Source organism: Sphingobacterium detergens (assembly GCF_003610355.1).
GTDB lineage: Bacteria > Bacteroidota > Bacteroidia > Sphingobacteriales > Sphingobacteriaceae > Sphingobacterium > Sphingobacterium detergens.
The window spans coordinates 230,687-346,029 of the sequence record NZ_RAPY01000001.1 but is presented as its reverse complement, the minus strand read 5'-3'; the positions used below and the strand labels follow the sequence as shown (position 1 = coordinate 346,029).

Below are 115,343 nucleotides of genomic sequence, written 5' to 3'. Positions count from 1 at the left end.
TTTTCAATCGCTGATTTCAACGTTTTATTTGACTTCAGCTGTTTGATTACACTCGCAGAAAGATCTTTCTGTACACTAATGTTAGATAAAAAATCGCTTTGTTGCGTTAGATTCTTGGCCGAAAAATCGCCAAGATTTTGAAACTTCAAATTCTCGTTTACTGCCGCTCCATCTTCGTCCTCAAACGATACATCCACATTAGGTTTAAAATGGGCAAAGACATCATCTACTTTCTTTAGTCCTTCAACTTTTTCAGGGCGTAAAGGCTCATTGTCAGTCAGCTTCTGAATAAACATCGTTTTATTGAACGAGATGTCCACAATGGACTCCGAAGTCTCTACTTTTCTTTCGTTTCCACCAATTTCGTACTCAAACATATTTCAAAAAATTAAGTTTATACTTATTTAAATTTTTCCTATTTTATATACAATATAACAAAATATTGGTAAATATTCATTATTTACGCCCGCTATTCCGCTGTCCTAAAACGACATACAGGTTATTTCTGTTTTATATCCCAGATCAATCTTTCTTCCTTTTCATCCCAGTCCACTGTCAACAGATCGCCCCGGTTCAGTTCTCCCGCGATCAGCATTTTGGAAATGGGTCTTCGCAGTTCATTTCTGATTCCTGCAGCAAGTTGTCGTGCACCATATTTAGGTGTAAATCCTTTCAGCGCAATTGCCTTTTTCGCCTCTTCTGTCAATTGCAGTGCTACAGCCTGCTTATCCAATAGTTGGATAAGCTGTCGCAATTGTATATCAAATATCTTCACAACATTACCTTCAGATATCGGTGCAAAAGGCACAATTTCAGATATTCTCGCCAAAAACTCAGGTCTAAAATGAGCGGTCATAATATCCATGAGCTGATTATGTTTTGGAAAGCCCTGCCCTGATTCAATTTGCCCTGCAATCCATTCACTACCGATATTGGAGGTAAACAAGATCAGCGCATTGCTAAAATCACCTTCTTTACCCAAACGATCATGCATAAGCCCCTCATCCAATATTTGAAGAAAAGTATCAAATACCGACGGATGCGCTTTCTCAATTTCATCGAACAATAATACAGAATAGGGCTGCTGTCTAATTTTGTTGACCAATAGTCCACCCTCCTCATAGCCCACATATCCCGGAGGAGCACCATACAGCAATGCGGCACTATGCTCTTCCTTAAATTCGGACATATCAAAACGAATCATTGCTTTTTCATCATTAAATAAAAATTCAGCAATTGATTTAGCGAGCTCCGTTTTTCCCGTTCCAGTCGGTCCCAATAAGAAAAAGGAACCTATCGGCTGACCTTTTTTATTCAGCCCACTTCTTGATTCCAATATCGCTTCGGACACTGCTTTCACAGCCTGATCTTGTCCCACAACACGTTTTTGGAGGTAACTTTCGATCTGTAGCAGCTTTTCCTTTTCTCCAGCCTGCAGTTTACCCATCGGGATCCCTGTTTTATAGGCCATCACCGCCACAATATCCTGTTTAGTCACTGTGTCTGCTAGTTGCTGCGCCTGCTCCTTTAACAAGGGGACAATCCGCGTCAGATATTCATTGTATTGTGCTACGGAGTCAAAATCTTCAAAACTTGTTTCCTCGGTCAGCAAGCCCAACAGAATCGGACTTAACTTATTAAAAAGTACCTCCGTCAGCCATTTGTAATCATTCAAGAGCTGAATCTCATTTTTATGCTGCTGACCCGATTTCAACACTTCAAATTCGTTATCGGCATTTTCAAGAATTTCCAATGAACCACTTTGTGCCAACTTTAAAGCCGCCATACTACGGTCCATGAGGTCAAATGCAGAATCTGGCAGATGCCGATCCTTCATGTAGCGCTTTGCCAGCGTCACGACGACAGGAAGTGCATCCAGCTCGACTTTTAAGCCATGGTGCTGTTCGTATTTATCCAGCACTTTCTCGAGCATCTTGATGGTTTTTTCCTCCGAGGGCTCCGCTACCTGGAGCAGCTCAAAGCGTCGGTTAAATGCCTGTTCAGGTTCGATGATCTTTCGGTATTCATCCAAGGTTGTTGCTCCTATTACCGTGATTTCACCCCTTGCCAATTCGGGCTTCAGCAGATTTCCGGCACCAGAGCCTATCGGTCCTTTATTGTCTAACAACGTATGAATTTCGTCGATAAACAAAATCGCCTTATCAAAACCTTTTATTTCCGTGATAATCTTTTTTAAGCGATCTTCGATTTCCCCCTTGTAACTTGCCCCTGCGATCAAAGCCCCCAGATCCAGTTCGAATAGTTGAGCATCTTTCAACTGTGCCGGCACATTTCCATTCACAATATCAATCGCAAAACCATCTACTAGCGCAGTTTTACCCACCCCAGCTTCACCAGCAATAATAACATTGGGTTTGTTGCGCCGACAGAGGATCTCCATCATCATCCGGATCTCCTTATCCCGCCCCACAATCGGGTCAGATTTACCTTCACGCACCAATTGCAGACGATCTACACAATACTGATGTAATGCTCCCTTTACCGCAGCGCTACTCGTTGTATCGCTGTTTTCATTTCCACCTTTCGAAACAGCCTGACCGATTTGATTCTGATCTACGTAGAGATCATATATTTCTTTCTCCTTGATCGGAAAGGATTTTAATTGATTGACATCAAAAGCAATTCCTGCCTTTGAGATGGCCGTGAGCAAACAGATGGGTGTGATTAAATCAAGCCCGAGTTTGATCCTGACGAGATCAGCCTCATCCAGCAAACGAATGACACCTTCATTTCCTTTTATTTCTTCGGCTGGAACCGCAATATTCGATCGTTCCAACTCGTCCATACGAATTTCGGCCCACTCAGCAATATATTGATCATCTTTATGAATAGACTGAACAAATTGTCGCAAGCCAACATCCTTATGCATCAACGCTTTCAGCAAATGAGCTGGACCAAATTGGTTCTGATGATATTCCTCTGCTAAAGCTTGAGCAATATGAATGGCTAATTTAACGGATTCACTAAAGTTGCTGATCGTCATTTGCTGGTTGTTTGAGGTGCATTGATATTAAAGAAACTACCACGGACACGGTAATATTGCTCCCCATTGGAGAAAAATTTACCTTGATTTTGAGCATACGATCTAGTCATTGCCATCACCTGCTGCAGATAAACAATATAAGCTTCAAAAGTTTCCAGTGTCATTTCCTTCTTATTTTTTAATGCTTCCACTTTCATATCTGTAAATGTATTGTGGATAATAGGAAGCCCTAACATAACTGAAAAATACTTTCCAATGGTCCATTTGTCGACAGCTCCAGCACTATACATTGGCCATTTCTTCTTATAGGCCTCAATGTAATTCTGATACAGTTTCTTTCTGAATGAATTATCATCTTTGACCAAATTATCTCCGGTCATGACAGACAAGGTGCTGTTGAATTCGTTGAACTCCCCCGTATTCAAAACAAGATCAAAATCCAAACCCTTTGTTAATTGGTACTGCAAGTCAGGGCTAAATTTCAGCATAGAAGCAAACTTAAAGGCATTATGTGGCATTGATTCACCGACATCCTGGTTAAACTTGCCGCCTAATGATTTGGCAACACTTGGATTGATGTTGGCATTTTCTATTCCCGTTAGGCGGAAGGCACTATCCAAGCTGTGTATATGTGAGCGTATATCCTCGCGAGTTTCATCCATGAAACGATAAAATGCGACATTGAAACTCTTGTTGTTGAGCGATGAACCGCGGGTTGGAAACACCACTCCCCCCTGGATAAGGCTATTTTTCGGAAAATCCAAGTAATACGATATTGAATCCGTCAGATTAAAATCGTAGGATTGATTTCCGAAAGCCTCTCCTTTAACCAATTGAAATTTACGTCGTTCAGCAGCATAATAAGCTTCGCTAGACACCAATTTTCTCGATTGTACGATGAAATCATTGAATGTCGTCTGCGTGCTATTGTACGCTTGTAACATAACCATCCGACCTTCTACATCCGCAACCCTTCGGGCAATAGACGAGATCTGACTGGGATTGGCACCGCCCAAATTGCCTGTAGATCCTACAATCACAAATAGATTTGTTTGCTTTGCCACATCTTTAACCAAGTTGGTTGCTTCGCCTATGCCTTCAAAAAGAGGTTGTTCAGAATTACCACGATCGCAGTTGCTTGTGATCTTGGATTGCTCCCGTAAGAAGCCCGTCAACTTGCGGAAGTCTTCGGTAAGTTCCATTTTTGCAGTTCGTCCACCACAAGAAGAAGGGTTTCGGAAGACCACACTACCATACTTTATGTTCTGCTTGTTAAAAATCGTTTCAACACTATTTTCAAATCCTTGAATAGTATTCGTCAAGCTCGCAAAGTGGTTGCGCATGGCATTTCCACCATCGATAACAAAAATAATATTGATTTTCGATCTATTTTTAATGAGGTTAATTAACCCAGGGTAAGTCAATTCGGCACCGTTGATCGTCAATAGTTTATTATTAGTCTTATTGAATACGTCAATGGCATAGTTTGTCACGATTCCCGATTCATCTACCGTTTGCACAGGTACGCCCAATAAAGTAATGTTTGCCGTATCGATCAGTGGGTCTATTTTGTAAGGCTCAAGCCCATCGATACGATCTTTATTGATCTTCTCCATAACAACATCAGCTTCTGGAGACTGAAAAGTATAGGGCGCAAAATACAAACGGTGGCCCCAGTTCTGAACAACAGACGAGGATACCCATCCTTTCACATATTTGCCGGCCTCTCTGGGGACAAACTGATCGGCCGAACCGATAAGCAGCTGCTTGCCATCATCCGATTTTTTAAAGACATATACATAATTATGAAGTGCAACTTTCGCTTTTCCATTTTTCAGATCTGGACCATCAAAAACATAAATCGAATCTTTTTTGTCAAAATAATATTGTCCGGCGACCAAAGGTTCAACATCATTAATAATCGTCAATGCCTTATTTGGAAAACGGGTCGCGACATCAACAAAAGAGCGTTGCCATAACAATAATTTATCTTTAGCAATCCATCCCACACTTTCTGCATGTTTTTTGTCTTTCAATTTAAGCCCACGCACCATATTCTCGCTGAAGCGTAACAGCTTTAGATAACCATCTTTTTCTTCCGAAACATAGAATGGCTGCATAAAGGTTAACTTCTCCATCATCAGTGTTCCTCCTGGCGAGGTCGTGGTGTAATTATCATTACGATCAGAAAACACAATCCAAGGAAGATTAGATTTGCCCAGAGATAATTTGGTCGAGGTCGCAGGATTGGGTTCAAGATAAGGCACGGGTAGACCGACAACACTTCCACCAAAGGATGTTGCAGATTGTGCTTTGACAGCATCTGTACCTAGCGCTCCCCATAACAAGCCAAGGCATAAGGTATAAGGCAGGAAATATTTAGCTATACTCATAGTAAGACTTTGCTATTATTTTGATTGTTTAACTTTGATTAATGTAGGACATTCTTTTGTTGCATTTGGTGTCGAAGCACTTTCTACAGTTACCTCATTGATCGTGACACCTTTGGAAAAAGTAAGTCCCATCAGATAGGTGTAGATATCCATTTGCTTCTTTTTCCCGTCCATCTCTACATTTACCTTGACCTTTTCATCTCCACACAGATATTTTGAAAGGATATAATTATACTTTGCATTAAAATCTGCGCCATTTGCAATAGCCTGTATTTTTTCTTTCAGATCATTGAGTGCATCCTGAGCTCCTTTTCCTGGAGTGACAAGCTGGTTGATATCAGCTGTTGGATCGACGATACGTATCGTGTGAAAAACAAATTTTGGGCTCTTATCCGAACGGAGCTGCACCTTATAGATACCAGGTTTTGTATAGGTATAGAGCGCAGATTTACCTATTGCATCCACTTTTCCTGTCTCTCCAAACCACCATTCAAACACTTCGCCAGGACCATTTGCTTCCAGTCGTATCTCCTCCAGTACAATGCCATTGGTCGAACCACTGATAAATAAGGTTGTATCCTGTGCCAAAGAATGAACGACACTGTCTTTCACCGACACAAAAAACTGTTCACGGAGTTTATCGTTTACCGTGAGCCTTAAGACATAGGAGCCTACAGCCGGAAAGCGATAAGTCCCCTGTTGTTTTGTCGATTTATCTCCATTTCCAAACTCCCAAACCCATTTCTTTGCACCATTGGTATTATCTGCATAGATCAGATCCTCATTCAAATAAATTTCAGTCTTGTTTATCTTGGCGCTGATCTTCTCTTCTGCTTTGGTATAGATTTTAAAGAAATATAGCAATCCCGCTAAAATCGCAATGACTAAAAAGATGATGATAAACAAATAGATACGAGGGTTACTCTTGGAAACCTTCTGTACTGACTCTTCTTCAATAAAATTATTATCCATTTAGCTATAATTGATTATTTATATGTATTAACGCGCATTCATCATATTGATGGTCTGCTGCAATTGTTTCCTGTTTACGATGCAATCATCCAGATTTTTAGATATACGGTCTATATCATTTATATTGCCTTTAAGCTCCCGACGGTCAACATAGTAATTCTCATAGAGGACTGCTGCCTGTGCAAATATGCCATATCTGTTGTCGAAACTATTCTGCGCATAAATGGCATTGACATCATTAAATGTTTTTTTAATATCATTTTCAATGAATACAGCCTGCACTGATGGATCAAATCGCTTGATCTGCAAGGAGGCGCTATCCACATAGCGTAAGGCCATTTTTGCGGACTCTTCAAATTTCTGATCATCCTGGATACGCAATGCAAGGTCTTCTTTTGATATTGCAAACCGAGGACCGTCACTATAGAAAAGAACAAAGCCCAATATTGTCATTGCCAGTACAAAAGCTCCCAGCAATAAAAGAAAATGTTCACGTCTTTCAGCTAAACTAAGTTTTATCATATTTTACCTCCCTACAATCGAGCCTTGGTTTACAACTTTGTTAATTTGGTTATTCATTAGGATACAACTTTCGAGCTGCATACGTTTACTTTCAATCAGATTTTTGGTAGAAAATAATGAATCTTGTAAGCGGGAAACTAAAATCACATCTCTATTTAACTGTCGATAAAATTTCAGGCTAGCTCGGCTACTATCTGCCTTTAAACCATCAATTACTCGACTGATATGGCCCGAACTTTTGGCAATTTCATTCTGAAGCACCCGTTTTCTGGCGATAGCTGACATATCCGCATTCCCCTGACCAATATCTCTGAAATATTGATTGATCTGTGCAAATTGTCTATTGATATCCGCCCTCGAATTCATCAGATTTTCGACCTCTTCATACTGCTCTTTCAAGACCACATACTCTTTCTCAGCAGCTTTCAAGTAGAGAAAAAAACTCGATAGTGATACCAGTAAAAGCATCGTAAACAAAATAATAAACTTGCGATAAGCCGCACTTATTTCCTTTTGGTTTATTGGTTTCATAATTTCAATACTCCTTTTTCTAAAACTATCGCAATCATATATTCCAGCATTTGGATAATTAAAACAGATCAAAATAAACCTAGTGGCACAAGCATTAATCTATTCAATATATGAACTAACGTTAGTATGATACTTCAAAATACTTCGTTGAACGTAAAAGCAAAAAACAGGCCACAAATAGGTAATTATTTATACTAGACACCTGATTTAGCATATTGTAATACTGCAACGGAGAACTACAATACCTGCTTTTCCTTTTGATCACTCAAGCTAAAATGCTCAAAAAGCATAGCGATAAAACATTAATAATCAAAATCATATTCCTCAAAAAACATTCCTGCGGCACTTTGCGTATAATATCTTAAAACAGGTAAAAAAAGACAAGTTTCAATCCTTGTGTTAATTTATTATTATTATTTAAGCGGTGATTTTTTCTCATCATCTTCTTGCTTCTTCATATATCACCGCTGCCTTTTTTCTCCTAACGTTGAGAAACACCTCGCTGCTGCAACAAAATCAATGTAATATTAAGATATTGGCTGCTAGGAACAAACAACGGTTTAAAATCCGTCACATATCATCTTAAATCCGTTGGATATTTCCTTAAATTCGTATCAGCCCCCAACATCGGATGAAGATTGCTATAAAAAAGCCCAACAAATATGCAGGGCTCCCTTAAAACAGTAATTTCATCTATACTATCCTTGTAAGATATTTTTAATAGATCAGCTAAAAAAAATTGAGTTCACTACCAAATCTCAAATGTATCTTTTCCTTTGGGGATATAAAGCAATATCCGCAGAAAGCGCACGCGAACGCCACCCTCCTCGGCGTTATATTTTCCCCAGATGGAAGACCGCCCCCGTAGTCTTGTATCGGTCGAACGATGTTCCAAACAAACCAGTTTACCATCGCCATAGATTTTCATCGCATAATTTTCCAATGGCTCGAGCTTAAAAGATGGGGTATCAAAATAGAATAAATCGTCCTTACCATTTTCTTTTAAATGTTCAGGCGTATAGTATTCTGACTGTAGTTGTCTCATATCACTATTGAACACCAATGAAAAATACTGATCCTTATTTTTCTCGCCTACTAACTTTCCAAAATATTTGTAGGCTTCCACCGCTTTCTCTTCCAATACCTCTTTGTCCATGGTCCTCAAATCTACGGCTGCATCGAGTGAAGGAGATTGTTCGTAGGGCACGTTGGCATTGAACTCGACAGTATATTCATAGTAGGGTAAGCCAGCTCCAATAAATGTTTTGCCGTCCTCCTTCTTTGGATTTACATGTTCAAGCACCTTGACCTGTTTATCAAAACTCGTCAGCGTGTCTGCATTATCCCTCGAATAAAGTGTTAAATTAAATCGAGTATATGGCGTCAATTCTTTAAATCCTTCACCTTGTTCACGCTCGTTATGTGGATAAAGCCGGTATGTAAGTTTCTGTTTACCTGATTTCGCAATAAAATTGTTTAATAACACAGGCGACATTATCCCCCCATCCTGAAAATAGCGAAATGCTGGAATATCATTTACCAATATCTCAAAAAAACACTGCTCATGATCCATATAAACATAGTATAAAGGTTCTTTTGGAAAATGTTTGATCATCTTTTCTTTTATAGACAGGGCATTCCCCGCTGTGATTGCTGTTGGATTTGATTCGGTTATGGGTGCTTTTATCATTTTATTAGTTGTAGTTTGGCATGACATCGTCACAAAGAAAAATAATATCAATAGGTTCTTCATTTTATAAAAATTGGATTTTTGGCATTTTAAACGTGTGCTCACCAAAAAGATTAAACTCTGTATTAACGAGATTGGCTTTTTTGTTGGCGGCATCCCAAGAGTCATCAGATCCGCGATTAGAATCTACTCCCAATTGTACACTTCCTTTGATACCTGAAAAATAGATCGTGTCCTGATAATAGAGACCTTCACGGTCGCCAGCGCTCCAGGTGCGCGTGTGGTTAAAATGGGATTCCATACTTGCGGCCAGGTAAGCATCTATACGAGTGGCAAAATTACCGAAGTACCGTTGTGCAGAAAATGGATCAATAGGCACACAACCGACCAAATATACACGGCCCTTAGCTTCCAATTGGCCTTTCATCTTAATCGAAGATTCGCCGATAGATTTACCGGCACTGTTATTAAAACCAGATACGAGCTGATTTTTCACCTCCACCTTACCGTCATATTGCTCATAGCTAGCCGGCGCCGAAACTTTCAGCTGATATTCCTGCTTAATTTCTCCTGAAAAGAATATACTGATTTTAGCGTCTATGCCAGCCTTATCCAATAAGGTTTGAAATCCTTCACCTATTCCATCTTTTAGCTTACCTCCGAGTTTGTTACGACCAGCTTTTTCCAGATTGTCTTTTAATAGATCATCCTTATTGATTTTTTCTTTCTTCAAAGATTCTGCTAGATCCTTATCATTCTGGATAAAGGAATTAGTCAGCAGATCTTTCAATCCCAGTTTTTTATCAAATTTGATCCCAATAACCGGATCAGCTTTAATATTAAATTGCGTTACAAAATGGACGATCTTATTGACCTTTTCGAGGTATGAGCCGTAGGTAAAAGCAACCTTGGGGAATATAAAGTCAAAACCAAGATCAGTGACCTGTTTACTGGCATCTTGAACTTTTTTTAGCCCTTTCGCTAACTTCTTAAGCTTTGGAAGCTTAGTAGCTGCCGATTCTCCCATTGTTAGCACAGCAATAATGATTTCAACGATCATTACCAAAATGGTCAGTGTCAATATTCCCTTTTCAACTAGATCCTGGTTGCCCTGTGCGTAACTCTCGTCTTTATTAAATTTACCGCCACTGAAATTCCATTTTTTCCCGTAACCCAGCCCGTACATTTCCGCCTCAGATTTAAAATATTCGAGAATAAGCTTCAATAACTCGCCCTGCAGCGGCCCCATCATTGGAAAGTAATTCAGTACCTTTAGGTACATATCAATATAGGGCTGTGCTTTTTCCATCAGTCCGGCAATGCCCCTAACAATAGGTGTATCAACCGAAACACCGCGACAGACTAATGGATATTTTCCAGTATAATCATAAACGGCATGTATAATCCAGACCGCATCGGTGAAGGCATTTACTACGATGGTTGTCTGTGTTTTATCGGGAAAATAAGCACAGGAATTGATGCGCAGTTCGTACCGATTTGGCGTTAATGCCACCTGCGTCGGAAACATGCCGGCCTCAAACGAAAATACTTTGATATTCATTTTTTCTCCAGCAATATCTATGTTCTTCACAGCTTCCCTGTTTTGATTTATATTCACGAGCTCCAGGTACTTGGCTTTTGATTTGTCGTGTTTCTTGTCCCCCTTAAATAAGCAGCCTGCAGTATCAAAACCTTTGACATAAATCGCAAGATCGGTCTGGTCCTCCATATTCGGGAGAATGGTATTGTAAAAAATACGCTTCAGATTTTTTAAGTCAAACGAGATAGCTGTTTTCCTGTTGATTTTGTGAATAGGCCGGTCTTCATTGGTAAGATATTCAAACTTTTTCGCTCTGGACTCACCGTACGAACCTACCGTTAATTTATTAACAACACCATTTGTATACAGGTAGCTCAGAATATGATTAGCCCTTTTATCTGTTAACTTGAAATTATAATCTTCTGTATTTCGGATATCAGCATAAGACTCGACCTTTGCGGCAATCTGAGGATTATTTTTCAGGAATTTAACAATATTATTTAATACAGGCTTTGAATTATCAGGCACCTCAAATTGGTCCGTTCCATAGAAGACATCAAATGAAAAACGATAGGTTTTTTCGGATACAGCAAATGTCTTGGGATCTTTTTCATTAAACAATATGGCAACTTTATCCCGATCGTGAACACTGATTGTTTGGAATTTACAGTGATCATTTTTTTGGGGTTTAGCCTCTTGCTCATTGACAGTAACTACCTTATTACTAGCGGGCATAATGGGTTGTAACCAAACCCCCACCTGATTTAGTATATAGAGGTGGATTGCATGTCTCTGGTCCCCTTTTTTTGTCGTATCTTTGATATACCCTGTCTGCCCTTTTACACGAATCATAATATAGAAACGCTCTTTGGGCTTTTTAAAACCCATTTTTGTTTTCCATTGCAGGGTCTCAGCCGCCGAAATTTCAAGATTCAGCTCACCGTCTTTCACTACCTGGGTATAACTACCGACAAGCTGATCGTCTGTCGCCGAAAATACATTCGCTTCACAATTATAAATCTCAACAATACATTCATAACCATTAACCCCTTCCAAAACAAGATTGAGTAATAAAGGTCGATTAAACTTAGTTGGATTTCCATTATGAATTTGAAGATTATTATTTGGCGTATTCTCCTTCCAAGAGGACTTGACCAATCTGTAAGGCGCATAAGCTCTGACAAATACCCCAGTTGTCTCTCTATCCTTAAATCCGGTTAGACTTGCTTCCAAATAGAACCTGGTACCTCCTGCTAGACTTTTTGGAATATACAGACTGTAATCATTATATTTTTTCTTCTCCTTAAAATAATCTACACCCCTATCTTCGGACTGTCGGATCCAGAAAACGTCCCCTTTTTTTTGCGCCTCAGAAGTATCTGGAAACCAATCAACCACCTGAAATTTCACGGCTTTATCAGCAGGAATCACAATTGTGGTGGCGCTTCTATTTATGAGCGCAGTGCCGGGAGCCACATCAATTTTTTTTACACCTTTCTTTGCCATAATTATTATTAACTGTCAATAACCTGCTCCTGGCTTGTCTGAGAGAGTTCCTCAGGTACATCCATTGGATTTAACTGACTCTGTACATTCTCATTTGCATTATTTTTATTTTCAGTAGAAGGTTCGGCTTTCTGCCCATGTTGCACGATTGAAATGCAATCCTTGCCACCGATTGGACAGGTAGCCTTCGAATCCTCCAACAGGATTTTACCTCCATTTTTTAACGTAATGTCTTCATAAAAATCCGACCATGCAGAAACCACCGCATTGCAGGGTTTATTGTTAAGCTTCGAGCAAGATCCAAACATATTTTTTTCAAATGTTGCACCAATATCGACTGTGCTTGCAATACTTTTTTTTGAAGCGTCTTTATCGTTTACAAATTCATCCGTATTAGTTAATACCTTAAGCTTGTCCGGGCTGGTACCAAATTTGCACATACACTGGGCACCTTGCACGACCACATGTTTTTCAGCCATAGTTATTTAAATAATTTATTAAAAAAACTCCCTTGCTTGCCTTTTTCTTCCAATACGATTGACGTATTACTATCCTTTATCCAATTATTTCTTGCAAAAAGCTCCGAATTATCCAATTCAAAATATTTAACCATCACCGTACTATTTTTTTCATATTCCCTGATCTGCCATTCACCTTTATAGGCGACGATATGATTATGAAAAGGGTGCAATCTGATTATTCCGTCATACACTCCTGTATATTTTTGCATTGTCAGGCCCTCATCGTTCTGCAATTCACCACGATGAACAAGTTCTACTGCACCCTGGTCTGTTGTATATTCGCCAATTGTTTGTTGGCAAAGAAATCCGGGGTTCGCAAAACTCAGCGGTAAAGGAAATTTTAACCAGTCTGTCAACTGTTTCTCCTGTCCATAGTCTTTGAAGATGGGCTGAAAATATGATTGCAAAAACCAGTCGCGGTAGAGAATGGCAAACATAAAACGATCATGATCTACTAAAACGGCTTCGGTCTTTGCGAGATATTTTTCAAAAAAATCCCCTTCAAAGTAGTTCTTCAAATCAGCTTTACCAGCTGGCCAGCGTTTGACGATCTCTTCATAATTCGCTATACCATATGCTGAGCCCGTAGCATCTATACGAAGTTGAAGCGGGTAAATAATCTTTCCTGTTTCATGTGCTAGTTTATCCATTACGAGATCAGGTTCTTTCTCATTGATCCAGACTTCTTCAGAACGATAGACTTCAAATAGCATATCTCCTAATACATTATCTTCTAGTCGTTTGATCGTTGTATCATACTTGATCTCATTTTGTATACCTTCCTCCGAAAATTCGATCTGCACGCCATATTTTCGAGCAGCTCCGATCGGCCACTGCAATCTCAATTGCTGAAACTTAACCGGTTTGGAACGTGGTATATCGCTATCTGCTGTGCTTTGTACCGCAACAGTCGCCGCCTGCGGCTGAACCTCTGGGCTTGCTGCATCGTCAAACAATAGGCTAAACTTCTTTTCCATATTTACCCCTCCTTATTTCCCCTTCCGTGTACCTTTTTATTACTCGCCAATATCAGATTACCCTCCCTAGCTTCAAAATTAAGCTGGTCGGCAAGCTTCTGCACCTTACCGGCAACCTGTAAATTATAACCGGACTGAATACGTATTTTAATATTTGTTGCTTGTTTTGAAATTGCCATAGTATATTCTATTTTAAATCGCTCCAACCTGCCCCGTAAGACAAGTATATTCCAACTATGCTTGTTCGCTTTACCATAAAGGAAAATATTATTCCTTCAGTTCAACTCTCTTCCAGTCGTTGTTTGGATCCATTCCAACACCTTCCCTTCGTGCCGAACGATGGAAATAACTGTAACGCAGTGTTTTTAACTCATTTAAATTCGCTGCATTCAATTCCCTGCCAGCATAGGGATAAGGAGCACCATCAAAAACATAGGCTTTCAGCTTTGCTTCCACACTGACCAAGGTAGGATGCCCTTGTATGCTATACTTGCCTTTCATTTTTTCTTGGTCTATTTGCGCATTATGATCTTTACTAAAATATCCCATAAAATGCAATGGAATAAAGCTATACTCCTTGTATACCAACTGTTTCTCTCCACGCAACGCCCAATACCAGCCACCAGTGATTGTCAACTCCCCAGGCTTGTACCATCCATCTGCAATCAAACGGTCCCGAAGAGTTTCTAACTTTCCATAAGAGAGTTTCGCCGTTTCGATTTCTTCCTTCACCTCGCGACCGGTCAGGTAGCTCCCCCCGATATCGGAGTGCACCCCTGGCAAATCTCTTTCGAGCCCCTTTGGCGATCGGGTCAGTGAAAAATTCTCCCGCATCTCGTCCCTAGCGGTAAAATGGACTACTTGCTGTGCTTTGCCCAGCGTATTGAGGTTCAATTCGCCGATATCGTTTGAAAACCGGGGGACAGGAGTCGGTGAATAAGAAGCTACAGTATCAAAAATGCCTAGAAAATTCACTTTCACAAAAGCCGGATTTAAGGTTACCCCTTTGACTTTGAGCGCGTAACCTAAGTGTCCACCTGCGGGCATTTCTTCCCGTCCGGGCATATTGTCGCTATCGGAATAGGTTGTCACCTCTTCGGTTTCGGTTTTTCGCCCTTTATAAGCAGCCTTCCCAATTTCATAGACAAAATTCCGCGCAGCAGCGGCACCGCGACTGAAGCCATATACATTAAATATAATCTCCCGCAGCACTTTCCCTTGATTGGCATCCATTTCTTTTTTGATAATAGCGGCCGCTTGTTCACAACCCTTACGCACTTTAAACCGAATACCTGTCCAGCCCGACCCAAAAGCGTAGCCCATTGTCGAGTCACCCTTAAGGTCTGTGGTACCTATCCCCTCAATATACAATAGATTCGGATTGGTACAGTTCTCCCATAATCTGGCAACATTGGACCAGTCATTCTGGTAACTGGACTCATCGTCCGATTTACCGTATTTCTCAAATGACCTGTGATTGTTCACTCGGGCATCCGAATTACTCTTATTGTTTTTGGTGCCATCAAAAAATATATTTATCGTTACTGAATACGTTTTTTGCGTATTCCGAGGCGATGGATTATAGTCTTTAAATACAACATTTGCCATAAATTCATTAATTATCTACCGGTACCAAGGCCAGATCATATCCAACAATTTTAACCTGCTTTGAGGATGACTTCAGATAAGTATTCAATACATTTGAAGCAATATCCACCTGAATCAGAAGATCTATTTTTTCTGCAGGATCAAATTGTTCAAAAGCTTTTTTTATCACATCATATTTAAATCTTGTATCTGCAACCCAATGCTGCTGTTTGCTGTCCTGCCATTTGACAGATATATGTTCAGGGATCGCTTTCGGCAGATCCGTATTGCCATCACTTGTATTGAGCAACTGATCTCTTTCTCCATTAAAGCATTCGTAATAGAAATAATCTTTGGGACCTATGCCAATACCTTCCACTGCAAATTTCCACGCATACTTTTTGTTATAATCGAGGTATAGCTTAGGATCTGGCCACCCTTTGCCCTGCAATTGCGCGTAAAGCTCAGTGCCGTATAATTTTTCCGGTGTATACGCAGCATCCCTATATTCTTGACGAAAGAAATGCTCAAAATCCGGATTTGCAGTCTCTTTATTGATTGTAGTATCATGTGCCTGAAAAGTAGCCAATAGCACTTGCCGTGCCCCTTCGGCCCACAATGCGACATTCCCTCCGGGCGCTAAACCAACAATTAGTGTTTCAAACTCTTCTTTAGTCCCTGTTTTTACATTTAGGCTTCCCTCCTGCCAGACCTTGGAAATTTGCTCTTTATCCAATTTCCAATTTCCCGTATAGAATTTTTGTTCTTGAATAGCGTACCAAGTCATCTTTAGTTCATCCGGAAATTCAATGGGCGTATCCGGTCTACCCATACTTTTACCTGACGAACTCCAGCCCTGTTTAAGTATCCCGTAGATCGGGCCAAAGTTATAAGCGTACTCATTACTGCTCAATGCACCATTATAAATCTCTACTGGATATTCCTTGGGCGCAACAACAGCACCAGCCCACACTTGTTTTTTTTCGTTCATCTTTGATTCTTGACAACTGGAAACCACACTCAGTAACATGAATAACAACACGAATATCTTATCTGCACAGATCGATTTCTTGCCAGACCGTTGCTGTCTAGGCGAAGGATTTATTTCAATATTCCATGTTCCTTTAATTTCCCGCATTCATTAAAAGAGTTTAGATTTCTCGACACTATTTATTTCTATGGTTTTTCCACTCTGCAGCGTCATATTCTCTTTGTTGCTGAACATGGTCATTTCAGAAGCGAGTTCATTCGATGTTTCAGATTGTCGGCTAAAATCCTTGCTGGCAATCTCGGTCCGATTGTCTGAGTCTTCAGAGATATCTCCTGTCGCCGAAAGTGAATAGTTATTTCCGGCTGTCGTAGCGATATCTTTAGTGACTGATACAGTTTGATTGTTGCCCACGGAGGTACTCTGATCTTTTCCGATCTGTACATCCATATTTTCAGTCACATTGATCTGCATATTCTTACAATTCAAGGTCATATTTTCGAGTGCAGTAATGGTTACATTGCTACCCTGGCTGTCTATATGGACAATATTCCCTTTGATATCTGTGATTTTGATCCCTTGACTGGACTGGCTGTCATCAAATTCGATTAAATGTCCTGTGCGTGTCGTGATGCTTTTTAGATGATTTTGAATCTGCGGCGTGCTATCTGCTGTACTTTGGTTATATAAGCTCCCCAGTACAACAGGGCGGGCTACACTTCCTTCTTCGAAGGCTACAATAACATGGTCGCCGATCTCAGGTATGGACATAAAACCACGGTTCATGCCACGGTCTCCGGTGCCTGCATTTGGCGTGATCACGCGTAACCATTCGGTTTCATCGTTATTTGCACATTGCCATTTGAAGCGCACACGAATTCTTCCCTGTCCACTGGGATCGTTATTATCGATTACGTCAGCCATCTGCATATCCGCTTGCGGGCGCTGGTAGTCACGTACAGGAATGCGTTCTGTAGTCGCCAGGATGCCATCAAAGCGGTTGGTATATCGACCAACATCATCAAAGTGATGCTCGACATTTGTGATCAAAAACTTACCTAAAGTATCCGTTACGAAGTTGAGATCCTGGCGTAAGCTGGTTTCGATTTCCACTTGTGCACCGAGTCTAATCTGTGGCGAGTCGCTATCGCATGATACCTGCAGCAACTGACCAACATTCGCTTCTTCTTGCTGTTGTACAACACGTTGCAGCTCACCTTGGCTATCCACCCGGATATCCAGTGGCTGGCTAAATACTTTACTAAAGGTTTCCGAAGCCCGTTTCATCGCAAAAACCTGATCCGGATGGCCTTCAGCTTTGATGTTACTTGTGCTTTCAAGCAGTTGATCATGTAGCGGTATATAGCTAAAACGGCAGTGATTGACAGGACGGATCTGGATTCCATAATCCAGTCGGCTCACTTCGCGGCCATAGGTCACTTTTCCAGCAGGCAATTCTGCCGGCTTCCCAAAGTGTAAACGTTCACCATCATAGAAAAACCATTCCAGATATTCTGCGGAAAGTCTATTCAGAAACTCAAAGTCGCTTTCGCGGTATTGGATCAAGTAGTCTATAGGTTCAGAACGCGTTGGATTTACATTCATATGCAGGTCGTTCTGTACGATATCTTTGGTTGCAAGCTTTACAATATCGTTCAGGGTCTTACCATAGTAGGATCCCAGATCCTTACCACGGTCGATCAAGATGGTAGGGCTATATCCTTTGATCAGCAATATCCCCTGGTAGCCATGGCTCTGCGTCAGGGACACATCTGTGATGATACCCGAAAAATTCTGCATGCTGGATTGCGCATATCCAAAGGAAATGGCCAAGGTGCGGCCCACATATGATCGGCTATCCTGCAGATTGATCAATCCCGGAATCCCCAATTTGCCATGTTCGATACGAAGTTCAAATTCGTGGTGGGCATTGAATCGCTGACGGATATTAAAAGAAAGAAAATGCGTTACCTCCTTCCCCTCAATATGCATCTCAATTATTAATTTTGGTTTATCAAAATACATAACATTACCTTTTAAAGGAGTTTATAAAAAAGACGGTCTTCAACTTGATAGACCGTCTTTCCAAATTTCATGGTCTAATCTTTAAGACTAAGCTTTAGGCCAATCGTTTTCTAATGTTGCATTTTGCATTTCCAATACTCGGGACGACAGCACCAGTGTCAATGTCATTGGTCGATCGTTTGTGATAGAGATACCCTCGTTGTACTGGATAATATAAGCGTCTTGAAATTTCAGCTCTTTCATGGTCGCATCTTCTTCGCTCTTTTTGAAAGTGATTTTACCATTGACAGTTTTGTACTGGTTGTTCACCATAGCTTCAATGACCGAAGTATCTTCTGTAGACTCAACCTCTACATTGATTGTTCCACCATATACTGAAGATGAAGGACGTCCTTTGGAGTCCACATCACGATGCAATGAAAATTTACATTGGATAACATCGTATTCTTTCCCGCCTAGGGATAATCTTGTTTTAAATGACATAATCGTAATTTTTAATGGTTACAAATCTTTGTTAAATCTCCTGGTGCAAAACCTCCTGTGGTTAAGCTTTAGGCCAATCTTGTTCGCTAGTTGCCTCGCCGATACTGATCGAGCGCGCAGAGATCACAAACTTGTAGGTCATTGCATGCGATCCTACGATATTGATTCCCTCTTCGTAGCGGATAATGTAACCATCTTCAAATCTGATTTCTTTCATTTTGGCATCTTCGTCCGGCTTTTTGATCAATAGTGTACCAGCGATCGGCTTGTATTGGTTGTTCACCATAGCCTCGATCACCGAAGTATCTTCTGTAGATTCTACCTCTACATTGATCGTTCCACCATAAACTGAAGATGAAGGACGTCCTTTTGAATCGACGTCACGTGTGAAGGAATAGTCAGCATTCAGTACGTCATACTCGTTACCTGAAAACTGGAGTCTTGCTTTGAAAGCCATAACTTGTGTTTTTAAGTTTAAAAAAAATTAGTGAAATCTTTCCATGATTCCTGTTGTTCTAAGTTACATCAAACTGCATTCCAAAGAACAAACTTATCGTTAAAAAAAATGTTAAATCCTACCAAGCCTTGCAAAAAACCGCGCTTACGCTGCAAAAAAAAGCATTCATACGTCAATTATTTTTTGTGCAGAATAAATAGATATGTAACAAAATACATACATTTTTCTATCCGGCCATATATTTATTATTGTTGCACAGGAACATTTTGGGTTCCCGCTTTATCGGTATACAAGATGTACCTGACCTCTCCTGAAGTTAGATCTTTCAGCAGGATCTCATTTTCCCTTCTGTCCATTTTATATGTTTTTTCGCCCCCCTGATGGTCACTTATCCCTACGTAATAGACTGGTTTAGATACTCCTGAAGTTGTTTGTACGGGATAGTCATAACCTACTTTGTATTTAAAGAGTCTGCTATCGCACATGCAATATGCGGCATCCGACCAGCTTCTTTCGGCACATATTATCCCATTCTCCACCTTGTGGCTCCCTTTGCTCATACGCTGAAGCCTCTTTGTCGGCAACAAAGTCTGCAATAAAGATTTACTGATATCTGGCATTCCATTCTCGTTGGCCCGCCGTAGGACAAAGGTAAAATCATCCCCATTTTTCATCTTGAGGTCAATGACCGAGTCTGTCACCGTGGTCAAGGTCATATCTTGATAGTTAAAATCCTTCATTCCCAATTTAAACGGAAAATAAGATCGTGTACCCTCGTAGCGATAACTCAGAAAAGCTCCTTTTTCGTCTATTGTCAGCGCCATAGGCGAACGATCCGGCAATACCGAATCCTTGCCCAATAGGTAGTCCTCTAGACGCCTGTTTATCCATATTTGTTTGTCTTTGCGCTCTTTGTGCGAAAGCAAATCCATGGAATCTTTTGCTATAAAAGCATTCAATGCTGCCAGCGAATCAGTTCCACCAATTTTATCCTTGTTGCCTTTTGTATTACAGGCCAAACAAAAAAGTAATATGCCGCCAAAAAAAGTAAATCTTATCATCCGTTCTAGTCTTATTCTATTTCAAAAAAAACAATGGTCGTTGCGTCAAACATCTGTATATCGAATCCACTGACCAATGCAGATCCATTCCAAACTTCGATGTGCGCATATGAATGGCTACGTCGTGGTCGTTCATTTTCAATTTCGATGAAATTCTCAAAATAGAGTATGCCCGTTTTATCCCGTACAATATCATAAACACGCTGCTTTGTTCCATCATACGTTGTTCGTCTTTTCCAAAAGTGTAAGGTGCCGATATGTTTCATTAAGTTGAATGCACCAAGCACATGCTTGTGCCCGCAATAGGTCTGACCACCAGGATTGGAAAGATTCTTTACGTTATCGAGTGCGATTCCAGATTTCATTAAGGCTATACTCATCCGGATAGCACATTGATTAAAATGACCTTCGTTACAAGGCTTGGATGTATATGGCTTTGGATAATTCGCATAAATTTTTGGAAACAAAGGTTCATAATACGTCAAACTGACGCGACCACAGAAAACATTGCTCACATTATAAAAATAGAAATCATCATCATCGGCATAAAAATCAATAAACGATTCAGTCTTATCCTTGATATTATTGGCGACAATAGACAAACTGAAGCTCGAACCATAGGTTTGCTTTAGCTTGATCGAAGACTGCGCATCGCTAGGTTTTTTGCCTGGCGGAACAAATTTCAGTTTGTCCGATTTCACGGTAATATTACCCCGGTTATCGTTCGCGCCCTTATTGCCCTTATCAACTTTAAAATTTAGAATCATATAATTTTCCCTGTAATACAATTGCTCCAAATTTTGCTTCACTTTATCCGAATCCAGATAGGAAGATAGCGTTGTGATCCTCTTTTGTGGATTTTCCACATAGAAGCAATTAATTGGATCACCCCAGTTTCTATTGTGCGACACAATCGGAATAAAGTCATTTTCTACTTTCTCCACCTTTTGTGGGGAATAGCTACCAAATTTTACATTCGCCATAATTACCAAAAACCTATCTTTTACAAGGTGCCGCTCACATTTGGTTCACATAATTTCTATCAAACTACATTCCAAAGTGTAAACGTATGTATTAAAATCAATGTAATATTAAGTCATTGATCATTAGGAACAAACTAGCGTTTTAAATCCGCCGGACGTCAACTTAAATCCGTTGGATATCAACCTAAATTCGTCCAGCCCCCGCTGATGGGATTGAGGTGCTTATAAAAAAAGCCCAACAAATATGCTGGGCTCACTGTATACCTTGAGAATTAGTTTTACCTCATTCTTTGCTGCTTTTCAATGAAGTCAAGCAGATCATTTTTATTACCCAGGAAAGTAAAGTTTCCTGTCAATGTGGAATAATTTCTTTTGTCCGAACAATTTCCGTAGGCGGCCTTGGCGACTTTCAGTTTTCCATCATCCCATTGAAAACGTTTCATGATTTCACTAATCTGTTCAACGCGAAGTGTTGTCTCAGAAAAGATCGGGTTAATTATTTTGAATTTCGCATCGTCAAAGGGTTCCCTGTTCATGAGACTGAATAAACGATCCAATTCTGTCCTGGTGATCGGTGTAATGGAATTTATCGGTGGGATCCCCATATCCGGATTATCGCCCAGATGAATAGGTCTGCCCGGTGCACCGTAAGCATAAGCCACACCATTACCGTTGTCTACCAACGACATGTCTATAGGAATTTGAGCAAATAGATTAATAAGCTGGCTACGGCTCCGTGTATTGCGCTGGCTTCCGACTTTAAAAATCATCTCCACAAAATCACCGTTTTCATTGCGTACTGTAATCTGTCTCCGTTCCATTTCCCGCTGTCCTCTTCCACTTATCAGGGTGCTAATCGCATACAATTGATCCGAAAGTCCATCAATGGTCACTTGCAATTCCGGCCGATCATTATAGGTTACCCCATTCAAAGAAAGGATAAAGGGCTGACTGTCGGAGACAACTGTAATTCTTCCCATATTGGAAGGACGATATTGGGCTTGTAAATTAATTCCGATCAACTGAACCAGAAAAAAAACGAGGGTATATTTCAACATAAAATACAGATTATTTAAGACTATGACTCTTTCGTTCGTGCAAAGATTAATTCACCCCACAATTTTTTAATAAATTTATTTAATCAATCATACCGCTGTATCGTGTAGCCCACTAGCAGCACTATTTAAAGCTGTTATTCTTACTTTTTACTATATTTTTTTATAACGTTAGTGAGTACGGTTTCTGTCAGTTCGTGGTCTTCCAAGGTAGGAAATCCTTCCCAACGGACAATACCATCAGGATCTAGTAAAATGCAATGTGGTATCCCCTGTACTTCAAGTTCCTTTTTCAGCTTGCCTTTAGTATCTACAGCACTGTAATAGTCAATTTTAATTTCCTTGGCATTTTGAACTACAGAAGCCGCTTCGTCTGAAACACCAATTATCGCGAGCTTGTCCCCATACTTTTTATGCCACTCATTCAATTCCGGAATGACCCTGCGGCAAGGTCCGCACCATGTCGCCCAGAAATCAATGAGCACAAATTTACCCTCTGTGTCTGGCGCATCAGACAGCCACTGCTCTACCTCCAGCTTTGGTGCCTTCTTATTCAAAATTGATTTTGCCCATAATTTTTTATTATTGTTGCTCTCCTGTGCATGACCAATGGTACATAACAGACAAAGGGACATCAGCGCAATAGCTTTTATTTGTGTTTTTACATTCATAAAATTGATCATATATTTTCTACGCTAAATATAGGATTAATATCTCCTATTATTAAACCAAAAAAGTACTTAACGACACCTGTGTTGAACCCTCTACGTCGATATCGTTAAGTACTGATGTCAGTGCCTTTTGTAATAAATAAGTGCTTTTTACTTTTTCAACAGGCGAAATCCAGCGACGGTAAAAGTATCACCATCGTTTCAACTCATTTTCTTGTTTGCATTACTGCTGATAAACATTTCATTTTTCTCCTCTGAAATAATTTCCAAAAAGCGTTCATAATGTTTGAGTACATCGCTGATCAACTCGTTTTTAGTAAAGTATTGTACATCATACCCCTCACGCGCATCGCCAAAATAAGATTTCGGAAAATAGGTCTTCTTATCTGGAAGATCCGGAAGGTTTTCCTCCTCCATCACATAGTCAGAAACCACTTTAACTTGGTTTTTGACACCATATATAAAGTTATTGACCAGATCGTAGCGGATTTCAATTTCCATTCTCTTGGGATTATCCAATAGTTTTATCTTGGCTTCAATATCGTTCTGTTTAAATTCTGCCTGCAACTCTTCGAAGGCGATTCCTACCGTAGTTTCGATAAATTGATCGACAGATTCGCGGCTTTTGAACGAAACAATTTGTTTTAGTCGATCCTTCCAAAACTCTCCAGACCAAGGCACTGTGCTTACCGAAAAATCCCGTTCATAATAGCTACTGTCGATCATCAAGGCTTTCACCAAGCTGACACAGAAAAGCAGCATAATAATGGAGAATGGCAAAGCCGTAATTAGTGTCATGGTCTGCAAGGCCTGCAATCCGCCGGTATTCAACAACATCAACGCTAGGATGGCCAACAAGGCTCCCCAAAAGACCATCTGCCATTTTGGTGACTTAATAGCATTCTTGGTGGCGATACTATTCATCACAAATATTCCAGAATCTGCTGATGTCACAAAAAATATGATAATGATCAGGATGACCAAGTAGTTGACCAAGCCTGATAAGGGCATATAATCCAAAAATTTAAACATCAGCGCATCCGGATTATCCGCTAAAGCACTCAGTGCTCCTTTAGCGATATTGATGTCAAACCAGATGGCGCTATTACCAAAAACAGACATCCATATAAAGTTGAACAATGTTGGAATAATCAGCACAGCGGCAATAAATTCACGTATCGTCCGTCCTTTTGAAATTTTTGCAATAAATAATCCCACATAGGGAGACCAGGAGATCCACCAGGCCCAGTACAAAATTGTCCAGCTGTAGAACCAAGGTAAAGTAGCTTCATCATAGACGTGAGTATCAAATGTCAGACTAAAAAAATTATTGATATAGTTGCCGATTCCCTCCGTAAAACTACCGATCAGATAAACCGTTGGGCCAAGCAGGAGGACAAACAATAACAGCACGACCACCGTAATGATATTGATCTTACTCAATATCTTCACGCCCTTATCCACCCCCGAGGTTGCCGATATAATGGAAAGCAAGGTCAAAACGCCGACAATAATGATCTGATAAGTAAAACTACTTTCAGGGACAACACCCAGTGTCTGAAGACCTGCATTTACCTGAACCACACCAAAGCCCAAGGTTGTCGTAATACCAAAGAATGTACTACACAGTGCAAATACATCAATGGCATTCCCCCATTTTCCATTGATTCTGTTTTTCAATAGCGGATAAAAACAACTGCGCAAGGAAAGCGGGAGCCTGTAGCGGTAGGCAAAATAAGATAGCGCCAATCCCACTACCCCGTAGATAGCCCAAGCATGGATACCCCAGTGGAAGAAAGTATAGAGCTGCGCATTCTTTGCGCGGTTGATATAATGATTTGTAGCAAATACTTCAGTCGAATAATGTTGCATGGGCTCAGCCACACTAAAATACATCAGTCCAATCCCCATCCCGGCGGCAAACAACATGGAGATCCAGGAAAAGAAAGAATATTCAGGTTTACTATCATTGCTACCCAGTTTGATATTTCCAAACTTGCTGAACATCAGGTAGACCAGAAAGATCACAAACAAGGTCACCCCCCATACGTAGACCCAGTTGAGGTTAATAAAGATAAATTCCTTGACTGTATCTAAGATATGTACTGTCAATGTTGGGAGAAATACCGATAACAGGCAGATCCCGATAATAAAGATCAGACTGGGGATAACAATTCCTTTTTTAAAAGTCGATTTGGATAAGAACACTAAATTTTATTTATATAATAGAAATAAACGGAGATTAAATCATAATCTCCGTTTGTGATTTTTAACGATTATGCGTTGCTTCTGATGTGAATGTCGCGTTGAGGAAAAGGGATTTCAATTCCGGCCTTATCCAAGGCCTCCTTACTATCGATAATCAGTTGTTCCTGCATGGTCCAAAAGTTTGCGTTTGAGGTGGAGACCCTCACGGAGAGATTGATCGCGCTGTCACCAAGCTCAGTCACCACCACCTGTGGAGCGGGCTCCTTAAAAGCGAATTCATTTTTCTGGGCAACATCAAGTAAAATTTCCTTAGCTTGTTTTAGGTCGGAATTATAGGCAACGCCGATATCAAACCAAGTACGTCTCGTACCGAGCTGGGTAAAATTGGTAATGCTACTGTTTGATAAAACTCCATTTGGAACAACCACTTGTTGATTTTGTGGCGTGGTCAATTTGGTATTGAAAATATCTATTTCATTAACGGTTCCAGATACATTCGCACTCGATGAAATATAATCACCTACACGAAAAGGCTTTAGCAACAAAATAAGAATCCCACCAGCAAAATTGGACAATGATCCCTGTAGCGCCAGACCGATGGCCAATCCGGCAGCACCGATAATCGCGACAAAAGCTGAAGTTTGTACCCCTAACTGGGTGACTACAACGATAAATAATAATATATTTAAGATCCAACTGATCAGATTGCTTAAAAATCGTCGCAGAGAAATATCCATCTGGCGCTTTTCAAAGCCTTTATCAATCATTCGCTTGATCAAACGGATGATCCACGAACCTATCAAATAAATGAGTAAAGCGGAAATTACGGCAGTAATAACACGAGGAGCCCAAGCAATCGCTGAGGAAATAAAGTTATCCCAATGTTGCTGGACATCGTTCAATTCTAAATTGTTCATAGCACTAATATTTATTAAAAATGTAAAGTAAGGGGCTCAATATAATCAAAGATTAATTATTCTTCAAACAACAGCCATTTTATTTACATTTTCAACAATCAAAGCGCATAATTGTTCACAACAATTATGAAATTAATAAGACTCCATTACCGTTAAACCAAGAGTATAGAGACAATAGATACATAAAAACGATCTTATCAATATAATCTATGTATTATTTAGAAAGCGACAGAAACCCACGATAGATCCGTTATTTGACAACAGCAAATTTAAGTTTCCGAATACGGAGCTCTGGTCTAAAAAAACAAGATTGAAGCATATGCGTTAATGGCAACCTCCAGGCTTTTACCCTTAAATAAAATCATAAACACCATTCTTCCAGCCCAATATTTTGGAAGAATCTGCGCCTAACCAGTTTTTCAATAGCGTGGCATACACTTTTCTGAAATCCTCCGAATATACCAGATCTCCTGCATTAAGATGCTCTAGATCAGGCAGTGCATTACGCAGCCCCTTTTCCTTTAAACCACCTGAGATAAAAAAAAGTTGATTTGCTGTACCATGATCCGTACCATTACTCGCATTTTGTGCCACCCTACGACCAAACTCTGAAAAGGTCATCAGCATCACCTGCTGAAAAAGACCATTTTTCTTGAGATCATCTACAAAGGCTTGTACCGCATCATTGATGGTCCGAAATAAGCCCTCCTGCCGCTGCCGCTGATTGATATGTGTATCAAAACTACCGATCTGAAGATAGTAGACCTGTGTATTAATATCCGATTTGATCAGGGAGGCGATTGTTCTGAAATCCTTTCCCAGTGCCGAATCAGGATATGGTGCCGTCGTAGACTTTACTTTGCTCTTTTCAAAGATATAGTCCGCATTGTTGATGGTTTCCCCCAATGTTTGATAGAGATAACCTACGGTTTCGTCTTCATGCTGATGATCTTCATAAAGCGACTTAAAGTATTCTTCCCGACTGGTCTGATAGAGCTTTTTAGGATCTTTAAAGGCAAAAGCCTTTTTGTGTTTTCCTTTGAGGGCGAGGCTTAGCATATCATTGACCTCCAGTGCCTGTGTGGGGTGTGTGCAGTCGTAGCAAGCCTCATCCAGGTACCTCCCTAGCCATCCACTCTCCAGATATTCGTCGCTGCGGCTTGCACTATGCCAGATATCCATGCTCCGGAAATGCGACTTGTCAGGATTGGGATAACCGACATTATTGAGCACCGCCAATTCACCATTATCGAATAGTTCTTTGAAAAAGCCCAAAGCAGGGTTAATACCAGCTTCATCCGTGAGTGGAAGCGCATTCTCCACGGCAATAGTCTGCCGTTCACGAAAATAGATATCGTTACGCCGGGGGATGATCGTATTCAGTCCATCATTTCCACCGCTCAACTGTAAAATAACCAAGACTTTCTGCTCTCTTTCCAAGGCATTGGGCAAAGCCATTGCCTTTAAGAAATTGGGCAGTAACAGAGATGCTGTTGCCAGGGAGCCTACTTTAAGAAATTCACGTCTTTTGATGATCATGGTCGTATTTTTTAGGTTAACAGAGCTGATATTCGGGCATACTCATTGTTTCAATAATTGACATTCTGCTATTTCCGGCAGCGTATTTTTTGAGTATAGGCTGTTTGAATGAAGGTTCATGCTGTAATAATAGTCCTGTGGGCTCCTTGCCCGCAAATGCAGCTTCAACCGCTGTCCAGGCGATCGTCATATTCGGATTTTTGAATCCTTTGCTGAGCTTTCGGTTTTGTTTTAAGCCCATATCCAGGTCGTCATCCTGCTGTGGGCTGAGCTCAAGCGGACGCAAGCCGCTCCATATCTGCGGTATTTGCATCCGCAGCAAGAGCGTTGAACTATCGATCCAGGCCTTTCCTGAAGGCCATCCGGCTACGTTCGGTGGGTATAACAAGAGCTGTCCCAATAATTTTTGATAAACAATCAGGTTTTCGGGATTCTCTATTTTCATCGGCAACATACGCATAATACCAGCCATCAGTTCTATTGGCGATTTTATTTTGCTACCAATATTTTTTGGTTCGTAAAACCAAGATGAGGTAAATATGTGATCTAGCAGCTGCTTGATATCGTAGCCCGAATCATAGAATTGTTTGCTTAGCATATCGACCAATTCATTATCTACCTGTTCATTGACCAGAAAACGATACAACTTCGCTGTAATAAATCTTGCCGTTGCCGGTTGCTCCAGGATGATATCCAGCACCTCATTTCCGTCAAAATTTCCGGTTTTCCCTAAAAATATTTTTGTCCCGGGGTCATGAAACTTCTTTCTTTCCATAAATCTGGCCTCCTTATCATAGGACCAACCTGTAAATGCACGTGCAGCTTCCCGCACATCCACTTCGGTATAATGACCACGCCCCATCGTGAAGAGTTCCATGACCTCCCTTGCAAAATTTTCATTCGGATGCCCTTTTTTATTCTGCTGATTGTTGAGAAAGTTAAGCATAGCCGGGGCTTTGGAAACGGCAAACAGCAGATCCCTAAAATTTCCCAGCGCATTTTTTCTGATCTCATTGAGAATATGTGCGCTGAAAGTTGAGTTGACCACGCGGCTGGCAAAATGCCCGTGCCAGAAAAAAGCCATCTTCTCACGCAGCTGATCCTCCGAATGAACCATGGCTGTCAGAAAATTAAGGTTGATCTCAATATTCCGTTGTCGGTTTCGCTGCTGTATTTGTTTTTTCGCTACAGCATCCAATGTTGAAAGTGCGGCATAATCAGCGTCCGTGTCCGTACTCTTGAAACTTATTGGTTCGAAGTCGCGCGCCCTCGCATAGCTTTGCCAAACTTCGGCGGTCGACTGCCGTTCAAAAGTGGCGATCTGTTCAAGGCTAATTCCAAATCCAGCACGATTCGCCAAATGTTTATTTTTGATAAATTCAGAAACCATGTTATTCCCGTTTATTGCTAATTAACAACTTAAATTACAAATGTTTTTGAGGCGAGGCAGACATTTAACAAACCTTAAGGTAAATTAACAATACCCACCAGTTTGTGCTAGATTTCGACATTCTGGATCAGCTACAAGTTAGGACACCTAACTAAGTTTGTATTGACAATAAGGTCATCACTTAATGATTCAATTATCATGAAAAAATCAATTTTTTATCACGCCGGCTGTCCGGTTTGTGTCAGCGCAGAACAAGACATTATTGGCCTTATCGGCGAAGCGAATGTAGAGGTTGTCAATATTGGCGAAGACCGGGCACGTATCGGCGAAGCGGAAACAGCAGGGATCCAGTCAGTACCGGCGCTTGTCACACCCAATGGAAATGTTTTACATATCAACTTCGGTGCCTCCCTGGCAGATGTAAAGGGCTAGTTCCAAAGGCTGCAAGAGCACCACTACCTTGCAGCCTTTTTTCTTGTTTTCAATCTTAAAAAATTAAAAAAATGAAAGTAACAGTTTGGGATACCTATGTAAAAAAACAAAATGGCGAAACAATGCATTTTGATATTATTGCGCCAGAGTACATCCGTGAGGAGGCCATTATCCATCAAATGGGAAAAGAATACCTGGCCACAAAACAACATGCAGATTTGCAGTTAACAGCAAAGGAATGCCGCTTATGCCATCAGGAAATCGCCAGTGCGGAGATGCTGGAGAGCCTGCATACAAAAGGTTATTTTATTATCGAAATGGAAGGTTGTGATTAGCTCCTCCAAAACAGCAGTCAGCACTCCGACAACGATCGACCGTAAGATCGCATCTGCCCTAGAGAAAGTATCGCAGGTGATACGCACGCTTGCCTGGAAGAAGGCGACCGAACAGTCCATCAATCCGATACAGCTACAGATCCTTATTTTCCTGCTCCAGCATCCGGAGCAGCAGGTTAGCGTAAGTCTACTTTCCGGCACGTTTAATATCTCCAAAGCCAGCATCAGCGACACCATTAAACTACTGGAACGTAAAATGCTGATTGAAAAAGTATACGACCCTTCGGACTCCAGAAAGTTTACGATCCAGCTACTTGCGAAAGGCCGAACAAGCGCATTGGAGGCCGCTCTTTTTGACAGGGCGCTGCTGTCGGGCATCGGAGAAATGGCTGCTATAGATAAAGAAAACCTTTTTTCCGCCCTTTCGCAGCTCCTACACAAGCTATACTGTGTCAATGTCATCAGTCATCAGCGGATGTGCCAGACCTGCCAGCATTACCGAAAGAAAGAAAACCTTCACTACTGTAACCTGCTGCAGCAGTATATGGCTGTTGCAGCATTACAGATTGATTGTCCCGAACATCTGGCCCTAAATAGTAGACAAAAGGCTTGAAACATAAAAAGCCCCTCCAAAAATAGAGGGGCCATGCAGCCTGTTAAAAGCACACCCTACTGTAAAAGATACCACGCCTATTCTTTTGCTGGAATCTTCACCCCCAGCTTCAGGATATAATCTCTATTCTAAGCAATCACCATAGTCGTTCATACCCCTCTGCTCAAGCGATACCGCATCCAGGGGATTTACTCCACCGTAAACCAACGGTAGCTCTCAGCCGGTATGGTGATAGTCATTGTTGTTTTAGCCAGATGATCTAAAGAGGCTGTTTTTACCGTCCTGTCATCAAAAGTTATTTTCGCAGCTCCCTTTAATCCCGTGTAGTAAAGAGGGATCTCAATGGTCCTTGTGATGGCAGTTTTCAACGGATTAAACAGCATCCCCAATCCCTTGCTCCCTTTCTCAGCTGCATTCACATGCAAAAAGCCATCCCAATCGCGGCCATCTGCACGGCGCAAGTGGATCAGGTCGGCATTGAGGATCGTACGGTATTTTTTATACCATTGGATCACATCAATCACTGTCTGCTTGGTCTGCTCCGTATCATAGAGACGGGGACCGCGGTAGCAGGCCTGCACCCCAGCACCATAGTATTGCATCATCAGTTGTTTATAATCCTCCTGATGCTCATGCAGTGGTTCCAATACCGCCTCTTTTCCCCCACCCTGATAAGCAGTTAAGGGTACAAATCCCCAGCCCATGGACGGGTTCTGTTCCCAAAGTGCATCAAAGATATTCTGCCTGTTGAGGATACGCTGATTTTCGCGAGGGAGTGAAAAGTTCACTTCCCGATACCCTATTCCCGTCTTGTTGGAACCGTCCAAAAAGTACCAGTCCGGAGAATTGATATATACGCCACGGGCATTCAGCCAATGATAGAGCTGCTTTTGCATATTAAATTGCACCCATTGGCTATCTTCGAGTCCATGATGACCAGGGTGACTTGTTGAAGCACACTGATCACCCGGAAAAGGGCCATCATTTTCCCAGATATCAAATCCTGTTTTCTCAAAAAATGTCTTGATCCGTTGGGCATAACCTATCCCCCAGTTTGAGCCAAAACAAGGCGCATTCCCGAAAAACGTTCCCCCTGTCTTTCCCGTCTTCGGATTGATAATATCATCCGCTTCACTGATCTTGCGCGAACTAAATAAAGAGTAGGCTCCAATTTTTATGTTTTTGCTATGCGCATAATCTGCCAGCTTTTTCAAGGCCGCAAGATTTCCGGCTGTTGTATCCTCCATATTTACATGGCTGCCAAAGCTAAGGATGAGTGCTTCGTACCCTGTAGCGGCGCACTGGTCAATGGCGGTATAAACCTGCTCATCTTTTTTGCTCACCAGGTGCATAAAGATCGGATTAGCAGTAGTCCATGGCGCGATGGTCCGATACATCTTTCGGATGGCCAGTCCACGACGCTCCCGATCATAACTATCCATCAGCAGCTCCCAGGAGCGGATCGAGCTGAAGTTGTCCTTTGCAGCAAGTTTAATACCTACACCCACCGTCGGGTACACCTCCATGATCGCCGGCGTTTTTAAATCGTAGTTCACCTGTGAGGTATAAGTAGAATCCGCTTTCCAATGTAAAGACTGATCGCTCAAATGATACCGCATGGCATTATTGAACGCAAAATTACTTTCGACGTAAAGGCCATGTTGTTTTTTCATGTCCTCCACCGAACCTACCACCGCACTTTCTTCTTCAACAAGCGCCAGCTTCTCGTTGATCACCTGATTGATCTGCACGGTCTGGTCGCCGCTGTTCTGAATAGTTACCCATTTACTGATCAATGGGATCCCATCGTAGATGGCATAATGTACTTTCACTTCAATTCCGGATAATGCGGCGGCAGCCGGAGCAGCATAGGTAAAAGTCAGGACCTTCCCTTTTCCGGCAGCCTTATGTGTAGACCACCACTTGTCCCCCTTCCAGGGCAACAGTGGATCCAGTTCACCGATCTCATGTTTGACATAACTAAAATCTTCAGGTTTTGCCGTAAATGTAGGCATCCATTCCGGTCGCAGGTAAGCGCGTTCCTTCTGCCCATCCACCCCACCGACATTATACCACTTGCCGTTGAGCTGCAGCTGAGCTTCAGGCTGTACGGCACGAATCAGCTGTTGTCCTGTAGTTAAGTTGGTAAAATCATAGCAGAAAGCATTCGGCTTGATCCAAAAAGAACGGCGCACGAGCCCGTTGTCCAAGACGATATTCTGGCCATCTACCGCAATGCGGGATTGGTAAGGTGCAGCACCACTGATCAGCCAGTCCTGCGGCTTATTCTCCTTTTTCTGTGCGAATCCATTTTCCGCGGCTATTAACGCTAATGCAACTAAAAGTAACTTCAATCTCATGTTCTGTATAAATTAGGAAAGTAATCGTCGTTTCAGTATTGCCCTGCTGGTATTGGAGCAGGGCACTCGTATTTTATTGGGTTTATAATCCTGCCAATGGATCAAATATACCATTTCCCCAGCCCTTTGTCTGCTGCAATTTTGCATTGCCCTGCATGGTCGCTATAGATAAGGGTAGAAAATACATATTCTGGTTATAGATCATCGGTGAAAAATCACGTTCGGTCAGGGTATACGTATACCCTCCCGACGCTCCTGCCTGCTGATGCAATACCAAAGCGAAACGTTTCTGTTGGCCTACCATGATCTGATCCATGGCTTTCCATCTACGGAGATCCCAGAGGCGCTTCTGTTCAAAGGCAAATTCAATATAACGCTCATCCCGTACTGCCTGCCGCATTTCTGTCTGTCCCATGGCGGGGTTCAGTCCATAAAGCTTACCCGCCAGTTCGGGATCCCCGGCCGTCGTTTCGGTGATGCCCGCCCGTTTGCGAATGGTTTTCAGCACATCAAAAGCTTCAGCCAGACGGCCTGTCTCCAGGGCCGCTTCAGCCATATTCATCAGCACTTCGGCATAGCGCATTTCGATAAAATCCGTTCCCGAGATCTGGGAATTGGTGATATCCAAAGATTCATCGATCGCCTTACGCGAATAATAACCTGTCAGTGAACCATTTTGCTTACCATAAGCGTAGCCATTTTGTGCATTATCATAGAGCGCCATGGTCGTCCCCAGGTAACTGGCACCATTGTACACAATGGTCGTATAAAAGCGGTCATCTCGATTTTGCCAGCTCAGGGATGCATTACCGTTAAATTGTGGGCTATTCCACTGTACTTTCTTGCCGTTTTTGAGCGGAAAGGCATCCACGAGTTTCTGTATTGGATGGCAGCCGCCCGTTGCATTGGCCGTAAAATCAATGGGGCGAACCGCAGCATCCCGGTTTTGGCTGCGTCCGGGTTGTAGGTAGCGGATGGCAAAGACCACCTCTTTGTTCATCTCGGCCAGGAATAAACTTGTGTTGTCATATTTATCTACCAAGCCATAGCCATTGGCATTTAAAAACGTTAGTGCCTCCTGATTGGCCTTGTAAGCTGTCTCCCAGTTAGATGCTGTGTTATTGGGGTTAAACTGTGGGCTTGCGCGAAACAGCAGCACACGACCTTTCATCGCCAATGCCGCAGCCTTGGTAACCCGTCCCAGATCATCTGCGGAAGTATATTTTGCAGGAAGCTCATCAGCCGCCTGGTTCAGTTCATTGACGATAAAATCAAAACATTCCTTTGTGCTGTTGCGCTCCACGAGCAGATCCTCGGTACGCTCCTGCGGTGTTAAGATCAACGGTACACCACCATAACGTTTCACCATCTCAAAATAAGTGTAAGCCCGGATATAGCGTACCTGCCCTTTCAGCACCTTGCGTGTCTCCGGCGCAATGGTACTCTGAGGCCCATCGATTTCCTTCAGGAAAATATTCATTTTCCGGATATCGCCATAAGGCCAATATCCAGGTCCACCATTATCAATAGTCGTTGTTCCGTCGATCCAGCTTGTTTTTCTCGACGCTTCATCCGTAGCGTCTGCAAGACCAACATCCCAACCCGGCAGTGTCATGTATATATTGTTGACAAAGGCAGTCGCCAATTTGGGATCCGACCAGACCACAGGTTCACTGATCGCCGATAAATCGTTCTTGTCCAATACCTTGCTGCACGAACTCATCACGAGTACCCCAGCGGTTAATAAGCTATATAATGTGTTAAAATTTTTCATTGCTCAAAAAAGATTAATTGATCATTGGGGTTAAAATTTGAAGGATAAACCAGCCGTAACACTCTTCATAATCGGATACTGGTATACGCCATAGTCACCCGCTATTGCCTCCGGATCGGCCACCTTGATGCTGTCAAATGTCAGCAGATTGGTTCCCGACACATACACCCGCAATCCGCCAATTCCCAGGCGTTTGATCAATGATTCACTGAGCGTATAGCCAATCTCCAGATTTTTCAAACGCATGTAGTTGCCGTTCATCAACCAGAATGACGAAGCGTCCCTGCTGGCGCCAAGGCTACTGGCACCGATTCCACCTACCCGAGGATATTTCCCATTCGGCGTCTCCGGCGACCAGCTATCCGTGAAAATACGGAGTACAGCCTGTTCGTCCCATAGGTCCGCTCGATTGGGAAACATAATTTCGCGGTTGGCCACGCCTTGGAAAAATGCATTTAAATCAAGCCCTTTCCATTTTCCACCCAAGGTAAATCCGTAGATGATTTCCGGATTGATGCTTTTTCTACTTAAGACCACATTATCCGCACCAGTAATATTACCGTCACCATTTTGATCCTTGAGCCTTACATCGCCGAGGCTATAGGCAAATCCATTATAGGTAGGTAGCCCTGCAAGGTCAGCCGCTGTACGAGCGATCCCTTCCGATTGGTAGCCCGTAATGAAATCGATCGGTCTTCCCACACGCTGTTGATAGTCAAATGCTCCGGCCAGGACATCCCATTTTTCCACTTTATTACGTGCAAAACTGAAGTTTCCACCCACAAAATAACTCAGGTCTTTATTGATCTGCCGATCGTGGCGCAGCGAAAGCTCAATACCGTAGTTGTTCACAATACCATAGTTTTCACTTGGCAAAAGCGCACCAAAGGTATTTGGTGTTGACGCTAGCCGCCGGCCTAGGATATCATAGGTGTGTTTTTGAAAATATTCCAGGGAGCCACTAAGTCCGCCTTTCAAAAAACTAAAGTCAACTCCGGCATTGGTAATACGCGTCTTCTCCCAGGTAATATCATAATTCGGTAAGGCCCCAGGCATAATTCCCGCTGTGGCACCGCCAAATATAGCACCCGGTGTGATCGAATAACGATTGATATAACCATATTCGGCCACATTGTCGCCACCATCATTCCCCAGAAGTCCATGGGAAATACGGAGTTTGAGGTTGTCCACAAAACTCCATCTATCTTTAACAAAAGATTCCTCTGACAACACCCAACCTACTGCAACAGAAGGGAAAAAACCCCAGCGTCCTTCGGGTGCAAATTTTAATGAAGCATCGTACCTGAAATTGGCTTCCAGGAGATAGCGATTGTCATAGCCGTACGTAAAACGGCCTACGTAGCCCAGCCGACCAGTTTCGGTTTCGCTACCCGTCGCATCTTTATTTTCTGCGGCGGCATCACCAATAAAGAGCTGTTCGATCGAGGTCGACAGCATTTTATTGCGGAATCCGTAGAGATAAGCGGTATTGCCCTCGCTCTGTTCATACAGGAAAAGTCCGGTCACCGCGTGCTTGCCAAATACGCGGTTATAATCCAAGGAGAGATTCAGGGTATAGGAATTATTCTGATTAAAGGATGCATAGGCACTGTTTTCCCAGTCCCCCAGCTGCAAAGTCCGGATTACCTTATCCGTTGTGATATGGTTGTGTCCACCTGTTGTTTCAAACTCAGCCACATTATATTTCTTCCGGACGGTCTTATTATAATCATAGTATTTCCGGTAGTTCATCGTCGCATTGGCTTTCAGTCCTTCAATACCCGGTATTTTATAATCCAGACGCAAAAGCCCATTGAAGGTATTACGGTTCCATTTGCTAAAACCTGCATTATCAATCAATGCAATGGGATTCCATTGCTGGTAGGCCCGCACATAGTTATCCCCGATTTTCCAGGGCATCATCGGCGGTTTGTTGAGCAGGCCACGATAGAGGTCAAACATTCGGTCATCATCACCACCATCGTAAGGCCAATAAGGTCTTGAGCGCCCTTGCAGGGAGGCATCCAGATTGAGCGACACACTCAGCCTCTCGGAAATCTTTGCATCGACATTCGACCGCAAGTTATAGCGGTTATAGTCCAGGTTATTGAACGCCCCGTCCTGATAATAATAACCAATGGAAGAGAAATAACGGATATTTTCGCTCCCGCCATTCACTGTCAGGTCATGCTTGGTATAAACGGGATCATGCCAGGCACCTTTAAACCAGTCGTAATTGGTCTGATTGTCTTTAAAATATTGGACTTCATCATCCGTATAATAACTTGGATCCGTCAGTGGGAGATTATTGAATTTGGCTACCCTATTTCTATAGATTGAATGTTCATAGGCGTTCATTCTTTCGGGCACGCGTGTATAGGTATCTTTTCCCACAAAAGAGGAATAGGTGATGACGGGGGCCTGCGTACTGCCGCGTTTGGTGGTGACCAAGACGACACCATTTGCCGCCCGGGCCCCATATACGGCTGCCGATGTGGCGTCCTTCAGAATGGAAATCGTTTCGATCTCTTCCGTGCTCAGCGCCTGAAAATCATTGAGCGTACGCGGGATACCGTCGATGACATACAGCGGAGCGGTACCATTGGTCGTGCTTTTACCGCGGATGACAATGTCCGAACCCGAACCGGGGCCGCCACTGCGCTGGCTGGCAAATACCCCATTCACACGCCCAGCAAGGGCATTGGTGATATTGGATGTTGGGAAGGTATTCAGATCCTTGCCCGACACGCTGGAAATGGAGCCTGTGATATTTCGCTTCTTTTGATTACCATAACCGACAACAACCACCTCATCCAGACCGACATTGGAAGATGATAATACGATTTTTAGTTCACCTAGATTTTCCAGAATAAGTTCCTGCCGGTCGTAGCCCACCGAGCTAAAGACCAAGCGGTCACCGACAGCGGCTTTTTCTAATGTGAAACTACCATCTTCGGCGGTCTTGGTGCTAGTTGCCTTGCCCAATACGGCGACACTGACACCGCTGATCGCTTCCCCTTTGTCGTTTCTGACGATCCCCTTAATCCCCTGCTGTTGTGCAGTGATATTATTTGTGGCAGATTCCATCGCATTTAAGTTTGTCGTACGACGTTCACGAGGCGCAATGGAGTACAGCTCATTATTGAGTTTGGTGACTGTGGCATCAGGCATCAGTTCTTGCAAAAATTGGATCAGCTCCCCTTTTGACTTTGGCGTTTCAGATCCATTGGCCGAAATCTCTTTAAGCAAATCCGGGCTGTAGCTAAATTTTACGTTGAATTTTCGCTCAATTTTGTTCAGCAACTGGATGATAGATTTTGACGTTTCCACACGTTGCATAGCGACTCCCTCACGCCAGGTGCTCCCCCAGGCCAGGGCAGCAGGAGACATTGCCAGTGCCGTAAGGACAAATGTCGGCCCAGCAATTCCTTTCAGAATTTTACTCATAATAATTAGTTTAATTGGTTGGGTTCAATAATATACTTGCCGTCGATGAGCTCCACGGTACAGTTCAATGATTTACTTAAAGTATTCAACGCCAGATTCAGGTCATTCCGCGGTATATAGCCTGTAAATGTCATCCGCGATAAATTGGTATCTGCGATTTCAATGGAGCAGGAATATTGACGTCCTATTTTCCCCACCACGTCTTTCAGCAGATCATTATCAAAGGCCAACAAGTTATTTTTCCAGGCATTATAGAAGACCGTATCGACCGATTTTTTTTCCATGCGCTGCTCCAAAGAGCTGAAAAGAGCCCTCTCCCCTGGTTGCAGTCGCAGCTGCTGATCCGCAGCATTCACTTCAACACTACCTTTATTGAGCACCACATACGCTTTATCTTTCCAGGCGCTCACATTAAATTCGGTACCCAATACCTTGACATTCATGCCAGCAAGGGTATGCACGATAAACGGTTTTTTCTTGTTATGAGCGACATTGAAGTAGCCATCCCCTTTGATCCAGACCTCCCGGATGGAATCTATGCCGAAATGGTTGGATACCTCGAGCTCGGAACCCTTGTCTAGCGTAACCGCTGTCCCATCCGGAAGCTGATAGATTTTCTTTTCGTCTGCTGCACGATAGACCGTTTTAATACTTTTGGGGATCTGCTGTATCGTAAAGAGATAATATATTCCTGAAAGCATCAGCAATGAGGCAGCCACCGCCCACCACCTTCCGGGCCTGAAACGTGAATCTGCAACTGGCTGAGCCGGAATTTCCGTCTCGACAATAGCTGCAAAAATACGGTCCGAAGCATCCGCTGTCAGTACATCTTTTTTGGAAATAAATGGGGCAATCTGGTCATATTCAGGAAAGGCATCCCTATACTGTTCCTCTTTAAGGACCGATAGCAATATATCTATTTCAGCCTGGGTACACTGCCCATGGATAAATTTGATATAAAGCGCGGTTACTTCTTGGTTGGTCATCATATTTACTCGGTTATATAGAGCTAATACAACCAAGTCACTTCGAGGGACGATCCCCTTTTTTTATTTTTTTTGAATATAATGATAAAAGACTAACAGTAAGCTTGTTAAATTTGCATTTACCTCCAGGTAATGACGAATAAACTTAAGTGATTTCACCATTTGGTCCTTGACGGTATTTTTGGAGATATGCAGTTGTTCGGCAATTTCCTCATGGCTCAAATTCTCTTCGCGGCTCAGTCTAAAGATGCGCTGCCGCTGGCTAGGCAGCTTCTCTACCGCCTGATCGTAGATCCCTTTCAGTTCTTTATAATGGACGAGTTCTTCGACCGCATTGCTTTCGATGGAATAGTTATAGAAAACATCGTTCAAATAAGTCTGCTGAACCACAAAAGACTTCAATTTGTTGTAAATGGTATGTTTGGCAATGGTGAAGATATAAGACTTGATATTTTTATCGCTATCGATTGACTCCCAATTGAGCCAAAGTTTCATAAAAACATCCTGCACCAATTCTTCGGATAGTTCCCGCGACCTAAAAAAACGTAAGGCATAACCAAACACATCATCTTTGTATTGGTCAAAAAGAGCCTTAAAAGCATGTTCTTTACTTAGGAGATTGGTACTACCCATTGTTTATAAAACAGTTCTGTCGGCGAAATATAGGAGATTTAATCAAATTGCAAAAAATTAAAAGCCATGCAATCGATTGTTTAAAATTTTATCAGATATGAGGTATACAGCTACATAACGCCCCAAATAAGTTGATTTGGCTGTGAAATCATCCATTTCTTAATTTTTTGCGCATGAGTGGAGGGGAAACGATTAAAGCGCACCGGGTCCGTATGCTTTAATCGTTTGTGCAAAAAAACTATTTAAAAATCCCAGCCTTCAGCTCCGATCCCATCGTTCCGTTAGACAGATGCAGATAGTTTGTGATCAGGCCTTTTTGTCCAACTGTAATCAGTTCAACTTTTTTAGTATTCTTCTGCACATTTTTCTCTATATGTTCGTTTCGCCCAGCCGGTTTTAAACCACTTTTCGTATAGTGTCCCATAAAGCTTTGGTTGCCTGCAAACAGGGAATTTTGAAATTCATATTTGGGGTAGGTTCCTTCTGCCCGGAGCCAAAAGAAATTACAGTTGGAAATCACATTGTTGCTAAATCGCACTGGTGTATGATAGGCACCAAACCAGACCGCAGCCTCGTAGGCACCATAGACGATCGAATTGGTCATCGAAAAATCGCGGATATTTTCGATCAATACCAGGGCATTTTTGCATTCAAAAAACACACAGTGGTCAACCATTAGTTTACTCCCATGAACCCATACGGCAGCTTGTATCGGTGCAGCGTTGCGTTCCCCAATAAAGTAGCATTGACTAATCTCCAATCCTGTTGCCAAGGTATCCTTTCTAGAAATAGGATAATAATACCGGGTGACTGGATTGGCATTACCGATAAATTTTAATCCACTGATCTTCACGTTATTCATTGCAACTAAAATCCCGGCTGCATGTGGAAACTGAACGGTAGAATTGTTTGCCGAAACTGAGCTGATGACCGGCATTTTATAAGGATTCCAATCCTTCGAATCGGGTAAGTCAGATGCCTCTATCACAAGCCCAGCTGTTTTTCTTTCAAGCTGTACTTTGTCCTCCAATACATAGAGGCCCGGCAACAATTTAATTGTAAAAGTTCCCGCAATATCGTTGCCATTTGCTAGCGAAACTGCGTGTTTAAGACTTTTTAAAGGGGCAATTGATGTACCAGAATTTGTATCGCTTCCGCTTACGGGATCAACAAAAATCGTTTGAGCCTGTTGCTGCGCATATACTATGGTGCTCATGGATATTTTCGCCAGGAAAATAAAAACTAGTAAAAAATAATTTTTCATCTTATCGTGATATATAGTAAATTTAATCTATCAGTCAACAGCTTTAAACATCCTGAATCTAAGTCAAATAAGCTCGGGGTAATTTTAAAGCATGATGTACGAAGACGAAAGTAGATGTTACATCCAACACTTCCATGTCAAACTGTTTTCAATTTTTACCAACATATATCACACTGACTTTTAATGGGTTATAACGAAGACAAAATTCAGGAATGTAAAGCATGTATTGAAAAATACCTAAACTGGGGCGACAGCACTTTATGGAGTACGCGGGATTTCGAGTCCCTCTCCAACCAGATATTTGAGAAAACAAAGGTCTCCCTCAGCGTCAGCACCCTCAGGCGGGTGTGGGGTCATTCCCTGTATGACAATAAACCTTCGATCACAACATTGGATGCCTTAGCTTCCTTTGCAGGCTATGACAACTGGCGGTCATTTCAGCAAAGCAGTAGTCCAGAAGTGTCAGAACAGGAACCGGTATTACCCAACAATAAAAAGTTCAAAAAACAATACCTGATCACCATAATAGCTTGCATACTTCTGGGCACCATTTGCTTTTTTAGCTGGAACTATTATTCAACGAATAAAAAAGCATCGATCCATTATACCTTGGATGTTGTTCGTACATCAAACAATATTCCAAGTACAGTCATTTTCAAATACGGTCAGGATGAACAGTCAGATGACGTACTGTACATTCAGAAAAATTGGGACTCCACCAAAACAGAAAAAGTCAATCCACATACCAGAACACATACGGCAACCTACTATGAGCCGGGGGTGCATATCGCAAAGCTGATTACCGGCGGACGGGTTGTCAAGGAAAAAGCAGTATTAATCCCCACCAAAGGATGGGTGGGTCTGATTGCAAACGACCCCGTACCCATTTATTTAAAACAGGAAGATTTTTACAGGGACAGCTTATTGACTGTTTCTGAACCACAACTGCGTACCTTCGGGATCAATACGAGTGCTCAACCGCGGTTTACACAATTTTATAATGTCGGGAATTTTGCTCCTATCCCATTGAAAGAGCTCAATTTTTCCTCTATGATCAAACATGGTTATCCTAATGGCGCTTCCTCCTGTCAATTTACCTATGTTATGCTCTATACAGACCAAGGGATTATTACAGTTCCTTTCTCGCAAAAAGGATGTGTCGGAAAACTTAGTCTCGTTAATCATCAACAACTGTTCAGGGGTAGGGATACAGACCTTTCAGGCTTTGGCACAGACCTTTCGCATTGGACAAAAATTTCTGTTTCCGCCAACGCTGACAAACTTATTTTCCGGATCAATGAGAAAGAAATATTTTCCTTCCCATTAACTAAACAACCTATTCACATTGTAGGCGTCGGCTACTTTTTCTTAGGAACCGGATCAGTAAAAGATGTGCAGTTTTCTGTCGGCGCCAAAAATGTATTTAGTGATTTCCTTGTAAATTCCACCCCCCTATCCATCCCAAAGAAGGGTCAGCAAAGCGAATAATAGCACCTAGCACTTAATATTTTCGGAACGCGAAATTTTTATTAAATTTAGGCTAATATTAACTATTTTAATGATTAGAGGTTCCCTAGATTTTTACACCCACTTTTTTTGGAAATTAAAATGAAGAAAATAATGAAAGTTTTAATAATGGTCGTAATTGCTTTTGTTTTTATACAATGCACAAGCAGACAAAATGAAAAATCGGAAAATTTTGATTGGCTATTGGGAAAATGGCAACGTACCAATGAAGCGGCCGGTAAAAGAACGTTTGAGAATTGGTCAAAAATCAACGATTCAACTTACACTGGTTTTGCCTTTACACTACAAAAAGACGACACCATCAATCAAGAAAAAATGAATATCATAAAGACCGATGATAACTGGAAATTACGTGTAAAAACACCAGATGAAAAAGATTTTATTTCATTTGAAATGAGTACTATAAACGTTGGTCAATTTGAATGCAAAAATGACTCTCTACCATTTCCGAACAGGATAAAATATTGGCGAGATAGCGAGCAATTAAAAGCAACGGTATCAGGAGATAGCCTGCAAATTCCATTCGAATTTAAGAAGCTTTAAACAATTTCGATGAAAAATATATTCCTGATCATTACCTTACTGTTCATCAACGTTCAGCTCAAAGCACAATCGACGCTGCAACTAAAAAAACAATTACAAGAAATTATAGCCCAGAAAAATGCGACAGTCGGAATTTCAATAAAAGGCATAGCTGCTAAAGATACCTTAAGCATCAACGGAAATTTGAAAATGCCGATGATGAGTGTCTTCAAATTTCATATAGCACTTGCTGCACTTCATCAAGTGGACAAGGGGAAATTAAGGCTCGACCAAAAATTTTTTATCAAAAAAGATGAACTGCTTGAAGATACATGGAGCCCTATGCGGGATGATTATCCCAATGGGAATATTTACCTAACCCTGGATCAACTCTTACGGTATACTGTATCCCACAGTGATAATAACGGCTGCGACATCTTATTAAAACTGCTTGGCGGTCCAGAAAAAGTGCAGGATTTTATTAGCCAACAGGGCATTAAAGATATCACCATCAAGGTCAATGAACAGCAAATGAGAACCTGGGATAATCTGTACCTCAATACCACCACACCAATAGCTACCACACTGCTTCTGGAAAAATTCTATCAAGGTAAAATACTAAAAAAAGAAACCAGCAGCTATCTCTATCAGATCATGGTCGAAACATCCAGAGGAACTACCTGGATGAAGGCCGGCCTTCCGCAAGGAACAGAACTCGCACACAGAACTGGAATATCGAATACAAACGAGCAAAATCTCAGAGCTGCCATGAATGATATCGGTATTGTGAAATTGCCCAATGGTCATCATTTTACGCTCTCGATATACCTAATGAATATTACGGAAAAGAGAGAAGACAGTGAAAAATTAATTGCTGATATCACTGGAGCGACTTGGAAATACTTTACCAGCAAAAAATAACGCTGGTAAAGTATTTTCTTCAGTCTGGACATCTTTTAGATACTGCTGCCGTCTGTGTTTTTTTCAGAGGCTCTCGGCCTCTTTGAGCAGGTTTTCGATTTTCCGAAACTGGCCTTCGTTCTTGCATACCGACCGAATCTCTTCGATCAGATCCAGGCTCGTAGGCTTTTTAGGATACTTGTTCGCGATCAGGAACGCCTTTAATGCCCTATTGAGTTCTACTTCGCCCAGCAAGTCTGCTATCTTCACAAATACAAGAGCACCTTTAGAATAAGCGGTATGCGTATTTCCGGCACTGACCATGTACAGCGGCTCGGGCACCTGCAGCCCCTTTGCACTGGCGTAGATCTGCGCGTGCAGCTCCAGCTGCCGCTGCAGCCCCGATTGACCATACATCTTTTTGTACAACATCATCTCGGTGTACATGGCCAAAGACTCCGTCAGCATCAGCTTCCCTTGCCGGTCATCCGGATCGATCTGGCTGTTTCCCCACCAGAGATGGGAGACTTCATGACCAGCGATTTCGTTGATCACATCCTGATGTTTATCCGCATGCAGGTTTGCATGAAAGACCATATTTTCAGGCATAAATACCGCAGCAGGATAAGCAGTTCCGGCAAATCCTTTGGTGTACCCTGCGATCTCTGCCAGCACCAATGATCGAAACGGATAGGGCCCAAATTGATCGATGCAATAATCCAAACTTAACTTGGCGTTTTTGAGCAGATGCTCCACATTCTCGCTGTGTTTTGGGTGGTAATACACCGAAATCGCAATACCCCGGTGATAGCAGGTTTTAATCTGATAGGAAGCACTTGATAGTGCAAACCGAAAAGGTATCTGCTGTGCGCTAAACTGGTAGAAATGTCGTCCCTTTTCCCGCCAGTCTTTGACCAGGTCAGCCGAGGCAACGACGGCTTGATCAGCTTGGGTAGATACCTTCATCTCCAAATCGATAAAATCATTTTTTTGAACCTCCGGTCCAACCAGTGGATTTTCTTTTCGCCCCACCCCTAGACCATATTCCTTTCGTAGGTTAGGATCTGTCAGCTCAGCATCCTGCTGATAGCCCAATTGCGGATAATATCGGCTGATCCGCATAAATGAACCACCATTCATGATCACGTTAAAAGGATCATGTGCATTCACCCCATACCAATTGTAGGAAAGGTCAAAGTTAAACAACATGGTGTCCCCTGGCGACAAGGACTTTGGCAACAGAACCAGTGGGTTGGCTGTGTTGACCTGAATGGTATCACCACCCATGATCAATGCCGATTGCAGCAGTTTTAATGTTGGATGAAAATTGATCAACACAGTGTCCATAGGCCCCTGTCCTTCATTTTTCAGCAGGTAGCTCCCCTGGATCCGATAATGCTGCTGGGAAGGATAAAGGGAAACCTCGGTCGTCAGCCTGACAATTTTGGGTAGCACCATCTGATCGTATGATCGATATAACTTTTCATATGTTGCAGCCGCCAGATACCCCGCTTTTTTGCTTTGAAAATGCTGTTCTTTGGAATACATCCAGGCCAGCAAAACGGATGCTAGCAGGCAAGCAGAAGCTGCCGAAATCTTGATCAAGCGTCTATTTCTGAACCCCAGGCTCGCCAGGGCATAACACAATCCAATCAGACTCAGCCCAAATACCGTCCTAAGCAAGTAAGCCGTCAAGTAAGCACTATAACCACTGAAATCAGAATAGCCCTCTTCGTAGGGCAAGAAAAAGTGAAACAGCGGATTTGGCAAGATTTTTTTGACAAAAAAGGTTCCTAAAAAGAGAAAGACGAGCAGGCTGATACCCAAAGCTGTAAACCGATTGGCGGTAGTTGAATTGATAAAAAGAATTATCAGGGCGAATAAGATCAAAGAGAGGCTTGTAAAGCTGAGCACTCCAGCGTATGCTGCCCAGTCAAATTGTAGGTATCCATAGGCAAACTGAAAGACGATTGCTTCCAGCACAAGCAGCACTGTAAAAAATAGAATCACCACGATCAGGGACAGTCCATGACCGAGGGATTTGTTCCTGTTATAATATGTTGTCATTTCCAGCCGGGAAAATCCCGAAACCCAGGACCGCCAATACAGATCGTTGGTTAAGTACAGGATAATCAACATCCCCAGGAGCTGAAAATTTTCGATAATCGCAGCGGACAAGAGCCCTGAGGAGGCGTATTTTTGCGGTATCCGAATACCTTTTTCAATTTCCGCATACATTTCCATTCCTATGGCAAAAAGCAGGCACATGCTGATCCCGTAGCAGGCTATCCCCCTCGAGAGATAGGATAAATCTATTTTGACAAAGGAAAGCGTTGCCTGGACCCTTGCCTCCCAATGGAAAACAGCCGCTATTTTTTTATAGGGCATCGATTGGCGCTCCGGGGCTGCCTGTGTCAGCGGCTGTTTTACCTTTCGCCTGATGCTGGCGGAAGCAAAGGAAAATCGGTCATAACCGATTAGACAACAGCCTACTGCAAGCCCAAGGTAGAGAAGCCTATTGATCAGCAAAAAGCCCGAGAAAGGCTGCAAAGCTAGGTTCTTGGCATCTACAGACCTTGCTTGCGCTTCATAAAAATAAGCTGAAATCCCAAAGGGATCCAGCAAGCTGGAAATCTTCTGCATGCCAATCGATTGCGGCATACTGCCGCTCATAAAAGGCGAGCTGGAAAATAAGAGCAGCAACATATAGGCGATATACAGTGCTATCGCTCCGAGCAGTACCGTGAGCTTGCTTTTGGACAGATAAGATAAGGTAAAAAGCAGGCTACAGACAAACAAGCTATTGAAAACGCCGAATACAAACAACGGATAGAGGTAATATCCCCAGGAAAAAACGGGCTGCATGTCCACCCCTGTCCGCAGATTCAGGCCGATACCAAAGCCTAGACAGACAAGGACAAAACACATCAAACTCAGCAGAAAATGGGCAGTGAAATTTCCCGCTAGGTACGCTTTCTTGTGGATCGGCGTTGCAAACACAATTTGACCAAAGCCAGATTCAGCATCGCTGAAAAGAATCTTTTGTGCAAAATAACAGGCAAAGAAAATAATTGATAAGCTAAAAAATCCAAGCACAAAGCCAATTGTATAAGCCGCATTGGTGTAAATATCCTGGCTTATGGACATATTAAACTGGTTGCCACAGAAGGCGGCTATAAGCACAATGAGTGCCAGAAACAGGTAGGTTGGCCAGCCCTTCAATCCGCGCAAGAGGCTGAACCTTAAAATACTTTTCATCGTTTTGCTTCCTCATCCAGGGCCTTAAAATAAACATGATCCAGCGTAGGTTTTTGAACAGTAAAACCAGGGACCGGTGATTCCGCATAGATGGTGATCTGCAATTTCCCTTCCCGGAGATCTTTGCTGATCAGCTGATATTGATCCTCATAGTGCTGCAGATCCGATGATGGAATAAAAGCTGACCATAATTTTCCATCGAGCTGGTGGATCAGGTCTGCCGGCCTTCCCTGTTTGATGATCCTTCCGGCGGCCAGGATCGCCATTGCGGGACAAAGGTTGCGTACATCTTCCACCAGGTGGGTAGAAAGCAGCACGATCACATCCTTGCTGATCTCGTTGAGCAGAAAGTTAAAGCGGCTTCTCTCCGCCGGATCCAGGCCTGCAGTAGGTTCGTCAACAATAATGATCTTGGGACTTCCCAACAGCGCCTGGGCAACCCCAAAACGCTGCTTCATCCCCCCTGAAAAGGTCAATACCTCCTGGTTTCGCGCTTCGTAGAGGTTGACTTTATGAAGCAGGACATCGATCTGCTCAGACCTAGACCTGGTATCAGATAATCCTTTGAGGCGAGCGATGTGATTCAACAACTGATAAGCCGTCACCTTGGGATAAACCGAGAAATCCTGTGGAAGATAGCCCAGGTATTTTCGGATAGCATCCGGATCCTGTTTTACGGAACTGCCATTGAAAGAGATGCTTCCCTGACTAGGCTGCATTAGGCCGACAATGCATTTCATAAGCGATGATTTGCCCGCTCCATTTGGTCCCAATAGGCCAAACATGCCATTGGAAATCTTTAGGTCAATGTTGGTGAGCGCTTGTACTCCATTCCGGTAAGTCAGGCTCAATTGTTCGATACTTAAACTATTCATCGGAAAATAAGGTCAATAAGGTGGCTAGCCACAGAAACTGCAGCCAAAAAAAATGATATTTATATTCGTTAATCTTCTCGGTATTCCAAGATATCACCGGGCTGGCAGTCCAGCTCCCTGCAGATTGACTCCAAGGTATCAAAACGCACCCCCTTGGCCTTACCGGTCTTGAGGATAGAGAGGTTTACAGTTGTAATCCCCAAGCGTTCCGCTAATTCCTTGCTCTGCATTTTGCGCTTGGCAAGCATGACATCTAAATTGACTACGATAGGCATATTATATGATAAGATCTTGATCGTTCTGCAAATTTACCCCTTGTCTGAATATATTGGCAAGGAATAGGCTAAATATTCCTAAGATAAAATGTATGCCGATCAATATCCAGATCATGCCCTCTACTTCGACAAAGTAGCTGGCGATTAAAACGCTGGGCAGGGGCACAAAAATATTAAACAGGTAAAAATACTGCATCGTCTTTATGCTGGCTGGCGTAAACACCCGCGATTGCATAAAGACCTTGAACACCCTGGCCGCAAGAAAAAAGAAGGCACCATAACCCAGCAAGATCAGCAAAAAAGAAAAAATAAGGTAAGCCAAATTGTTGTCCACATTTAAAAAGGCGGTCGCTGTAAAGGGATAGTTGATGTGCAGGAATCTGCCCTCCCCATAAGGCCTGATCCACATCCCTGTCACAAGACAGAAAAGCGAATACACAAAAGTCGAAAAATAGATCAAGGATAATGCCCTGCATATAAATTGCAAAATCCGAGCGATCAACTTAGTCTGTTCCATATTTAGATCTGATTAATTATTCAAATATATGAACTAATTAAAATAAAACAATAATTATTTAAAATAATTAGATACTACCAGAATAACAATCCGACCGTCCGATCCATACTTTTATTCCAATAAATTGAACAGAAATATAAAAGAGAAGTTTTTATGTTTACTCGCGTTTCCCCGTAATATAGGCATACATCGCAGTGGCATGTCCATGACCTAATTCGAAATCCTCTTTTAGCCAATTAACGATTTGGGTTGCTTTGATTCCTTTTTTTATTTTTCCCTCCTCAGTAAACCCTTTTTCAATAGCTAACTTTTCAAAATCAGCGCGGGACTTTCCCGTCTTTTCTTCAATGTTTTTAATATAGGTTTGAAATGACATAAGATTTTATTTTTTGTTAATTTATATTTTAAAGTCCATATTTTTCGAAATTTCCTCCGACTAATTCATGAATTCGTTCAATCTGTTTATGATCATATCCCAATCATTATCATTAAGTTCATGTCCCGTACCGTTTAATTTCAAAAGTTCTGAATTTTTAATCTCCGATAATAGTTTGTCTGTATGGCCAAAATGCCATATTTTATCTTCAGAACCATGGATTATCAATGTTGGTGATTTGATCTCATTTAACCGATCATAATAGGCCTCCCCTCCTTGTAGTAAGGCATGGTTAAACATACTGCGGTAATTTATGGATCGATGAAAATCTGCCCGAACTCTTTCTTCTTCTTTCGCATAGTTTACTGCTTTTTGGCCAGCCATCAGATGCGCACTTTCTAGCATATACTTTACTGTAGCATTTTCATCGTCCCAATTTACATGCATTGCTTTGGCCTGAAAGTCAATAATCTGCTTATCCATTTCAGGAACTTTGGGATCAGGTGTACCCCATGGTCCAGTAGACATTAAAACGAGTGAACCAACCCTTTCAGGATACTTGATCGCAACAATTTGGCCGATCAAACCACCTAAAGAAATTCCCATAATATTTGCTTGTCTAATATGATATCCATCCAAAATATGAATGGCATCATCAGCAAGATCTTCCATACTGTAGGAGATGGAACCAGGCTTTCCTGTCGTCGATTTTCCGATGTCTCTGTTGTCGTATCGAATGACAAAAAAACCTTGTTGGGATAATTTTTTACAAAACTCCTTGTCCCAATATAATAGCGAAACAGTGGCTCCGGCTATTAATAAAATCGCTGGATTTCCCGGTTTTCCAAAATGTTCTGTGTAAATGGAAATTCCATTCTTGACAATTATTTTTTCAGCATGTGATTTCATACAACTATTTATTAAAATGAAAATGAGTAAAAATTCCGATTCTTTTCATTCCCAAAAGTACCATCAGTCTAAAAACTAAAATTGTATAAATTCGACATTTATTCTTTTACGAATAATGACAGGTCCTCAGAAAAATAGGCTACTGGATTTTTACCGGTAAAAGCTCTAAATTCTCTAATCATATGTGATTGGTCGAAATAACCTGTCTGCAATGCCACTTCGGTCAATGATAAATCCTGATTAATGGCATTCTCAATACTTTTTTCAAAACGGACAATTCTTGAGAAATTTTTAGGAGAAAAGCCTGTCAATAACTTAAAGTTACGTTCAAACTGCCGCTGAGATAGAAATTGTCGTCCGAGAACTTCTATCATTTTCGTACTCCCCTTATGAAAAACAATATGCTGTATTGCAGCAATGGTATCCTCTAGCCTAGTTGAAAATTTATTTATCCTTTGTTCTAGATATTCCGTCATCACAGCAACTCTTTCTTGTGTATTTACACAGTTCAAAACCTTTTCCTCTAAAAAAACACCCTCTTCCCCCAATAATTCAGCTATTTCAATATTTTGATTCGTAATTTCAGATGTAGGAAGACCAAAGAGAAATGGTATAGCATAAGGTTGAAAATAGATTCCGAAAACACCTACTTTTTGTTCGGCGGAAAGTTGGCAAAAGGTATCTGTTTGCGACTGAAAACCACTATTGAACAAATTGATTACTTCATGATTTTTGGAAATTTTCATTCCGGGAATATATTGAAAGGCCAATTTCGGATATATCGACGCTACAGATGAATGCTGGTACGAAGATGTTGCTTCAAAATCGGCTTCAAAGTTCCAGAAAAAACAAACAAGGTGCTTGATACTTTCCTTGGGATATACTTTTTCGTAGTTCATCTTATCGTATTTAGAATTGAGAATTTACAAAAATTAATCACTAGAAACAAAAGGAATAGCGCAAAAGGTAACTTTCTCTTCAACATGTGAGACAGCTCATGAATAAATCTATACAAACCCTAAAACTGCTGTGTACAACATCAAATTCAGTAATTCATTAAGGGTTTGATACGCGCAAAAAATGTGATATGAGTTACCAAATGCCCGCAAACGAACATTCCGCGTTCAATAGCGAACAGATAAAATGCAAAACAAGCAATACAAATAACTATATATCAAAACTTTATATTTCAGGCATCTCATTTGTTCCAGTAAAATTTTACCAGCAAAACTGTCTAAATTTAGCACTAGCATAGGCTCAGGTTTGCTCAAGAAAATACACTAGATAACAACACTTTTCTGATGAAAAAGAATTTAAAGCAAATACGGAACGAGAAAATATTATCTCAACAGGAACTGGCGAATCTGTCGGGGATCTCACTTCGGACCATACAACGGATAGAGAAAAATGAATCTAAGGGAAGTCCGTACATTATAAAATCGCTCTGCAAGGCCCTCGATATAGACCCACAGACCATTTACTTTGAATCGGATGATTTGGACGAAAACACCCCCGAGCAGCCCCAAGGAACAACCGCACTAGAACCAATCAATAAGATGAAGCGGAATGACTGCCAAAAAGAAATTAAATACATCAATTTCAGCGCGCTGATTGTATTGCTTGTCCCTTTTGCCAACCTGATATCCGTACCTGTTTTTTATTTTCTGTTCAAAAAGAAACTAGATACCAACGCTAGCACCAGAACAGCTTTAAAAATATTGAGTTTCCAAATCATATGGTCAATAGCAACAATGCTATTTATGATATCGACACCGCTCGTTATCCTGTGGTTTTCATCGATTCCTGCCATAATGCTCGATATCCCCATGTTTGTGTGGGTCTATTGGTTTATGCTTTTTATTCATTTGATAACCACCTTTTTTATCTCGTTCCAGCTCAATAAAAAGGATCATCCTGTGCAATTTATACCCAATTTACTCTGATACAGATATTGGCATAAATATGGCGTAAGAATGGCACCGCGATTGACGCAAAATCAGGGACTGGAACACCCTATATTTGTTAAAAATGTAGCCATGAAAACATTACTTTTTAATATCGTTCTCCTGATTATTGTCGCCGTCCAACCGACCTTTGGCCAACAGCACATAACCGATTCCATCCGCAAACAATTGGAGATCGGCATCAGCGGATTTAAAGAACGCTACCACGCTCCTAGCGTCGTCCTAGCCATCGTACATCACGACTCCATTATTTTTTCGGGTGCAGACGGTTTCACAGATTTGGATCAGAAAATCCCTGCAACGATTGATTCAAAATATCAGATTCAGTCTATCAGCAAGATGTTTACAGCCACTATGCTGATGCAGCTATGGGAAAAAGGAATCATCACACTGGATGAAGATGTCAGGAAATATGTCCCGGAGTTTACTGGATTAAACCGTGAAGGCAATCCCGAAACAACCTCCCTGTTGGAATTAGCTACCCATACCTCGGGCCTACCCCGCAATTCCCCATCAGAATTTGAGCTATTCAGTAATGCCGAGAAGCTTCTGCTTGCAAAACAGAATGTAAAATCGTTAAATTCGTCTTCTAAAACCTCTTTTCTGAATGCTCTCGGGACGATAACAAAGGAATATCCGGCTTTTGAATATCTGCCTAGTGATCAGCGTCATTATTCTAATCTTGGCTATAGCTTATTAGGACTAGCACTGGAAAGGGCGGTGAAAATAAACTACGACAGCTACATAAAATCAGCGATATGCGATCCTTTGGCCCTTAACCATACCGGGGTCGGAACCATAAGCAGTCCGGAGAATACGATTGCTAAGGGCTATCGGTTTCTGAATGATCAAAACCTCTTTGTCCAAACACCAGATTATTATGCCAATGCGATGGCACCGGCATCTGGACTGTATTCGACCACCAGAGACCTTGCAAAATTTATCAGTGCACAGTTCAATACTAAAAACTCTTTGCTTTCTGAAAAGTCCATTCGCATGATGCAATCCCTTGGGATTGGCTGGCAGCGAAATTACCCCTATCTGAGGCATGAGGGATCAATGCTGGGCTTTCGATGTGAGATCGTCATTCACCCCAGGCTTGAAGTTGGATGGGTGATCTTGACCAACACGAGCGATTTTGAATTCAACAGATTTGATGAATATATTTCCAGTTTGGTATTGCCCGCATTTGTAGAAAGCCCAATAATCAATCCGGAACAATATGCCGGAACCTATTCACTGGTAGGTGGCAAAGCATCATTCCGAATATACCAAAAGGAGGGCAAATTATATACAACTTATCTAACAGACATCTTTGCGGATACCGCCTTAAAGTTTTCAGGAAATACCGCTATGATCCTGGAAGATCAGACCGGTAAATCCGTCCGCTTCGAATTTATGCTCGATAGGAAAAGAAAAGTTTCCCTGTTAAATTTAAATCAATTGATGTGGAAAAAAGATTGAATTGCCGATACCCTTAACCAATAGGCTCGGCATGCACCCAATAATGAAAAATATCACTCTCTTCACGCTTCCGGTACAACAAGGCAATATTGGATTTCTTTGTTTTCCAGATTTTCAGCACTTTATCTTTCGGTATCGATGATTTAAAAAGTTGCTTAAACTGTTGGTTTAAAACCGCTTCGTCACCTTCAAAAGCTGCTTTGCCATACAACTGCGTGATATAGGCTGAAAGCGCCGCCTGTTCTTTATCAGCTAAGTCAGGATTGGGTTTCCTAAAATCTGTGGAATCAAATGTGATCGTGAGTGTGGAAGATAATACATGATCGTTATTTCTATTCAGAATCTGAAATTCATAGCCCAAGGTGCCATTGCTTGTGTAGCCAGTATTTTGACCTAAATTTTTAACCTGATCCCAACTGACATTCAAAAAATCAGCTGAGGCCGAAATATTGACATTCATCGAATCCCTGACCAGCCTATTATTGTCCTTATAACCCGATAAAAAGATTTTATAGGTACCCGGAAGGTAGAAATTGTGCCCCCATTCCGTTGTAAAAGAATAACCACCTCCATGTTGACGCAAAAGATTAAACTTTTGGGAGCTCCCCCCCACTTCCCAAATAAGCGAATCCAAGTCGCTATACATCAGGGAAACCGCAATCGATTCATTGGGGCCTTTATACGTGCTGTCCTTTAAGGTGAAGAGCACCATATCATAAATGCCAGCCTTTCTATTATCAGCAATAAGATGCAATGGCAGCGGTTTTACAGCCTCTTCTTTGGGTTCTTTATCCTTATCATCTTGATCCAATTGTTCGTATTTATCTGAACAACTAAAGACAAGTAAAGTCGAAAAAGCAAAAACACTTAAATATTTTAACATAGAAATATAAATTATACAGCAATTAACTGGACCATAAGATCAGCAAACCTACAAAATATTTCATTAATTAAATAATAAAAAAACATTAATTAAACAACAAAACAGCGAGTTCAACGGGAGACCTTGAATACAGCGAATACCAGCAGGAAAAGATCAGACAGCTAGCAGAGCTTATAGTCGCTTACGCGCTCTCTGTCGCCGATAAAAACGCTGCGTTAAATCCCCTGATCGCAATAAGGTTAAGAATAGCAGCCTCATCACGTTTTAAGGTGCGCACCGTAATTGTACATAGTTTATCCTGTAAGTCTGCCGAAATATATTTTAGATCAGCAATATGCCGACTGAGATAGGTGATTAGATCTGCACGTTTGGCCAATACCTGGGCCGAAACAGCAAAGGTTAGTAAGTAATATTTCATTTTTCCCTGTATTTTTTGTCCATAACGAAATCCATAGCGACAAACCGATTGTCCCGATCAGCTTAGGCTATATCCCGTTATTTAGCGTAACAAATATAAAAACTTTTGACCATTAAACAACAATAGTCAAAAGTAAAGAATAAAAAAAAATTAGAGCCCTACAGTGCTACAACAGACCAAATGAATATTAATAATTTATTAATATTCGTAAAACGCAGAGGTATAATTGCCTATCTATATTTGGTCTTTGCTTAATTATCATGGCTAATTATGAATTTACAGCGCTTACAGATCAGGAACTGCTCGATTTGGTCCAATCGCAAGACAATAAAGCTGCTTTTTCTGAACTCTATAACCGCTATTGGGAACCCTTGATCAATCTCGCCGGGAAAAGGACGCTCTCCCTTGCTATGGCAGAGGAAATCGTTCAGGATGTTTTCGTCAATTTTTATTTACGGCGGAAGGAAATTCAAGTCAGCCATTCCCTTTCGGCTTACCTAAAAACAGCGATTAAATTTCAGGTCTTTAAAACCTATCGGGCACAAAAGATCCAGGATAAATATATCGAAACAGTAGCTTACAGCGGCTATACCGCTCCTATTCAGCCCGACAATATCCTGGAGGCGAAACAAATCCATGCCGAGATTTTTCAGATCACCGAAAAAATGCCAGCCACCTGCAAAGAGGTTTTTCTATTGAGTCGTTTCGAAAAACGTTCTAATCAGGATATTGCCGACCAATTGAATATTTCCGTGGCCATGGTCCGTAAGCACATCACCAAATCCATGAATATTATGCGCAGCGAAATCAAAGAACATCAAATGGATATTTTCTATCTGGTACTGCTACTGTACACGCATAAAAATTAAGTAAAATCATTTTTTTTGAAATTCCTGTTCCCGCTTTTAAATACTTAGGGTACTAGTTAGTATAAAGCAAAGGAAATGGACGATCAAAATCAACAGATACTCGATATACTCGCTAAATACGAAGCAGGAACCATCACCGAAGATGAGCTACAGCAGCTTGAAGATTGGTATGCTTCCTTTGAAGCCAATCCAGATCTCATCGATAGTTTAAGCGCCGAAGAACGTGCGGTCAGAAAAAAGCAACTGCAGCAAAAGATCTTCGATCAGATCGGTCCTGAGACATTCTCAGCAGCAATGCCCAAAAAGCGATTTTCCCTAAATCCGGGCAATAGGCTATGGCAAGCCGCCGCATCCTTAATTCTCATCTGTGCAGTCTCATTTTATATCTTCCAGAAGCAGGCTGACAAGCTACCCAGCAGCGCAGAAGAACTAAGCAGCAACATCAATCCCGCGACGGATCAAGCCACCTTAACACTCGGTAATGGTGAAAAGATCCTATTGGATAACTCCAAAAACGGAGAGCTCAGCGCCGAAGGCAACATTCATATCAACAAACTGAAACCCGGCAATCTGGTTTACACAGCCAGCAAAAAAGTCAGCAAGGTGCATACCAATACACTCTCGACCCCACGGGGTGGCAGATACCAGTTGACCTTAGCCGATGGCACCCAAGTCTGGTTGAATGCACAATCCTCGATCACTTACCCTTCCGCCTTCCAGGGGACTTCGCGGGAAGTGACGATCACAGGCGAAGTGTACTTTGAGGTGGCGCACAACGCTGCCATGCCTTTCCGCGTGAAGTCTGAAAATCAACTGATCGAAGTGCTAGGCACACACTTTAACGTCAATACTTACAACGCCAAATCTAGTGCTAAAACAACCCTCTTAAGCGGCTCTATCGCCTTGACCAATAGCCATCAGCGCATTATCCTCAAGCCTGGTGAACAGGGCATTGTAGCCGCACATGCGATGTCCGTAAAAAATGTGGACCCGGCAGAAGTAATCGCCTGGAAAGAGGGCTATTTTGATTTTACAGATGCCGATATCGGCAGCGTTATCGACGAACTGGGCCGTTGGTATAATGTGGACATCCACTATAATGGTACCGCAACAAAGGAAACCTTTACGGGAAGAATACCGCGGTCCTGGCCTTTTGAAAAAGTATTAAATCTATTAAAAACGTTTAAAAGCATTCAGGTAGAGATGCAAGGAAGGAGGCTTATTGTAGAAAAAAAATAACACACAACCTGATGCCTAATTCCAAAAAAAGCCAATAGTGGTCCTAACACTACTGGCCTATAGCCGGAATAGGCAAATGAATTTCTCGATCCGATTTAACACATATTTCAGCTTAACAAATGTATAAAAAAAATACAAAAATACGATTGAAAATGAAGCTAACCACCTTCATGACACTTTTTGGCATGCTACAGATCAGCTTTGGGGCGATAGGACAAAACATCAGTCTCTCCGAGAAGAACAGCTCCCTGGCCAAGGTATTCAAAAAAATAAGTACGCAGACAGGTTATGGTTTTTTAGTCGAAGGCAGCCTTCTTAAAATGTCCAGACCGGTCACCATAGAAACCCGCAACACCGATATAAATCGTGTACTGACAGAAATTTTCAAAAACCAACCGCTGACCTTTGTGCTGAAGGATCAATCCGTGATCGTTTCGGCAAAAAAAACAGCAGTTATCCCCCTTTCACTATCCCACAACGCAGAAAAAATCGGGACCCAACAAAAGGGAAATATCAGCGGAAGGATTACAAACGAAAATGGTGAAGCACTCGCAGATGCGAGTATCACTGTGCTCCAAACCAGCCAGTCTCTAAAAAGTAAAGCCGATGGAAGCTATACGTTGAATATCCCTGCCGGAACCTATACCATTGAAGTCCGTTACATTTCCCATCAGACAAAAAGGATCACCGACATCGTTGTCCATGCCGGGAAGCAGACCAACCTAAGCATCGTTTTAAAAGATGTGATCAAAAGCTTAGAGCAGGTCGTTGTCACGGGAAGTTATAAACAGGAAAGTATTGCTTCTCTATATACCAAGCAAAAAAATGCAGCGACGATCTCCAACGGTATCAGTCGCGAGCAGATAGCCGTTTTACCGGACAAAAACGTTGGTGAAACCTTAAAACGCATCGCTGGTGTCAGTACCAATGACAACCGCCGTGTTGTGATCCGGGGTATTGCCGAACGGTATAACCTGGCCATGATGGATGGCGCCACCCTCCCGAGTACCGACGTACAGGTACGGGACTTCGAGTTTGATATTGTACCGAGCAACCTGATCGACAATGTCGTTATCCACAAGACTTCATCGCCAGATCTGAGCTTTGGTTTTGGTGGTGGACTGGTCCAGATCAATACCCTGGCTATTCCAGTCAAAAACTTCACCTCCTTTTCGCTAGGAACTAAGTATATCAATGGATCAACGGGCAAGGACTTCCTGGGCTACGGTCGTGGCGGCTGGGACTACCTGGCATTTGACGACGGCACGCGGGGCAATTTCCCAAGGGATTTAACCGTGTTCAACGGTATCAATTATGATCCTGCCAACCCCTATAAACCCGTACCTGAAGGCGTGACACCTTTTACACCGGAAATGATCGCTGCACAGAACAAACGCATCGGCGGATTAGAACGTTTGGGTACACGAAAATATACGGCGCTACCCGGGCAAAACTATCAGTTCAGCCTGGGACGGAGTTACAATACGATGAAGGGCATCTTTGGATTTGTAGGTTCGATCAGCTATCGAAATGAACAGTCTATTGATAATATCTCCAATTTTGAACGCGGCAATTGGCAGAAAGTCGAGGGGACAACCTACGATATCAGCACTGGAAAAGAAATCCATCCGACGACCTCCATGCAGTACAACTTTAATTCGAGCTTAAGCGGATTGATCAACCTGGGCTGGAACAGCAAAAATCACAAAATAACCTCCCGCAACTTTTATTCCCGCATGTTCAACAATCAGTTTTCCGTGATCCAGGGCTGGGGAAATGATATTGGCTACGATTCGAGACCTGCCATTCGAGAATATGACCGCCCCAAATTTATCAATATGCTCCAGAATAGGCTGGACGGGGAGCATCGCTTTGGCAATTTTAAGCTGGAATGGAATGTAGCCCGCAATCGCCTAAACAACCTCGAGAAAGATGCCACCGAAGCCTGGCTCGCTCCGATCGGCCTCTTAAATGATACCATTTACAATGTTACCCCTTCGCACTATGCCAATGCCGGGGACGGGACATTTACACGCTCCGAATACCATTATACGGAGACCAATAAAATTGCTGAGGGTGCCTTGAGCTACCAGACGAATTGGTTTGGGCAAAAGCAGATCCTGAAAGCCGGCTATCAGTTTATGGATCGGCATGGACTTTTTGAATGGGTCTCGCTGCCGATCGTTTCGGTCGATGCCAACACCCTCTCCCCCGTAAATACCTGGTCGAAATACCTGGAGCTTAAAGATCCTTTGCATGGGATGTTCTATTATCCTGCCGCCTTCTCTATCAGTGCCTATGAGGGGAAAAACGTCAACCAGGCGGTCTATGGCATGCTAGACAACCGGTTCAATTCCTGGATTCGACTGACATGGGGATTACGTGCCGAATACTTCAAATATAAAAGTTTGCAAAACGGCGATAATGACCTGCAAATGGATGCACGCACCATTGCCATGCAGAAACAACGCTTTGTCGATCCAGCGACCGGAAAATTGGTGGGCATGACGGCAGATCCCGAAACAGAAGAGAAAACCTGGCGCTACCTGCCATCGGCGAGCCTGACATTGACGCCATTACAGGATTTCAATATCCGGATGGCCTATTCGCAATCGGTGGTCCGTCCCGCATTGATTGAAAACTCCAGAATGGTGCGTCAGGATCCGGCACTGGGCGGCGCTTACCGTCGGAATGAAGGCGTCCTATCCACTGTAATTAACCACTATGATATGCGTTTGGAATGGTATCCTTCCATTGCGGAAGTCATTTCAATTGGATTTTTCTATAAATATTTTCAAAACCCGATCGAGTTGTACCAGCAGATGATGGATTCCTCACACCGCATCTATGTAACGACCAATAACTCGGAATGGGCCAAAATAAAGGGACTGGAATTTGATATCCGCAAAAACTTAGGATTTATGCTTCCGGGCTCCCTACTGGAGAATTTTAATTTCAGCGGAAACGTCACACTTCAACGCTCAGAAGTACAATCGGCCGAATTCAGGGCCAAGGGCATCGGCACCGACAAATATGGAAATACCTTTGAATACCGCGAAAAACAATTCCTGAAAAGTAAACGTCCCCTCTATGGACAGATACCCGTCGTCTATAATGCAGCATTACAATATGCCGGAGACCGCTTAGGTGCCAACGTGGCTTTCAACCATATGGGGTATAAAACCTTTATGACCGCCATGAGCCAAGAGCTGATCGAATACGAACGCCCCCGCAATCAGCTCGATGCACAACTGAGCTACAAATTACTGAAAAACAAGAATCTGGACCTTAAACTCAACCTGAGCAATCTGCTGAACAGTCCATTCCGTTTTTATGTAAACAGAACCGAAACGTTCAAAGTGCAAGATCGATGGAAAGGCTTATCAAACTCCGAGTGGCCGACACAAGAGTGGGATGAGATCTACGAATGGAAGTTTGGCTTTTCTCAAAAATATGAGGAAGGCTACTACGAGACCTCTGCGGATGGAACCAAAAAGACACGTGTAGGCGACAAAGAAACCTTCAACCGGAAAGTGGGCAGTTCCTTTAGCCTATCCATTGGATATACATTTTAAATCACTATTATGACACCAAAAATAATCTTAACAGCCACGGCGATCTCCTTTTTTCTGCTCTTCAGCCTATTGTCATGCAATAAAGGCGGAGACGACCTATTGTATCATTCCAATATACACCTGATCAATTTAAGTGGTTATAATAACAGCAATGAGGAACTTATTCTTCAGTTGGATACCTTTCCCTCTACAGTGACGCCAGCGTTTAGCAAAATCGCTTTTGGAGCCAAGTATAATTTCAATGATCCAAACAAACAGCACTTAAAATTTATCATGAAATCCAAAGTGACCGATAAAATTCTGCTGGAAAGGGAAATCAAAGCTACCGATACCGCAGCTGAGACAAACCTCAATCTGATCTACATGAACGGAAAAGTAGGCGATTTTCCGGTGATTCCGGCGCCGGTAGAGGGCAAGGTTCAATTAATCTATATGTTCCAGTCCAATATGTTAAATTACCGCGAACCGGTAGATATCGTATTTAAGAAATACTATTTTATCCCCAAAGTGTTTGAAGAGGTCATCCGGATCAAAAATTTAAAACCCAATGAGTTCTCACAGCCCATTTCTTTTGCCCCCTTTCCCTTAGGCGTACAGGAATATAATGGGCAGAAAACGCCCGTATTGTTTCGGGCCCATATTTATAAAGCCGGGACAGACATACCGTATACAGCGGGGACCTCCTTTCAATTCGACCCGCTTATCTCGGTTGCGCCGACACCCTCGCCCACAAAGGCCGCTTCCAAGTTATTCATCATCAACGAAGCTCCGGTTAATAATATGATACAGTTTAATAAGGTTTTAGAATTATAATTTATACAGATGAAAAATTTGTTGACAAAGACATTTTTCCCATGCATTGCGCTGCTGCTGATCGGCATTCCGTTTTTCTTCAGCGCCTGCAACAAGGATACTCCTGAGGTCGAACGCGCGATGCATATTCTGATCAATGGCTATCATGGCGGCGAGCATCCTTTGGTCGTAGCGATTGATACCACCGTATTTGATCATAAAGATGGTAAATTTATCATCCAGCCCCAGAGCAATATTCATTTTACAACTGCTTATAGCTACAAAACAGCAAAGAAAAGACTGGTGACGTTAACTGACACCGTGACAAAGAAAGTGGTCTACAGTGCCGAATTGCCTGAAAACACCATCAGAGTAAATTTCAACTACCTCTATTTTGATGGAAAGGTACAGGCGGTGGTTCCACCCGCTGCTGACCCCAATGTCAATAAATTGGGCTTTTACATTTATGATAAAAGCGTTGACTTCCCGATTGATATTTCCTTACAGAAGATCAATGCAACTTCGGGCGATGTCCGTAAGGAGTACATTGCAAAAAATGTGCTTCCCGGAACATGGGTCTATGTCGATTATCTGCCACTCAAGGATTTTGACAAAACCGCCGATCTGCGGAGTGCTACGGTTCATTTCACAAAGGCCAATACAGAGGAATGGGCTTTTGAAGGTGATGAAACAAAAAGTAAGCTCGGTGCTGAGGGATTCTTTTTCCCAAAATTGAACGATAAGGGAAAAGTTCAGCCCTATTTTATTGCACCCAAGGTGCCTAATCAAATATTCAGCCGGCTTTTCTTCTATTTGGATTAACCGGATCCAGAGCTAATCATTGGCGATCAGATAAACCTCCAGATTTATCTGATCGCCATTGTTAGCAGTAAGCGTCAAGCGCGACTTTCTCGCCACTCCTTTTCCAGCAATGGCTCGGTACCGTCATCGCCCTTTGCACCACAACCAAACTACTATTATATACTACCTTTTAAAAATGGTATACGCCAGGCTGCAATTCAAAGACCAAGTAATTCTCCTCTGTCGCTAACCGACGGATCCTTTTTTCATCCGGCAGCAGCTGTATAAGATCTTCCTTTGGAACCTTTAGGGTGGCTACCGTATTGGGCGGCACCACCGTCTCCAGCTGCAGCCTGCCAGCCTCCCTTTGCCAGTGGATCTTAATCAAACCATTCGGCGCCCTAAAGGCTGTCTTTACCCAGCTGATAGGCACATCCTGACTTCTCGGCACCTGTATGACAAAGGAGCGGTACCCGGGGCGCAAGGGTTTTATCCCCGCAAGCCCATCGATATACCATGCCCCAGGATATAAAAATGAACTATGGAGGAGCGAATGTCCCGGAAGGTCTTTTTCCCACATCTCCCAAATCGTTGTGGCTCCGTTGGCCTTCATATATCCCCAGCTGGGGTAAGTTTCCTGCTTCAGCATGCTATACAGCAGATCATGACGACCGACAGACCGCAAGTACTTGAACAATAATGCTCCGCCAGTGATCCCCGCGTGGATATGCCCTTGATGTTTGACCAAGATATTCTGTGTCAACTGTTCAAGAATTTTCCCCCTATCATCCGCTTTGGCAACGTCCGACAACAGGGCCAGCGCCTGATTGGCCATGGAGCCGTCAGCATACAGCTGCGTTTTCGAATTGTAAAATAAGCGGTTAATGGCATCCGTTGCGAGATCCGCCTGTTTTCTCCATTCCTGTGCCTGCTCCTTTTCGCCGATCGCCAAAGCAATCCGGACAGCTGTCCGCAGGTTGTATACCCTGTACAGATTATTGAAACAAATGTTTTCGGCTTTGTTGTTATTCATCCCCTCTGCAGTCGCATTCGGCCACAGCCAATCTCCCAAAAAGTCCCAGGTACCACCATAGGGTTGAAGGATATGATCATGGACATGGGTATTGATGTACGCGATCCAGGTCTTGATCAGATTGAAATTATCTTTTAATATGTGCAAGTCACCATAGTGCTGATAATGGCTCCAAGGGAGCATAACGACAATTCCGCCCCAGGCCGGACCACCGCCACCCCAATACGTCGGGGCAGTATGTGGCAGTATACCATTATTGAATATACGGCCACTCGTTTCATTCTTTCGGGCCCAGGATGGATCGTTCATATCGCCCACCATAGACTCTGTGCCCTGTACATCGCGCCAGTCCTGCATCCATTTTTCATAAAATGCCGCCATATTGAAGTTGGCCATCCCTGTTTCTGAGGTGGCATGCGCATCGCCACCATAACCCATACGCTCCCGCTGTGGACAATCGACGATCATTCCCCCCAGGGAAAGATTGCTGTAAGTCCATAAGATACGGTCGTAGATCCAATTCTGTAAACTATCTGAACAGCTAAATTCCGTCACCGGCGCAAATCCGGTGCGCATGGCCCAGCCTTTTATCGCGCTCAGTTCCGGCTTTTCCTTTGCCCCCCGGATTGTAATCCATCGGCCAGAACTGTAGTTGAATCTGTTTCTGAATGTACCCTGCCCCGTCGGTCCGATGATATAGGCACTTCGATTTTTAAAGGTCATCTCCTCCTGTGCCCGTTCGGAATAGTGGAAATCAATCCGCTTACCTGGACTGCCTTTTACTTCAATCTCGGTCCAGCCCGCAAAATTGACGCCCATATCAACCCGATAATCACCATTGGGCAGGGATGCTATACCTACTGGACGGATTTCTTGAAAGAGGACATTGTCTTCGACAGCCTGAGCGGATAACGCAAGCTTAGGCTGAAATTCTTTTGCATGCTGCCACGATTTATCCGAAAAATCCGTCAAATTCCAATGGGGAATATCTTTATTCGCGTCGAACAATTCACCACCAAAATTATTCGGCGACCAATTGCCCAGGAGCTTATTGGGGCTGGGATGCGTTTTCCAGCTTTTATCCGTTGTGATCAGGGCGAGCTGTTTTCCACGGGTATCGTACAGTGCGGCCTGTGCGCGAAGCAGCGGGCTTCGGGGTTTGTCCGCTGTTGCATAAGGCGCATAGATGGACCAACCGGTACCAAGCCAAAATGCGATTGTATTCTGCCCCCGGTGCAGATAAGCAGCGATGTCATAGCTGACATAACGAGCCCGCTTGCTATGATCGGTCACTGCGGGCGTTAAAATCGGGTTTCCGATTTTTTTCCCATTGACATAGAGTTCGTGAAATCCGATCGAGGCAACGTAGATACGAGCATCCGCAACAGTCTCCTTCAAAGTGATCGTTTTCCTGAACCAGGGATCATCCAGATTACAGTCTTTCATCTTCGGATCATAGGTATCCCCTGTTCCTATCCAGCTGGATGTCCAGTCCTTTTCGTCAAATAGCGCGCTGGTCCATTTTGCAATCGGACTATACGCTGATATTTTCCCCTGTTCATCCTGAACAGCGACACACCAAAAATAGACCCGGTCCGAAGTCAGTGGCTTACCTTGATACAGGATATGTTGCGTATCGGATGATTGAATCCAACCGGAATCCCAGCATTCTCCTTTTTTGCGAACTAATGCAGCAGAATCTGTAGCGACGAGAATTCGGTAAGCGCGCTGTCTTTGGCCATAAGCATTGCCATTGGTCGCCTGCGGCAGCCAACCTAGCCGAGGTTGCCTTTGATCTATTCCCAACGGGTTTGTCCGGTATTCGCAGGTCAGCTGAGCGGGAACAATGGATGCGCCGGATTTTTCAGCAGCCTGCATTACCTGACCATAGAAAAAACATAAAAAAATGCTATAAAATACTTTTTGTATGTGCATGTTCATTCTCTTCTTTTTTTCAATGACTGATTTAACTGATTACTAAGCCAATGATCCCTTCATGACTACAGGATCCCCTGGAGATACAATTTTCCCGAAATTTTTCTTACAGCACTGATTGGACTTTGTTAAATTTACGCAACTAATTGATTTAAAAAAAAATCCGATGATCCTAAAAGTCTATCAGCCTGAGAGTCCAGTATTGAAGCGCTACATCGAATGCTTCTACATCCTGGAGAAGACCGCAGCCGAGAAGCCCATTACCTATTTTACCTTTCCCAGTATCTACAGCATCGTCACCATCAGCGCAGAGACCAGCACCTTCGTCAGCCCCGACAAAATCATCACAACATATTGTCCCACTTCCCCCATAGAGACCAACCTTGTCTGCGACTTTAATCAACCCGTCCTGATCAGCTACGACGGCAAAATAAATGAAATCACCACCTACTTCAAACCGCTGGGGCTAAGTGCTTTTATCGTGCATGACCTGCAGCATTACAACAGTGGAACATTTCCCGATTTTAATCCCCACGCCGATTATAAAGAGGCCATGACTGCCATTCTCGCTATTGCAGATCATCAGGAGCGAATCAGGGCACTGGAAGCCTATTGGATCTCAAAACTCCGCCCTTTTGAAGATCCGCTGCTGGAAAACGTGCTCCGCGAAATGCTCGATACCAACAACCTCAATCAGTCCATGACGACATTGTCGCGTAAAATCGGGCGATCACGGACAACGATCAATAAGCATTTTGATCAGCATATCTGTAAAAGTCCATCGCAATTCAAAAAGATAGTCCGGTTCCGGGCAGCCATTCAAAGCCAGCTAGACGATAAAAACAACATAAGCCGATCCTATCATGTCGATTATTTTGATCAGTCGCATATGATCCGGGATTTTAAAAAATTAACAGGCTTTACACCCAAAGTGTTCTTTTCCAAAATAGCAGCCCTGGAGCGGGATGAGATCAAGTGGATTTTTATTTAAGAGGTTTACAAAAATACAATGACCGCGTTTTTTTTTATGGTAACATTGCTGCATCATTAATCGATGCAACAGTCCATGAAGTTTATTCTATTCATTATCCTCTGTCCGATGCTGGTTTTTGGACAGCAGAGCACATCGGCAAAACTCGCCCGTTATATGCAGGCACAGGTTGCTATTCATCATTTTAGCGGGACCGTCCTTGTGCAAAAAAAAGGCGCTGTTTTACTCAAGAAGGCCTATGGTCAGGCCGATTATGAGTGGCATATTCCCAATACGGTAGACACTAAATTTCAGCTGGCATCGGTCACGAAACAATTTACCGCCACTGCGATCCTGCAATTGGTCGATCGCGGCCAATTATCCCTTGATGATAAACTCAGCCGGTTTTTTCCAGATTATCCAAAGGCCGACAGTGTCAGCATCCATCAGCTACTGTCCCATTCCTCCGGGCTGGCCATGGGTTTCAAAGAAATCGCGCTATCCAGCATCAGCAACGATTCAGCTTATGCAGCCATCAAAAAGATTCCTTATGAATTTTCACCCGGCAGCCAAAGTGCATACAGCAACATCGGTTATTACCTGTTGGCAAAGATCATTGAAAAAGTTTCAGGTGAACCTTATGCTGTTTTTTTAAAGAAAAATATATTTGAAAAAGCAGGCATGAACAATACAGGTGTCAGCAATAATGATTCGATTGTGTCCAAAAAGGCCAAGGTCTATTACCGCGGTGCGCAAGGCTTTATTCATAATCCTTATATCAACTGGCAGATCAATGTGGGCCATGACGGTGTTTACTCGACCGTCGAAGATTTAGCGCGATGGGACAGCCTGCTTTACGGAACCACTATTTTATCGGCCGAGATGAAGACAAAAATGTTCACGCCCCATAACGCTGAAAACTGGGGCTATGGCTTTATCATCAACCCCTTTTATAACCATGGGCATCAACTGATTGCGCACGACGGTGGTTTTTTCGGCACCATGAGTTCTTTTAACCGCTTTACGGATGACAAGCTTTTTGTCACAGTCCTTTCCAACAATGAATCACTCGCCCATATGATCGCTTATGGACTTTCGGCTATTGTATTTGGAAAAGAAGTCGAACTCCCATACCGGCATCATCGTGCTGTGATAGACTCCACTTTGTATAAGCACTATGTGGGCCAGTATGGTCAAATTCAGATCCTCCATAGGGATGGCAAACTTTATTACAATAATACCGAAACAGAACTTATCCCCGAGTCTGACACAAAATTTTTCAGATCCGAAGATAACGACAGGACCATTGAATTTGTAAAAGACAAAATGGGAACTTACAATTCGCTTATTTTAACAAAAGCCGGTGTGAAGGAAATTCTGAGAAAATAATCTGTTCTGTACAAGATACCCAGGCCCATTTTTCAGCACAGCTAATTTCCCGATTTCCGTAGTTTACCCTATTGTATCGGACGCAACAGTGCGGAGACAGCCCTATCTACTCCTTTCCTTCCAGCAGCGCATTGACGCACCACATATAGGCCGCCTGACCGTGGTAATCGCCGCTGTGGCGGGGACGATCATAATAATACTGTTTATCATTCTTTTTATTGGTGCCCACGCAGATCTCCGAAACCGCACCTTGATCGTCCACATAGTTGGCCAGCGCCAGCCAGGCACGACGGGCCACAGGACCATACTGTTTTGCACCGAGCCAACCCTGTTTTACACCCGAAATGATTGCATAGGCAAACATAGCCGACCCGGATGTTTCGGCCCAGCAGTCGGCCTCATCGATCAGCTGATTCCACATCCCACTTTTGCGCTGCTGTTGTTTCAGACTCTTCATCATTTTACGGTAGCCCTTCAATATACGGGGCCGGTCCGCATGATCCTCTGGGAGCATATGCAGCAACTCGGTCATGCCAGCTGCCATCCATCCGTTACCACGGCCCCAGTAATAAGGCACATCTGGCGCATGATAAAACAACCCGTTGGGGCGCTGTAATTTATCCAGATAAAGCACCATTTCTTTGGCTGCGCGATCGAGATATTTCGATTCACCGGTCGCTTTAAACGCGGCAGTTTGTACGATTGTAATCATATACATGTCGTCAATCCAGAGTCGGGTCTGCCAGGAGTATCCTTTTTGCGCCCAGTCCTTCTCGGCCTGATTGGCATTGTCCGGCAATTCCCATTGCGTATCAGCATAGGGCAAGCCAAGGTCCAGGTAGCTTTTATCTTTGGTCAGCTGATAAAGCCGCAACGGAAGACTCCCAAACATATTTAAGTCGACGTGATTTTTAATGGGCAGCAACTGCGGCTCGCTTGCCGTTAATTTGGAGAAGCGGCCTTTCATGGCCTGCATCAACTCCCCATCACCGGTTAAGTGTGCATAGTTAATGGCACCCGTCCAATAAAACGTCTCCGGATAACTGATCCATTTCCCCGCATGCAGCATATGCTTGCCTGCAATGAAACGATGTGCAATGCGGTATCCCACTTCCTTGGGGTCCGCAGCAGCCGGAAAATTTGCCAGATCGGCCTGTGCCATTAGATAGTGAACAGGTAGCACCCATAAAAACAAAAGGATTTTCTTTATCATACCAAATCATTTTATGTTTTAAATTACTGTGTTTAAAAAAATCCTGAACCGATCCGCTCTCTTGAAGATCGGTTCAGGAGCATCGACAGGTCTAGTCTGCTGTTGCTTCATCCGCAACGGCATCCTCCCATTTATCCCATACCGGAGTAGCGGGATTATAACCGTCGTAGCCATAATTTTGCTTTAACTGGCCTTTAATGTTGGAGGTAATCGCCACATTTGGAATCGGCCAGTACATATTCTTTTTGTCCATGGTATACTTGATATCACTTAGACCAGTTGCATTGACATGAATGATGCCTTTGTTATATAAGCTATAATGCACGATACGCTGGTACCAGTAGCTTCCACCGATCGCATCGGTACCACTCTGTTTGTCAAAATTGTCCAGATTGTATACATTTCCCCATTCATCAGGTTTACCACTGCGTGCCAGGCAGAGCGATACCCTTTTGAGCTCCACATTGCGCCATTCCTCCCAGTAGAGTTCGCGGGCCCTTTCGTTCATAATATCCCCTATGCTCACGGTTCCCTGATACAGTTCGGTACATTTTGCGCGCTGACGCACGGCGTTTAGGTCGTCTTTGATCGTTCCATCGGTCGGGTTGATATAATATTTAGCTTCGGCGCGCAAAAGGTAAGCCTCGGCCAGGCGATACAGGTACCAGTCGGCAACACTGCCATTGGTGGCCCCGCGTGAACCGTCCGAACCACTGATATTGGCCTCACTAACGGGATCATCCAGGAAAAATTTATAGTGTGGCACATCATACCAGCGGCGGATAGAGTCGCTACAAAGGAGCTTACCCGTTTCGGGATCTTTCAGCGTGACAGGTTTTCCAAAATCCTTTGAAGCCTTATTGTTTACCTTGTAATCTTCCATGCGCACCCAGTTTCCCACTTTGGCGCTATGGCGCAGATCGCCTTCATCTTGCTTACCGTTTACAGCCCATACCCCCTTCGATTGGAAAGATGTTGGCCGGAAAGTCGCGATACCGCGACCAAAAGCGCGCATATAGTCATATTTTGCATTATAATCCCCACTGTTGCGTTTGATGTTCAACAAGGCCTGTTTACCATCCGTTGTCTGTATACGGGTGTCAAACACAAAGGGATATAAGATCCGCATGGTCAGCATTTTCACAAAAGACTCCGCATCGGCACCCCGGTTGGGCATCCCCATGATCACCTCGCGGTTGGCCGGAATCAATTTGTTTTCAGGACGGTGCATATCCCAGATAACGTTACGCGTGATGGGCCAGGTCTGCGCCTCGCCCCCATCATTGAACGTTCCGAAGCTTTCGGTCATCAGCGCATAACCCGATTGATCAATCAGAATATCCGTCTGTTCCTTTGCTTTCTGATACGCTCCAAGGGCCAGGTAACATTTGGCCAGCAACATCCGGCAGGCACCTTTGTTGATCATGCCGATCAGGCTCATATTTTTCTGGTCGGGCACCCATTGTACGGCAAATTCTAGGTCTTTGGTAATCATCTGCAGAATGGCGTCACGTTTGGTGCTCCGGTAATTTTGTTTGGGCACATCGATAATGGTCGTGACCAAAGGGACATCGCCGTATTCAAAGACCAATGCCATATACCGGAATGCACGGTGAAAATATGCCCGCCCTTTGTAGGCATTTTTATCCTGTTCGCTCAAGGTCTGCACCTGATCCACATATTTGATAATGGTATTGGCATAACTGATGCCTTTATAAGTTTCCTCCCACAGGTACCACATACTATTGGAGCGGTCGAGGTTCTGTAGACTGGAGTTGTCGCTTGTCGGGGTGAGCATATTGGCCACATCCGCCATCATGCTGCGTTTGTCTGTATTGCTGGCCACCATCAGTTCGGAGAAGATGTACTCTGTACCGAGGGTCAGCATCTCATTATGATCTGTGGCCCAATACCCCTTGAGGTGGCGGTCACAGATAGCCATGGCCGACAGCAGGCCAGACTCGGTATTAAAGGTTTCATTGGGCAAATAGATAGACAGCGGATCAGGCTGTAGAAATTCTTTCGAACAGCTACTTATGGTCAGTGCAGCAGCAAGTAGGATGACGATCCCCCTGTTACGGGATCTGGATTTATGTATTGTCAAGTTCATAGCGATCAAATTAATCAGGTTATAAAGATAAATTCACACCGAAGGTAAAGACCCGCGAAGCCCAGGAACCCGTCTCCGGATCACCATACTCCCATTCTTTGGTCCAGGTGGCCACATTGCGCAGGGTGCCATACAGTTTCACCCGGTTCAAGTGGTATTTGGATGTAAATGCCGTTGGCAGCGTATAGCCCACAGAAATATTGTCGAGGCGGATGAAAGAACGGTCGTAAAGCCGCTGGGCCCCTTCGGCCCCGATGGGTCCTTTGGCCTCAATACGGCCATAGCGATCTGTGGGGTTATCTGGCGTCCAGTATTCTTTCGCTGGCAGGTTGGCCAGCCCATAAGCCATCCGTCCGCCATCATCGTCGTTGTTCAGGTAATTGCCCGACAGACTTTTGTGGCCCATATACGAATAGATATTAAACGAAAAGCTAAGGTCTTTCCATAAAGTCAGCTCATTACGCATCGACCAGCGGAAACGCGGATCGGTCTGTCCCAAAAAGACCTTGTCGTTATTGTTGTACACCGGTTTTGTACCGTTGGCATTGACCACATCATCTGCCGTATACACATTGGCGACTTTGGGATCCCCGGGTGCCTGCCCATATTTGGCCGCGTTGGCAGCTTCATTGGCCTGCCATATGCCCGTCACACGGTAGTCCCATATCGTGCCGATGGGTTGACCGATAAACCAGCCATTCGAAATCTCGTCCATTTCCTTGCTGCCCACCACGTTTCCATTGGCATCCAGCACGTCTTCGTAGTTCTTATACAGATGCACAATCTGGTTCTTATTGTACGAGAAACTGAAGGTGCTGGACCATTGCAGCTTCTCCTTTTGGAGGTTGACCGTATTTAAGGTCAGTTCAATTCCTTTGTTGTCCACTTGCCCCAAGTTGGTGGTGATGCGGCTAAATCCTGTAAAATTGGGCAGCTTCTGCTCCATGATCATATCGTGGGTCTGCATCAGGTAGTACTCCAGCGTACCCGAAATCCGGTTCTTCAAGAAGCCGAAGTCGAGGCCAAAATTCCATGCGGTGGTCTTTTCCCATTGCAGATTGGGATTGGCCAGGCGGTCTACCATCAGGTACCGATACTGGAGGAGTTCGCCGGCCGAATTGAGGTAGCCATGCATTTTGCCGCTGCCTGAATACAGGTTGGCAAGTGCCAGGTTGGGATCAGCAAGCTGTCGATTACCATTTTTACCGTAGGAAACACGCAATTTTCCATAATCCATCACATTGGTCCATTGGAAGAATTTCTCTTTGGTAAAGTTCCAGGCCAGGGCCAAGGAAGGAAAGGTCGCATACGGATTGGAGGTCCCAAAGGCCGAGTAGCCATCCCGCCGGATAGAAGCCGTAAGCATATAGCGGTCGTCGTAAGAATAGAATAAACGGGCCAATAAGGCATCTGCTGTCTGGTGCGTGTCGTAGCTATTGAAGCTGCTGTTTTCCTTCGAGCCATTTTCGGTATTGTGAAAGCCCAGCGCATCCGAAGGTAAGATATTACGCGCTTCAATGCGGTCTTTCCAGGATTGCTGCTCCTCCGCTTCCTGCACCAAAGTCAGCATCAGGCGATGCTTGTCCGCAAAGGTCTGCTCCCAGCTGATGGTATTGTTGAGCGACCAGTCGAAGCGTTTGGTCTGCTCGCGGTTCGCCCCACGATCGGCGGGGTTAGATCCGGGAAGCTCGGCCGACATAAAATAGCGGTCGTGGAAATACTGCAGGCGCGGCGACGCGTTGAAGGAATAGGTTATGTTAAAAGGCAGTTTAATTTTTGCATTGAAAATGGAATTCAATACCGTATATCCTTTGTCCAGCTCGAGATATTTCTTCTGAAAATCATAGTTATAACCGCGCTGGCTGAACTGCTCGCTGAGTGGATATTGCAGGGGATTGCCGTTGGCATCGGCGTAATCGGCGTAAGGGCTGTTGCGCAGTGTCTGATCCATATCGATATCGATGTTACCGTCGGAGCGATCCTGAAAATTCACATTGGCACCCAATTCCAGCCAGTTGGTTACATGCGCATTGATTTTCATGTTGGCGCGGATAGCCTTGTATGTATCACTGACGACCGTACCCTCATTTTTGAGGTACCCCATGGATAGGTAATAGTTGACTCTATCGCTGGCACCACTGACGCTGGCATTATAATCCTGGTTGAACCCCGTACGGAAAGTATGGTCGGCCCAATCTACCGTTTTTCCGTCCAGAAAGTTCTGCAGTGCATTTCCCTGCAGGCCCAATCGGCGGCCCCAGATACTCTGGTCAGATTCACCATTCTGATTGGTCGACTGCGCGCGCCAGGCATCGAGCGTTAAAGATGAAGGCAATTGGCCGGGATTAAGGTAAAAGCCATAGGGCACGGTGAGGTTTCCGTTGTCGTCACGCGTTTGATAGGCCCCATAGATCCCCGTCGTCGGATCGATGCCGTAGGTATTCTTGGTATACCAGTCTTCCCGATGCTGCATATAAGCTTCCGGACTGAATCTTTTGCGGTATTCACTCAGTTGGGTAGCACCCGCATTCATGGTCATATTAATGGTCGGCTTCCCCTGCTTGCCCTTTTTGGTACTGATGATAATGACACCACTAGCAGCCTTGGACCCGTAGATGGCCGCCGCAGAGGCATCTTTTAAGATGTCGATCTGCTCGATATCATCCGGGTTGATTTCAGAAAGCTCACCATAGAAAATCATGCCGTCAAGTACCAGCAGCGGATTATTGTGCCCGCTGTTGCTATCGTAAACCGAACGCTTACCACGCACCTCAATGGAGCCACCGCCTTTTGCGGAGGCATCATAACCGATATTCATCCCCGCCGAACCACGGAGGATATCCTGTACGGTTTTGGGGTTTTCATTGGCAATGCGGTCGGGATGGATCTGCAATACCGAGCCCGTCAGGTCCTTTTTGCGCATGGTACCATAGCCCACTACGACCACTTCGTCCAGCTCACCGGTGGCGGAAGTCAACTGCACATTGTAGACTTTGGCCGGCGTCAGGTCAATTTCCTGGCTCTTGTAGCCCAGCAGCTTGAATACCAGCTTTTTTGCATCCAGGGGTACCGCAATGGCATAGGTACCATCAGCTTTTGACGCGGCACTAATGTTGCTGCCGGGTACATTGACCGTCACTCCGGCCAGCGGCTGGCCATTGCTATCCGATATCTTACCCGTAATTTCGCGGTTTTGTACCTCGATGCTGACCATTGAATCCGAGGGCACATTGGCTTTTAACGCCATTGCAGGAGCAGCCAGTGAGACTAGACAGAGCAAGCAGGAACAGGGCATCCATTTGCCAATTCCAAAGCGATAAAAGCGATTTTGTTTTAGCTTACAATTGTTTCTCATAAAGAAATATTCACTTTAAGTGATTTAGAAATTTTATAATTGGTTCCCTCGTATGAAGGGATTTTAACTGTAAAAGTGAAGATTAGCCCTCAGAAAAATAGGACGCAATCGTATCAAAAAAATGCTATTTTGTCTCAATAACACGATTTTCAATATAAAAAATCAATGTGAGTAGGTAGTGGGGTACGGAATTGTACCAGAGGCTTCCAAAAATCAGCGCAAATAAAATTTAACTACAACGTTTTCGTAATTTAACTATAACGTTTTCGTATTTTTTATATTACAAAGTATATGTAGTTCATACGGTATTCAAGGTAAATTCCAGGCCTTTATTTGAAGTCGTCCCAATATTTTGGAATTGTGTTGTGTAGCCTAAGCTTACTGTTATACGTGTATTGAACAATAGATCCTTAGAACGGTTGTAGTACCATTTGGTCGTTAAGGTCAGCCTTTGACTGAACAAACCTAAATCCAACCCGATATTTGTTGCCTGATTAGCTTCTCATTTAAGCTGTGGGTTGGGCAAATTGCTTTGATGCGCTGTCGGGTTCATCTGAGGGTCTAATGGATAGAAACCCGTATTAAAAATCCCTAAGAAGGCTCAATTATTGTGATGATAAGCCACTTATAAAATGGATAAGAATTAGAACTGGCTAAAAATAGTAATTCATACGATTATACTTTAGAAATCTACCTTCATTGAATTCGGAACAAGTTTTTCACCTTAATCAACGAAGGTAAATTTCCATATAAAGTATCAAAAAATGCTATTTTATCGAATAAAAGCCTCTGAAACAGCTTTCCCCCGCCATGCCTGTGGTTGCTCAAGCCTTAGGATAGCGGCTAATGTAGCAGCAGTATCATAGGTGATTATTGTATTTTTTAGTTGGACATTCTTTTTTATACCTGGCCCACTTATTATCCAGGGAATCTGTACCTCATCAAGCGATTTCCCGCCATGTCCTTTGTCTTTTCCGCCATGGTCAGCTGTCACTAAAATAATCGTCTCGTCGGCAATCCCTGCCTGTTTAATAGCCTCAATAATTTTGCCTATACGTGCATCCACATTTTTGAGCATGGCATAATAGGCTGGCGTCCTATGTCCTTTGCCGTGTCCTGTATAATCCGGCTCACTGAAATGTACAAATGTGAATAAGGGTTTATCCTTAATTATCGTATTTACCGCCTGCTCCGCGCATAGATTTTCATCGTCATTTGCAGGAAGTACGTGGGTGATAGCCTCTTTTTCTATCAGATAGCCTATACCAGGCCAGCTAAAGGATACAGAAGTTACCGCTTGCGGTCGCTGATCGCGGATAACGCTGAATATACTAGGAAATTTTTTGTATTTCGTCTCTGCAATGGAAGGGATCTCGGGTTCCTGGCTCCCCCATTCGGTATAGCCATGCATCGTTGGCGAGCTTCCCATAAGCATCGAAGCCCAGTTTACGGCACTGGATGACGGCAGGACGGATCTCGCTTTCAAACTCCAAGATCCTTCGGTCATAAGCCGCTTTAAATTTGGCATCTCGGCATCCGGAATGGCGTACGCCCCAAGACCATCACAACCGATCATAACGATATGTTTGACCTTTTTAAACTGTGCACTTGCATAAAAATTGCAAAACAAAACTAATATTATTGGTATTACTATTTTTTTCATAATTATTTCCCTATTAAACTATTTAATTAACCACATCATTCCATTTTGCGTATCTCCGCCTCCAAATTGCTTAGCAATAGCCGCTTTTATATTTCCTTCATTAACGGTATACTCCGAAGTAGGATATGCCCAGCGAACCGGAATCGCATTGTTATTGGCATTAGAAGGTCCAATATCAAACTGTGGTATTCCAGTTCTCCTGAACTGATAATATGCCTGTAAACCTGAATTCTGGAAAAATGCAATATACTTTTGATTTAATATTTGTTTTAATCCATTGCTGTTATTTCCCTGGTAAACATTATTGAGCATAAAGCTGTTAATAGCATCACTTTTCACCCCATAGAACTCCATGGAGCTTTTGATACCACGACGGTAATGATCCGCCGCGTCCCCTTGTAGCCAGCCTCTATTGATCGCTTCTGCGATGTTTAAATGTGTTTCATAAGCACCCAATTGTACACAGGGGATCCCAGATGGTGATGCCATCCAATAATCGAAATTGATCATGGAAAGCTTCCCGTCAATTGTCTGTTTTTGAAGTGTAGACTGTAAGTCTCCGGTCAATCCACCACGATAAGACGTAAACTTTTCCGCATAATCCAGATCCCCGCTTTTTCGGGCTGAATCAGTAGGCCATGCCACCACCATTAGCCTTGGATCTTTTGTTTGCTTAGCGATATTAACGTAGGTAGCAGCCAGTGTATTTCTGTTATCGTATTTGACCACAACTCCGTCTGCAGGCCATAATGGATAGTTATTTGTACGGTTATTTCCATTATATACCAATTGAAAATTATCCGAGTTATCCAAAATTAATGGATATTTAGTCGTGTTATTCACAATTTCGGAAAACTGTTTTTTGATATCCAGATCAGTTTCATTAGCCCTTTTGCTTAATGATGTTAATACTCTTAATTTAAATGAGTTGACCAACTTTTGCCATTTTGCAAGATTACCGCCATAATAGAAGTCGCCATCTATCTTCACTCCTTCCGAAACCAGTGGACTAAGCATATTATTTGACTCTTCCAATAAATTTAGAATTTGTTGATAAACCAGTTTTTGATCGTCGTATTTCGGATTAAAATTGCCGTTACTGGTACCTTTTAAAGCTTCACTCATCGGAATATCACCAAATCTTTCGGTCATTCTTGTAAAAAAATAAGCCTTGAAAAATTTTGCCAGAGCAGCATAGGGAGCACCAGTGGCTCCAGCTTTTTCAGACTCAACCTCCATTCTCACAACATTCCGGAGCTGATCAAACTCGCCAAATGATCCAGTCGTCCAATTGTAGGATTGGCCACCGTAGTATTCGAAATTGAGCACCATATATTGATTGTGACGCTGGTCTGTAGACCAAGGTGAATCCGAACAGTTTAACAGCAATCCCGTCAATATCAACTGGGGTTTGGCATTATATATTGCTGCTGAATCCTGTTGGAGCGTATCTATCTTTTTACAGGATATAACACTGACCATAAGCACTAGTGCTAGTTTTATCGTTATATTTTTCATCATCTGTACTAAAAGGTTGCATTAATATTTAAACCAAAGCTTTTCACGGAAGGCGTCTGAAAACTAGCCGCGCCGATAAATTGGTCCAGATCCATATTCTTGGTTCCTTTGCCGGTAAAGTAAAGGAGGTTGCGGCCTACTAGCGAAACACTTGCCGATTTGAACAGCTTTGATCCGCTCAATATATTCGTTGGAACTTGATAACTTAGGATAAACTCTCTTAACTTCACAAAGGTCCTGCTGCGAGCCAGCATATCACCTGATCTATAATAATTACGTGCCCAGGTCTGCCATAATACCGGAACATCGTTTGGTGCAAATTTGCGTGTATCCGAGGTTACATTGCCATCTTGATCTGTATTTAACTGACCACTCACAACTTTTAAGCCGTCACTCATAACCGAACCGCGCCAGTCGCTGTTGTCCCTATTTTTCCAATCCAGATCTCTGTACTCATTTGCCGATTCCGGGGCAGTTCCCGAACTCCATTGATAACTGTCTACATAATTACTTATAAGGCCGCCAAATCTCCCGTCAAACTGAAAACTAAGGCCAAAATCTTTGTATTTAAAACTGTTATTTAAGCTCAGTACAAAATTGTTGTCATTGAAGCCTATTTTTGACGTATAGGGATTATAAGCAGGTAAACCATTCGTGCCGACGATCATCTTACCTTGTTCGTCCCGTTGAAAATCTGTGATGAAATATCCATCGACCCGGTCTCCAACTTTAATCATCCCATCGCGTTGAAGAATACCGTCGATTTCCTTTAACCAGCGATGATTGGTAGACCAGTTTGCCGTTACATTCCAGACAAAATCGCTGCTGCGTACTGGTGTTCCTTCTACCGTCAGCTCAAAACCTTTACGAATGTAGGTGTAGGCATTTTTTTGGATTCCTGTAACACCGGAACTGGATGAAACAGAAACATCCACAATTCCGGGCCCCTCGACATTCCTAAAATAGGCAAAATCGAATCCGATACGTCCGTTTAGTAATTTGGTTTCCATTCCGAGCTCATAGGTTTTCACACGAGATGGAAGAATTTGGTTGTTGTACAACACACCGCTGTAGTCCACGCCAACCATATTATCCCATCGTGTATCATAGGCACTATACTCTGGAAATAGCTTATAAATATTATAGGGATCACTCTCCGATACCAAATCACTTGCTACATTGGCATAGGAACCCCGAAGCTTCAATAAAGAGACAGCTTTAGGCATTTGGATCATTTCAGACAATACGGCACTAAGGGAAGCGGAGGGATAGAAATAGGTGTTTTTTGCCTTAGGCATGGTGGAAGATCGATCAAAACGCCCTGTTAGATTTAAAAATAGAAAATTTTTATAATCTAGATCCGTAAAGCCGTAAACACTCGCAACCTGACGCATCGCTTTGTCATTTTGAGGCTGATACTGCTCAACTGAATTGGATAGATCATAAACGCCAGGAACGATCAGCCCTCCTTTTGTAGAACCATAGAGGCTATTGACACTAACTGTTCTCAGGTTTCCAAAAGCGGATCCCTTAAAACCGATATCCCCAAATTTTTTCTGATAGCTAAGGGAGGCCTCGGTATTATTTTCCCAGAAGTTATCCATCGTTTCTTCGTATCCTCCTACCCGCCTAGGTTCGTAAAAATCTGCCGAAAGAGGATACTTTGTGGTGCGCTTACGATTCCAGCTGCTTACGTTGGTGCGCACGTTAAATGTAAATGCATCATTTATTTTGTAATTCATCAACACATGTCCGTATACATCTTCCTTATGATAGCTGCGGAGATTTTCATAGGCAACGAGCCAAGGATTATTATAAATCGTATATTCCCGATTATATTGTTGGATCCCCTCTTTGCCCGGTTGCCAATAATTACGTAGGTCATTCACATCATAATCTGCCCCACCCCATACCTGCATAAGGTAAATATAATTCATAGGACCATATCCCATATTGGGATAGTTGGGGGTGTATTGTCTGTTGTAATTGATATTGGCTTCGAATCGCATTTTTTTACCAGCATTAAGCCCCCCTGAGATATTAAAGTTAGTACTACCCAGCTTGGTATTTGGAACCTGTCCGCGCTGGTAATTTTGTGACAATGACATTCTGATCTCGCCTACCTCACTACTCGTCGATATGGCAAGGTTATTGGTCGTTAGAAAACCATTTCTCAAAAAATTTGTCAAGTTATCTTTACCTCTTGCCAGCCAAGGTATGGGAATGAGTTCGCCTGTTTTCTCATCTATTGGGCTATTGTATTGTGGGATCAGTTGCCCTTCAAATTTAGGCCCCCAAATATTGTAATCGTTATCGTTGATTCCGGCACCCCGACCATCTTTAAAAGCATATTTGAAATTATCCCCTGGCCCATATTCAGTCTGTGCTTTTGGGATAGCATTGAAACCTGTTTGTAATTGGTTACTTGAATTAAATTCAACCAGAAACCCTTTTCCGGCAGTACCTCCTTTTTTTGTCGTAATAACCAAGGCACCATTTATACCGCGCTGACCATACAAAGCGGCAGCATTGGCTCCCTTCAACACCGAATAGGAAGCAATATCATCGGGACTTAAATTCCATGAATCTGAACTTATTGGCACTCCATCGATGACAATCAATACTCCACTGCGTCCGCGAAGATAAATTCCCGGATCTCCAAAAAGATTGCTCGATGGTGTTATCGTTAGTCCTGACACCTTGCCTGTCAATGCCGAAATGCCATTGGGTTCACGCGCTTTGACCAAAGCCTCCCCTTTTACCTCCTGAACAGCATAACCTAATGCCTTTTTCTCCTTTTTGATACCCAATGCAGTCACTACGATTTCATCCAACTTACTGACTTGAGGAGACAGCTGCACGTTGAGTACATTGCTTTCAGTAACTGAAACTTCCTTCGTCTCATACCCCAAAAATGAGAATACCAACATGGCATTTGATGAAACTTCCATTTTAAAACCACCATTTGCATCTGTTACCCCTCCAGATTGCTGTCCTTTCACCGTTACCGACACCCCCGCGACAGGCTCACCTTTTTCATTTCTGACCGTACCGGTGACCTCTCTTTTTTGCACAGCAATAGGACGAGCCGTGATTTCGTTTTTCGCTAACTTTTCAACAATAATTCGGTTGCCCCTGATGAGGTACGAAAGGGATCTATCGGTCAAAATTTTGTCTAATAGCACTTCGATTGGCACGTTGTGCAACTCCACCGAAACTGGGGTAGTATGACGGATATCTTCTGCCAAACACAGAAAATAAAACCCCGAGGTCTTACTTATTTGATTGAAGACTTCCTTTAGGGATTTGTTCTTCACTTTTATCGATACATTTTGAGCCTTTACATTGGCAAAAGCCTGTGTCATTGATAAAATAGAAGTTAATACGATCAACTTTAACATAAACAGGAACTTAAATAGTCCATGAACATACCACGAAGGATATGCACGATTATTTTTATACATTTGTATAGGTTTAATAATTTAAGATTTAGAGACTTAAAAAAATTACGCCGATGCACATCAAGTGCTTAATTGAACCGGAGATGTTGGTCGCATCTCTGGTTTACTTTTGGCGCCTTAATCTGCTATTAATAGATCACCTGCACCTCCTTTCCTTTTCTGATAAATTTCACTCCGCTCAATCGTTCAAGATCTCGAAGTAAGTCGTCTAAAGAGCCCGTAATTGGGAAAGTCCCTTGTATGCGCTTAATAGATTTTCGATTCGGAGCTGTTACGGAAATATTATACCACTTTGCAACGTGTTGCATGACGGATACTAGGTCCAAATCATTAAAGACAAAATAGCCATTCTTCCAAGCCAATACTTGATCACGTTCGACAGTGCCGGTCTGTATCGTATTATTTCTTTTATCAGAAATAAGTTGATGGCCCGGAGTAAGTGGATAGAGCTCTTTCCCATTCTTGAAAGCTACATGGCCTTCAAATAAGGAAGTCGTTATATGAGGTTCGGAAGCGTATGCTTTCAGGTTAAACTTGGTACCAGTTACGATGATCTGGCTGTTTCGGGCATTAACCAAAAAAGGCTTAACAGGGTTTGAAACAACTTCAAAATATGCTTCGCCGTCAAGGATAACGTTGCGATCAGTAGCTTCAAATCGTGTTGGGTAGCTTAAACTACTTCCTGCATTTAACCATACTTTAGTGCCGTCCATAAGGACAACATTAAACTGATGCTGGCTTGGGACATGTATTGTATTGACTGTGTTAGGTCCAATTGTATGCTGTTTATTAAAATTGGTCTGTCTAAGATCCAATTCTTTGATCCCACCCAACACTTCTATATCGCCAGTACTAGACTTAATCGTGACATCCTGATAGGATTCATTAACTGATTTTGCAATAATTTGTTTATCCTGACTAAACTCATTTTTTTTATTAAAATAGAAGGCTCCCAACCCAATTAAAAAGATCAAAGAAGCCGCGATGGATAGCGTTTGAATGAGTTTAATTTTTTTTCTAGATGCCTTAATCGCTATCTGATCAAAAATATAACTGCGCATCCGATCCTTGGTGCCTTCCTTATGCAGCTCTGATTCCCATTGCAGTTTATTCTCAAATCCTCTTTTGAGAATAAACCGTTCAATTTTTCTATTCTCCTCCGTTGTGGTTTTTTCAGCGACATAACGTTGCAACAAATCTTTAAAGATTTTGGAATTCATTTATCACAAATTATAGTTGGTTTATATAGGTATGAGGTATTTTGGGCAACAGAGTAGTACGCTACATAAGTAAAAAAAATCAAATCACTGATAATCAACAAGAAAAATTAATTACAACAGTCAAAAATTAAAAATAGGATGAGGTAAGGGATATATTCTTCATCTACTTTTAACCTCAAATGCTTTAAAGCTTTATATATTTGTTTTTTTACAGTCTTGTCGGAGATATTCAGCTTTTCAGCAATCTGCTGATAGGTCAAATGTTGTTTTCTGCTCAATAGAAATACTTCCCGCATTTTTTCGGGTAGTCTCGATATTTCCGCTTCCAACAAGCTATTTAATTCTTTACTTTCCAACACTTTATCTATAGAATGAAATTTTTCGGTATAACGATCGACATAAGAATTTATAGCTTCTTGATTATCTAATCGGAGTCGAAGATGTTTAAAGGCTAAGTTGCGGGAAATAATATATAGATAGGCTTTTATGGATCTTAACTTTGGTATATCTTTCCGGACTTCCCACAATGCCAAGAAACTTTCTTGTACAATATCACAAGCCTCACTCTCGTCCGGAATTATTCGCATGACATAGCGCAAGATATCTTCCCAGTATTGTTCATAAACATCTGAAAAACCTTCCCGCTCATCCACAGACATCTTTGATATCAATTCCGAATTGCTTGCCAACATCATAGAAAACTGTTGATTATTTTAGTATATATATACAATATTACAAAATATCCATTATTTTTCATTTTTTTTTACCCGTTGAATCTTCAATACTATACTGTCGAAAAATAGCTATGATAACAATAAAATGTTTGGTTCACATTTAAAGCTGATAGCCAGCGATCTAAAATCATAAAAAAGGTCGGAGCAGCAATTGATCCACCTTAAAAAACTTTCCTTTAATTACCCCACGTATACCTATCTCCTGTATACCTATCCAACCTACGAACAAGACAGACAGCTGTGCTTCTTTGACTATACCCGATCGACCTTACTGTTTCGTACCTATACCTACACAATAAACTTTCTGATGCTCATCATATAACCTAGATGCAGTCCTTCATGAAAATTATTCCATTCGAATGCATCGTATATTGAAGTGAGATGAAAGCCCGTCCCCGTAGTACGTTCACGGTAGGTCACAAACTTTTTGTTGTTAAAATCACTGATTGTCGGTTCTATCTGTTCAAGGAGCAATCTTTTCAGCAAGTCGGCTTCCTGTTGCGCTACAGGTGCAGTAGGCTTTGTTCCGGACTGGTAGTTCAAAAAGACTTCCTCGGGAATATGTCCTTCTACCTCAGATCCGATATAAATTAATTTATGTTGTGTGGCAATGATGTGCCCGATATTCCAGATCAGGTTGTTGCTGAAGCCATCAGGAATGCGATTGAGCTGTTCCAATGAATAGTTTTCAAAGAATTTGAGGTAAGCCATTCGGCTCGTTTTCCATGCGCGAAAGAGTGATTCCATGTCTTGTTAACTGTCCGTGTTTTGTGAACAAAAATAAGCTGAATCTTTAAAACTTTCAAAGTCTATTTACGGCAATCGGATGCTATACCCAAATTTCTTGCGAGGGGGACCCGAAGATACTGATTCGTTTTTTATTGAACTTTTTGATAAGAGTATTGTTCATTTTAAAAGGAATATGGTTCAATTTTTAAAGAAGAACGTATGAAAGCACAAATCGGACTGATTATCACGGCAATTGCTGGAGCAGCATTGCTTGTATACAGAAGCTGGAAACAAGGTTCTGTACAAGAATCAACAGAAAAAATAGATCGCAAAGAGACGGGCAATTTAGCGACCCCACCCTCTTGGTACCGCCCGCTTAAAATGCCCGATATCGACAGCATCGATATTGTGTCATTGCAATATGCACCCGTCATGGTATCGCCCGACAGAAATGATGCGGCGCAAGGGATCAACAAAAACATTTCGTATTACCATAAAGGTAATAGACATCAATAAGGTAGTCGTGTTACTACCTTATTGCTATCTATAGATTCTGAATAACTAACAGAACAATAGCTCATTGCGCTAATTATTCATTCCTTTTCTTGAGCTGGCCTCAGGCAAGCGGAGCTCTGTCAAAACAACAGCTTATCGCTCCAGTTCTTTCAGGTATTCGATCATGGCATCGAGGCTTTGTAAGAGCTTTTCACCTTCAAACCCCACCTTTCGAAAACGAATGTTTCCTTTTTTGTCCAGGATTAACGTTGTCGGAATTGACGTTATTTCCAGCTTGCTACTGAGCTTTTTATCTTGGTTGTAATAAAATGGAAAGTCAAATTGGGGATTGCCCTGTGCCCATTTGTAGGCGTCGTCCCAGCTATTTCCACTGCCCGAATTGAGTACAACAAATTTCACTTGCGGATCGTCCGCATATTTTTTGTACACCTGATGTAAATAGGGAAAAGAGGCAATGCAGGGCTTGCACCAGGTGGCCCAAAAATCAATGATCACAATCTTGTCCATGAGTTCCGCCTTAAGCAATGGTTTCTTGTCCATATCAACTAGGCTGATGTCTTCTGGAAATGGCGTATTGCCGATGATTTTCTGAAACTCATCATAATACCCCTGTTTCCATTGCTTGTCAAGTTTGCTAAAATAAGCTTGCCGTTCGGCAGCATTGCCCATCCCTGTTTTAACGAGCGCGCCGTCGAGAAGCTGCCGGATCTGTGGGTCAAAAGGAGCATGCCGATAGGCTGCCCCCAACAGGGGAATAGCACTGTCTGGATCATTCCACTGCTGATACTGCAGGGCAACGGCCCGCAGCAGTGTTGCGGATTGAAGTGTAGGGATGCTTTTGGTAAACCATTCTCGGGCTACTTCGGGCTGATTTAACTGCGCGGTGATCAGTCCCTGATTAGCCATAATTTCAGCTTTTATCGCCCTGAGCTTATCGGCCTTGGCCGGATCATGGGCCACCAGATAACCCGTTTCCGGGAAATAGCGTATTAGACTCACGGGATAGGCCGCAACACTATCAAGAAGATATAAATTGAGTTTGGACGCCTCCTGCAGCATCAGCTTATGATCCAATAGCAGCTGCACATATTCATTATAAGTGCGCCATTTATAGGGATCTTGTTCCCAACGGGTAATCAGGGGCAGATATTTCCGGGCCTGTACGCTGTCGCCATGCCGCACATAGTAGGTAAAAAGATATTCGTAAGCGCTGCCATAGGCCGCCTCATTATCGGCCGTTTTGAGCGAAAGAAGCTCCCCTATCTTTGCGACCACGGTGCTGGAATCCTGCTCGCGGAACAACTTATTGAGCCGATAAGACAGCCCGATCTTCTTGTTGGGAAACTCGTTGATCACAACCTGACGGATCGAATCCACTTTTTGGTTTTGGCCCAGTATCAGATAGCCCATGGTCACCTTGTTGAGGTTACCTTCAAAGAGTGGATTGCTTCTGAATTTCTGTTCCACCACAGCCAAACCCTTATTCAACAGCCGCGCCTGCTGGGCCGGACTACCGGTTTTCATCTGTAGCGCAATTAGACGGAGCTGGGCCTCATAGTTGTCGGGATATAGACTCAACTCTTTTTTGAGGTAATATTCCTGTGTAGCAACGATCCGATCCGAGGTTTTATCCTGCACCGGTACGCTGTAGGATTTTCCCAGGTAATTACCAGCGATCAGTTTCCCCTGCTTATAGACGTAGATCTCATATTGACTGCTATCGCTTGCCTGCTGTACAAATTTCTTGTCTTTGTCGGCGATCGTAAAGCAGGAAAAGTTGGCATAGGCGGGCAGTTTAAAGCGCACACGCCACAGTCCGCCTTCTTGCTGCATGGGCAGCCGACTCGGAAATTCATAAAAATTCGAATAGTTGAAATCCACGAAAAATGGCCCGGCACGATGAGCAGCAGCAGATTTACCCGGATCAAAGCTGATGGTCACGCTATCACCGGCTGCCGCTTTTTCCGGTGTTATGCTGACTTGCGCCTGCAACAGCAGGCTTGCCTGTAGCAAAATAAGCAGCAAGGCATATTTGAATGGCTTAATCATTCTGTTGGAGGTTAGCATTGGTGATTAAAATAGCACTGGCGATCGGTATTTTGATGTCGCTTTCACTAAAGTCTGTTTTGACCTTTGAAAGTACAGGCAGGGCCCTGTTTGTGCGCACCAGGTCAAACCAACGGTGGCCCCATTCACCGAGCAGTTCCAGCTGGCGTTCTTTTTCAAGCGCCAGGGCGATGCCCGCCTTGTCCATCGTTTGTGGTCGCGCGACAAGGCCTGCACGCTCACGGATCAGATTGATATCCTGTAGTGCCGCCTGCAACTTATTTTGGTTCAACCGCGCTTCGGCACGGATCAGATACTGCTCGGCAAGTCGCAGCACGGTATTGTATTCGGCAACAGGTGCACCTGTACGCACCTTGTACTTATAGGGCATATAAAGCGTTTTATTACTTACAACATAAGGTTTTAACCACATGGCTTTACGTAGGTCATTCTCTTCATAGGCCGCTACCGTGGTATCATACACCTGATAGTAACTCCGTGCTGTAGCTACGGCCGGAACGATGCTGAAACCCTCCCAGGTATTGACCCCGGCAGTAGAAAGATTAACTGTCTGCAGCTGCCAGATCGCCTCTTTGCTCGTTTTCAAAAAAACGGTATTTAGATCACGCGACAGCTCATACCGATTATCAGCGATGACTTTGTCAGCCATCTCTTCGGCATTGGCCCAGTCTGCATGATACAGATATACCCGGGCCAATAGCGCGTCAACCGCTTTTCTATTGGGGCGGGTACGCTCATTGCCCTGATAGGCGTCGGAAATATCGGCAGCAGCCTTCTTCAGATCATCTAACATGAACGCATAGAGCTCCTCCCGGGAGGCCGGACCTTTTCGGTTGTTGGCCTCCAAATCTTTGGTATCCGTGATCAAGGGTACTTTGTTGAAGAGGTTGCTCAGGTAAAAGTAATTGAACACCCGCGTAAAACGGGCTTCAGCCGATAGCTGTGCCTTTACCGTGCTGCTGAGCGCCGAAGCTTCCACTCCTTCGATAATCTTATTGCTGTGATTGATATAGCTATAAGGTTGCGACCAGAGCCGATCGAGATAAGAGGTCGCCGGACTTAGTTTATTGTACTTGTACTCATCGTAGCTTGTAAAGGCTGAGTTGTAATCGTCGGCCAGACTGGACAGCACAATGGTCATCAGCCCGCTAGCGAACTGGTTATTGTAATTGTTCATACTGGTATAGAGTCCGCCCACGGTTGCTGTGGCCGTCTTTTCGTCACTGAAGGCCGATTCTGCCGCCACTTCTGTCTTGGGTGGGTCCACTGCCAGGAATTTATTGCAGGATATGTTTATCAGTGCTGTCGCAAAAAGGCTGTAGATGATATATTTGTTCATGGGATAAGTCTTTAGTCGTTTTATGATCATTAAAAAGTGAGCTGAACCGCAAAAGTATAGGTACGCATTGATGGCGTGGCGCTGTTCCGTACCGAACCAAAGGGATTGACATCCGAGAGATAGGTGCGGTCAAAACCAGGCATCTCGGGATCCATCCCCCTGAAGCTTGTCCAGGTAAAGAGGTTCTGCGCATTAAATTGTACCAACGCCCTGCTGATATTGATCTTCTGGGTCCATTTGGAAATATCATAACTGAGCGATACATTTTTTAAGCGGATAAAAGAAGCATCGTCCCATACGGCCGATGAATACCGGTAGTAATTGCGGTAAGCCAGGTTCGCTTCGTTGGCGCTATTGGCGGTAGCGCGTGGCACATCCGTCACATCTCCAGGCTGCTGCCAACGGTCCAACACATATTCATCCAGATTGCCCATTCCGCCAATGGTCGTTGCCTGCGGGCCATACCCAATGGATGGTCCCTCCTGTTTAACAAATTGAAATAGGAATCCAAGGCTCACACTGCCATAACTTAAATTATTGCCGATACCACCATAATACTTGGGCAGCAGTGATCCCAAGGTCACATAGTCATTGAAATCACTGATCTTCCCATCGCCATCCACATCCCGGAATTGAGCGACCCCGGTTTGCGGATCCACTCCAGTAAACTGAAATCCACGGACGATACGTGTGGACTCGCCAATGACGTATCGCCTTGCATCACTAGTATTTTCAAGCCCAGGATATTCCAACAGGGTATTTGATGGAAAAGTAATATTGAAATTGGTTTTCCAGCTGAACTTCTCTTTTTGGATATTAACACTGCTCAGCTCAATCTCCCAGCCCTTATTTTCGATCAGTGCCGGGGTATTCCCAAAATAGGAATTATAGCCCGTCTGCGGCGCGAGCACAATATTGATCAACTGATTATCCGATCTATTGTTGTAATAATTGGTTGTAAGGAAAATACGGTCCCTGAAAAAGCCAAGGTCGAGGCCCAGTTCTTTCTTTTTAATTTCTTCCCATCCAAAATTGGGATTAAATACCCGTGTCGGATACAGTCCGGTGATGCCCTGGTAGGCAAAGCCCGTTCCCCAGGTATCCAGGTACTGGTAATCTCCGATCTGGTCATTGCCCGTCACCCCCCAGCTGGCACGTAATTTTCCGAAGCTCAAGATAGACTGATCTTTTAAAAATTCTTCGCTACTGAATACCCAGGCTGCACCAATCGACCCAAAATTACCGTACTTATTGTTGGGCCCAAAGCGGGACGAACCATCCCTTCGGTAGCTGACATTCACAAGGTACCTATCCGCATAGGCATAATTGATACGCCCAAATGCAGACTGGTAGCGGTAGTCCGCATACTGATTGTTGCGGATTGCAATGACACCTGCGGCAGCCATGTTGGCTAACTGGGAATCACTTGGGTAGCTGCTGCCATCCAAGTATTTACCTTCGCTGACCCGCTGCTGCCAGGTGCCACCCAAAAGGAACTTAAATTCATGTTTCCCAAAGTTTTTGCTGTAATTCAATTGCGGCTCAACGATGTAGGACTGATAATCCGAGTTCCCGTAAGAGGCCATTGAGCCCGTACTGGTCAATGGATTAAATCCTACATTGGGCAGCAGGCGTGTCTGGTCCATGCTTTTGAGGTTATACCCTACATTGACTTTAGCGACCAATTCGGGCAAGATCGCGTACTCGGCTGAAAAGTTGGCCAGCAGGGATTTTGATTTTGATATACTCGACCGCTCCATATAGGCGGCTGGATTCTGCAAGGTTTGTTGAAACCAATAATAGTCTCCCTTTTCATCGTATAAAGGATAATTGGGCGCCAGATTGTAAAACTGTGCAATATCCGTCGGTACCGTATTATTACGGTCCAGGTTGAGGTTGAAACTGCTATTGAGTTTAAATCGCTGATCTTTGGACTGCGTAGACAGATTCAACAGCGCACCCCCACGCTGATAATTTTGATTACCGGGCAAGGCATCACCCTGGCGATTGAAATTGGCACTGGCCAGGTATTGCGTATATTCGTTTCCACCGGAAAATGACAGCTGATAGGTTGAGAAAGGAGCAGATGCACCGTAAAACTCTTTTTGCCAGTCACTGTAAGCGGACTGATCCCATGTCAGTAGATCCGGCGCATTATCTGCTGTCGCCGTCCAATTATCGTTTTTAAATCCCTCCTTACGGATTTCCAAATATTGCTCTGTATTGAGCATCTTGAGATTTCGAATGGCTTTACCGGAGCCAATATTGGCATTAAAATCTATTTTAAGTCCGCTTTTATTTCCCTTTTTCGTTGTGATCAGGATCACTCCATTCCCACCCCGGGAGCCATAAATGGCTGTTGCATCGGCATCCTTAAGCACATCAATCCGTTCAATATCCTTTGGATTGATCAGGCTTAGCGGGCTTTGATTCCCATTGGCTGAGGTAAACTGATTCATGCTTTCGTCCGAAAATGGAATACCGTCGATAATGTAAAGGGGGCTACTGCCATTGCTCAGTGAATTGACACCACGCAGTTGCACCTGAAAAGAGCTACCCGGCAGCCCCGAATTGGAGGCTATATTGAGTCCGGCCACGCGGCCCTGCAATGCAGCCAAAGGATCCAGTACCGGCTGTGTCTCTATTTCCTTGCCGGTCACGCTGGATACCGAACCCGTATTTTTGCGTCTCGAAGATGTGCCGTAACCGATCACCACCACCTCATCCAGGTTGCCAGGATCGATCTCAAGGCTTATTTCAATGATGCCGTTGCCCGCGACCTTAACTTCCTTGCTGCGGTAACCAACATAACTCAAGAGCAGTATATCATCCTGCTGCAGTCCATTTAAACTAAAACGGCCGCTGGCATCGGTAACCGTACTGATGACCTTGTTTTTAACACGGACACTGACCCCTTCAAGCGTTGCACCCGAAGCATTGCTGACCCGACCACTGATCGTAGCCTGCTGAGTCTTGCCAGCTGCTTTCCCCTGAAGCACGATGGTGTTTTTGACAATTTGATAGCGGATGCCTTTTGCCGAGAATGCCTGTTTAAGTAGTTCAGGGATATTGGCATTGCTCAAATTGATATCAACATTCAGATCGGGGCTAATTTCATTGGGATCATAAACAAAGCGATAATCGCTACGCTGTTCGATGGCTTTGACGAGCTGTTTAAATTGAACATGGTTGGATGGTTTGTCACCCTGCTGGCTAAAGGCATAGCCATTGACATGCATCAGCATAAATAGCAGTGTTTTTACGGACTGTTTCATAGGGTATTTAGATTGAAAATTCGTTTGTTTGGTCTTTGGTTAGGGAACAAGTAAGAGTCTGTCCTTGTCGATTGTATAATTTATGCCGGCGAACCGCAATATCTTCAGCACTTCGGCAAAGGACTCTTTTTTGCTGATTTTTCCGCTAAGCACTTTATTTTTATAGACGGGCGACAGGCTATAGGTAAAATTGTACCAACGGGCCAGATCGGCCAAAATCTCAGGAAGCGGTGTCTGGTCAAATTCAAAGTAACCATCTTTCCAGTTGGCCGCATCCTGCTGTTTGTTTTCTTGCTGAAGCTGGAAGTCCCCATTCAGTACATTCAGCTGGATGCGCTGTCCGGGGAGCAGAATCTCCTGCAGGCCGGCATTGCTGACCCGTATTTTTCCTTCATCAAGCTGTGTGGTTAAGAGCTGACTATCATTGGGGTATAACTTGACATTGAAGGCAGTCCCCAGGGCTTCAATGCTCGTCTTGCCTACATGCACAATAAAGGGTTTCACTTTATTTTTTGCCACTTTAAAATAGGCTTCCCCCTCCAAGAATACAGCCCGCTCCTGTACATTGTATCCCGATCCGATTTCCAGCTTACTGTCGGCATTTAACCACACCGTCGTACCATCGGGAAGTTCCATTTTGAATTCTTGCCCCTTTTTGGTCTTGATTGCCACTTGATCCCCCTTGCGTTGTTCCATCCATGCCGGGCTGAACGGCTTCTTTTCGTCCAGGCTGACCACTTCATTTCCGATCAGCAGATCGGCCTGGAATTGACCGACACTAAAAGGCAGTGGCTGTGGGGATCGCTGGCGTCCGGAAAAGAAGTACATGACTGCGCCTGCCATCAAAAAGAATACAACACTAGCCGCGACCTTCAGATAGGCCCTCCTATGGCGATTGGCCCGCAATTCGGGCCCAAAAATATGTTGTTGGAAATAGCGATCTTCGGCAGCCAGATCAAGTTCCGGAATATCTTTTGCGTTATTTGCCTTGCTAAGCTGATTGTACCAACTTTCGACATACGCCATTTCCTCGGCGCTGCACATCCCCTGCTGATACTTCTGCAGTAATTGTTTCGATAATCGTTGCTTCATAGGTTCTTTCCTGTTTACAGTTTAGAAGACAGGATAACACCCACTTAGTGGTAGAAAAAAATGAAAATAGTTCGTATTTTTTTTCTTAAAACCGTCAACGCATTGTATATCTGCTTTTTGACAGTCTGCTCAGAGATATCAAGTTCCTCGGCGATCTCCCGATAACTCCGTTGTTCGAAACGACTTTTTTTGAAGATCAAAGCCATTTTGCGCGGCAGCTTTTCAATCGCTTGATCAATCTGCTCAGCTAATTCTTTCTCCCGCAGCAGCTCGTCGGGCATAATTTCAAGCGCTGGGGCTGCATGTTCAAGGTAATGTTCATATTTACGTCCCACATCTTGGCTTGCGATGCGGTTGATCACCAGATTACGGGCCGAACGAAAGAGATAAGCCTGATACGAATGCTCGATTTCCAGCCGCTCCATACGGTCCCAGAGATTTGCAAATATTTCCTGTACAATATCACGGGCCTCGTCCCGATCATTTAACATCCGGAAAACATGTACATACAACTTCACCCAATTTTCTTCGTAAAGCTGGGTAAACAATTGTCTGACATGTGCTACATTCATTCTGATGGTTTAGTTACTGTTGATCACTCAAAATTAGGCTTTATTTTTAGGAAAGTCAATTTATGATGGATTTCTAATAAAACCAGTAGAATAACGCAACCAAAGACCACCTTTTGTTACATTTAATTTATTCACAATCTGAATCACGATGGATAAACCGATCGCCGAACCATCACACTTTAGGCCCCTGAATCCATAAAGAAGATCCATTTTCGTTCAATTGCAAGGATGTTGATAAGGCCATCAACTAAACGAAGCAAAGCCTATTTCCTATTTTTTTCGTATCTTATCTCACTATGAAAATAGTAGACATCACAAAAGACACTTTAATCAGTGCTCAGAAAGAAGGATTTACAGTTTTAATCACGAAATTTAATTCAGATCCGTTAAACCCAACCTGGATTGTTGATAAGGTTGAAAACAGCAAAATAGAATCTAGCAAAAAAATGCTGAGCGAAAACTACCAGCTATGCTATTCCATTAAAGAAGCTATTACGACGATCGATAGCCGCCCCTTTATCGGAAAATTACAACTGAGCCATTAATATCGTTTGATCAATTTATAATTCAATACGCAATCGGAAGAATGTGTTGTTTCACTAACCTGTTAGACGGATGCATCACAACGGGATGATTACGGTAAAATACAAGCACGAGAAAAGGCAGCCAGAGGAGGCTGCCTTTTCCAGTCTCTGGGGACCATTGAAAGAGGCCGGTCACGCTATACCGCCAGTTTAACCCTTGGCTTATTGCGTTAAACAATTGCGGGGACTAGATTAGCCCCCGCTTTGTTATTTATGGCCGCTTACCCGATTTCTCGAGCTCTTTGACAAAATCCCGCCCCCAATAATGGATATCGTAGTGCTCAATATGCTCATACAGCCTACGCGCTCTGACCTGAGCTTCCCCAGGTTCCATGACCAAAGCTTTCAACAGCGCATCTTTCATGCTCTTGCGGTCATAGGGATTGGTCAATATAGCATAAGGCAACTCAACCGAAGCACCTGCAAATTCCGAAAGCACAAGGACCCCAGCAGTTTCCAGTAGTCCATGAGTTGCAATGTATTCCTTGGCGACCAGATTCAGCCCGTCACGCAAAGGCGTAATCCAGGCAATATCGCTCAACGCATAGTGCTTGACCACTTCCTCAAAGGGTAGTGCCCTGTAAAAATATTGGATCGGGGTCCAGTTCATCGTCGCATATTTACCATTGATCTCACCCACAGCCTGATTCACCTGGTCGCGGATTTCATCATAGATCGTCATCCCTTGCGATGGCGGTGTACAGACATTGACCAGTTCAATCTTGCCCCTAAATTCAGGATACTCGGCAAGAAATTCGCCAAAAGCCTGAATTTTTTCCAATGGTCCTTTGACATAATCCAGGCGCTCGATGGATATGATACGCGTTATTCCCGATTCAGCTTTGCGCTCTTTGAGCGTATGGATCTCCGCTTTCACGTTATCATCCGTCAAAATCTGTTCGATATGATCCCTGTTGACACCCACCGGCTGTGCCCCCAGCCTGATCTGCCGCCCGTCCACCTCAATGATCTTGGTCATCTGATCGACACCCAGCGCACAGCTATAGGTCAGAAACTGATTGGCGACGTCTACTTTTTTGACCACTTTAAACGGCGTATGGCTGCGGATCACATCCACAAAATTCTCCACATAACGTGGGATATGAAAACTGACAAAATCACAGAGCAGCAGGCTGCCGATAATCTCCTTGCGCCAGGGAATAATATTAAAAATATCTGCTGCCGGAAATGCCGTATGGTGAAAAAAGCCAATTTTCAGATCGGGACGCATCGTCTTTAAAAAAGAAGGTACCATCCACAGATTATACTCATGGATCCAGACCAGCGCCTCCTCGTCGGCCTCGCGAGCGATCCGCTCGGCAAAGCGCTTGTTGATCATCAGGTAATGGTCCCAGTCCTCGTGGTTGAACTTTGCCCGGTCCACAAAGGAAAAGATCGTCGGCCAGAACGCCTCCTTGGAGAATACACGATAGAACTTATCGATATCCTCTTTTGACAGCGATATGGTGGAAGCGACCAGATTAGGGTACCGGCTTTCATCCACCAGCTGATTTGGAACCGGCTGCCCGTCCTGCTGGATGACTTCCTCCCCGATCCAGAGACCGGACCGTCCCTTTTCAAATAAGCCCAGCAGCGAGGGAATAATGCCATTTGGGCTTTTGGGTGCTACCCGCACCGTCTTACCATTGATCGATTCCTTTTCAAAAGGCAGCCGATGGTAGACCATCACCAGCTGATCGGATTTTTTGGACCTTCTTTTTTGAGGCACTAATTTTTGTTCTCCACGAATCAACTGCTGAAACGGGCGGTATTTGCCCATATATTCCAATATACCGCCTGCCCCGGCAGCTTCTGCGCTGTACGCTGTATCCAATTGATCGATGGCCTGTAGCAAGCCCGGTTCGGACTTTCCGACCGCAACACCCCGAAAACCGATCTGAAATAAGGCCAGGTCATTAAGGGTATCACCGGCCACCATCACATCATCTGGATCGACGGCCAAAAATTCAACCAGCTTCTTTAATGTTGTCCCCTTATTGACACCTCTAGGGAGCAAGTCCAGGTATTTATCGGCTGAAGTAATAATATCACAGTCATACCTGTCAGCCACCTGCTGCACCAGACTATGGTCAACCCCTGCTTCATAATAAAATGAACTGCGGCGCTGCTGTGGCACATGTTGGTAATTCAACTGCGGTATTTCCTCCAGCGCTGCCCGGATTGCATAAGTCTGCGGCCATTTTTCCTCAATCTCACTTTGCAGCGGTTCAATTGCTTCCAGGCTATGGCCGTTAACGACTGTGGCGCCCACATCCGCGATAATGAAGTCCGGCACCGGAATGAGCGGATCGCTCAGTAGCGGCAATACCGACTCCAGCCCTCTTCCGGTTACAAAAACCAGCTGCATATTCGGGCTGGCCTTGATCAGTCTATATAATCTGAGGCGGTCTTCCATCTTTCCGCCTAAAAAAGTTCCATCTAAATCTGTTGCTAATAGCATATTATCTTATATTCCTTTCTAAAAGTTTAAATTCATCAATTGCAGCCATATGGTTATATAGCACACGGTAGGCTGTCTGTAACAAGGGTAAATTGAGTCCAAGGCTCGTGACCGTCGCCATCAGCCCCTTGGTTGCAAAATATCCTTCGGCGACCATGCCCATGAGCTGACGGGCTTCGAAAACCGAATACCCCTGGCCAAGGTATTTACCAAAAGTCCGGTTGCGGCTATGTGCGGAGTAACCCGTCACCAATAAGTCGCCCAAATAGGTAGAGCTGCCCAGCCGGACATGGGGTGCACCGACGGCACGCAATAGCAGTCCCAGTTCATCAATGGCATTGGCAACCAGCACCGCCATAAAATTATCGCCATAATGCAGTCCTTCGGCCATGCCACAGACAATGCCGACCACATTTTTGTAAATGGCTGCGTACTCCACACCTAGGGTGTCGGGACTATAATTCACCTGCATATAGCTTGAAGCAAACCCACTGGAAATCTTACTGATAAAAGTTTCATTCGGACCGCACAGCGTCATATAGGTTTTCTTGTTCCGCGCGATTTCTTCGGCATGACAAGGCCCTGCAATGATCGCCTGCTGAAAATCTTTCAGTTCAAAATACCGGGCGAGATAAGCACTTGGGAGCAGATTTTCGGGGCCGACGGTCCCTTTGATGGCGGTGATGACAAATTTTTCAGCAAGGTCCTCTTTGGGGATTGCGGCGCAAACACTGTCCAGATGCGCACTGGGCACGACGAAAAGAATTACTTTCGATCGGGCCACGATCTCGTCCAGCTGATCGGACGCATAAATTTTTGTATTGTCAAGTTTTAAAAACGATAGGTAGTCAGGGTTAATAGCATCCTGGTTTATCGCGCGCACCTGCTCGGAACGCCGCATGTACCAGTTGGTATAAATGCTATTTTCTGTCAAAATTTTAACCAGGGCCGTGGCCCAACTCCCACCACCTATCACACTAATCTCATTCAAATCGTTGGGGGTTTTTAAGACGCGAAACAGAAAATTTTCGCCATCGGGTTATCTATTAATTTACAAATATACGTAAAATTTAATCAATAAGCAAACTTTAAGCTTAAAAATAGGTATAAAAGGGTATTTTCCACCTCAAAACCCGTTTTTATATTTCTCCGTAAATTTGTCTGTTCATATGAAAAATTTAGACATGCTTAACTTCAGTGAACAACCAACAAGTTCAATTTATCAGTACATTTTCGATCTCTTTACCAAATTAGGTTTACCCGATCAGCAGGCGCATATTGTTACGGCCGCTGGATTACTTTTCGCTTTCGCAGTGCTGCTCTATGCATTCGATTATATCATGCGCAAGGTCTTTTATTCCGCATTGAACAGGATTGCCCGACGGACCTCAACCAAATGGGACGATTTTCTGTTGGAAAACAAGGTGCATGTACGCCTGAGCCGCACTATACTCGTGCTGCTCACACTGCAGCTGCTTCCGGTGATCTTCCTTGGTTTTCCGGTGCTGACCGCTGCCCTTGTCAAGTTGCTGGATATCGTGGTGTTGCTGACCATCTATCATCTGGTCAATAGCCTGTTAAAAACCTGCCGCGATATTTTTCGCAGCTCCAATGCGTTCAAAGACAAGCCCATCGACAGCTACCTGCAGGTGATACAGATCTTTTTGATTTTTGTAATTGGCACGCTGGCCGTTTCCCTGCTGACGGGCAATTCGCCATGGTCTTTTCTGGTATCGCTGGGGGCGGCGTCCGCCATCCTCATGCTGGTATTTAAGGACACTATTCTGGGCTTTGTGGCCAGTATTCAGGTCTCGGCCAATGACTCGGTCCGCGTGGGAGACTGGATAGAAATGCCTAAATATGGTGTGGACGGCGACGTGTTGCAGATCAATCTCAACAATGTGAAGATACAGAACTGGGACAAGACTATTGTCACCATACCGACCTATACCTTGCTAAGCGATTCATTCAAAAACTATCGTGGGATGCAAGAGACGGGCGGCCGTCGGATAAAGCGGGCATTGAACATTAAAATGTCTTCGGTGCGCTACCTCAGTGAGGAGGAAATCACGGCATTAAAAAAGATCCGCTTACTGGCTCCCTATATCGAAAAACGTGAACGCGAGATTGCTGATTACAATAAAACCTGGAATACCGACAGCTCCTCGCCCGTCAATGGCCGCAGGATGACCAATATCGGTCTGTTCAGGGCCTATGTACTCGCCTATGCCAAGCATAACCCCAATATCCATCAAGAATTAACCCTGTTAGTGCGCCAGCTCGCACCTAGTGAATACGGTATTCCGCTGGAACTCTACATGTTTACCAAGGGTACACAATGGGCTTATTTCGAAGATACAATGGCCGATATTTTTGACCACCTATTGGCTGCCATTAAACACTTTCACCTGCAGGTATTTGAACTACCGGCATCCGACGATCTCCGGCTGCTCGGCGCGCAACAGGCCAGCACGGCCTAGCTGGCGACAGTTTTTGCATAGCGGTATCGGATACCTCCCACCGCGGCATCCTTATCACTTTCCGTGTGTGGATAAATCAGCAGATAGCTATTTTAGAGCCGGTTTTAATTGAAGTATTAGGTAATGTTATCCAGGCATCTTATCACTAATAAAGCAAATTTGCAAATAATTTTTAAATGCTCAAAACCAATGCAGGTGTTTGCTTCGTATATCTTAAAAACAAGAATGGAGAAATGCGATGAAACAGGTATTTTTATTATTAGTGCTAGGCTTAGGCTTATTTATGCTCAGCAAATTCGGATTTTCACAGAAAACCAATCGTTCCAACACAATTAAAAAACAATCTATGGATCAGACAGATAAACAGAATCAGGTTATTTATTTCGCAGGCGGATGTTTTTGGGGTACTGAACATTTTTTCAAGCAGGTGCGCGGCGTTACCGCAACAGAGGTCGGTTATGCCAATGGCAATTTACCGGATCCGAGCTATGAGCAGGTATCCACCGGAAAAACAGGCTTTGCCGAGACCGTCAAAGTTACTTACGATCCAAAAATCGTTGACCTGAAGCTGCTCCTGGATTTATTTCTAAAAACAATCGATCCCACATCACTCAACAAACAAGGGAATGATATAGGGACACAATATCGCACTGGTATTTACTACACAAATGGCTCAGCCGTGCCCGTGATCAAGGAAAGTTTGGCCGAACTTGCCAAAAAATATCCTTCGAAAATTGTGGTTGAACTCCAGCCCTTGCAGAATTACTACAATGCAGAAGCCTATCATCAAAAATATCTCGACAAAAATCCCGGTGGTTACTGCCACATTGGTCCTGAATTATTTGATATGGCCCGCAAAGCCAATCCTGCTCCCAAAGATACAACTGCGACACAAGCTTATAAAAGAAAGGACCGAAGCACACTTAAGAAAGAACTTACCCCATTGCAATATGACGTGACGCAGAATCAGGCAACCGAACGTGCTTTTGACAATGCCTATAATGCTGAGTTTAGAGATGGTATTTATGTAGATATTACGACAGGAGAACCATTATTTATTTCGACAGACAAGTTTGAGTCGGGCTGCGGATGGCCCAGCTTTTCGAAACCGATCAATACCAATTTAATCGAAGAATTATCCGATAACTCCCACGGCATGCGCCGTACAGAAGTACGAAGTAAAACCGGTGACGCTCATTTGGGCCATGTATTTGAAGATGGCCCTGCAGACAAAGGCGGGCTACGCTATTGTATCAACAGCGCATCACTCAAATTTGTGCCCAAGGAAGAAATGAAGGCCAAAGGTTATGAAAAATATCTGCCCTTACTGACCAACAAGTAAGTACAGTCAATTGAAGTAAATTTTAATGAGCAAAAAGCTGATGTGGGTTTGCATCAGCTTTTTTGTGCTCTGCTTACCAGAACAATAGGGTGCTGACCTATTCTGTTACCATCAGGCTATCTTTATTTACGTTAATTGAAAACCCGCCAAAAAAAAATAAAAATAAAATAAAGTTTTGCAATCCAAGCTTTCCAAAAAGTCGTAAATGATTATAAGTACAGAAAAATTATAAACTAAAAGACTTTTGTTATGGAAAAGATAACAACTTCCCAAAATCAAGATTCACTATTGACTTCCAATGGTGAACATGAAAAAAAAGACCTCCGAAGGAGAGACTTTTTGAAATTTGCAGGTGCAAGTGCAGCCTCACTCGCCATACTTGGTATATCTAGCTGTAAGAAAGACCGCGATGACGGTATGGACAACGGTGGGAAAGGCTTGTATTTCGGTAGCGGTGACATAGCCATCCTAAATTATGCTTATGCACTCGAGCAACTTGAGGCCGCATTTTATATTCAGTTGGTCAACAATCCTTATTCAGGTATGACGGATATGGAAAAAGCTTTTTTTACAGATATCCGTGATCACGAAATCGCACACCGCGAGTTTTTCAAAATTGCCTTGGGCGGAAAAGCGATTTCCAGTCTCGAATTTAATCTTTCGGGGGTAAATTTCAGCAGCCGAGCCAATGTACTGGCTACGGCCAAAACCTTTGAAGACCTGGGCGTGTCGGCTTACAATGGTGCCGGATGGCTCATTAAAGATCCCAATTATTTGTTATTGGCTGGAAAGATCGTTTCGGTAGAAGCGCGGCATGCCGCCTGGATAAGGGATATGATAGACAACGGCAGTTTTGCCAATCAGGAAGTCGTTGATTCCAATGGACTCGATGTTGCCAAAAGTCCCAGTGTCGTTTTGAGCGCCGCTGCACCATTTATCAAATCCAAAATCGATGTATCGGATCTACCCACTTATTAATTCACCTAAATTTTGATTATCATGAATCTCTTAAATGTTTTTGAACAAATAAATACTGTAGATCCTGAGTTCAGCGATCGTATCAGTCCACGTCGTGAAGCTATCAAAAATTTAGCTTCGGTGAGTAAAAAGATAACGATGGCCGCATTGCCATTCTTTGTCAGTGAACTCTTTAAAAAAGCATACGGCGCCACCGCGCCCACAGACGTCAATGGTGTACTTAACTATGCACTGACGTTGGAATATCTCGAAGCAGAATATTATACTATGGGTGTTGCCAAATCGGGGCTAATCCCTTCGGGCAAGCCGCTTGGTGCGATTACCACCATTCGTGACCACGAGGTAGCACATGTCAACTTTTTAAAACAGGTATTGGGCAATAAGGCCGTATCAAAGCCAACATTTGATTTTACAGCAGGGGGCACATTTGGAAATGTCTTTAGCAATTATGATACATTTTTAGCGGTTGCACAGGCATTTGAAGATACCGGTGTGAGGGCATATAAGGGGCAGGCAGGTATCTTGCTTGGCAACCGCGTTGTGCTGACAGCAGCATTACAGATCCATTCGGTGGAGGCAAGACATGCCTCGCATATCCGTCAGATGCGTCGTGCCCGTGGCGGCGCTGCTGCAGATCAAAAACCTTGGATTACTGGGGCAAATGATACTGGCATCGGTGCTGTTGTAAATCCCATCTATGCTGGAGAAGACAATGTAAAACAGGCTGGAGTTGATATTACGTCACTGAGTGGTTCGATGGGAAAAATCTCAGCTAGTGCAGCCACACAATCTTTTGATGAGCCATTATCTGCAGAAGCTGTACTTAATATTGCAGGTTTATTTATCAAAGCTTAACAAAAGTCTTACTCTACCTGTGAAAATGGCCCTGGTTTGATCTTCAAGCCGGGGTTTTTTCATGGTTATTACTCGATGTCACCAGAAAAAGTTGTATAAGTAAAAAAACGGCTAAATACTGCCCATGACGCAGAGCTCAGTGAGTGTAGGGGCATCTTTCCCCCCTTCATCTTCCAGTGTGATGGCAAATGCCTGTGCTTTGGCAACATCCAGCATTTTACTGGCCATTTGAGTCTTGGCATCCAATGGGAACACACCAGCACTAACAGGCTGACCATCCACCATTGCCCAGAGCTGATACTGCTTGCCTTTTGGGGCGGCAGGCATATGCTCAAGACTCAAGAATACAGCTTTGGATTGCTGATCCCAATAGACAAGCGCATGCAGATCAGGTTTAGTCTCGATACCTTTTAAGGAAATCGTCTTAATTGCTGGATTTTCGACCAAGTCCCATTTATCCTGCAGCGTTGCAAGCATTGCTTTTTTGCTATGTAGCTCATTATTTGCTGCTGCTAGCATCTCGCTGGACTCCTTTTGCTGTTGATAAAAGAACAGATTCGCACCAGCACTCAGGACAAATAATATACTTGCCGCTATGGCCCAGTTATACGACCTAATAGGGACGGCCTGCTTAGGTTCCTCCTCAGCGGATGAGGTCTGTTGTTGAATACTATCGTCTTTGGATAACGTCTGCGTCGTCGGCAGAAGTTCTGGCTGATTATCATTAGCAACCAGATTCTCATCTTGCAGTCTATTCCAGATCTTCTCTTTCAAGGCCATAGGCATCCCCACCGCCTGGATCTCAGCTAAGTCCTCGAGCATTTTTTCAGCCTCGGCAATTGCCTGATCCACTGCGGAATTATTTTTACGAATACAGTTCAGGATACTGACTTCCTCTTCAGAAGCGACTCCCAAAACGTATGATTCAATAATCCCTGACGATATGTAAGCTTCGATATCCAAAATTAACGATAATCCTTTAACAATGTTTTTAACTGCAAAAACGCCGCTTTTGTACGTGTTTTTATTGTACCCAAAGGAATGTCAAGTTGTTGGGCTATCTCCTGTTGGGTATATCCTTCATAGTAGGCCATTTCGATCAAGACACGACATTCGGGCTTCAATTTATCTAAAATATTTTTAAATCCAATAAAATCTGCCTGTGCATTTCGTTCGTTCTGGCTCCGATCTTGTTCCTCTTCTCTATTTACGATATTTGAGAGCGGTTGGTTTTTCAATTCATTCCGCACCCCCTTAGATTTTCGGTAGTCGAGTGCTGCATTTCGGGCAATATTGATCATCCAAGTATATAACCTTCCTTTTTCTACATCAAAAAGATCGACGTGCTTCCAGATCTTAACAAATACATCCTGGATCACTTCCTCCGCGTGCTCTGCCGAAGTTACAATCCGGCAGACTACTCCATAAAGGGAGTCCGCATAGTTATCATATAGATAGCTAAAGGCCTGCTGATTCTTTTTTTTGAGCAAAAGAATTAATGTTTCTTCAGAAAGGTTGTGTAATGGACTCAAATTTTGCGTTTATAACGCCTAAAGATCTTTATTAAAATTGAAAAAACAAAGTTCGCAACACAATTCAGGTAAAAAATACTTAAATATTAAGAAAAGCGTATAAATACTTGTCGATATAAATGCATCACTTTTTCATATAAATCATAAACCACTTTATCACGATTTAACGATTTAATTTATAAATAGCTGTTTATTTCAAATGCATTTAACAAACATTGAGCTAAATGTACGGCTACTCCACCGGATACAGCCTTGAAATTGAACTTATTTTTTTCTTTTTCCCTAATCTTTCGCTGTTGCGGATGATTGCTTGATTTATCTCCTTCACTTTCTTCATGTCGAACTTTTCCACCTGCCGATCATAGGTCACCAACCCGTTGATTTCATGCTCCACATCTGACGTTTGTGTAAAGATCGCACAGCTTAAACCGCTGTACAACATACGCTGTTCGATCTCATTGAGCAGATAAACGTAGGTATCCGAGAGTATATCCCTATTGATGAGGATCTCGTAAGCGTTATTTGCGACTGGCCACATATGGTCGCGCACAAAAAGCCCCTTCCCTCCGAATTCGCCCAACGATGCGGCCCGATTTTCGTCTGGCTGCGGAAAGGCTTTATCTTCCATCTTTCCATAGTGGTGCCTGTCCACAAAGTCGCCATTCCCGGGGTCACCCTGCGCAGGCCGATATCCAGGTGCGTAATTATACCCCGAATTGCCGTTTACTAAGCGCGTAGGATCATATTTTTTTGTCCATTTGGTTATATCTGCCACTTCAAATGCCCCCCAGTTTTCATTGAAAGGTACCCATGTGACGATCGAGGGAACACTAACCAGCTGATCCATCATCTGCTTCAGTTCGCTCCTAAACTGTTTACGTACCGCTACTGAATCCGTATCGTCCGGGTACCACAAGTTGGGCATGTCCTGCCAGACCATTAAGCCAAGCCGGTCACAGTGATAGTACCAGCGCATGGGCTCCACTTTGATATGTTTGCGGATGACGTTAAATCCAGCTTTTTTCGCCAGTTCAATATCGTACAGCAAAGCCGCTTCGGTCGGCGCCGTAAAAATACCATCAGGCCAATAGCCTTGATCAAGCACGCCGATCTGAAATTGAAATTTGCCATTTAACAAGGTTCTATTGATGCCGTCCACCTTACCGATACCGATGGAGCGCATCGCGAAGTACGAGTCCACCTGATCCACTGTACGACCTTCTTTATCTTTAAATTCTACTTTCAGCTGATAGAGAAAAGGATCTTCGGGGCTCCATACATGTGGATTGCTGATATCGAGGTAAAATGCGTTGTGATCCGTTCCTGTCGCTGTCGCCACCTGCTTGTTATCCGCATATGCTGTGGCAACCACCCGGAGGTCTTTACCTTCGGTGAGCGCCGTTAGCTGCAAGCGGTTATTTTTCAGCTCAGGGATCAGTTTCAGCTGGGTGATGTATTTTTGCTGTACAGGTTCCATCCAGACTGTTTGCCAGATGCCCGAGCTAAAGGTATAATCACCTTTATCGCCATTCTTTCCAGATGCCGTTTTACCATCATTTGCGTCGTAAGCACCCACGACAAGGGTATTGTCGCCCGCCTTTAGAAAATCCGAAATATCCAGGCTAAAAGCATGGTATCCACCTGTATGATCAGCTACCTTTTTACCGTTAACAAAGATCACCGCATACTGATCTACCGCACCGAAATGCAACAAAATACGTTTACCCTTCCATGCGGATGGAATGGTAAGAGCACGTCTGTACCAGAGAAATTTCTCCCCGCTCCGGGCAATTCCGGAGAGTTCCGACTCGGGCGCAAAAGGCACGCGGATGGATTCGGCTTTTTTCGGAAATGTCGGTGGAGCGCCAGCTTGACGCGGATCCGGCAGCGAACTGCCGCCCATGTAATCCCATCGTCCGTTGAGATTTTGCCATTCGCTACGCTGCATTTGCGGGCGAGGATATTCCGGCAGCGGTATCTCGGCTTTCAATGCCTCGGCCGTCCAGGGGGTGGGTAGTGTAAAATCATCTAGGGATTGCGCTTTTGCCACTTCGAGTGCTAAGTACGCCATGAGTAGGATTATCAGTCGGCATTTCATTCGGTTCATCATTTCAATTCAGTTATAAGCAAAGGTTGGTTTATCACTCAAATATAAGAAAACAAGCAACTAAATCGAATTATTAGATCAATTAACGAGGTAATTGGCCGAGACCAAGAGCCAGAAGCATTTTTTTCCACTCATTACCCCCTTACATCAAAAAACATCAGATCATGCATTTATCCTAAAGAAGTCGAGCAACAGAAATTTACTGTCTATTTCTTCCCCGGATTCGTTTTAAACGCAAGCAAGGTTTGTTTACAATTTGACAGCCCATTTGTCGATCAGGCCATTTATCGCACAACACAGCAGAAGGATTCCGGTCCAGACGAGGTATACCACCCCAATGGAATAACCATATTGCGTTAAAGGGCCTGCCGAAGTATAAGACTTTGAAGTAATCAGCATTGCTACTGGATCTTTTCCTGTTAGCCAAAGTAAAACCATTGCCATAAAATGAATTAAAAATGTGCTGAACAGATAGATAAACAAGGGTCTTCTGCCCAACACATAAAACAGGAAAATTTTGTCGCCCCGGCAATTTGTCGTGTAGCCCAGGAAAAGAAATACAGCCCCCAAAGTGAGCGAGAGGTAAGCCAACGAAGCCGGATACTTTGTCAGATTCAGAAAAGATAGCACTGATTTCACTGGATCCGCATAGGCATTCCAGCCGACAGGATCCCCATAAACATTTGTGAAACGCAGCATAAAAAACAAAGCAAGACTTGCGTAGCCCAGCCTAAGCAAGGCACGCTTGCGCCTCTGCGGGTCCGCATGAGGCAGAAATAGCTTTCCCATGCCATAGCCCAGCATCAGTACCCCCAACCAGGGAATAAGCGTATAATTCACGATAAATAAACGATCCGGGAGGGGAATAAATTTCTGCTGATGCAGTAAGTACCAGCAGATTGACCCGAAGGAATTCCCTTCGCGCTGGATCCCATCCAGCAAATGATGCCCTGACAGCAGCAGCAGACTAATGACGAGCAGCGACTTAGGCCCCAGGTACTGCAATCCGGCCATGCAAAAAAAACAGAGGCCGAGCAGGCCGAGAATAAACAGACCGATGGTTCGATAGTACGGATCAAAGGTGTACAGAAAATTATTGACCACAAGTTCCAAAGCCAACAGCGTCACAGCCGTATAACACAAGGCTTTTGTTAATCTTGACGATCCATAACGCTGACCATACTGATAAATTTCTATCCCCAACAGTAGAAAAATGGTGGGTGCGAAAAAATGAGAAAGGAAACGTGTTAGAAACAGCATGATGCCGGTATCCCCGATCGCTGTCGGATTCACGTTCCAATAATAAAAAAACATCCGGGTATGGTCCAGCATCGCGAAGGCGAGCACAATCCCCAGTAAAAGATTGCGTGGATCCTGTTTTGGATAAGAAAGTCTAATCCACATAAGCTGCTGATATTAAAGGATGGCAATCCATAAATCGCTTGTCTGAATCTTATCATTTGGCTTCCGGAAACAGGCTGTTCCCAGAAGCCAAAGAAATTTAAAACTTATAGGCTACACTGGCCATAAAATTGAATGGCTTTTGCGGGCGGGCATAGTAGCCGTCGCTGACCCAGTATTTTTTATCCAGGATATTATTCGCCTTTAGGCGGACACTATATTTTGGCCGGTTATAGAAGACTGTTGCATCCAATAGATTATAGGCACCTAAAGTAAAGGTATTGGCGGCATCCAGAAAGGCTTTGGAAATGTAGGAATTACCGACCCCGAGACCAAGGCCTTTGGCCCTACCGTCGGTCAAGGCATAACTTGCCCAGATATTGAACACATGCTCCGGTGTCCCTAAGGCTCGTTTACCGGCCGCTGCTCCATTGACAAATTCATTGTCGTTGTACCCATAGCTAGCTACATAATTAAAGCCTGTGAATGGCTTACCGATCAGCTCAACTTCAAATCCTTTGCTTTTTTGTTTTCCATCCTGTATTCTATTTGTTCCGTCAACACGGATACTATTGGTGACATCAATATTGTAGTAACTGACCGTAGCATTGAATAGATCAGACAATTCAACTTTCACACCGCCTTCCAGCTGATTGGCCCGCTGGGGTTTAAACACCTGCACAACATTGTCAGTCGGGTTGATGTAATTAGGTACATTTTTAAAACCATTCATATAGTTCGCAAACAAAGAAACCCGCTCTTTCAATACTTCATAAACCAGCCCAAATTTTGGTGATAGGGCCGTTTGGTTATAATTACCCGTCTGTTTCCGGCTCAGTGTATTTGTCGTCCCCTCACTGATAAAGCGATCTACCCGTAGGCTAGCCATCGCCAATAAACGGTCGGTCACATTAAAGACATCTGATACATAAGCACTGTAACTGGCTTCTTTGGTCACATTCTGACCTGTATTCCGTTTGGCCAGTACCGCATTGACATCTTCGATCCGGATTACGGGTGTACCCGGAAGGTTATAGAGCTGCGCCGGCGCAAACACGTCACCACCGTAGCCCAGTCCGTCATAGCGTGTCTTCCGGTAATTAGACATATAGTCCAGTCCGATGACCATGCGGTTCCTAAATTGGCCGATCTTAAAATCGCCAATAAAATTTTGCTGGAAATTTTTACGGGCAGATTCCTCATCGGTAAAGGTGCGCAGAATCCTATTCACCAAACTATCTGTTTTCCAGATCATATCAAAGATATAGAGATCATCGTAGCTTCCATCGCCCCAGGCATACTTGGTCTGCGACTGCCATTGATCGGACAGTTGGTAGTCGGCCTGAAACAAGATATTGCTCGATGACTGCCGGCTTACCAGCGAATTGTCGTTCAGCGACTGCCTATAATCGAGGTGCAGCTGGTCAAAGCTTGTTTTCCCAAGTTTCGGATCAATCATCCAACCGGCAGGTGTAATCCCGCACACGGAATAGAAATCAGCATCCAGGGACAGTTTAAGCCGATCGTTTACCTGATAAGAAAGACTTGGTGCGATCAGTACAGTGGCATTATTGCCCTGGTCCTGAAATGTATTTTCTTTCTGCCGTGCGAGGTTCACGCGAAAGAGCAAACCCTCTTCGGCAGCAATCGGCGCATTGATATCGGCAGTCAGCCTATTCATGTCCCAGCTTCCCATGCTGTACCCCACCTCGCCGCCAAATGTTTCATAAGGCTTTTTTGTAATATAATTCACAATCCCACCAAAGGAAGTCATTTGTGCACCAAATAGTGTTGACGTTGGGCCTTTTATGGTTTCCACGCGTTCTACCTGTGCCAGGTCAATCCCTGTACGCAAGTAAGTCGCCATCCCGTTTCTAAAATTTTCGCTGGTCTGAAAGCCACGCGAAAAGAAAGAAGGCATTCCGGCTCCGGTCTTTGATGGAGCCGCTCCCGGCACATTCCGAAAGGACTCCTCCAAAGTGAGCGCCATCTGCTCCTTGATCAGCTCCTTGTCCACCACACTATATACCTGTGGATTTTCAAGGTTTTTGAGCGGCAACCGCGCCACATAGTCACTTTCCTTTTTGGAGATAATGGCATATTTCTGGCCGATGATCAGAATCTCATCCAGTGTCTTTCCATCGGCGGATAAAACAAAATCCGCCACGGCACTTTCACCTACTGCAAGCGATAAGGTCTGCGACTGCTCCGGCAAACCCACAAAGCTCACCGTCACCACATACGTTCCGGGGAGGAGACCACGAAAGGTATACCGCCCCTCCTTGTCGACCCGCGCACTCCTTCCATTCGAAAGTTTAATGGTGCTGTAGGCCGCAGGACTCCCATCACGGGTGGTAACCTGTCCATGGATAAGATTATTATTGTTCTTTTGTGCCAGCACATTTCCAGCAAATAGGAAAGCAAGCAAACACAAAAAAAAGAAAATTGATTTACTGTTTTTCAAAGATAGATACATGGTTTTTTTGTTGTTATTATTTATTGTTTTTAAATTGAGCAATGGGATTTATGAGTACACCGACATTCGTGCGGCCATTATAGGGATCTTTTCGGTCGCGCAGCTGCCTATTGTTGCGCAGCTGCATCCGGTTTAAGGCATCAGAATGAAAGGAATCCACAAAGAAATCATCCGTTTCATAAGCCGCTTTAAACTCGGGATGTGCCTGCTGATAAGCCTGTATGCAGGCAGCGACATTTTTCCAGAAGGCTTGCTCCGGATACCCCGCCTGTTCCACCAGGATCGCGGCAACAAAGCGGAAAATGGAATCAAATACCTGGGTAAATATGGGCAGGGTTTTGTTTTCCTCCCGTACCGAAACTTTCAGCCGCTCAGCAACCTCCGGTACATCCAGACTACTGTTCAGCAACGAAACCTCCTCACCGATATCTTTCATGATTGCCCGTACGGGAATATGGTTTTCAAGTACCAGAATCAGGTTTTCGCCATGCGGCATAAAGACCATATCCCATTTGTAAAAGCAGTGCAGCAGCGGGCTCAGGTAACAGTTAAAATAAGCCTGTAACCATTCGTCAATCGATAATCCCGAAGCCTGTATAAGTGCTGGTAGAAGAGCCTTGCCCTTATCGTCCACATGCAAGAGGGCTGCCATAGTCATTAATTGCTGGCCTTCACGCAGCACGCTGGCCGGGCTTTCGCGCCAGAGGCAGGCCAGCATTTTCTTATAAGGACTATCGACCGACAGTGCCTGTTCAAAATAACTGTGGCTATAGCTGACACTAGCCACTTCCCGCAAGATGCAAAAACCCACATCCTGTAGATAGGGATCATCCAGCGTGAGTTCGTAAATCCATTGGTTGATCCCCGGATTGGTCCGCATGAAGAAGGGCGACAAGCCCCGCACATAACCCATATTCAGGATGGACAATGCCGTCTTTGCGTAAAACCGTGTTGGATTACTCACATTATAAAACGTTCGGATAGACTGCTGCGGCAGGTAATGATCTGTACTATAACCCAGGCACAGCAGATGACCAGTGGCAATGGCGGGTGAAAAAATATTGGCCAGTTTATTAAACCATTGCCAGGGATGTACGGGGAAATAATAATAGTCTTCCGGTACGAGGCCCTTCGCTTTAATTTTTTCGGAAAACTGCGCCAGCAACTCCGGTCCTAGTTCCTGTTGCATTACTTGATCGTAATCAAGGTCCGCAATGCCGGTAAATTCACCACCGCTTTTATGGCCTGCAAGCCACAATAAGGGAAAGGGACTAGCGGCCTCCGGTGCATAATACTGATAATCCGCCGCATCAAATCCCACACGGCCATTATTAGCCGCGAAACGCGGGTGCCCCGTCATGTTACCCTCGATCTCCTGATACGTAGCGCCGACGAGTTCATCCGCCGATTTTTTGCCCTGAAAATAGGTGTATGTACTTCCGGACAAAGTGCTGCTGATCTCCTCCATATACACGGGTAACATCTCCTGCTCTATCCCCATCTCTTTATTAAACTCGACCACAAAGGCCAAACTATCCAGGGGCACCGTCTGGCCCGACTGCTTTTTGACGATCGAATCCGGGTCAATGGACCAGTGGTTGAGTGCCAGTATGCTGGCGTCAAAATAATAGATGACCTCCGGTTTGGAAGGCACCGCTAGCTGGTAGCTTCCCCCGTCTGCATGCGTACGGAGGAGCTGGGGTAGAATAATCCCTTCATGGGCAAATTCGGCCAGTATTTTTCGGATATGTCGTCGGTTGATAAGCACCCAGCTGTCCGCATTTAAATGCGCGACAGCCTGCTTTGGTTGAATCGGATAAGCTATTTTCATAAAGTTTACAAATGAGAGTCTGCATCAAATAAGTGTTGTTTTGTATACTGCAAGTGGGTTTTTGAGATTTCCGGCAAATTGCTGATGTTTAAATGGATTGGAGCCGTCGATCATCTTTTTATTGTTTTTCAGCTGCAGTCTATTCAGGCAGGTTTTCGGAATTTCGGCTGCAAAAAGATCATATCGATCGAAGCGCTCCTGCAGTTCTGGAAATTCCTGTTGGTAAGCCAGGATACATTCGGTAACAAGTTCCCAAAATTCCGCTTCCGGAAAATCGGCATGCGCTACCAGCACCTGATTTAAAAAACGGAAGAAGCAGTCAAAGGCCTGTGTAAAGATGGACAGAATCTTGAGTTCCTCCGGAACCGGGATGCGGATGCGTTCAACATCAGGCGGTAAGGAAACCTGCGGTGACAGCACCGCCACCTCCTCACCGATATCCTTCATGATCACCTTGACCGGGACATGGTTTTCCATGACCAGGATCAGGTTTTCACCATGGGGCATAAAGCGCATATCGTGGTAATAATAACAATGCAGCAGCGGACTCAGGTAGCTGTTCAGGTAATGCCGCAACCAATCGGCGGTGCTTAAACCCGAGGAGCTGATGAGCGCCGGTAAAAATGCCTTTCCATAAACGTCAATATGTAATAGTGCCGCCATGGTCATCAGCTGTTGCCCTCCATGAACGACGGTAAATGGACTTTCACGCCAAAGTGTGGACAGCATTTTTTTATACGGCGTATCGATCTGCATCGCTTCCTCGAAATATGCATTGGTATACCCCACCGTAGCAAATTCACGCAGCACCGTGAAGCCCCGGCGTTGCAGATAAGCATCATTGGCCACCAGGTCATATACCCAGGTATTGATGGCCGGTGTTGTGCGCATAAAGTACGGCGAGAGTCCGCGCATAAAGCCCATATTGAGGATCGAAAGGGCAGATTTGACATAGGATCGCTGCGGACTACTGACATTGAACAGTGTCCGTACCGATTGCTGGGGCAGATAAAGGTCATTCGAATAACCCAGACAGACCAATTTCTGGCTGGCGATGTCCGCCGCAAAGATGTGCGACAGCTTGTTGAACCATTGCCAGGGGTGCACCGGAAAAAAGAAATAGTCCTGCGGATCTAAGCCCTCATCGGTCAACATTTTGTCCAATGCAGCCACATGCTCCGCTCCTAATTCTTGGCGGATGGTATGGTCATAGGATACCCCCGCTATGCTGGTAAATTCGGTACGGTCACGATGCCCCGCGAGCCATACAAGGGCCAGTGGAGATGCCGCTTCGGGCGCATAATTCTGATAATCTATGGCATCAAAACCGATCCGGGCGCTATTGGCAACAAAGCAAGGATGCCCGGCAGACATGGCATGTTCGATCACCTGATAATCCGATTTGATCAATTCATCCACGCCCATCCGATTTTGATCACGCATATAGGCATAGGTGAACAGGACACTGATGATCTCCTCGAGATAAGTCCCTATATTTTCCTGCTCCAGCCCCAATTGGTCGGCAAATTCAACGATAAATGCGACGGCGTCCAGATCAGCTGTTCGGCCATTGTCGAGCTTGCTGATGGAAAAAGCATCAATATCCCAATGATCAAGGCTGAGTACACGTGCTGAAAACCGGTAATAAACCGGCTTTTCAGTATGTTTTACCTCATAGACATCCCAGTTGCCCTGCTGTGCGATCAGTTGAGGTACGATCAGCATCTCATGGGAAAATTCACTGAGCATCTTTTGCAAGAGCTGTATATTCACGGATCGCCATACCGCCGGTGAGAGATGTGCTGCGGCGAGGTCCGGTTGATAAAGTAAGTTATTCATGTCTGTGGTTCTGGTGTTAGAATTTGGCAATCTTTCCGTAATGGTCTTCGATGATAAAATAAGGGTTGTCAGGATGGGTCATTTCGCGGATCTGCAGCAGGTTGGTTTTGCTCATCATACGTAACATCTGCCGCCTTTCACACTTGACCCATTCGCCACCGACCTGCTTCATGCCCGCCTTAAAAGCGGATCTCCCATGCGCACAGAGGTGATTGTTGACAAAAACCAGATCGCCCGATTGTGGGATAAAATCATTGTAGATATATTCTTTGGCCTCTGTCCAAAACCGAGAAAGGATCTCCAATGCCTCCGAGCTCTGCCCTGCATCAGCGTTGTACAGCTGTTCGGCAGCATCAAAACGAATAAAAGGTGTTTGCCGGTTTCCATACAGGATGCTGGTCATCACATCTGCTCCGCCCAGCTGCTCATCTTTGAAATTGGCATCTTTGGGACAGCGAAAAATAGGTCTGAACAGCTGCTCCATATTTGCGTTAATCGCAGGATGCGAGCGGATCGAATACAATGTGGACTGCACCTGCTCCTCATTGCGCAGGTAAAGAAAACTTAAAAAATCAGCCTGATTAAACAGGAAAGCATCCTCTGTATGCACAAAAAGATCTGTTTTTGATCCCGATCCCGTCTGTGACATGCTCATGGATTCATCTGGAATAATCGGGTGCAGCAGGCCGCCCCCTTTACGCTGTACGTAATATTGCACCGGTTTGGCCGGTACTGCGCCATGAAGCAAGGAGCAGATAAAGCCGTATAACAGCAGTTTTTCCGGATCGTAAGCTTTCCAGGAAGGCGGTGTCGGGCCCAGTTTTTCCTGATCCACTTCGACAAGTCCCCGTAGGACAAGGGCCCCATATTGGCTGGCCGAAAAATCAGATCCAAATTGTGTCAGCAGTCGGGCAATACGTTGAGGTAGCAGTTGATAAGCGTATAAATGTAAGGTTTGGATATAAGTCGGATCTTCATAATGGCCAAATTCATCAGCGAGTTGCCGCGCTACTTTCATCAAGGCCATTTTTTCCTCAAACTTAATATCGATCAGTTGTGGCGCTCTAGGCGCTGGAGCGGGCATTAACGGTTTTTTGTCCGCTAAATAGATTTGGCTGCCCTGGAATTGCATTGGTTGCATAAGTCTTGCTTATTTTTTTGTAAAACATGTAAATTAATTTGCACCACTCCCTTTCCAATTGTAAAATCTTAAAAGACAATACATTAAAACAAAAATACAGGCTAAAGAAATGTCAAAATTTTATTTTTTTCTTGCATTCTTCCATTCTCCTCTTATCTTTGTTTTATCGTTATATGTAATCAGTCTAAATAAGAACTACAAGACAAATGTATTTGCTAAAATTGAAAACAGCAAATTTTTTTTTGATAATCTTAAATAAAGATTAAAAAAATATCATCATGAAATCATCTTATTCACTGAATTCAGCCCCTAATCGAACGTTCCCCGAACGCGCTGCAATTGTAACAAGCGTCATCCGGCAACGTCGCAGTATCTATGCCGACGCTTACGATAAAAAAGAGATTCGTCCGCAACAATTGGAGGAAATTCTAACCAACGCCACCTGGGCACCGACCCATAAAATGACCGAACCTTGGCGTTTTGTCGTTTTGTCAGCCGAGCAGCAGTCGGACTACGGCCGGTACATGTGCGAATACTACAAGGATCACTACCCAAACCTCTCGCCCCAAGACCGCCTGCTCAAATTCGAATACCTGCAAAACTATCCCCTTCATGCAGCAGCGATCATTGCCATCATCTTTCAGCCCAGTACGCGTATCGTTTTACCCGAATGGGAAGAGATTGCCGCCATTTCCTCGGCCGTCCAAAATATGGCGTTGACCTGCACGGCGATGGGCCTTGGATCTTATTGGGCTTCTGGAGGATCTGCGATTGACTATGTCAAACGCTTTATTCAGCAAGATCGGGAGCAATCCTTCGGGCTATTCTTCATCGGCCACCCCAGCTCAAGTAAGGCGCATGCAAAAAAACGAAGAACGCCAATCAGCGAAAAAGTCACAGGCTTCACCCCGCATCCATCAACAATCAATCCCCAATAAAAACCCCTTACAAAAACTTAGATCATGGACAACACACTTCAATTATCATCCGTCGAAGCTATTTCCACGCAATTACCTGAACAGTCATTGTTTGCAGACATCTTTAGCCAACATAGCGGTGCAGACTACGAGGCTGCTATAAACCAAGCCAAAGAACTTGTGATCACTTTTTTAAACCGTCAGAAAAAGCCTTTCAGTGGTATCAGTCCGGGCCAGCTGAACCTGCTCTTTGAACAGGTAGACCTCGATGTCCCCCTCACCTCCTATCAGGAGCTTTTTCATGAAGTCGACCAATTGTATGTGCAGCATGCCACTGCATTTCATTTACCCCATTACATTGCCCATCTCAACTGCCCCGTTGTCATCCCGGCCTTAGCGGCTGAGGTGCTGGTCAGTGCCATCAATTCGTCACAGGATACCTACGACCAGAGTGCAGGTGGTACGCTGATGGAACGTCGCCTGATCGACTGGACCGCACAACAGATCGGTTATGCCCCTGAGGCCGATGGGATATTTACGGCGGGTGGCTCCCAAAGCAATCTGATGGGCTTACTTCTTGCCCGCGATCATTTTGCGCTCAACCGCTATGGACACAACATCAAACAGGATGGCAACCCACTGGCAGCACACCGTTTCCGTATTTTCGTATCCGAAAAATCCCATTTTAGCAATCAGAAAAATGCGGCATTGATGGGATTGGGTGAGCAGAGTATTGTTTCGGTAGCGACCGATAGCCGATTTCGGATGTCTATGGACGCCCTGGAAGCGGCCATTGAAACTGAAATCGCCCTCGGCAATATCCCCATTGCCATTGTCGGTACCGCCGGCACCACAGATTTCGGAAATATTGATCCCCTGAGCGACATCGCCGATCTTGCCGCCCAATATGGCCTTTGGATGCATGTCGATGCGGCCTACGGCTGTGGTCTGCTGCTGACCGATACCTATCGATACCTGCTCAATGGCATCGAACGCTCCCATTCGGTGACCATCGACTACCATAAATCTTTCTTTCAGCCTATTAGTGGCAGTGCCTTTATTGTGCGCGACAAAACATTGCTGCAGATCATCAAACACCATGCAGATTACCTGAATCCCGAAGATCAGGATTACGAAGAGTATCCCGCGCAGATCAACAAATCGATTACGCAGAGCACCC

89 protein-coding genes (2 of these 89 running past the window's edge) are annotated in these 115,343 nt (G+C 43.7%); 24 read left to right on the top strand and 65 right to left on the bottom strand.

The features are described from left to right. From DFQ12_RS01450 to DFQ12_RS01340, 24 genes are all read right to left on the bottom strand, one after another. Positions 1-377, bottom strand: the 5' portion of a protein-coding gene (locus DFQ12_RS01450) for a type VI secretion system contractile sheath small subunit (protein ID WP_120257253.1). 70 nt of this gene lie to the left of the window's left edge; only the first 377 of its 447 coding nucleotides appear in the window; its start codon is at positions 375-377; its stop codon lies beyond the left edge, outside the window. A gap of 122 nt (positions 378-499) precedes the next feature. Beyond that, the gene (locus DFQ12_RS01445) at positions 500-3,004 is read right to left on the bottom strand and encodes an ATP-dependent Clp protease ATP-binding subunit (RefSeq protein WP_120257252.1); all 2,505 of its coding nucleotides are present in this window, start codon (positions 3,002-3,004) and stop codon (positions 500-502) included. After that, entirely contained in the window at positions 3,001-5,397 is a 2,397-nt protein-coding gene (tssR, locus tag DFQ12_RS01440) for a type VI secretion system protein TssR domain-containing protein (RefSeq protein WP_120257251.1), read from the bottom strand. Before tssR ends, DFQ12_RS01445 begins: the two co-directional genes overlap by 4 nt. A 15-nt stretch (positions 5,398-5,412) precedes the next feature. Continuing rightward, entirely contained in the window at positions 5,413-6,369 is a 957-nt protein-coding gene (locus DFQ12_RS01435; RefSeq protein ID WP_120257250.1) for a PKD domain-containing protein, read from the bottom strand. Positions 6,370-6,396: 27 nt separating this feature from the next. After that, positions 6,397-6,891 carry a type VI secretion system TssO gene (gene tssO / locus DFQ12_RS01430; protein ID WP_120257249.1) on the bottom strand — a complete coding sequence of 165 codons (495 nt, stop codon included), beginning with the start codon at positions 6,889-6,891 and terminating at the stop codon, positions 6,397-6,399. A gap of 3 nt (positions 6,892-6,894) precedes the next feature. Further along, positions 6,895-7,422 carry a hypothetical protein gene (locus DFQ12_RS01425; protein WP_120257248.1) on the bottom strand — a complete coding sequence of 176 codons (528 nt, stop codon included), beginning with the start codon at positions 7,420-7,422 and terminating at the stop codon, positions 6,895-6,897. Positions 7,423-8,170: 748 nt separating this feature from the next. Then, entirely contained in the window at positions 8,171-9,112 is a 942-nt protein-coding gene (locus DFQ12_RS01420; protein WP_120257247.1) for a hypothetical protein, read from the bottom strand. A gap of 64 nt (positions 9,113-9,176) precedes the next feature. Further along, the gene (locus tag DFQ12_RS01415; RefSeq protein ID WP_120257246.1) at positions 9,177-12,158 is read right to left on the bottom strand and encodes an OmpA family protein; all 2,982 of its coding nucleotides are present in this window, start codon (positions 12,156-12,158) and stop codon (positions 9,177-9,179) included. 8 nt (positions 12,159-12,166) lie between these two features. Next, positions 12,167-12,637 (bottom strand): DUF4280 domain-containing protein, encoded by a 471-nt coding sequence (locus tag DFQ12_RS01410; protein ID WP_120257245.1) that lies wholly within the window; start codon positions 12,635-12,637, stop codon positions 12,167-12,169. 2 nt (positions 12,638-12,639) lie between these two features. Further along, positions 12,640-13,656: a hypothetical protein gene (locus tag DFQ12_RS01405; RefSeq protein WP_120257244.1), complete on the bottom strand. Its 1,017-nt coding sequence runs from the start codon at positions 13,654-13,656 to the stop codon at positions 12,640-12,642. A 2-nt stretch (positions 13,657-13,658) separates the two neighbouring features. Next, complete coding sequence (locus DFQ12_RS28025; RefSeq protein WP_167457170.1) at positions 13,659-13,835, bottom strand: hypothetical protein; 177 nt, start codon at positions 13,833-13,835, stop codon at positions 13,659-13,661. A gap of 88 nt (positions 13,836-13,923) precedes the next feature. After that, positions 13,924-15,264 (bottom strand): T6SS phospholipase effector Tle1-like catalytic domain-containing protein, encoded by a 1,341-nt coding sequence (locus tag DFQ12_RS01400; protein WP_120257243.1) that lies wholly within the window; start codon positions 15,262-15,264, stop codon positions 13,924-13,926. Between the two features lie 7 nt (positions 15,265-15,271). Further along, positions 15,272-16,381, bottom strand: coding sequence for a DUF2931 family protein (locus tag DFQ12_RS01395; RefSeq protein ID WP_120257242.1), 1,110 nt, complete (start codon positions 16,379-16,381; stop codon positions 15,272-15,274). A gap of 3 nt (positions 16,382-16,384) precedes the next feature. Further along, positions 16,385-18,256, bottom strand: a complete 1,872-nt coding sequence (locus DFQ12_RS01390; protein WP_120257241.1) for a type VI secretion system Vgr family protein — start codon at positions 18,254-18,256, stop codon at positions 16,385-16,387. Positions 18,257-18,343: 87 nt separating this feature from the next. After that, on the bottom strand, positions 18,344-18,739 hold the full coding sequence (gene tssD, locus DFQ12_RS01385) for a type VI secretion system tube protein TssD (protein ID WP_120257240.1): 396 nt from the start codon (positions 18,737-18,739) through the stop codon (positions 18,344-18,346). 61 nt (positions 18,740-18,800) lie between these two features. Further along, entirely contained in the window at positions 18,801-19,196 is a 396-nt protein-coding gene (gene tssD, locus DFQ12_RS01380) for a type VI secretion system tube protein TssD (protein ID WP_120257239.1), read from the bottom strand. A 245-nt stretch (positions 19,197-19,441) separates the two neighbouring features. Continuing rightward, on the bottom strand, positions 19,442-20,257 hold the full coding sequence (locus DFQ12_RS01375) for a hypothetical protein (protein ID WP_120257238.1): 816 nt from the start codon (positions 20,255-20,257) through the stop codon (positions 19,442-19,444). A gap of 11 nt (positions 20,258-20,268) precedes the next feature. Further along, a complete protein-coding gene (locus DFQ12_RS01370; RefSeq protein WP_120257237.1) occupies positions 20,269-21,240 on the bottom strand; it encodes a T6SS effector amidase Tae4 family protein in 972 nt (323 codons plus the stop codon). A 278-nt stretch (positions 21,241-21,518) separates the two neighbouring features. Then, positions 21,519-22,298, bottom strand: a complete 780-nt coding sequence (locus DFQ12_RS01365) for a proline and serine-rich protein 1 family protein (protein ID WP_120257236.1) — start codon at positions 22,296-22,298, stop codon at positions 21,519-21,521. A gap of 140 nt (positions 22,299-22,438) precedes the next feature. Further along, positions 22,439-22,966, bottom strand: a complete 528-nt coding sequence (locus DFQ12_RS01360) for a TlpA family protein disulfide reductase (protein ID WP_244211653.1) — start codon at positions 22,964-22,966, stop codon at positions 22,439-22,441. A 201-nt stretch (positions 22,967-23,167) separates the two neighbouring features. Next, positions 23,168-25,174 (bottom strand): BCCT family transporter, encoded by a 2,007-nt coding sequence (locus tag DFQ12_RS01355; protein ID WP_120257235.1) that lies wholly within the window; start codon positions 25,172-25,174, stop codon positions 23,168-23,170. A 68-nt stretch (positions 25,175-25,242) separates the two neighbouring features. Beyond that, positions 25,243-26,091 (bottom strand): mechanosensitive ion channel family protein, encoded by an 849-nt coding sequence (locus tag DFQ12_RS01350; protein ID WP_120257234.1) that lies wholly within the window; start codon positions 26,089-26,091, stop codon positions 25,243-25,245. A gap of 351 nt (positions 26,092-26,442) precedes the next feature. Continuing rightward, positions 26,443-27,630, bottom strand: a complete 1,188-nt coding sequence (locus tag DFQ12_RS01345) for a DUF1501 domain-containing protein (protein ID WP_120257233.1) — start codon at positions 27,628-27,630, stop codon at positions 26,443-26,445. A gap of 16 nt (positions 27,631-27,646) precedes the next feature. Continuing rightward, entirely contained in the window at positions 27,647-29,020 is a 1,374-nt protein-coding gene (locus tag DFQ12_RS01340; protein WP_120257232.1) for a DUF1800 domain-containing protein, read from the bottom strand. A 162-nt stretch (positions 29,021-29,182) separates the two neighbouring features. Here DFQ12_RS01340 and DFQ12_RS01335 point away from each other — a divergent pair, with 162 nt between their 5' ends. From DFQ12_RS01335 to DFQ12_RS01325, 3 genes are all read left to right on the top strand, one after another. Next, positions 29,183-29,452 (top strand): thioredoxin family protein, encoded by a 270-nt coding sequence (locus DFQ12_RS01335; RefSeq protein ID WP_244211652.1) that lies wholly within the window; start codon positions 29,183-29,185, stop codon positions 29,450-29,452. Positions 29,453-29,523: 71 nt separating this feature from the next. Beyond that, on the top strand, positions 29,524-29,787 hold the full coding sequence (locus DFQ12_RS01330) for a DUF2024 family protein (RefSeq protein ID WP_120257230.1): 264 nt from the start codon (positions 29,524-29,526) through the stop codon (positions 29,785-29,787). Next, on the top strand, positions 29,780-30,400 hold the full coding sequence (locus DFQ12_RS01325; RefSeq protein WP_167457169.1) for a MarR family winged helix-turn-helix transcriptional regulator: 621 nt from the start codon (positions 29,780-29,782) through the stop codon (positions 30,398-30,400). The genes DFQ12_RS01330 and DFQ12_RS01325 overlap by 8 nt, the downstream gene beginning before the upstream one ends. Positions 30,401-30,588: 188 nt before the next feature. Here DFQ12_RS01325 and DFQ12_RS01320 read toward each other — a convergent pair whose 3' ends face one another. The 6 genes from DFQ12_RS01320 to DFQ12_RS01295 all read right to left on the bottom strand — a co-directional run bounded on the left by DFQ12_RS01320 (position 30,589) and on the right by DFQ12_RS01295 (position 40,816). Then, positions 30,589-32,760, bottom strand: a complete 2,172-nt coding sequence (locus tag DFQ12_RS01320; protein ID WP_120257228.1) for an alpha-galactosidase — start codon at positions 32,758-32,760, stop codon at positions 30,589-30,591. Positions 32,761-32,842: 82 nt separating this feature from the next. Beyond that, the gene (locus tag DFQ12_RS01315) at positions 32,843-34,534 is read right to left on the bottom strand and encodes a RagB/SusD family nutrient uptake outer membrane protein (RefSeq protein WP_120257227.1); all 1,692 of its coding nucleotides are present in this window, start codon (positions 34,532-34,534) and stop codon (positions 32,843-32,845) included. A gap of 30 nt (positions 34,535-34,564) precedes the next feature. Continuing rightward, positions 34,565-37,981 carry a SusC/RagA family TonB-linked outer membrane protein gene (locus DFQ12_RS01310; protein WP_120257226.1) on the bottom strand — a complete coding sequence of 1,139 codons (3,417 nt, stop codon included), beginning with the start codon at positions 37,979-37,981 and terminating at the stop codon, positions 34,565-34,567. A gap of 5 nt (positions 37,982-37,986) precedes the next feature. Next, positions 37,987-38,970, bottom strand: a complete 984-nt coding sequence (locus DFQ12_RS01305) for a FecR family protein (RefSeq protein ID WP_120257225.1) — start codon at positions 38,968-38,970, stop codon at positions 37,987-37,989. Positions 38,971-39,030: 60 nt separating this feature from the next. Next, the gene (locus DFQ12_RS01300; protein ID WP_120257224.1) at positions 39,031-39,600 is read right to left on the bottom strand and encodes an RNA polymerase sigma-70 factor; all 570 of its coding nucleotides are present in this window, start codon (positions 39,598-39,600) and stop codon (positions 39,031-39,033) included. A gap of 238 nt (positions 39,601-39,838) precedes the next feature. Beyond that, on the bottom strand, positions 39,839-40,816 hold the full coding sequence (locus tag DFQ12_RS01295; protein ID WP_167457168.1) for a right-handed parallel beta-helix repeat-containing protein: 978 nt from the start codon (positions 40,814-40,816) through the stop codon (positions 39,839-39,841). Positions 40,817-41,047: 231 nt separating this feature from the next. On the opposite strand from DFQ12_RS01295, the gene DFQ12_RS01290 reads away from it, so the two are divergent. The 3 genes from DFQ12_RS01290 to bla all read left to right on the top strand — a co-directional run bounded on the left by DFQ12_RS01290 (position 41,048) and on the right by bla (position 43,834). Then, positions 41,048-42,352 carry a hypothetical protein gene (locus DFQ12_RS01290; RefSeq protein ID WP_120257222.1) on the top strand — a complete coding sequence of 435 codons (1,305 nt, stop codon included), beginning with the start codon at positions 41,048-41,050 and terminating at the stop codon, positions 42,350-42,352. 120 nt (positions 42,353-42,472) lie between these two features. Next, entirely contained in the window at positions 42,473-42,934 is a 462-nt protein-coding gene (locus DFQ12_RS01285; RefSeq protein ID WP_120257221.1) for a DUF6265 family protein, read from the top strand. Positions 42,935-42,943: 9 nt separating this feature from the next. Then, positions 42,944-43,834, top strand: a complete 891-nt coding sequence (bla, locus tag DFQ12_RS01280; RefSeq protein ID WP_120257220.1) for a class A beta-lactamase, subclass A2 — start codon at positions 42,944-42,946, stop codon at positions 43,832-43,834. A 63-nt stretch (positions 43,835-43,897) separates the two neighbouring features. On the opposite strand, the gene DFQ12_RS01275 is transcribed toward bla, so the two are convergent. The 7 genes from DFQ12_RS01275 to DFQ12_RS01245 form a co-directional block, all read right to left on the bottom strand. Then, the gene (locus tag DFQ12_RS01275) at positions 43,898-47,071 is read right to left on the bottom strand and encodes an ABC transporter permease/M1 family aminopeptidase (protein ID WP_120257219.1); all 3,174 of its coding nucleotides are present in this window, start codon (positions 47,069-47,071) and stop codon (positions 43,898-43,900) included. Next, positions 47,068-47,946: an ABC transporter ATP-binding protein gene (locus tag DFQ12_RS01270; protein ID WP_120257218.1), complete on the bottom strand. Its 879-nt coding sequence runs from the start codon at positions 47,944-47,946 to the stop codon at positions 47,068-47,070. Before DFQ12_RS01270 ends, DFQ12_RS01275 begins: the two co-directional genes overlap by 4 nt. Before the next feature lie 68 nt (positions 47,947-48,014). Further along, positions 48,015-48,221, bottom strand: coding sequence for a helix-turn-helix domain-containing protein (locus DFQ12_RS01265; RefSeq protein ID WP_120257217.1), 207 nt, complete (start codon positions 48,219-48,221; stop codon positions 48,015-48,017). Position 48,222: 1 nt separating this feature from the next. After that, entirely contained in the window at positions 48,223-48,738 is a 516-nt protein-coding gene (locus tag DFQ12_RS01260; protein ID WP_120257216.1) for a DUF2975 domain-containing protein, read from the bottom strand. Positions 48,739-48,895: 157 nt separating this feature from the next. Next, a complete protein-coding gene (locus tag DFQ12_RS01255) occupies positions 48,896-49,114 on the bottom strand; it encodes a DUF4287 domain-containing protein (protein ID WP_120257215.1) in 219 nt (72 codons plus the stop codon). A 60-nt stretch (positions 49,115-49,174) separates the two neighbouring features. Continuing rightward, a complete protein-coding gene (gene estT / locus DFQ12_RS01250) occupies positions 49,175-50,023 on the bottom strand; it encodes a macrolide hydrolase EstT (protein WP_120257214.1) in 849 nt (282 codons plus the stop codon). A 98-nt stretch (positions 50,024-50,121) separates the two neighbouring features. After that, a complete protein-coding gene (locus DFQ12_RS01245; protein ID WP_120257213.1) occupies positions 50,122-50,922 on the bottom strand; it encodes a helix-turn-helix domain-containing protein in 801 nt (266 codons plus the stop codon). A 402-nt stretch (positions 50,923-51,324) separates the two neighbouring features. Between DFQ12_RS01245 and DFQ12_RS01240 the strand changes: the two genes are divergently transcribed. Next, positions 51,325-51,966, top strand: coding sequence for a helix-turn-helix domain-containing protein (locus DFQ12_RS01240; protein WP_120257212.1), 642 nt, complete (start codon positions 51,325-51,327; stop codon positions 51,964-51,966). A 93-nt stretch (positions 51,967-52,059) separates the two neighbouring features. Further along, positions 52,060-53,451 (top strand): serine hydrolase domain-containing protein, encoded by a 1,392-nt coding sequence (locus DFQ12_RS01235; RefSeq protein ID WP_167457166.1) that lies wholly within the window; start codon positions 52,060-52,062, stop codon positions 53,449-53,451. 13 nt (positions 53,452-53,464) lie between these two features. On the opposite strand, the gene DFQ12_RS01230 is transcribed toward DFQ12_RS01235, so the two are convergent. Continuing rightward, complete coding sequence (locus DFQ12_RS01230) at positions 53,465-54,334, bottom strand: hypothetical protein (protein WP_120257210.1); 870 nt, start codon at positions 54,332-54,334, stop codon at positions 53,465-53,467. A 181-nt stretch (positions 54,335-54,515) separates the two neighbouring features. Then, the gene (locus DFQ12_RS01225) at positions 54,516-54,752 is read right to left on the bottom strand and encodes a hypothetical protein (RefSeq protein WP_120257209.1); all 237 of its coding nucleotides are present in this window, start codon (positions 54,750-54,752) and stop codon (positions 54,516-54,518) included. 260 nt (positions 54,753-55,012) lie between these two features. Between DFQ12_RS01225 and DFQ12_RS01220 the strand changes: the two genes are divergently transcribed. From DFQ12_RS01220 to DFQ12_RS01200, 5 genes are all read left to right on the top strand, one after another. Continuing rightward, the gene (locus DFQ12_RS01220) at positions 55,013-55,621 is read left to right on the top strand and encodes an RNA polymerase sigma factor (protein ID WP_120257208.1); all 609 of its coding nucleotides are present in this window, start codon (positions 55,013-55,015) and stop codon (positions 55,619-55,621) included. 75 nt (positions 55,622-55,696) lie between these two features. Further along, entirely contained in the window at positions 55,697-56,860 is a 1,164-nt protein-coding gene (locus DFQ12_RS01215; RefSeq protein ID WP_120257207.1) for a FecR family protein, read from the top strand. A gap of 152 nt (positions 56,861-57,012) precedes the next feature. Further along, positions 57,013-60,435, top strand: coding sequence for a TonB-dependent receptor (locus tag DFQ12_RS01210; protein WP_120259177.1), 3,423 nt, complete (start codon positions 57,013-57,015; stop codon positions 60,433-60,435). Positions 60,436-60,444: 9 nt separating this feature from the next. Beyond that, positions 60,445-61,248, top strand: a complete 804-nt coding sequence (locus tag DFQ12_RS01205; protein ID WP_120257206.1) for a hypothetical protein — start codon at positions 60,445-60,447, stop codon at positions 61,246-61,248. Positions 61,249-61,257: 9 nt separating this feature from the next. Beyond that, positions 61,258-62,049, top strand: coding sequence for a hypothetical protein (locus tag DFQ12_RS01200; protein ID WP_120257205.1), 792 nt, complete (start codon positions 61,258-61,260; stop codon positions 62,047-62,049). 169 nt (positions 62,050-62,218) lie between these two features. Here the strand turns inward: DFQ12_RS01200 and DFQ12_RS01195 are convergent, their stop codons facing one another. Next, positions 62,219-65,002 carry a family 78 glycoside hydrolase catalytic domain gene (locus tag DFQ12_RS01195; protein WP_244211651.1) on the bottom strand — a complete coding sequence of 928 codons (2,784 nt, stop codon included), beginning with the start codon at positions 65,000-65,002 and terminating at the stop codon, positions 62,219-62,221. Positions 65,003-65,114: 112 nt separating this feature from the next. Between DFQ12_RS01195 and DFQ12_RS01190 the strand changes: the two genes are divergently transcribed. Both DFQ12_RS01190 and DFQ12_RS01185 read left to right on the top strand, forming a co-directional pair. Next, positions 65,115-65,987: a helix-turn-helix domain-containing protein gene (locus tag DFQ12_RS01190; RefSeq protein WP_120257203.1), complete on the top strand. Its 873-nt coding sequence runs from the start codon at positions 65,115-65,117 to the stop codon at positions 65,985-65,987. 75 nt (positions 65,988-66,062) lie between these two features. Then, entirely contained in the window at positions 66,063-67,355 is a 1,293-nt protein-coding gene (locus DFQ12_RS01185) for a serine hydrolase domain-containing protein (protein ID WP_120259176.1), read from the top strand. A 106-nt stretch (positions 67,356-67,461) separates the two neighbouring features. Here DFQ12_RS01185 and DFQ12_RS01180 read toward each other — a convergent pair whose 3' ends face one another. The 10 genes from DFQ12_RS01180 to DFQ12_RS01135 form a co-directional block, all read right to left on the bottom strand. Beyond that, on the bottom strand, positions 67,462-68,568 hold the full coding sequence (locus DFQ12_RS01180; RefSeq protein WP_120257202.1) for a glycoside hydrolase family 88/105 protein: 1,107 nt from the start codon (positions 68,566-68,568) through the stop codon (positions 67,462-67,464). Positions 68,569-68,659: 91 nt separating this feature from the next. After that, complete coding sequence (locus tag DFQ12_RS01175) at positions 68,660-70,678, bottom strand: RagB/SusD family nutrient uptake outer membrane protein (protein WP_120257201.1); 2,019 nt, start codon at positions 70,676-70,678, stop codon at positions 68,660-68,662. Positions 70,679-70,697: 19 nt separating this feature from the next. Further along, positions 70,698-73,925, bottom strand: a complete 3,228-nt coding sequence (locus DFQ12_RS01170) for a SusC/RagA family TonB-linked outer membrane protein (protein WP_208642411.1) — start codon at positions 73,923-73,925, stop codon at positions 70,698-70,700. Positions 73,926-74,331: 406 nt separating this feature from the next. Then, a complete protein-coding gene (locus DFQ12_RS28600; protein WP_120257200.1) occupies positions 74,332-74,514 on the bottom strand; it encodes a TonB-dependent receptor domain-containing protein in 183 nt (60 codons plus the stop codon). Between the two features lie 291 nt (positions 74,515-74,805). Next, positions 74,806-75,696: an alkaline phosphatase family protein gene (locus DFQ12_RS01160; protein ID WP_120257199.1), complete on the bottom strand. Its 891-nt coding sequence runs from the start codon at positions 75,694-75,696 to the stop codon at positions 74,806-74,808. Positions 75,697-75,714: 18 nt separating this feature from the next. After that, positions 75,715-77,217, bottom strand: a complete 1,503-nt coding sequence (locus DFQ12_RS01155; RefSeq protein WP_208642410.1) for a SusD/RagB family nutrient-binding outer membrane lipoprotein — start codon at positions 77,215-77,217, stop codon at positions 75,715-75,717. A 5-nt stretch (positions 77,218-77,222) separates the two neighbouring features. Continuing rightward, entirely contained in the window at positions 77,223-80,678 is a 3,456-nt protein-coding gene (locus DFQ12_RS01150) for a SusC/RagA family TonB-linked outer membrane protein (protein ID WP_208642409.1), read from the bottom strand. Positions 80,679-80,803: 125 nt separating this feature from the next. Next, positions 80,804-81,895, bottom strand: coding sequence for a FecR family protein (locus DFQ12_RS01145; protein ID WP_120257197.1), 1,092 nt, complete (start codon positions 81,893-81,895; stop codon positions 80,804-80,806). 107 nt (positions 81,896-82,002) lie between these two features. Further along, positions 82,003-82,590, bottom strand: coding sequence for an RNA polymerase sigma factor (locus DFQ12_RS01140; RefSeq protein WP_120257196.1), 588 nt, complete (start codon positions 82,588-82,590; stop codon positions 82,003-82,005). A gap of 327 nt (positions 82,591-82,917) precedes the next feature. Further along, positions 82,918-83,376, bottom strand: coding sequence for a DinB family protein (locus DFQ12_RS01135; protein WP_120257195.1), 459 nt, complete (start codon positions 83,374-83,376; stop codon positions 82,918-82,920). A 201-nt stretch (positions 83,377-83,577) separates the two neighbouring features. Here DFQ12_RS01135 and DFQ12_RS01130 point away from each other — a divergent pair, with 201 nt between their 5' ends. Beyond that, on the top strand, positions 83,578-83,874 hold the full coding sequence (locus DFQ12_RS01130; protein ID WP_120257194.1) for a hypothetical protein: 297 nt from the start codon (positions 83,578-83,580) through the stop codon (positions 83,872-83,874). Positions 83,875-84,006: 132 nt separating this feature from the next. On the opposite strand, the gene DFQ12_RS01125 is transcribed toward DFQ12_RS01130, so the two are convergent. The 5 genes from DFQ12_RS01125 to DFQ12_RS01105 are packed head-to-tail and all read right to left on the bottom strand — an operon-like array spanning position 84,007 to position 92,219. After that, on the bottom strand, positions 84,007-85,923 hold the full coding sequence (locus tag DFQ12_RS01125) for a TlpA disulfide reductase family protein (protein ID WP_167457164.1): 1,917 nt from the start codon (positions 85,921-85,923) through the stop codon (positions 84,007-84,009). Then, positions 85,916-87,280: a RagB/SusD family nutrient uptake outer membrane protein gene (locus tag DFQ12_RS01120; protein ID WP_167457163.1), complete on the bottom strand. Its 1,365-nt coding sequence runs from the start codon at positions 87,278-87,280 to the stop codon at positions 85,916-85,918. Before DFQ12_RS01120 ends, DFQ12_RS01125 begins: the two co-directional genes overlap by 8 nt. A 29-nt stretch (positions 87,281-87,309) precedes the next feature. Further along, on the bottom strand, positions 87,310-90,555 hold the full coding sequence (locus tag DFQ12_RS01115) for a TonB-dependent receptor (protein WP_120257191.1): 3,246 nt from the start codon (positions 90,553-90,555) through the stop codon (positions 87,310-87,312). Between the two features lie 39 nt (positions 90,556-90,594). After that, the gene (locus DFQ12_RS01110) at positions 90,595-91,647 is read right to left on the bottom strand and encodes a FecR family protein (protein ID WP_120257190.1); all 1,053 of its coding nucleotides are present in this window, start codon (positions 91,645-91,647) and stop codon (positions 90,595-90,597) included. A 44-nt stretch (positions 91,648-91,691) separates the two neighbouring features. Next, positions 91,692-92,219, bottom strand: a complete 528-nt coding sequence (locus DFQ12_RS01105) for an RNA polymerase sigma-70 factor (RefSeq protein ID WP_120257189.1) — start codon at positions 92,217-92,219, stop codon at positions 91,692-91,694. Positions 92,220-92,515: 296 nt separating this feature from the next. Between DFQ12_RS01105 and DFQ12_RS01100 the strand changes: the two genes are divergently transcribed. Continuing rightward, entirely contained in the window at positions 92,516-92,764 is a 249-nt protein-coding gene (locus DFQ12_RS01100) for a hypothetical protein (protein WP_120257188.1), read from the top strand. Between the two features lie 70 nt (positions 92,765-92,834). Continuing rightward, positions 92,835-92,957 (top strand): hypothetical protein, encoded by a 123-nt coding sequence (locus tag DFQ12_RS28445; protein ID WP_279634378.1) that lies wholly within the window; start codon positions 92,835-92,837, stop codon positions 92,955-92,957. Between the two features lie 57 nt (positions 92,958-93,014). Here the strand turns inward: DFQ12_RS28445 and ggpS are convergent, their stop codons facing one another. Both ggpS and DFQ12_RS01090 read right to left on the bottom strand, forming a co-directional pair. Beyond that, complete coding sequence (ggpS, locus tag DFQ12_RS01095; RefSeq protein WP_120257187.1) at positions 93,015-95,264, bottom strand: glucosylglycerol-phosphate synthase; 2,250 nt, start codon at positions 95,262-95,264, stop codon at positions 93,015-93,017. A 1-nt stretch (position 95,265) separates the two neighbouring features. Continuing rightward, on the bottom strand, positions 95,266-96,255 hold the full coding sequence (locus DFQ12_RS01090) for an NAD(P)H-dependent glycerol-3-phosphate dehydrogenase (protein ID WP_120257186.1): 990 nt from the start codon (positions 96,253-96,255) through the stop codon (positions 95,266-95,268). Positions 96,256-96,433: 178 nt separating this feature from the next. Here DFQ12_RS01090 and DFQ12_RS01085 point away from each other — a divergent pair, with 178 nt between their 5' ends. From DFQ12_RS01085 to DFQ12_RS01070, 4 genes are all read left to right on the top strand, one after another. Next, positions 96,434-97,744, top strand: a complete 1,311-nt coding sequence (locus tag DFQ12_RS01085; protein ID WP_120257185.1) for a mechanosensitive ion channel family protein — start codon at positions 96,434-96,436, stop codon at positions 97,742-97,744. A gap of 238 nt (positions 97,745-97,982) precedes the next feature. Next, positions 97,983-99,086, top strand: a complete 1,104-nt coding sequence (gene msrB, locus DFQ12_RS01080) for a peptide-methionine (R)-S-oxide reductase MsrB (RefSeq protein WP_120257184.1) — start codon at positions 97,983-97,985, stop codon at positions 99,084-99,086. 249 nt (positions 99,087-99,335) lie between these two features. After that, positions 99,336-100,064, top strand: a complete 729-nt coding sequence (locus DFQ12_RS01075) for a ferritin-like domain-containing protein (RefSeq protein ID WP_120257183.1) — start codon at positions 99,336-99,338, stop codon at positions 100,062-100,064. 21 nt (positions 100,065-100,085) lie between these two features. After that, positions 100,086-100,919: a ferritin-like domain-containing protein gene (locus DFQ12_RS01070; protein ID WP_120257182.1), complete on the top strand. Its 834-nt coding sequence runs from the start codon at positions 100,086-100,088 to the stop codon at positions 100,917-100,919. 111 nt (positions 100,920-101,030) lie between these two features. On the opposite strand, the gene DFQ12_RS01065 is transcribed toward DFQ12_RS01070, so the two are convergent. The 8 genes from DFQ12_RS01065 to DFQ12_RS01030 form a co-directional block, all read right to left on the bottom strand. Next, the gene (locus tag DFQ12_RS01065; protein WP_120257181.1) at positions 101,031-101,882 is read right to left on the bottom strand and encodes an anti-sigma factor; all 852 of its coding nucleotides are present in this window, start codon (positions 101,880-101,882) and stop codon (positions 101,031-101,033) included. Positions 101,883-101,884: 2 nt separating this feature from the next. Then, a complete protein-coding gene (locus DFQ12_RS01060; protein ID WP_120257180.1) occupies positions 101,885-102,451 on the bottom strand; it encodes an RNA polymerase sigma factor in 567 nt (188 codons plus the stop codon). Between the two features lie 232 nt (positions 102,452-102,683). Beyond that, entirely contained in the window at positions 102,684-104,522 is a 1,839-nt protein-coding gene (locus DFQ12_RS01055; protein WP_244211650.1) for a glycoside hydrolase family 2 protein, read from the bottom strand. A gap of 285 nt (positions 104,523-104,807) precedes the next feature. Beyond that, positions 104,808-105,962: an acetyltransferase domain-containing protein gene (locus DFQ12_RS01050; protein WP_120257178.1), complete on the bottom strand. Its 1,155-nt coding sequence runs from the start codon at positions 105,960-105,962 to the stop codon at positions 104,808-104,810. Positions 105,963-106,059: 97 nt separating this feature from the next. Beyond that, positions 106,060-108,435: a TonB-dependent receptor gene (locus tag DFQ12_RS01045; RefSeq protein WP_120257177.1), complete on the bottom strand. Its 2,376-nt coding sequence runs from the start codon at positions 108,433-108,435 to the stop codon at positions 106,060-106,062. 16 nt (positions 108,436-108,451) lie between these two features. Beyond that, positions 108,452-110,266, bottom strand: a complete 1,815-nt coding sequence (locus DFQ12_RS01040) for an IucA/IucC family protein (protein ID WP_120257176.1) — start codon at positions 110,264-110,266, stop codon at positions 108,452-108,454. A gap of 24 nt (positions 110,267-110,290) precedes the next feature. Beyond that, positions 110,291-112,105, bottom strand: coding sequence for an IucA/IucC family protein (locus DFQ12_RS01035; protein WP_120257175.1), 1,815 nt, complete (start codon positions 112,103-112,105; stop codon positions 110,291-110,293). Between the two features lie 16 nt (positions 112,106-112,121). Beyond that, positions 112,122-113,246, bottom strand: a complete 1,125-nt coding sequence (locus tag DFQ12_RS01030) for a Fe(II)-2OG oxygenase family protein (protein ID WP_208642408.1) — start codon at positions 113,244-113,246, stop codon at positions 112,122-112,124. A gap of 278 nt (positions 113,247-113,524) precedes the next feature. On the opposite strand from DFQ12_RS01030, the gene DFQ12_RS01025 reads away from it, so the two are divergent. Then, positions 113,525-114,184, top strand: a complete 660-nt coding sequence (locus DFQ12_RS01025) for a nitroreductase family protein (protein WP_120257174.1) — start codon at positions 113,525-113,527, stop codon at positions 114,182-114,184. Positions 114,185-114,208: 24 nt separating this feature from the next. Then, positions 114,209-115,343 carry the 5' portion of a pyridoxal phosphate-dependent decarboxylase family protein gene (locus DFQ12_RS01020; RefSeq protein ID WP_120257173.1) on the top strand. It continues 398 nt past the right edge of the window, so only the first 1,135 of its 1,533 coding nucleotides appear in the window; its start codon is at positions 114,209-114,211; its stop codon lies beyond the right edge, outside the window.

What these genes read in the sequence shown, in the direction of transcription:
- DFQ12_RS01445 (WP_120257252.1), bottom strand. Translation starts at nt 3,004, where the DNA reads ATGACGATCAGCAACTTTAGTGAATCCGTTAAATTAGCCATTCATATT.
- tssR (WP_120257251.1), bottom strand. Translation starts at nt 5,397, where the DNA reads ATGAGTATAGCTAAATATTTCCTGCCTTATACCTTATGCCTTGGCTTG.
- DFQ12_RS01435 (WP_120257250.1), bottom strand. Translation starts at nt 6,369, where the DNA reads ATGGATAATAATTTTATTGAAGAAGAGTCAGTACAGAAGGTTTCCAAG.
- tssO (WP_120257249.1), bottom strand. Translation starts at nt 6,891, where the DNA reads ATGATAAAACTTAGTTTAGCTGAAAGACGTGAACATTTTCTTTTATTG.
- DFQ12_RS01425 (WP_120257248.1), bottom strand. Translation starts at nt 7,422, where the DNA reads ATGAAACCAATAAACCAAAAGGAAATAAGTGCGGCTTATCGCAAGTTT.
- DFQ12_RS01420 (WP_120257247.1), bottom strand. Translation starts at nt 9,112, where the DNA reads ATGATAAAAGCACCCATAACCGAATCAAATCCAACAGCAATCACAGCG.
- DFQ12_RS01415 (WP_120257246.1), bottom strand. Translation starts at nt 12,158, where the DNA reads ATGGCAAAGAAAGGTGTAAAAAAAATTGATGTGGCTCCCGGCACTGCG.
- DFQ12_RS01410 (WP_120257245.1), bottom strand. Translation starts at nt 12,637, where the DNA reads ATGGCTGAAAAACATGTGGTCGTGCAAGGTGCCCAGTGTATGTGCAAA.
- DFQ12_RS01405 (WP_120257244.1), bottom strand. Translation starts at nt 13,656, where the DNA reads ATGGAAAAGAAGTTTAGCCTATTGTTTGACGATGCAGCAAGCCCAGAG.
- DFQ12_RS28025 (WP_167457170.1), bottom strand. Translation starts at nt 13,835, where the DNA reads ATGGCAATTTCAAAACAAGCAACAAATATTAAAATACGTATTCAGTCC.
- DFQ12_RS01400 (WP_120257243.1), bottom strand. Translation starts at nt 15,264, where the DNA reads ATGGCAAATGTTGTATTTAAAGACTATAATCCATCGCCTCGGAATACG.
- DFQ12_RS01395 (WP_120257242.1), bottom strand. Translation starts at nt 16,381, where the DNA reads ATGCGGGAAATTAAAGGAACATGGAATATTGAAATAAATCCTTCGCCT.
- DFQ12_RS01390 (WP_120257241.1), bottom strand. Translation starts at nt 18,256, where the DNA reads ATGTATTTTGATAAACCAAAATTAATAATTGAGATGCATATTGAGGGG.
- tssD (WP_120257240.1), bottom strand. Translation starts at nt 18,739, where the DNA reads ATGTCATTTAAAACAAGATTATCCCTAGGCGGGAAAGAATACGATGTT.
- tssD (WP_120257239.1), bottom strand. Translation starts at nt 19,196, where the DNA reads ATGGCTTTCAAAGCAAGACTCCAGTTTTCAGGTAACGAGTATGACGTA.
- DFQ12_RS01375 (WP_120257238.1), bottom strand. Translation starts at nt 20,257, where the DNA reads ATGATAAGATTTACTTTTTTTGGCGGCATATTACTTTTTTGTTTGGCC.
- DFQ12_RS01370 (WP_120257237.1), bottom strand. Translation starts at nt 21,240, where the DNA reads ATGGCGAATGTAAAATTTGGTAGCTATTCCCCACAAAAGGTGGAGAAA.
- DFQ12_RS01365 (WP_120257236.1), bottom strand. Translation starts at nt 22,298, where the DNA reads ATGTTGAAATATACCCTCGTTTTTTTTCTGGTTCAGTTGATCGGAATT.
- DFQ12_RS01360 (WP_244211653.1), bottom strand. Translation starts at nt 22,966, where the DNA reads ATGAATGTAAAAACACAAATAAAAGCTATTGCGCTGATGTCCCTTTGT.
- DFQ12_RS01350 (WP_120257234.1), bottom strand. Translation starts at nt 26,091, where the DNA reads ATGAACAATTTAGAATTGAACGATGTCCAGCAACATTGGGATAACTTT.
- DFQ12_RS01345 (WP_120257233.1), bottom strand. Translation starts at nt 27,630, where the DNA reads ATGATCATCAAAAGACGTGAATTTCTTAAAGTAGGCTCCCTGGCAACA.
- DFQ12_RS01340 (WP_120257232.1), bottom strand. Translation starts at nt 29,020, where the DNA reads ATGGTTTCTGAATTTATCAAAAATAAACATTTGGCGAATCGTGCTGGA.
- DFQ12_RS01330 (WP_120257230.1), top strand. Translation starts at nt 29,524, where the DNA reads ATGAAAGTAACAGTTTGGGATACCTATGTAAAAAAACAAAATGGCGAA.
- DFQ12_RS01320 (WP_120257228.1), bottom strand. Translation starts at nt 32,760, where the DNA reads ATGAGATTGAAGTTACTTTTAGTTGCATTAGCGTTAATAGCCGCGGAA.
- DFQ12_RS01315 (WP_120257227.1), bottom strand. Translation starts at nt 34,534, where the DNA reads ATGAAAAATTTTAACACATTATATAGCTTATTAACCGCTGGGGTACTC.
- DFQ12_RS01310 (WP_120257226.1), bottom strand. Translation starts at nt 37,981, where the DNA reads ATGAGTAAAATTCTGAAAGGAATTGCTGGGCCGACATTTGTCCTTACG.
- DFQ12_RS01305 (WP_120257225.1), bottom strand. Translation starts at nt 38,970, where the DNA reads ATGATGACCAACCAAGAAGTAACCGCGCTTTATATCAAATTTATCCAT.
- DFQ12_RS01300 (WP_120257224.1), bottom strand. Translation starts at nt 39,600, where the DNA reads ATGGGTAGTACCAATCTCCTAAGTAAAGAACATGCTTTTAAGGCTCTT.
- DFQ12_RS01295 (WP_167457168.1), bottom strand. Translation starts at nt 40,816, where the DNA reads ATGAGCACCATAGTATATGCGCAGCAACAGGCTCAAACGATTTTTGTT.
- DFQ12_RS01290 (WP_120257222.1), top strand. Translation starts at nt 41,048, where the DNA reads ATGGGTTATAACGAAGACAAAATTCAGGAATGTAAAGCATGTATTGAA.
- DFQ12_RS01285 (WP_120257221.1), top strand. Translation starts at nt 42,473, where the DNA reads ATGAAGAAAATAATGAAAGTTTTAATAATGGTCGTAATTGCTTTTGTT.
- bla (WP_120257220.1), top strand. Translation starts at nt 42,944, where the DNA reads ATGAAAAATATATTCCTGATCATTACCTTACTGTTCATCAACGTTCAG.
- DFQ12_RS01275 (WP_120257219.1), bottom strand. Translation starts at nt 47,071, where the DNA reads ATGAAAAGTATTTTAAGGTTCAGCCTCTTGCGCGGATTGAAGGGCTGG.
- DFQ12_RS01270 (WP_120257218.1), bottom strand. Translation starts at nt 47,946, where the DNA reads ATGAATAGTTTAAGTATCGAACAATTGAGCCTGACTTACCGGAATGGA.
- DFQ12_RS01265 (WP_120257217.1), bottom strand. Translation starts at nt 48,221, where the DNA reads ATGCCTATCGTAGTCAATTTAGATGTCATGCTTGCCAAGCGCAAAATG.
- DFQ12_RS01260 (WP_120257216.1), bottom strand. Translation starts at nt 48,738, where the DNA reads ATGGAACAGACTAAGTTGATCGCTCGGATTTTGCAATTTATATGCAGG.
- DFQ12_RS01255 (WP_120257215.1), bottom strand. Translation starts at nt 49,114, where the DNA reads ATGTCATTTCAAACCTATATTAAAAACATTGAAGAAAAGACGGGAAAG.
- estT (WP_120257214.1), bottom strand. Translation starts at nt 50,023, where the DNA reads ATGAAATCACATGCTGAAAAAATAATTGTCAAGAATGGAATTTCCATT.
- DFQ12_RS01245 (WP_120257213.1), bottom strand. Translation starts at nt 50,922, where the DNA reads ATGAACTACGAAAAAGTATATCCCAAGGAAAGTATCAAGCACCTTGTT.
- DFQ12_RS01240 (WP_120257212.1), top strand. Translation starts at nt 51,325, where the DNA reads ATGAAAAAGAATTTAAAGCAAATACGGAACGAGAAAATATTATCTCAA.
- DFQ12_RS01235 (WP_167457166.1), top strand. Translation starts at nt 52,060, where the DNA reads ATGAAAACATTACTTTTTAATATCGTTCTCCTGATTATTGTCGCCGTC.
- DFQ12_RS01230 (WP_120257210.1), bottom strand. Translation starts at nt 54,334, where the DNA reads ATGTTAAAATATTTAAGTGTTTTTGCTTTTTCGACTTTACTTGTCTTT.
- DFQ12_RS01225 (WP_120257209.1), bottom strand. Translation starts at nt 54,752, where the DNA reads ATGAAATATTACTTACTAACCTTTGCTGTTTCGGCCCAGGTATTGGCC.
- DFQ12_RS01220 (WP_120257208.1), top strand. Translation starts at nt 55,013, where the DNA reads ATGGCTAATTATGAATTTACAGCGCTTACAGATCAGGAACTGCTCGAT.
- DFQ12_RS01215 (WP_120257207.1), top strand. Translation starts at nt 55,697, where the DNA reads ATGGACGATCAAAATCAACAGATACTCGATATACTCGCTAAATACGAA.
- DFQ12_RS01210 (WP_120259177.1), top strand. Translation starts at nt 57,013, where the DNA reads ATGAAGCTAACCACCTTCATGACACTTTTTGGCATGCTACAGATCAGC.
- DFQ12_RS01205 (WP_120257206.1), top strand. Translation starts at nt 60,445, where the DNA reads ATGACACCAAAAATAATCTTAACAGCCACGGCGATCTCCTTTTTTCTG.
- DFQ12_RS01200 (WP_120257205.1), top strand. Translation starts at nt 61,258, where the DNA reads ATGAAAAATTTGTTGACAAAGACATTTTTCCCATGCATTGCGCTGCTG.
- DFQ12_RS01195 (WP_244211651.1), bottom strand. Translation starts at nt 65,002, where the DNA reads ATGAACATGCACATACAAAAAGTATTTTATAGCATTTTTTTATGTTTT.
- DFQ12_RS01185 (WP_120259176.1), top strand. Translation starts at nt 66,063, where the DNA reads ATGAAGTTTATTCTATTCATTATCCTCTGTCCGATGCTGGTTTTTGGA.
- DFQ12_RS01180 (WP_120257202.1), bottom strand. Translation starts at nt 68,568, where the DNA reads ATGATAAAGAAAATCCTTTTGTTTTTATGGGTGCTACCTGTTCACTAT.
- DFQ12_RS01175 (WP_120257201.1), bottom strand. Translation starts at nt 70,678, where the DNA reads ATGAACTTGACAATACATAAATCCAGATCCCGTAACAGGGGGATCGTC.
- DFQ12_RS01170 (WP_208642411.1), bottom strand. Translation starts at nt 73,925, where the DNA reads ATGGCGTTAAAAGCCAATGTGCCCTCGGATTCAATGGTCAGCATCGAG.
- DFQ12_RS01160 (WP_120257199.1), bottom strand. Translation starts at nt 75,696, where the DNA reads ATGAAAAAAATAGTAATACCAATAATATTAGTTTTGTTTTGCAATTTT.
- DFQ12_RS01155 (WP_208642410.1), bottom strand. Translation starts at nt 77,217, where the DNA reads ATGATGAAAAATATAACGATAAAACTAGCACTAGTGCTTATGGTCAGT.
- DFQ12_RS01150 (WP_208642409.1), bottom strand. Translation starts at nt 80,678, where the DNA reads ATGTATAAAAATAATCGTGCATATCCTTCGTGGTATGTTCATGGACTA.
- DFQ12_RS01145 (WP_120257197.1), bottom strand. Translation starts at nt 81,895, where the DNA reads ATGAATTCCAAAATCTTTAAAGATTTGTTGCAACGTTATGTCGCTGAA.
- DFQ12_RS01140 (WP_120257196.1), bottom strand. Translation starts at nt 82,590, where the DNA reads ATGATGTTGGCAAGCAATTCGGAATTGATATCAAAGATGTCTGTGGAT.
- DFQ12_RS01135 (WP_120257195.1), bottom strand. Translation starts at nt 83,376, where the DNA reads ATGGAATCACTCTTTCGCGCATGGAAAACGAGCCGAATGGCTTACCTC.
- DFQ12_RS01130 (WP_120257194.1), top strand. Translation starts at nt 83,578, where the DNA reads ATGAAAGCACAAATCGGACTGATTATCACGGCAATTGCTGGAGCAGCA.
- DFQ12_RS01125 (WP_167457164.1), bottom strand. Translation starts at nt 85,923, where the DNA reads ATGATTAAGCCATTCAAATATGCCTTGCTGCTTATTTTGCTACAGGCA.
- DFQ12_RS01120 (WP_167457163.1), bottom strand. Translation starts at nt 87,280, where the DNA reads ATGAACAAATATATCATCTACAGCCTTTTTGCGACAGCACTGATAAAC.
- DFQ12_RS01115 (WP_120257191.1), bottom strand. Translation starts at nt 90,555, where the DNA reads ATGAAACAGTCCGTAAAAACACTGCTATTTATGCTGATGCATGTCAAT.
- DFQ12_RS01110 (WP_120257190.1), bottom strand. Translation starts at nt 91,647, where the DNA reads ATGAAGCAACGATTATCGAAACAATTACTGCAGAAGTATCAGCAGGGG.
- DFQ12_RS01105 (WP_120257189.1), bottom strand. Translation starts at nt 92,219, where the DNA reads ATGAATGTAGCACATGTCAGACAATTGTTTACCCAGCTTTACGAAGAA.
- DFQ12_RS01100 (WP_120257188.1), top strand. Translation starts at nt 92,516, where the DNA reads ATGAAAATAGTAGACATCACAAAAGACACTTTAATCAGTGCTCAGAAA.
- DFQ12_RS28445 (WP_279634378.1), top strand. Translation starts at nt 92,835, where the DNA reads ATGCATCACAACGGGATGATTACGGTAAAATACAAGCACGAGAAAAGG.
- ggpS (WP_120257187.1), bottom strand. Translation starts at nt 95,264, where the DNA reads ATGCTATTAGCAACAGATTTAGATGGAACTTTTTTAGGCGGAAAGATG.
- DFQ12_RS01085 (WP_120257185.1), top strand. Translation starts at nt 96,434, where the DNA reads ATGAAAAATTTAGACATGCTTAACTTCAGTGAACAACCAACAAGTTCA.
- msrB (WP_120257184.1), top strand. Translation starts at nt 97,983, where the DNA reads ATGAAACAGGTATTTTTATTATTAGTGCTAGGCTTAGGCTTATTTATG.
- DFQ12_RS01075 (WP_120257183.1), top strand. Translation starts at nt 99,336, where the DNA reads ATGGAAAAGATAACAACTTCCCAAAATCAAGATTCACTATTGACTTCC.
- DFQ12_RS01070 (WP_120257182.1), top strand. Translation starts at nt 100,086, where the DNA reads ATGAATCTCTTAAATGTTTTTGAACAAATAAATACTGTAGATCCTGAG.
- DFQ12_RS01055 (WP_244211650.1), bottom strand. Translation starts at nt 104,522, where the DNA reads ATGGCGTACTTAGCACTCGAAGTGGCAAAAGCGCAATCCCTAGATGAT.
- DFQ12_RS01050 (WP_120257178.1), bottom strand. Translation starts at nt 105,962, where the DNA reads ATGTGGATTAGACTTTCTTATCCAAAACAGGATCCACGCAATCTTTTA.
- DFQ12_RS01045 (WP_120257177.1), bottom strand. Translation starts at nt 108,435, where the DNA reads ATGTATCTATCTTTGAAAAACAGTAAATCAATTTTCTTTTTTTTGTGT.
- DFQ12_RS01040 (WP_120257176.1), bottom strand. Translation starts at nt 110,266, where the DNA reads ATGAAAATAGCTTATCCGATTCAACCAAAGCAGGCTGTCGCGCATTTA.
- DFQ12_RS01035 (WP_120257175.1), bottom strand. Translation starts at nt 112,105, where the DNA reads ATGAATAACTTACTTTATCAACCGGACCTCGCCGCAGCACATCTCTCA.
- DFQ12_RS01030 (WP_208642408.1), bottom strand. Translation starts at nt 113,246, where the DNA reads ATGCAACCAATGCAATTCCAGGGCAGCCAAATCTATTTAGCGGACAAA.
- DFQ12_RS01025 (WP_120257174.1), top strand. Translation starts at nt 113,525, where the DNA reads ATGAAATCATCTTATTCACTGAATTCAGCCCCTAATCGAACGTTCCCC.